Source organism: Cupriavidus sp. 2TAF22 (genome assembly GCF_052115045.1).
GTDB lineage: Bacteria > Pseudomonadota > Gammaproteobacteria > Burkholderiales > Burkholderiaceae > Cupriavidus.
In genome coordinates this window covers 1-112,822 of sequence record NZ_JBFRFX010000016.1, presented here as the reverse complement: position 1 = coordinate 112,822, position 112,822 = coordinate 1, and the positions used below count along the sequence as shown (strand labels likewise).

Genomic DNA, 112,822 nt, shown 5'->3' with positions numbered 1-112,822 from the left:
ATGTGCCTGTGGGACAAACCCCGCGGCATGCGCGCCTTCGGGCTGACGCAGGAATTCGCCACCGCGACCCGGGCGCTGGCGGCCAACCAGGGGCTCTACAACGGCTTCCTTGCCGCCGGGCTGCTGTGGGGCCTGGCCAGCGCGGCGGTGCCGGTGCAGTTGTTCTTCCTGGGCTGCGTGCTGGTGGCCGGCGTGTTCGGGGCCTGCACGGCGAGCCGGAAGATCCTGTGGATTCAGGCCGTGCCGGCGGCGGTGGCCATCGGGCTGGTGCTGCTGGCCCGCGCCTGAAAGCTCAGTTCGGCCGGCGGTATGCGTTGTCGATCCACGCCGCCGCGCTGGCCTTGCTCAGCTTGAACGCGGGAGATACGCGCACCTGCGCCAGTTCCGCGCCGAGTTCGTCGCAGGCGCGCAGCACGGCGTAGGGATTGTCTTCGTCGGGCACGATATCGAGCGTCACGGCGATGCGGGCCGTGTCGGTATCCACCATCACGCTCTTGTGCAGCATGGCGTGGAGTTGCTGTTCGTGGCGGCGCAGCACCTCGGAGGCAGTCTTGACCAGGGTCGAGAACGCACCGGTGTCCAGCGGCTTGGGATTCTTCTTGTCCCGGCCCATGGTCCACGGGCCCACCAGGGCGGGCTCGGGCTCGCCGTCCTTGATCATGGCCACGGCCCAGCCGTCGTCGTCCTCGTTCTTGATCACGCGGGCGGTCCAGCCGTCGGCGCGCCACAGGCGGGCTTCCTGGATCTTCTCGGCGTCGTCCCCGGCTTGGTCTTCGGACAGTTCGGGCTGGTCGGTCATGGCGGCATCTGCATCGGAAACAAGGGCGCGATTCTACCCGTCCCGGCCCGTGCCGGCAGTGAGACGGATCCCATACATCGATCCCCTCAAAAGTTGTATTTAATGTCTGCGCACCGCGTCCTATGCTGGGAACGTCGCCGAGACCCCCGTCTTGATGACACCCCTTCGATGTCGCCGCCACCTTGGAACGGCGACGTTTTTTTGTGCGCAGGCGCCGCGCGTGGCACCAAAGCGGGGCCGGCGGCACAAGAAAAGCGCTGGCCGGGCGGGCCGAGGCAGTTTAAGATGCGCGATTATCGAACAACACGCGCGCACCCGCCCAATGGACGCCTCCATTCCCAGCAGCCCTGGCCAGGCACCGGCCGCCACTGTCCGCGTCGCCCGTCCCCAGGCCGACCTTCTCAACAGCTTCGCCGGCGACCCCAATTTCATGCTGTCGCTAGCGCGGGGCCTGAGCGTGCTCGAGGCCTTTTCGGAGCGTAAGCGCCCGCTCACCATCTCCCAGGTCGCGCAGCGCACCCAGCTGTCGCGAGCCTCGGTGCGGCGTTGCCTGTACACGCTGGAGCAGCTCGGCTACGTGAGCCAGCAAGGCGGGCAGTTCGCCCTGCGTCCGCGCGTGCTGCACCTGGGACATGCGTATTTCTCGTCCACGGCGCTGGTATCGCTGGCCCAGCCCATCCTCGACGGCCTGAGCGCGCGGATCCAGCAGACCTCCGCGCTGGCCATCCTCGACGACACCGACATCCTTTACCTGGTGCGCTCGGAAGTGCAGCGCGTACTCACTTATTCGCTCGGCATGGGCAGCCGGCTGCCGGCCTACTGCACCTCGATCGGGCGCCTGCTGCTGGCCCACCTGGCGGAGCCGGCGCTGGAAGATTACTTCGACCACGTCGACCTGCGCCCGCGCACCCTGCAGACCAAGATCTCCCGCCCCGAGCTGGAGGCCAGCTTCGCCAACGCGCGCGAGCTGGACTACATCATGGTGGACGAGGAACTGGAGCCGGGCCTGCGCGCCATCGCGGTGCCGGTGCGGGGGATTTCCGGCAGCGTGATGGCCGGCATCAGCGTCAGCATGAAGGCGACGCAGGTATCCGAGGCGGAGATGGTGTCGCGGCTGCTGCCGCCGATGCGCGAAGCCGCCGTGGCCATCGGCAAGCTGATTGCCGCCTGAGCGGCCCTGCACCGCCTAGCGGTGCAGGCGAGCCGGCCCGAGCATGGCCGCGTCGAGGCCGAAATCCACGATGCGCTGCGGCAGCGGCTTGCCCTGCACCAGCGCCGCGCAGGCCTCGCCCATCGCGGCCGAGGTCTGGATGCCGTAGCCGCCTTGCGCGGCCACCCAGAAAAAGCCCGGGGCCTGGTCGTCGAAGCCGCCCACCAGGTCGCCGTCGGCGACGAAGGAGCGCAGGCCGGCCCAGGTGCGGGCCGGGCGGCGGATTTCCAGCGTGGTCATGTCCTCGATATGGTGGATGCCCAGCGCGATATCCATTTCCTCGGGCTGCACGTCGTGCGGCGACACGGGGTCGGCATTGGCCGGCGAACCCAGCAGCATGCCGGCGTCCGGCTTGAGGTACCAGCTCTCGTCGAAGCACATGAACATCGGCCACCGGGCGATCTCCAGCCCCGCCGGCGGCGCGAACACGAAGGCCGAGCGGCGCTTGGGGGTGAGCCCCAGCGGCCTCGCGCCGGCCAGTCCCGCCACCACGTCGCACCAGGCGCCGGCCGCATTGACCACCACCGGGGCGCGCCAGGTACGCCCGCCCGCCTGCACTTCCCAGATGCCCTGGCTGCGTTCGATGGCGGTAACCTCTGCGTCGCAGACGAGGGCGCCGCCGCGCTGGCGCATGCCGCGCAGGTAGCCCTGGTGCAGGACATGTACGTCCATGTCGGCTGCGTCGGGCTCGAGCACGGCGCCCAGCACCTTCTCCCCGCGCAACACCGGCACCAGGGCGCAGGTGGCGTCGCGGTGCAGGCGCGCGGCGCGCGCGCCGAGCCTGCGCAAGGCGTCGAAATGCTGGTCCAGCTCGGCGCCCTCGCCGGGCTTGCCGATGGTCATGGCGCCGCGCGGGCTGAGCACGGGGTGTTCGGAAAAGCCTGCTGGCGGCGCATCGAAGAACGCGCGGCTGGCCATGGTAAGAGCGCGCACCTGCCGGGGGCCGTAGCTCTCCATGAAGAGCGCGGCTGAACGGCCTGTCGAGTGATAGCCGGGCTGCGCTTCGCGCTCGAGCACCACTACCCGTGCGGCCTGGGCCAGCCAGTAGGCCAGCGACGCGCCGGCAATACCGCCCCCGATAACGAGGAAATCCGCGCAACCCGTCTCTTCCATGCGCTGCCTCCTTGCGCCTGGCCGGTCTTAACCGCGGCTGGCGAGTTCCAGGGAAAACACCAGGCGCTGCAGGAAATTCTCCATGCGGCCGTCCAGGTTGGAGAAGGCGCAGCCGAAATGGTGGATGGCGCTGTCGTCGCGTCCTGCCAGCCAGTGGCCGACTACCTGCAGGCTCAGATCGAGCTTGCCCAGCGGGCCGAAGTCCAGCTTCGCGCCGGCCACCGTGGTGCCGACCGGCAGGTGCGTGGCATCCACCGTCTTCGAGCGCAAGCCTACGCCCGAAAGCGACAGGTCGGCAATGTCGAGCTTGAGCGCGGCGCCGTCCGACATCTTGATGGTGCAGCCGTAGCCCTTGGTGACCAGCGTGCGCGCGCGGAAATGGCGGCGGCGCTGGAAGTGATAGAGCTTCTCCGGGAACGGTGCGACAAACGCCGGGCCGCCCTGGAACTGGGTGGCTTCGGGCGTGCCGATCACGAAGTTCACGGGCACGCCGCGCAGCGAGGCGGAAAACGCGTTCTCGGGCGAGGCCAGCAAGGCCTGCCGCTCCGGCTCGGTGCGGCACCAGTCGAAGACAAAGGTGCGGTTGGCCGGATCGACATGCAGGACCGTGGTAACCATCTCGTGCGCGGTACGCGCCCGCACGTTGATGACGCACTTCTGCCAGGCGAGGTCGCGCAGCACGGTGCCGATCTGCGAGGAATGGGTAAGGCGATAGCGGTCGTCTGGCAACGCGCCCGCGTCTAGCTCGGATTGCTCCGGGGAATCTTGGAGACTCATGAAATCACGCAAACGTCTGTGAGAGGCCTGCGTCGCGCCAGACTGGCTTGCGACGGGAAAACGGGCTGGCCGCGAACATGGAGCGGGCGGCCAGCGCCGCATGTTAAGCGTGGCGCTGGTCGCTGCGCAAGCTCTTGTTCGGTCTACGGCGAAATGTGGCAAAACTTGAGCCAGACTTCCGTGGGGTAGCCTGCCGGGCCGCGTTCAGGCGTCGCCCGCGGCGCCGGGCCGGCCGGTGATGCCCGCCGCCCTGCGCGGGCGCGCAACCCCGCCGCGCGCGGTGGCGCGATGTGCCGGCACGGTCACCTTGGACGGCTCGGCGCCCAGCGATGCCAGCGCCTCGCGGCACAACCAGTCGCGCACCGCGCGCCGCCGTTCGTCGCGCTCGAAGGCCACCGGCGAGAGCAGATGGTAGGAGGAGCCGTCCCGCACGAAGCCGTGCGGCGCGGCAATGCGGCCGTCGGCCATCTCGTCGGCCACCATCAGGCGCGAGGCGATGGCACAGCCGAGCCCGGCCGCGGCAGCCTGGATGCTCAGGTAGAAATGCTCATACCACGCGTCGGCGCCAAAGCGATGCCTGCCGCCGGCAGCCTGTGCCCAGCGCTGCCAGGCGTCGGGGCGCGAGCGCGTGTGCAGGCGCTGCTGCCCGGCCAGGTTCGCGATGCCGGCGCGGCACACCACGCCCACCCATTCCTCGGCCACCTCATGCGTATGCAGCTGCGCGCCGAAGCGGAAATCGTCGCGCCGCAGCGCGAGGTCCACGCCGCTGCGCGCGAAATCGAGCGGACCACCCGCGGCCATCAGGTGCAGCGTGATATCCGGATGCGCCTCGGCAAAGCGAGGCAGCCGCGGAATCAGCCAGCGCATGGCGATGGTGGGCTCGCACGACAACACCAGCGTCTTTTGCCGGCTCTGCGCGCGGATGCGGTCCACGGCGCCGGCCAGCAGCTCGAGCGACTGCGTGGCGGCCGCATGCAGGGCGTGCCCGGCCTCGGTCAGGAACACCGCGCGGTTGCGCCGCTCGAACAGCGCCACGCCGAGCGCGTCCTCGAGCTGGCGGATCTGCCGGCTGACCGCGCCGTGGGTCAGGTGCAGTTCGTCGGCGGCGCGCATGAAGCTCTGGTGCCGCGCCGCGGCCTCGAAGAAACGGATCCAGCCAAGCCAGTGCATGCAGCGCCCCAGTCAATGAGATACGTGAATTTTCCTGACGGAATTGCAGCAGTATAAATCGGTTGTGAGGGACCCGCCCGGCCGGGAGAATGGCGCAATTGCAGCAGTATTTCCTGCGCTTCCGGCTGCACGGGCCGTGCCTCGCGGCATGCCATCACCATCAGGTAACCTCACACGAATATGCACCCGTTCACCGAACTGCTGGCCGTCGCGACCATCACCGTGCTGGCCGTCATCAGCCCCGGCCCCGATTTCGCCATGGTGATGCGCAACAGCTACCTGCACGGCCGTCGCGCGGGCCTGCTCAGCGCACTGGGCATTGCGCTGGGCGTGCAGGTGCACGTGTTCTACACGATGTTCGGGGTGGCCCTGCTGATGGAACATGCCCACGGCCTGCTCGGCGTGGTCAAGGTGCTGGGGGCCGCCTACCTGGTCTGGATCGGCATCCAGACCTTGCGCAAGCGCGCTCCCGCCGCGGCTGCCGCGGCTGCCGCGGCTGCCGATAGCGCGGCCGCGGCGCCCGCGCTGTCGGCGAGCGCGGCGCTCAAGATGGGCTTTCTCACCAATGCGCTCAATCCCAAGACCACCTTGTTCGTGGTGAGCACCTATACGCAGGTGGTGGATGCGGGAACGCCGCTGCCGGTGCAGTTCGGCTACGGGCTGTTCATGTCGCTGGCGCACCTGGCGTGGTTCGGCCTGATCGCCTGCTGCTTCACCACGCCGGGGCTGCGCTGCGCCATGCAGCGCCGCCAGCGCCTGCTGGACCGCGTCATCGGCGGCGCACTGCTGGGACTCGGGCTGGCGCTGGGGCTCGGCAATCTCGCCTGAGATGCGCCGCCGGCCCGGGCCTCAGCCGGTGACGGCAAGCGCGTAGGCCCGCCGGCAGACATGCTGCGCGCCGCCGGGGCGCAGGTAGCTTTGGTAGAGCACGAAGCGCTCGACTGTAAACGGCTCGCCGACCTGGTCCATCTGCGCGGCGCGCCATGCCCGCAGCGCGTTGTCCGGCACCGCTTGCATGCTGCGCGCGAGCGTGATGTGCGGCAGGAAGCCGGCATGCCGGCGGTGTGTGGAGGGTGGGGCCGGCGACTGCGCGCCGGCATCGCCGTCGCAGCCGGCCAGGGCATCCTCGACCGCCGCGTGAAGCGCATCGAGCGCGACGCAGCGTGCGACGCCCGCCCACAGCACGCTCGCGCGGCGGCCACGAAAACATCCGGCCTGCTGCACGCTGAGCGCGAACGGCGTGCACGAGACTGCCTGCAGCGCCTGCTCGATGCATACCGCCGTGTCCTCGTCCCGCTCGCCAAGGAAGTGCAGCGTCAGGTGGACCTGATGCGGGGCTGCCAGGCGAACGCCCGCCACGCGCGGCACGCGCGCGAGCAACGCGTCTGCCAGCACCGCGGGAACTTCGATCGCCACGAACAGGCGTGCCATGCCATTCACCTCTTGTGCGCGCCCTGCCGCGCCGGGCTAGCCCGCCATCCTCTGCGGCGCGCCGCCGGCAGGCACGAAGCGCCGCTGCCGCATCCACTTGGTCACGACCCATTTCTCGCCGGCCTGCACCGGCGCGCCCGCGTGCAGCGTCCTGCCATCGAGCTGGTTGGCCGCATCGCAATATTCAAAGTACACCGCATTGCCCTTGCGCGGCGAAACCGCGAAGCCGATTTCGGGGAAGGCGGTCTCGCCACCGGCCGGCACGTCGTTGAGATACACCACCAGGGTGCTCACGCGCTGCCCGCTGCGCGCCAGCGAAGCCTGGTTGGCCGCGTTGGTCGGCATCAGGAAATCGTAGTGCGGCGTACTCTGCGCGCCCACCCCGTAGCGCAGCACCTGCAAGCCTTCGCCGTTCTCCACGGGCAGTTGCATCAGCACGGCGATGCGCTGGTCGAGCCGCGCGACCAGCGCATTTTCCTGCAGGCGAAAGAACATGCCATGGCTGGAGCGGTCGTCGCTGACCACGGTGAAGCCGGTCGAGGGATCGACGGTGGTGGAAGGCGCCAGGCGCGGCTGCGCCATGGCCACCAGCGCATCGCATTCGTCGTGGCTCAGCACGCCCTCGAGCACGGCGATCACCGGCCGGTCCATGCGCGACAGCACGCGCACGTCGCGATCGGCGGCGCGCAGCAGCGAACCCGGCCCCAGGCGCGCGCCGGGCGCCGCCGGCCTGGGCCGGGGCATGGTGATGCTGTCCTGCGGCGCGGGGCAGCCGTCGCGGCGCGCGCGCGCGAACGCTGCCACCAGTTCTCGCGCGACCAGCGCATCGTAGCCCTGCGCGCAGAGCGCCTGCGCCAACTTGTCTGGCGCCCCGCCGCGCTGYAGTCCCTGCGTGATCCAGTCGCGCAGCGCGGGGGGGAAATGGATGGTGGCAAGCGTGGTGTCTGACATGGCGGGCAGGTGGCGGGCAGGTAGCGAATTGGCGCCGCGAGTATGGCGCCACGGCGCCCATGTACGCAAATCACTACATACGGACATTAGCGCGTCACATAGTTTCAAATGAAATTAAATTGTCACTTAACGCCGATAGTATCCCGCCTGCCGCAACCTTGGCGTGGCGCGTAGCCCATTTTCCGCTCACCCGGCGGGGCCCGCGACCATGGCGACGGATGCATCCGTACGGCCTGTGAAGAGCGGGTGCGCATCGGCATCCGGCGCGCCTTCATGCAGATGCCACGGACGCGCCAGCCGGCATGTCGCGCAGGCTTGCCGGTGCCGGTTCCATCCTTGCCACAGTCCCCTCGAGGTCAACAATGAAGAAGAATGCAAGCCCACACCGCCTGATCCCCGCCGTCACGGCGCTTGCCGCCGCCGCCATGCTGGCGGCTTGCGGCAGCGACGGCACCGGCACCGCCAGCACCCCGGGCAGCGTCACGCCGACGCAATCCGCCGTGCAGGGCAGCGTGATCGGCGCGGCAGTGAAAAACCCCACCGGCGCGGCCAACTCCAGCGCCGCCGGTGGCGTCGACTACGCCTTGAGCACCACCGGCGTTGCCGTGTCGCAAACCTTCCAGCTCGTGGCCTACGGCAACGCCAAGGTGTGCGCGGACACCAACGGCAACGGCCTGTGCGACGGCGGCGAGGCCTCCACGCTGAGCGCGGCCGACGGCAGCTTCACGCTGCCCGCCGGCACCACCGGCAGCCTGGTCGCGGTGGTGGGCACCGACGCTACCTTTACCGATCCCAACACCGGCAGCARCGCCAAGGTGGCGCAGAAGATGATCCTGCGCAGCGCGGGCGAGCAGAACGTGGCGGGCGCCAAGGTTGTGATCAGCCCGCTGTCGACCGAAGTCGTGCGCAATATGGAAGCCGGCAAGCAGTCCTTCGCCGACGCCAAGGCCGCGCTGGCCGGCCGCCTGAGCCTGCAGAACACCCCGGCGCTGCCGACCGACGTGACGGTGCAAGCGGACAGCGTGGTGGCCGACGTGGCCGCCGTGACCGACAGCCGAGCGCAGGCGGCGCTGCTGGGCGAGGCAAACATGCTGGCCAGCCGCTTCGCCCTGGCCAGCACCATCCTCGACCGCGGCTATGTCACCAGCGCGGCGACCGATGCCGTGCAGACGCTGCAAGTGGCGCAGGACAACGCCTTCAACCCCGAAGGCATCCCGCGCTATGACCACCTGTTCGTGGTGGTGTTCGAGAACCACAGCAACCAGACGGTCGACAGCGCCTCGTATCCCAATTTCTACAAATACCTCAACGTCGAAGGCAACAAGGCCTCGAACTACTTCTCCACCGGCAACCCCAGCGAGCCGAACTACATCTCGCTGGCCAGCGCCGACGACTGGGGCGTGGCCGACGACAATGCCTGGAATTGCCTGCCGGCCGGCGACACCGCCAACCAGCCGACCGACGCCTACATGCCGCTGGTCGCCTGCAACGGCGACACCAAGGTGCATAACCTGAAGGGCCGCCGCAATATGTTCACGGCGCTGTACAAGGCAGGCATGGGCACGCGCGTCTACAGCGAATCGATGGACCCGGGCCAGGACCCGCGCAAGGATGGCGCCGGCAATGTGGCCATCACCGCGGTCAACACCACCTCGGGGCTGGGCGCGACCGAACCCATGATCGCCAGCCTGTACAAGACCAAGCACCATCCGGCGGTGAACTTCGACGATGTGCGCACCCGCCCCGACTTCTTCAAGAACCTGAGCCGCACCGTGGGCGGCGGCCAGTGGGATGCAGCGATCGCAAGCTATGCCAAGGCGCACGGCATCACCTGGAACACGCACCAGTTCGAGGATGACCTGCTCAGCGGCGACATCGGCGCGCTGAACTACATCGTGCCCGACCAGTGCGACGACATCCACGGCACCGGCGTCGCGGTGGCCGACTGCGTGTCCGGCCCGACCGGCATCGCGCGCGGCGACAAGTACGCCAAGTACCTGGTCGAGACCATCAAGGCCTCGCCGGTCTGGAAGAACACCAACCGCCGCTCGGCCATCGTGCTGCTGTTCGACGAAGGCAGCAGCTTCTTCGGCAGCTCCTCGTGCTGCGGCTGGAACGTGGGCGGCGGCGCCACCAGCGGCGCGCCGCTGGGCGAAGGCATCACCACCGCGGTGCCGAAGTACAACGGCAGCAACAAGGGCGACGGTCCCACCATCTTCGCGGTGCTGACCAACCAGGCGAGCGCGCCCAAGGGCGTGGCGGATTCCGACTCCTACAGCCACTTCTCCTTCGTGCGCACCATGCAGGACATGTTCGCCCTGGCCGACCCGGGCGTGAATACCTCCTACATGAACCGCTCCAAGTACACGGAGTCGTACATCGCCGCCAACCTCGCCAGCCTGGCCGAATACTCGGGCAGCGCCGACACGCACTTCGACGCCGTGCGTCCGATGAACCACCGCTACGTGGTGAAGGCCGGCGACCGCCAGTCGGGCGGCGCCACGCCAGGCGCGGGCGGCAGCGGCCTGTTCAACAACGGCAACGTGGCCGCCGGCCCGGACACCACCCAGATCAACATCTGGGCGCAGCACTCGTAACGCGATGCGGGCCGCGCCGCGGCCCCTTCCTTGTTCCCGCAACACCTTGACGGGCGCGCGGCGGTGACGCCGCGCGCCGCAACCATGCGCACTTCCCTCATCGCCGCCTGCCTGCTCGCCGCCGCCCTCGCGGCATGCAAGGACCGGCAGGTCACCAGCGGGGCCGCGGCCCAGGCCGCACCGGCACCGGCAACGGTCCAGGCCACGGCCTCGCAGACGCTCGCCCCGCCCGCACCGCTTTCGCTCGCCGCCCAGGCCGGCGCCAAGATGTTCTTCGATCCCGCGCTGTCCGGCTCGGGCAGGATGTCCTGCGCCAGCTGCCATGATCCGGCGCACGCCTACGGCCCGCCGAACAAGCTGGCGGTACAGCTCGGCGGCCGCGATCTCACGCTGGCCGGCACGCGCGCGGTGCCCACGCTGATGTACAAGGACTACACCAAGGCGTACTCCGATACCTACGAAAACCCGGACGCGATCAGCCCGCCCGGACCCGGCGGCGGCTTTGCCTGGGACGGGCGCGCCGACACGCTGGCCGCGCAGGCCGCGATTCCGCTGCTGGCACCCAACGAGATGGCCAACGACAGCCCGGCCGCGGTGGTGGAAGCCATCCGCCACGCGCCCTACGCTGCGCTGTTCCGCCAGGCCTTCGGCGCCGATGCGCTCGACCAGCCCGAACGCGCCTTCGCACTGGCGGGCGCCGCGCTGCAGGCCTTCCAGGTCGAGGACAAGAGCTTCCATCCGTACAGCAGCAAGTTCGACCGCTACCGCAACAACAAGACCGGCGGCACGCTGACCGAAGCCGAGGCACGCGGCCTGCGCGTGTTCCTGGACCCGAAGAAGGGCAACTGCATGGCCTGCCACCTGCTCGGCGGCGGCAACGATGGCAGCCTGGACATCACCAGCGACTACTCGTTCGCCGCCATCGGCGTGCCGCGCAACAAGGACATCCCGGCCAACGCCAATCCCGCGCATTTCGACCTGGGCCTGTGCGGACCGCTGCGCACCGACCACCTTCCGGGCAAGGGCAAGGGCAAGGATGCCGCGAGCGGTTGCGGCATGTTCAAGACACCGGTCCTGCGCAACATCGCCACGCGCCACGTATTCATGCACAACGGCGTTTTCAAGTCACTCGAAGACGTAGTCAAGTTCTACAACACGCGCGATACCCGGCCCGAGCTGTGGTACCCCAGGGACGCCCGCGGCAAGGTGCGCAAGTTCGACGACCTGCCCGCGCGCTACCGCGCCAACCTGGACGCCCAGATGCCGCTGGACCAGCGCCGTGCCGGCAGCACGCCGCCCATGACCGACGCGGAAATGGCGGACCTGCTCACGTTCCTCGCCACGCTGACCGACGGCTACGATCCCGCGCGCGCCGCCACGCCGGCCACCACTACCCAGGCTTCACGATGAACATCTCCTCCCGGCCCGCGCATGCGATCGCCTGCGCCCTGTCACTCACGCTGCTGGCCGCCTGCCAGCAAGCCTCCGACCCAAGCGAGCGCAATTTCGGCGCGGCGCTGCAGCAGTATTTCGAAGGGCACGGCGAGCTGTGCATCGGCCGCCACCTGTGGCCCGTGGACGTACCCGATACGCCTGCCGCGAGCGGATTGCGCGACGGCATCCAGATGCCGGCGCTGGAACGTGCCGGCCTGGTCGCGCACACGCCGGCGGAAATGACCTTGCATCACCAGGACGGCAGCAGCGAGACCGTGAAGGCGCGCCGCTACCAGCTGACCGACAAGGGCCGCGAGTATTTCCGCGAACACCCCCAGGTCAGCACCGCGCAGGCCGGCGCCGCGCAGGCCGATCTCTGCTACGGCAAGATCAGCCTGGCGCGCGTGCTCGACTGGGAACCGCCGCGCGCCGGCGAGGGCGCGCCGCCGCGGCAAACCACCACGGTGCGCTATACCTACGTCATCGATGCCGCGCCATGGACGCGCGAGCTCGCCGTCCAGCAAGCCTTTCCGGTGCTGGCGCGGGTGGTGAAGGGCAGCGGCAGCATGCCGCTCACGCAGGCGCTAACGCTGACCGACGCAGGCTGGGCAGTGCAATAGCCGGATGCGGCAATCGCGCCGGCAAGCGCGCGTCACTTCATGCCATATCGTGCAGGGCATGCATTTTTGCCTGCAGCCACTGCAGGATGCTGGTCTTCTGTGCTTCCGGCGCGACTCGCATCTTCGCCAGCGTATCGTTCGATTCCTTGCGCTGGGAGAGCAGGTTGCACATCCTCGACCCCACTTCCGGGCGCGCCTGGAGAATCGGCGTGAGATCCGTCTTCTCCAGCCGGTAGAGCACTACGCTGGTGATGGCCTCGATGGTGACTTGCATGGGAATGCCGGCGAGCACGCCGAACTCCCCGAAGGTATCGCCGGGGCCGAGCCGCGCGGTCTCGACGCGCTCGCCCCCCTGGTTCGCCGTCACGGAGAGCACGCCGGCGTCCACCAGCAGGAGGTAGTCCGTGATATCGGTACTCGCGACGACCCCCTGTCCTGACTCGTATTCATGCCGCGACAGGCGCTTGGCCAGACGCGAAAGCTCATCCGCATCGAGCTCCTGGAAGATGTTCACCGTGGAGAGCAGCCGCAGGCGACGGTCGGAAGCGGAAGGCGGCTTGCTGTAGGTGGTGGCCAGCGAGCGCAGGTCGATGCCGGCGGAAGCCAGGTGTCGGTATGCGAGATCGAAGAGCTGGTTCGCCGCGGTTGCCTTGCTCGCCAGGGAGGCCACGTAGCACGTCATCTCGTACTCGATCGCGTTCGTGTTCATGCGCTTGACCATGACGGATGGCTCCGGCTTCGGCAGTGCCACCCGGCAGCCCCTGATGGCACGTTCAAGCGCATCGAGGATCAGTTGCGGGCGCGCCTCCGGTGTCACCTCGATGATCACGTTGACGCCATGAAGCTCCGAAGGCCGGCTGAAGTTGGTGATCTTGGCGCGCGCGGTTGCGTTGTTGGGAATGACGATCAGGTTGCCTTGCGCGCTCAGCAGATGGGTGGCGCGCCAGTTGATCTCGAGCACCTTCCCGTCGACGCCATCGATGGATACCAGGTCGCCAAGGTGGTAGGGCTGGGTGGTGTTGAGGACAAGGCCGGAGAACACGTCGCTCAAGGTGCTCTGGATGGCCAGCCCGACAATGATCGCCAGCGCCCCCGATGTCGCCAGCAGGCCGCTCACCGGAAGCTCCAGCACATAGGCAACGGCGGCGACGGCGGCGGCAACGAAGATCAGCGCGCCGAGAACGTCCTGGAATAGGCGCTCGCCTTGCCAGGCCTTGGGCAGGAACAGGGCGCCCGAGAGCGCCGCGAGGACCCGGGCGCCGAGCAGCCACCAGGTGATCTCCAGCGCCTGCGCGAGAAAATGCCGGACTGCCTGGTCAGGCCACGGAGCGGCATCGAGCGGGACCATGCCGCCCCGGAACAGGACGATGGTCAGGAGCGCGAAGATGGCCAGACGGACGAAGAGGCGCAGCCTTTGGCGTTCGGCGCGGATAAGGCGCCAGGCGAGAATATCGCAGATGACGATACCCAGCCCAAGGAACAGCGGATCCAGCCGATATGCCATGGTGAGCCACCCCTGCCGAGATTCGAAACCACGCTCCGTTGAAGCCAGCCGGTGGCTTCAATCGATTCGGCCCTCGCATGGTTGCCCGGGCAACTTGCCGGCCAGGCCACTTCCGGGTCCGCGCCCTATCGTACAGGAGCGGAAATGCCGGCGAAAGGCGGCGGCGGCCTGCCGCTCATTCGAACGCCAGCGCTGACTGGCGCAGGATGGGCAGGGCAGCCGCGGCGGCGGTGCCCTCGAGGCGCAGCAGCGCGCGCTTGCGGTCGGTGCCGCCGGCGTAGCCGGTGAGGTCTCCGCTGGCGCCGAGCACGCGGTGGCATGGCACGATCACCGACAGCGGATTGCGTCCCACCGCGCCCCCGACCGCGCGCGCATGCGTGGGTGGCAGGCCCAGGCCCGCGGCCAGTTCGCCGTACGAGAGCGTCTCGCCGAACGGGATCGCGCGCAGCGCGTCCCAGACCGAGCGCTGGAAAGCGCTGCCGGCCAGCACCATGGGCACGGTGAATGCCTGCAGCCGTTCGGCGAAGTAGTCGTCCAGTTCGTCGGCGGCCTGCTCGAAGACGGCCTTCGCCGCGGCCGGCACGATCGCGGCCGGCGTGGCCGTCGCGGGATAATGCTTCTGCCCGGCAAAGAAGAGCCCGCTCAGGCGCGCCCCGTCGGCGCGCAGCAGCACCTCGCCCAGCGGGCTGGGGATAATGCGATAGGCAATCATGGCGTGACCTTCTCCTTGTCTCTCGACTCTTGTTCCTTGCGCTCTTCATAGCGCCGCCACAGATGGATGGCGGCGTAGGCGCGCCAGGGCGCCCACTGCGCAACGTGTTCGTTCATGGCACGCACGGTAGCAATGCCGAGCACCTTGCGCAAGGCGTAGTCGGTACCGGGGAATGCGTCCGGCCAGCCCAGCGCGCGCATGGCCACGTATTGCGCGGTCCAGTCGCCCACCCCTTCGATCGCGCACAGGCCCGCGATGGCGTCCTCGGGCGCGGCACTCGGTTCGAGCTTCAGCTCGCCCGCCGCCACGCGGCTGGCGATGGCATGGATGGCCCGGCCCTTGGCCAGCGGGATGCCGATCTCGCGCAACGCTTCGGGCGCCACCAGCGCCAGTGCGGCAGCGCCTGGAAAGCCGTAGCGCAGGCCCGGCAGCGGCTGCGCCAGCGCGGGGCCGTGGTGCTCTGCCAGCCGCGCCAGCAAGGTGCGCGCATGCTTGACCGAAATCACCTGCCCGACCACCGCGCGCACGGCGATCTCGAAGCCGTCCACCGCGCCGGGAAGGCGCATGCCGGGGGCTTGCGCCGCGAGCGGCCCCAGGTGCTGGTCCACCACATCGGGACGACAGCCGAGGTCGCACAGGCGGCGCACGCGACCCAGCGCTTGCGGGATGACGTGCGCCAGCGAGCCGGACAGCGTCACGCGGATCACGTGGCGGCGCGCTACATGTTCGAGCCGCAGCCAGCCAAGATGGGTGCGGCCGCCGACGTCGATGGCCAGCGTGCGCGCGTAGGTGCCGTCGCCGATCTGCTCGACGCCGTCCACCGCCCGCACGCCGATGAACTGCAGCCACGACGCCCATGCCAGCGGCGGGCGGTAGCCCAGCTCGAACACCAGTTCGTCGGCCATGTTGTCGGCAGCGCGCTTGCGCATCGCCAGCGGCGTGAGCCCGTAGCGCGTCTTGAGCACGTCGTTGAAACGCCGCACGCTGCCGAAGCCGGCGGCGTGCGCCACGTCGGTGACCGTCAGCGCGGTATCGGTCAGCAGGCGCTTGGCCAGCAGCAGCCGCTGGGTCTGCGCGTACTCCAGCACCGAGACCCCGAACTGGGCGTCGAACAGCCGCCGCAGATGGCGCTCGGTGACGCCGATGCGCGCGGCCAGCGCGGCCACGCCGGCATCGGCCATGAAGCCGTCATCGATCAGCGTGGCCGCCGCCTGTGCCAGCCGCCCGGACAGATCGGACAAGCCGTGCCCCGGCGCCAGTTCGGGCCGGCAGCGCAGGCAGGGCCGGAAGCCGCGCTTCTCGGCCGCGGCGGCGGTCTCGTAGAAGGTGCAGTTCTCGCGCTTGGGCGTGCGCACCGCGCACACGGGGCGACAGTACACCCCGGTGGACGACACGCCGACAAAGAAGCGTCCGTCGAAGCGGCGGTCGTGCGAGGCCACGGCCTTGTAGCAGGTGTCCGGATCGAGTTTCATAGGGTGCATGCTACTCCGTCGGCGGCACCGGACTGGCTGGATTCGGACATTTGCCCCGGCACTCGCGGGTGCCGGCGGCATGCGGAAATGTCGGAAAGCGCGACGGCATGCCGCCACAGGGCGCGGCAACGGCTAGAATCGGCCTCCGGACCTTCCTTGCCGCAGGTGGCGCAGCCTGTTCCTGCCGTCCGCCCGCGCCGGGGCAAACCCATTCCAAGCCGAATTCCGCATGCGTCTTATCCTCAAGCGCCTCACCTGCCTGCTGGCCCTGGCCTTCAGCGTCTCCACGCCTGCTGCTCCCGCCGGCACGCAGCCTGCCGCGGCAACCCCGGCCCAGGTAGCCAGCGCCGAGGGCATCACCGAGTACCGCCTGCCCAACGGCCTGCGCGTGCTGCTGGCGCCCGACGACGCCCAGCCGGTGACCACCGTCAACATGACTTACCTGGTGGGCAGCCGCCACGAGAACTACGGCGAGACCGGCATGGCGCATTTGCTCGAGCACTTGCTGTTCAAGGGCACGCCGGCCTTGCCCGGCAACACCATCGCGCAGGAACTCACGCGCCGCGGCATGCAGTTCAACGGCACCACCGGCTTCGACCGCACCAACTACTTCGAGAGCTTCTCCGCCAGCGAGGAGAACCTGGACTGGGCGCTGAAGATGGAAGCGGACCGCATGGTCAACAGCTTCATCGCGCGCGAGGCGCTCGACAGCGAGATGACGGTGGTGCGCAACGAGATGGAGCGCTCCGAGAACGAACCTGGCGCCATGCTCGCGCAGCAGATGCGCGCGGCGGCCTACCGCTGGCACAACTATGGCAAGGCGCCGATCGGTGCGCGCAGCGACGTGGAGCATGTCTCCATCGGCAACCTGCAGGACTTCTACCGCCGCTACTACCAGCCCGACAACGCGGTGCTGGTGGTGGCGGGCAAGTTCGACGTGCCCGCCACGCTGGCCCGCATCGGCACGTTTTTCGGCGCGATCCCGAAGCCGGCGCGCACGCTGCCGGCGGAGTACACCGTGGAGCCGCCGCAGGAAGGCGCGCGCGAGATCACCCTGCGCCGCAAGGGTGACGCGCAGATGGTGGCGATTCAGTACCACATCGCGCCGGGCGCGCACCCGGATGCCGTGGCGATGCAACTGCTGGCCGACATCCTGACCGACGGGGCGGGCGGCCGCCTGTACAAGGCGCTGGTCGAAAGCGGCAAGGCCAACTGGCAGTCGGGCTCGGTGTCGGCCATGCGCGATCCCGGCTCGGTGCTGTTCGCCGCGGGCCTGGGCAAGACGCAGGATCTCGAGGCCGCGCAGCGGGCATTGCTGGCGCAGGTGGAGGGCTTTGCCGAACGGCCCGTGACCCAGGCGGAACTAGAGCGCGCCCGCACCCGGCTGCTCAATGCCTACGAGCGCCTGCTGGAGAACCCCTCCGGCTACGCCGTGGCCTTGTCCGATGCCATCGCCAAGGGCGACTGGCGCCTGCTGCTGATCGCGCGCGACCAGGCCGGGCGCGTCACCCTGGACGACCTGCAGCGCGTGGCGCAGAACTACCTGCGCCCAAGCAACCGCACGCTCGGCCGCTTTATCCCCGTCGACATGCCCGGCGAGACCGCCACGGCCGCGCTGGCGCCCGCCGCCATGCCCGCCGCGCCGGATGTCGCCGCCATGGTGGCAGGCTTCCAGGCCAAGCCGGCCAGGGCCGCGGTGGCGGCCTTCGACCCGAGCCCGGAGAATATCGAAGCGCACACGCTGCGCGGCAAGCTCGCCAACGGCATGCAGTTCGCCCTGCTGCCCAAGCCCAGCCGCGGACAGACCGTGAGCGGCCGGGTGGTCCTGCGCACGGGCGAGCTGAGCAGCCTGCAGGGCCTCGACGCCACGGGCGACATCACGGCCGCCATGCTGATGCGGGGCACGGTCACGATGGACCGGCAACAGATCTCCGACCGGCTGGCCGCGCTCAAGGCCTCGGTGTCGGTGCAGGGCGATGCGGAGGGTGTCACGGTGCGCTTCGAGGCGCGGCGCGACACGCTGGCGCAGACGCTGGCACTGATCCGCGACGTGCTGCGCGAGCCCAGCCTGCCTGTCGCCGAGTTCGAGACCCTGCGCGCCAACGCCATCGCCGGCATCGAAGGCGGGCTGGGGCGCCCGGAAACGCTCGCTTCGCTCGCGCTGGGGCGGCACGGCAATCCCTACCCTGCGGGGGATCCGCGTTACGTGGCCACGCCGCAGGAAGACATCGCCGCCCTCAGGCGACTGAAGCTCGACGAGGTCCGCGCCTTCCACGCGCGCTTCTACGGGGCCGGCGACGGCCAGGTCACGCTGGTCGGCGATTTCGACCAGCCGGCCGCCCGCGCCCAGCTGGCCAGCCTGTTTGGCGACTGGCGCGCACAGGCGCCGTATGCACGCATCGCGCGGCCGTTCGTGGCGCTGCCGCCGGCGAGCCTCACGCGCGAGACAACGGRCAAGGCCAACGCCGTGTATCTGGCCGCGCTGCCGGTGGAGCTGACCAGCGACGCCCCCGACTATCCGGCCCTGGTGATCGCCAACCGCGTCTTCGGCGGCAACCCGCTCAAGAGCCGGCTGGCCGACCGCCTGCGCCAGCAGGACGGAATCAGCTACAGTGTGGGCAGCTTCGTTCAGGTTGGCGCGCTCGATACCAATGGGCGCCTCGGCATGCAAGCGGCGTATGCGCCGCAAAACCTCGACAAGCTCAAGCGGGGCGTCGCGGAAGAACTGGCTCGGCTGACGGCCCAAGGCATCACGCCGGAGGAACTGGCGCAGGCCAGGAGCGGCCTGTTGCAGCAAGGCGCGCTCGCGCGCACCAGCGACTCGGCCCTGGCCGGCACGCTGGCCGGCCAGCTGTTTCTCGGGCGCACCATGCGCTATGTCACGGAGTTCGAGCAAGCTATCGCCACGGCGAGCGTCGAGCAGGTCAACGCCGCGATCCGCAAGTATGTGGATCCGGCCAGGGTGGTCCAGGTATACGCAGGAGATTTTTCTGTCACGGCAGCGCAAGATGGCGCAGCCACCATAAAGGCAGGCAACACCCCTGCGGTAGCAACGCCATCCCCCTGAAACCGCGAGAGTGGAGGAAAATGGAGGCTGCCCGGGTGTCGCAGGACGCCCGCGGTGCGGCAGCGTGGCCGGCCGGGGGGCGACCCCTTGCCGCAACAGCGCGTTGACTGTATATTCGTACAGTATAAGTTGATATAAGAGGTGTGGATGTCAATAGTGCGAGCTAGCAGCAAGGCAGAAGCGCTTCGGCTTCTCGCATCGAAAGATGTGCTGGCCCTTGAGCTGGACTATGAGACCGGATGGCAGGACGCCGTCGAACTGGGCCGGCTCGGAGAGAAACGCGGCATTAAAGTGCAGTACCGGGGACAGGAAAGCATCGCTGTCCATTCGCGCGAAGCCCTGATCGAAGGGCTTGCCAAAACCAAGACTACCTTCCGCCAACGCAACCTGTATTGCCAGTTCGACCTCGGCACGCTGGCCGATCACGAACTGCTCGATCTCGAAGCCAAGGCCACCCGACTGGGCGACTATATCCTGGCAGGCCATCTGCTGCGGGATGTGGACGGCGTTTGGCCGCAGGAAGCACAGGATGCGCAGGAGCCGCGCCAGGAATCGCGGCAAGAACCGCAGTAAATCCGCGGAAAGACAGGCGGCAAGCGATRCGCGCGGYATTGCGCGCGATCACCCGGGAGGCCCTCATTCGCGCGACGCCCGCAGGCATCGCGCGACAGGCGCGTGCCCCCGGCGTGCGCGGCGTTCTGGCGCCGCCCAGGTGTTCCCTCCCCTTCAGCCGTGCCGGACCGCCCCGCGCCCATATCCTTCGCGGGCTTCGAAAAGGCCGCGCAGAACGTCCCGGGCTGCATGGAATGTCACGTCGTGACAGGTAAGTTCGACTACTTCATGGTGCTCTGGCAGGTCCTGTCGACCACGCAGATTCCGCTCCGAATGCACCTTTGCGCACACCACCGCAGAGCCGGCGCAATCGCACTACACTGGAAACCTGCGTGCCTGCCCGGCCCCGCGGCCGTCTTCAGCGCGGGGCCTCAGGACGAAAAGCAAGAGGCAAACCATGACCGACCTGTCCGCCCCCGCCCTGAACGCCCCCCCGACCGCCGAAGAAAAACGCAAGCGCATCTACGCCATCGTCGCCGCCTCGTCAGGCAACCTGGTCGAGTGGTTCGACTTCTATGTCTACGCGTTCTGCGCGATCTATTTTGCCGGGTCCTTCTTCCCCAAATCCGATCCCACCGCGCAACTGCTCAACACCGCAGGCGTGTTTGCCGCCGGCTTCCTGATGCGGCCGATCGGGGGTTGGATATTCGGACGCATCGCCGACCGGCATGGCCGCAAGAACTCGCTGCTGATCTCGGTGCTGATGATGTGCTGCGGCTCGCTGCTGATCGCCAGCCTGCCGACCTACAACACCATCGGGGCGTGGGCGCCCGCGCTGCTGCTGGTGGCGCGCCTGCTGCAAGGCCTCTCGGTGGGCGGTGAGTACGGCACCACCGCGACCTATATGAGCGAAGTCGCGCTCAAGGGCCAGCGCGGTTTCTATTCTTCGTTCCAGTACGTCACGCTGATCGGCGGCCAGTTGCTGGCCGTGCTGGTGGTCGTGCTGCTGCAGCAGTTCCTCGACGAGCAGGAGCTCAAATCCTGGGGCTGGCGCATTCCCTTCGTGATCGGCGCGATCACCGCCATCGTCGCGCTCTTCCTGCGCCGCACGCTGCATGAAACCACCTCTGCCGCCACGCGTGCAAGCAAGGAGGCCGGCACGCTGACCGAGCTGTTCCGCCATCACAAGGCAGCCTTCTTCACGGTGCTCGGCTACACCGCGGGCGGTTCGCTGATCTTCTATACGTTCACCACCTACATGCAGAAGTACCTGGTCAATACGGCCGGCATGTCGATCAAGACAGCCAGCTACGTGATGACCGGCTGCCTGTTCGTGTATATGTGCATGCAGCCGGTCTTCGGCATGCTGTCGGACCGCATCGGGCGGCGCAACAACATGCTGATGTTCGGCGCGCTGGGCGCGCTGGCCACGGTGCCGGTGATGACGGCGCTCAAGAGCGTGCACAGCCCCTTCGCCGCCTTCGTGCTGATCTGCATCGCGCTGGCGATCGTCAGTCTCTACACCTCCATCAGCGGCATCGTGAAGGCGGAGATGTTCCCCACCGAGATCCGGGCGCTGGGCGTGGGGCTGGCGTATGCGGTGRCCAATGCCGTGTTCGGCGGCTCGGCCGAGTACGTTGCACTGGACCTCAAATCGCTCGGCCACGAGTCGAGCTTCTATTGGTACGTGACGGTGATGATGGTGATCGTGTTCCTTGTCGCCTTCCGCCTGCCGCGGCAGGCGAAGTACCTGCACCACGAACACTGACGCGCCCGCGCGCGCGTCCACGGACCCTCGCGCGCTTTGCCGGGCGGGGGCCCGGCCCGCGTAGCGCGACTAGCGCGGAAACGCTGCAGGCCTGCGCGACTGCCCGCGCACGGCGGCATGCCTGGGCCAGATGGACAGGCCGATGCCGATGCCATCCGCAAGCACCATGCGCGTGCCACCCAGCCGCTCGGCGCACAGGCCGAACGCGGTTTCGCTGGCCCAGCTGCCCAGCCTGCGGCCCTGATGCTCGAGCGTAAGCATCGCCTTTTGCGCGGTATAGGACAGCCAGCGCCGCGCCACATGCGTCAATGGCAGGCCAAGGCGGCCGGCCAGCGCGGCCAGTGCGTCGAGGTCGACCGCGCCGGGCAAGGTGCGGCGGCACACGTCGAGCGGCATCAGCAGGCGGCCGGCGAAGGCATAGGCCTGGCCGCCCGCCGATTCGTCGTCGGGCATGGCCATCAGCGCCTCGTTGGCGCACTCGACGAAATCCAGGTCGGTGCCGCCCAGCAGATGCCTGCCGAGCAGGTAGGCAATCATGAAGCGCGCGTCCGGCGCGGCCAGGCGGTCGCTGTAGAGAATGGTCCAGGCACGGGCGCCAGTGCGATAGAGCGCGCCGTCGAAGCTCTGCAGCCGGCTCGGCTGTACGGAGCACACCTGATCGGCGCGGTGCAGCGCGCGGCCGGCGCCAAGCGCCAGGCGAATGCAGTCGAGCGGCGCGTCCGCCGGCTGCAGGGCGGCCATCAGCGCTTCGATGATGGGATAGCACGGCGCGCTGCCGGGCCCCGCATTGTCATTGGCGGCCAGGAGCGCATGGCGGCCGGGCGTATTGCCCGCTGCCACAAGGTCGGGGCTGCGCGCGGGCACGCCGGAAGCGACGAATGCCATCGTGGGTGGTCTCCGTTGAAGCGACGGGGCGGTGCGCGCCCGCGGGCCGTGAAGCAGGCCATGAAGCAGGCCGCGGATGCAAGCCGTGGATGCAAGCCGTGGATGCGAGCGGTGGATGCGAACCGGCGGCGCAGGCCGCCGTGCGCGCGGCGGGACGGACGTGGTGCCCGCCCCCGCCTGCGCGCGGCGCGATCAGTCGCGCAGGAGCTGCTTGGCGATGATCAGTTGCTGGATCTGCGTGGTGCCTTCGTACAGGCGCAGCAGGCGCACGTCGCGGTAGAAACGCTCGGCCTTGTACTCGGCGATATAGCCGGCGCCGCCGTGGATCTGCACGGCGCGGTCGGCCACGCGGCCCACCATCTCGGTACAGAACATCTTGGTGCAGGAGGCCAGCATGCTGACTTCCGGATCGCTCTTGCCGGGCGTCTTGGCGTCATAGCGCGCAGCGCAGTCACGCACCATCGACAGGCCCGCGTACAGCTCGGCCTGGCTGTCGGCCAGCATGGCCTGGATCAGCTGGAAATCGCCGATCGGCTGGCCGAACTGCTTGCGCTCCTTGGCATAGGCCACGGCGTCCGTGATCAGGCGGTGCGCCATGCCGCAGGCCAGCGCCGAGAGATGCAGGCGGCCGCGGTCAAGCACCTTCATGGCAGTCTTGAAGCCCACGCCCGGCACGCCGCCGATGATGTTGGCCGCCGGCACGCGCACGTTCTCCAGCACCACGTCGCAGGTCTTGGTGCCGCGCTGGCCCATCTTCTTGTCCGGCTTGCCCAGCGAGATGCCCGGGGTATCGGCCGGCACGACGAACGACGAGATGCCCGAGGCGCCGGCACCGCCGGTGCGGGCCATCAGCGTGAAGGCGCCCGCGCGCGGCGCGTTGGTGATGAAGCGCTTGGTGCCGTTGATGACGTAGTGGTCGCCGTCGAGCTCGGCCCGGGTCTGCAGCGAAGCCGCGTCGGAACCGGCGTTCGGCTCGGTCAGCGCGAACGAGATGATCAGCTCGCCGCTGGCGATCTTGGGCAGGTAGGCCTGCTTCTGCTCCTCGGTGCCATCCATCAGGATGCCCTGCGAGCCGATGCCCACATTGGTGCCGAACACCGAGCGGAAGGCGAAGGCGGTGTGGCCGAGGTCGTAGACCACATCGCATTCCTGCGACATCGAAAGGCCGATGCCGCCGTAGTTCTCGGGGATGGAGATCCCGAACAGGCCCATCTCCTTCATGTCGGCGACGATCTCGGCCGGTACGTCGTCAATTTCCTCGAGCGTGTCTTCGGCCGGCTTCAGGCGTTCGTCGATAAAACGCTGCACCGACGCGCGCAGCAGCGAAAAGGATTCTGCATCCAGGCTCATGGGAAATCTCCGGTCAAGGCAAACAACGATGTGGCCATCATGGTACGCCGTCACCTGGTTTTGACAATCCCCCAGGTCTTGAACAGAATGGATAGTTATTTTTTACAATCAGAAAAATGTGATTGTTGCATTTCTTTTGGCAAGCGGAAAACAGCAGCCTGGTGCGCCGTCGCCACCGCGATGCAGTCATGCATGCCGGCGGTGGTGGTGGTGCCAGCGGGACGCAGCCAGCAGCGACGATGCGCGGATGGCTTTTTCATGGAAACAGGGGGGGAAGCCCGAACAAGGGCGGGACAGGCAACGTCAGGCACGCCGATCGCGGCGCGCGGAGCGCCGCAACCGGGTTGATGGCAGGAAAACCGGGCGGCACCCAGGCGCCGCCGCGTCAATCAGGCTTCCGCGATCAGGAAGCGCGTGCGGTTCTTGCCCAGCCATGCCGGAGCGCGGCCACGGCCGGTCCAGGTGGCCCCGGTCTTGGGGTCGCGGTACTTCGGGGGCAGCGCGCTCTTGGGCTTGGCGGCCTTGCCATTGGCGCCGGCTGCCGGACGGCCGCGGCGGCGCTTGGGAGCGATATCGTCGAGCGTCAGTTCATATTCCGACATGAGACCCTGGATCTGGGCAATGACGCCGGACACTTCACTGGCGCGCATCTCCGTCAGTTTTGCCTCGAGCGCTTCCTTCTCCGCGATCAGCTGCTTGTACGTCGCCATTTTGATTCTCCTGGGTCAGGGTTAATTGAATGATAGGGAAAATTTGCTGCCACAGCCTACCACGTTTGATTAATAAAGAAATAGCAACGTAAGAACTTGATACAACCGTCCGAATTTCGCTGCCATTTGGGGCATGCCCGCGGCCGTGCCGATTGGGCGGAATGGTCCGATTGCCGTGATTGGCAACGGCCAATGCGTGTCCCTGAAGATTCCGGATTCACGTATTAGCGCCACGGATATTGCGGTTTCCTATCCCCGCTTTGACCGTCGCCATGCTGGTGTATTCAGGCAACCCGCGGCGGCAAGAAAGGGTTTCGAAAGCCGAAAGCAAGGCCAATGGGCCCGCAATTGCCGCCGGCAGGCGGCTGCCGGCCATCGCCCCGCCACCATGGATTGGATCAAATCCCGGCCATCGGACAGTTCCTGGACAATGCGCGAAGCGGCATGGAAATTGGCGAAGACCTTCAAAGCCGATGCTAAGCAATATCCACTTTCGCGCCGCATGCGTATCGCACCGGGCGGATGGCCGGTGCCCCGATGCCGGAGTTTTTTTGCAAGGAAAGGCCCCGGCATGCCCACGGCACTTGAATCGCAATGCATTGCCTGCTTTGATTCAAACGCGCGCCGGCGCGGCATTGCCAATTGGTGCCCGCCCGGTCGTACGCTGGCCGGCCTCGTTCTTTGCCTGCCGCATCAAACCGGTGGTAACGTGCAATTCGCGCGTCCATTGGAAACCGGGCCACTTCAATTCGGGGGAATACGAGATGCCGCTTGCGCTGCGAGATAAACCCCATTCACACGTGAGCGGTGCCGTGGATCCCGTCGAAGCGCTCCGGTGCCGCCCCGGCTGGCTCGGCACGCGCGTCGGCATGGCGATGATGCTGGCGCTGCTGACAGCCTGCGCCAGCCTGCCGCAGCCGCCCGGCGGCACGCCCTCGCATGCGCTGACCGATACGGCCAGCACGAGGCTCGGCCAGGCGCTGGCGCCGGGGCAGGCGCAACACCCCGGCGAATCGGTGTTCTATCCCTTGTCATCCGGCCCCGACGCGCTGGTGGCGCGGCTCGCGCTGGCGCGCGGCGCCGAGCGCAGCCTGGACCTGCAGTACTACATCTTCGACGCCGACCTCACCGGCAAGACCCTGCTCGGCGCCGTGGTGGCGGCGGCCGACCGCGGGGTGCGCGTGCGGCTGCTGCTCGACGACCTTCACCTGTCGGGGCAGGACCGTGCGCTGGCGGCCATCGACGCGCATCCCAATATCGAGGTACGGCTGTTCAACCCGTTTGCGAATCGCGGCGCGCGCTGGCTCGATTTCGCCACGAGCTTCCGGCGCCTGGACCGGCGCATGCACAATAAATCGATGACCGCCGACAATCAGCTCTCGGTGGTGGGCGGACGCAATATCGGCGACCCGTACTTCTCCGCCGACGCCGCCAGCGACTTCACGGATTTCGACGTGCTGGCCGGCGGCCCCGTGGTGCAACAGGTTTCCGCCGTCTTCGACGACTACTGGAACGGCGCCGCGAGCTATCCGGCGGCAGCGCTGCTGCCCGCGCCGGACGACGCGCAGGCCGAAGTGGAGGCCTTGCGCAAATACCTGGACCGCGAGGCGGAGCAGGCCAGGGGAGGCGAGTATGCGCAGGAACTCTTCACCTCCGGCATCGTGCGCGCCCTCGAAGCCGGCAAGCTGCCCGCCTACTGGGGACGTGGCACGGTGATCGCCGACCAGGCCGTCAAGGTCACGCTACCGCCCGAGGACGACTCCACCCACGCCATCCCGAAGCTGGCGCGGCTGCTGGGAAGCGCGCAACAGGAGCTATCCCTGGTCTCGCCCTACTTCGTGCCCGACCGCAAATCCGTCGAGTGGCTTGCCGCCCTGGCGCAGCGCGGCGTGCATGTGCGCATCCTCACCAATTCCTACGCCGCCACCGATGTCAGCGCGGTGCATGCCGGCTATGCGCCCACGCGCCAGGCACTGCTCGAAGCCGGCGTCGAGCTGTATGAACTCAAGCCGTCCGCCTACGCGGAGATGGCGCGCACCGGCCACCGCAGCCTGATCAGCAAGAGCCGGGCGAGCCTGCACGCCAAGAGCTATATGGTGGACCGCCACCTGCTGTTCGTCGGCTCGCTCAACCTGGACCCCCGCTCGGCACGGCTGAACACCGAGATGGGCGTGGTGCTCGACAGCGCCGCGCTGTGCGCCACGCTCAGCACGGGACTGGACGACAAGCTGCTCGACGTCGCCTACAAGGTCATGCTGGAGGCAGATCCCGCCAGCGGGCAGCAGCAGATGGTCTGGGTCACGCGCGAGGACGGCCTGCTCCGGACCTATCGCAGCGAGCCGGACATGGGCTTCTTCCAGCATCTCGGGCAGGGGCTGTTGCGCCTGCTGCCGCTGCATGAGGAACTATAGGCAGGCGGCGCGTGCGCGCCAGGCGCGCGGGCGATCAACGCTAAACTCCCTGCCGTGCCGACGCCCGCTGCACTCTGCACGCTTTCATAAAGGATTTCAAGCGCCACATGGATCTCAACGCCCTTCGCCTGTTCGTGGACATCGTCGACGCCGGCAACCTGTCGGCCGCCGCGCGCAAGCTCAAGATGACGCGCGCCAACGTGAGCTACCACCTCAAGGCGCTGGAGGAGGCGCTCGGCGTGCAGCTGCTGCGCCGGACCACGCGCCATGTGGAACCCACGCCGGTGGGCGCCGGCCTGTACGAGCACGGCCGCAATATCCTGGGCGAGGTGGCAGCGGCCAACGCGCTGATCAACAGCATGGGCAAGAGCCTGCAAGGCCATGTGCGCCTGTCGGTGCCGACCGGGCTGGGCCACGCGATGCTGTCGCCGCTGCTCGTGAAGTTCAAGCACCGCTACCCCGACATCACGCTCGACGTGGTGTTCGACAACCGCATCCACAACCTGGTCTCCGAGGATGTGGAAGTGGCCTTGCGCATCATCTCGACACCCCCCGATTCGGTGGTGGCCACCGAGATCGGCGTGGTCGAATGGATAGTGTGCGGCTCGCCGGGCTACCTGGCCACGCAGCCCGCCCCGCGCGAGCTGGCCGATCTCAAGGACCATGCGATCGTGTGTGCCTCGCCCATCGGCCAGAAGCTCAAGGCATTCGGCACGCGCGGCCAGGGCGTCGATGCCGTGCGCGAGCAGGTGGCGCTGGAACCCACGCTCAGCTCGGAGAACTTCGCCTTCCTCAAGGACGGCGTGCTGGGCGATCTCGGCCTCGGTATCTTCCCCCTCTACGCCATTGGCGCCGAGCTCGAGGCGGGCACGCTGGTAGCGCTGCTGCCGGACTACCACATCAGTGTGTTCGGCAGCCGCCTCTACATGCTGACCATGCCCAACCGCTACCAGACCATGGCCACGCGCTACCTGCTGAACTTTCTCAAGACCGAGTTGCAGGCCCTGTGGCCCGCACCCCGGCAGACGCCACCCGCCGGCGAGCCCGACGAAGCACCCGACGAGCCGTGACCCCCGCATGACGCCGGCGTCACCGGTGCGCACAGCGGCTTGGCAGCCCGGCAACGCCGTCTATAGTAGGAAACGCAGGGGTCAACCGGCCCGGACTGCAACGTACAGCGAAGGAGACGCATCATGGCCTTGGCTACCACCCTGGCAAATTGCCTGAACAGCAGGAACAGCCGTTTCGATACCATCCGCCATCCCTACACCCTCAGCAGCATGGCCACTGCCGAGGCAGCACACGTTCCCGGAGACCGCCTGGCCAAGACCCTGTTGCTGGAGGACGAAATCGGCTACGTGGCCGTGGTCATCCCGTCCAGCCATCACCTGAACCTGGCGGCGCTGTGCGCGCAGACAGGCCGCACGCTGATCCTCGCGCAGGAAGACGAGATCCGCGAAGTCTTCAAGGACTGCGACTTCGGCGCCATTCCTCCCGTGGCCATGGCGTATGGCATGCACACCTATCTCGACGAGAGCCTGCTGGCGCAGCCGGAAGTGTTCTTCGAGGCAGGCGATCACCAACAGCTGGTCCACATGACCTGCGAGCAGTTCACCGACCTGATGGCCGGTGCCGAGCAAGGACATTTCTCCCACCACATGATGTAGGTCCCCGAGGGGCGCTTGCTGCCTTGCGCGCGGCGCGCCCCAGTCCTTTCGCGCAGCCCGGGCGCCACCATCACTATTGCAGGCTGATGCCCGACTGCTTCACCAGCTTCTCCGTGCGCGGGATTTCCGCGCCGACCATTGCGCCGAAATCCGCGACCGAGCCGCCACGCGGCTCTGCCCCGGTGGCCGCCAGCTTCTCGCGGAAGCCCGGATCCTTGAGCAGCTTGTTGATCGATGCATTGAGCTTGCCGACCACCTCGGGCGGCGTGCCCCTGGGCGCGACGATGCCGTACCAGGGCGCGATATCGAAGCCCGGGTAGCCCTGCTCCGCGATGGTGGGGATATCCGGCGCCATCGCCGAGCGCCTGGCGTTGGACATGCCCAGCGCACGCAGCTTGCCGGCCTTCACATAGGGCAGCCCGGTCATGATGGTGTCGAAGTACATCGACACCTGGCCCGACAGCAGCGCCGGGATCGCCTCGCCCGCCCCCTTGTACGGCACGTGCACGATATCGATGCCGGCCAGCGCCTTGAGCATTTCTCCGGCCATGTGCGAGGTGGTGCCGGCACCGAACGACGCATAGGTCAGCTTGCCCGGATTGGCCTTGGCGTAAGCGATCATCTCGGGCAAGGTCTTGAACGGCAGGTCCGGGCTGGACAGCAGGATGTTGGGCGTGAACGCCACCACCGCGACCTTCTCGAAGGCGTCGGGATCGTAGCTGAGCTTCTTGTAGAGGAAGCGGTTGGTCACCAGCGAAGCCGGGCCGGACATCAGCAAGGTGTAGCCGTCGCCGGGCGCGCGCGCGGCGGCCTCGCTGCCGATCATCGCCGCCGCGCCCGGGCGGTTCTCCACCACGAAGGTCTGCCCGTACTCCTTGCCCAGCCCGATGCCGAGCTGGCGCGTGATGAGGTCGGTGGCGGAGCCGGCCTGGAACGGCACCACGATACGCACGGGCTGCGTGGGCCAGTCGCGCGCTGTCTGGGCAAACAGCGAGGGTGCGGCGGCGAGGCCGGCGCCCAGCAGGATGGCGAGCGTGGCTGCGCGTCGTTTCTTGAACGGATGATTGTGCATGGTGTGGCTTGCCTCTAGGAGATGGGATCGTCCCGGCTGGGGTTAAGGATCAATGAAGCAATTGCCATGCCACTTGGAAACGGATTTCCCCGGAACCGGCATACCGTTTTCAGCGAAATCTGCACCTGATTGGATGCGCAATCCAGAATCATGCACTCCGATGGAATTTTCGATATGAATTCCATCATGAAGACACGGTATCCTCCTGCCCGCTCCAACGGCATCGATACGACAAAAAGCATGGCTATCCCGCATGAAAGGCGACATTGTCATCCCGTCATGCGATCAGTCAACGTCCTTCACATGAAAATAAAGCGATACCTCCTTTCCAATTTATTTAAATCGATTCACTCAACCAAATTTAATCCAGGCCGTCTTTATGTCAGTGCATTTATCGAACGCATGCAATGACTTGTCGCGGCCGTTGCCTGATTGCCTGACCCCGCCGAACGGCACCCGGTGGGCGAGGTCGTGCGATCCACTCATGATGATTCCGCGCTTGAGGTGGAACGAAGGCGCCCACGCCCGTGGGCCGTGGCGCGCGTTGGCAAGGTCAGGGACAGGCCGGCTGCGATGATCAGCGCGATGCCCGCCATGGCGGGCCCGTCAGGCCAGCGGCCGAACCACAGCGCGCTGTACACCAGCGCCAGCAGCAGGTGGCAATAGTTGAGCGGCGCCAGGGTGGAGGCCGGCGCGCGCTGCAGCGCCAGGATCAGCAGCACCTGCGCGCCGGCGCTCATGAAACCCATGGCGAGGATGGCCAGCCAGTCCGCCGCGCCGGGCCACACGGCCGGCAGGAAGAACGGCGCCGGCAGGCCGGTGGCGATCATGCAGATCACCGCGGCGAAGCCGTACTGCACGCCGGCATCGGCCTTGCCGGCCAGGCGCCGCGTGAGCAGTTGCAGCAGTGCATACGCGAAGGCCGCTGCCACCATCAGCAAGGTGCCCAGCGGCGACAACTGCGAGCCTGGCCGCACGATCAGCAGCATGCCGGCAAAGCCCGCACCCACCGCCAGCCACTTGCGCGAGCCCACATGCTCGCCCAGCAGCCACGGCGACAGCGCGACGATCACCAGCGGCGACATGAAGTAGATCGCGGTGGCCTCGGCCAGCGGCATCCACAGCAGCGCGGTCATGAAGCAGGTGCCGACCAGCGCCAGCATCACGCCGCGCAGCGCCAGCAGGCCGCGGTGCGGCGTGCGCCAGAAGCGCAGGCGTCCCGAGCGCGCCAGCATCAGCATCGCCACCGTGGCGGTGGCGGCGTAGCGCACCGCGTTCAGGAAGGGCGCCGGGTAGCGCTCCACCAGGTGCTTGGCGGTGGCGTCCACGGTGGCGAACAAGGCCACCGCGCACAGGAAGATCAGGCCGCCGCGCCACCAGCCCGCCGCGCTGCCGCCCGCCGGCGCTGCGGCCCTCATGCGCCGGCCTGCGCCACCATCGCGCCCAGCAGCACGTTGGCGCCGGCTTCCAGGTGCTCGGGCTTGGCGTCTTCCACCTCGTTGTGGCTGATGCCGTCCTTGCACGGTACGAAGATCATCGCGGTGGGCGCCACCGTGGCGATGTACACCGCGTCGTGACCCGCGCCGGTGACGATGTCCTGGTGCGCATGACCCAGCGCCGCGGCCTGACTGCGCACATGGCCCACCAGCTCCGGCGCGAATGGCGTGGGCGGGAAATACTGCACGTCCTCGATCTTCACGCCGAGCGGCGTGCCGGTGGTCTCGCCACGCGCCAGCGCCGCGCAGGCCGCGCGCAGGCGCGCGTCCATCTCCGCCAGGCGGTCCGCATCCTGGTGGCGCAGGTCCACGGTGAACTTCACTTCGCCCGGGATCACGTTGCGCGAGGCGGGATGCACGTCGAGCACGCCCACCGTGCCGCGCCCGTGCGGCGCGAAATCATGGGCGATGCGCACCACCTCCTGCAGGATGAAGGACGCGCCGTACAGCGCGTCGCGCCGCAGCGGCATCGGCGTGGGGCCGGCATGCGCTTCCATGCCGGTCACGGTCAGGTCGTACCAGCGCAGGCCCAGCGAACCCGTCACCACGCCGATCACGTTGCCGGCGTCTTCCAGTACCGGACCCTGCTCGATATGCGCCTCGAAATACGCGCCCACCTGCCGCCCGCCCACTTCGGCGTCGCCGGCGTAGCCGATCGCGCGCAGTTCGTCGGCCACGCGCTTGCCTTCGTTGTCGGTGGCGTCCAGCGCGGTCTGCAGCGGGAAGATGCCGGCGAACACGCCCGAGCCCATCATCACCGGCACGAAGCGCGTGCCTTCCTCGTTGGTCCAGATCGCCAGCTCGAGCGGCGCCTCGGTCTGCACCCCGTGGTCGTCGAGGGTGCGCATCACTTCCAGCCCGGCCAGCACGCCAAAGCAGCCGTCGAACTTGCCGCCGGTGGGCTGGGTGTCGATATGGCTGCCGGTCATCACCGGCGGCAGGCTGTCGTTGCGCCCGGCGCGGCGGCCGAAGATATTGCCCACGCGGTCCACGGTCACGGTCAGGCCGGCATCGCGCATCCAGCCCGTCACCAGGTCGCGGCCCTGCCCGTCCAGCGCGGTCAGCGCCAGGCGCGCATTGCCGCCGCGCGGCGTGGCGCCGACGCGGGCCAGGTCCATCAGCGATTGCCACAGGCGCTCGCCGTTGATCTTCAGTGCGGTCATCTCGGGTCTCCTTGTTCTTGTCTCAGGCCATCGCGGGGACGAGGCCGCACAGAAACGCATCCAGCGCCGGGCCGATCGCTTCCACCTCGTAGCCGCCTTCCTGCACCACCACGGTGGGCACGCCCAGCGCGTTGATGCGCTCGCCGATGCCGCGGTAGGCGTCCAGGCCCACGCGCAGCACGCTGATGGGGTCGTGAATATAGGTATCGAAGCCCAGCGCCAGCACCAGCGCCTGCGGGCGGTAGTCGCGCAGTGCGTCGAGCGCATTGTCCAGCGCGGCCAGGAAGCCGTCGTCCTCGGTGCCGTGCGCCAGCGGGAAGTTCAGGTTGTAGCCATAGCCGGCGCCGTAGCCGCGCTCGTTGGCGTAGCCGGTATAGAAGGGGTAGTAGCCGCTCGGATCGGCGTGCAGCGAGATCGTCATCACGTCGGAGCGCTGGTAGAAGAYCTGCTGGGTGCCGTCACCGTGGTGGGCGTCCACGTCCAGCACCGCCACCTTGCCGAAGCGCTTGAGCAGCGTCTGCGCCGCGATGGCCGAGTTGTTGACGTAGCAGAAGCCCGCCGCGCGGTCGCTGTGCGCGTGGTGGCCGGACGGGCGCGACAGCGAGTAGGCGATGCCCTGGCGGTCCTGCTGCTCGCACACATACTGCGCGGCGCCCACCGCGCTGTGCGCCGAGCGCAGGATGGCGCGCCAGCTCTGTGGCCCGAGCGGCGCGCTCAGGTCACCGAGGTAGTAGCCGGCCTGCGCGATGATGGAATCGGTCGGGCAAGGCACGCGGCGCGGCTGCTCGACGCGGCCGTTGTAGTAGGGCGAGAGATTCGGCAGCACCTCGATGCCGGGCTCGAAGCCGGGCCGCGCCAGCGCCATCCAGCGCTCGTGGGCGTAGCCGAGGAAATCGAGATAAGCCGGGCTGTGCACAGCCTCGAGCGGCGCGCGGCCGAAGTCGGCCGGCTCGGCCAGTTCGATGCCGCGCCCGGCCAGCGCGCGTTGCAGCGCATGCGCCCGCGCAGGCACGTCGGTCGGCTCGCACAGGCGGCCCGCGCGCATGAACTGGCGCGGCTGGTGCAGCAGTTGGTCATCCGAGAAGAAGGCGCGCATGATTGTTTTGTGGTGAGACTTGTTGGTCTTCGTCAGGGTGGTGGTCGACCGAAGGTTTTCTCCCCTCGCCCACGCCAGCGAGAGAGGGGCAAAGCAATGGCAATGCGCCTATGACTGCGCCCGCTGCCGGGCGAACGCCGCTTCGCGGATCTCCGTCAGCGTCACGCCGGGCGCAATGCCATCGGCGTCATAGCGCAGCTCGAGCAGTGCCGGCAGCCGCTCCTTGTCGGCGAAGGCCCGCGCACGCGCGAACGCCGGGCCGAAGGCTTCGTCGCTGTCCACCACCTCGCCATAGCCGCGGTAAGCGCGGATCAGCTCGGTGAACTCGGGGTTGTCGAAGCCGAGCGCAATCGTGCGGCCCGGGAATTCGCGCTCCTGATGGGCGCGGATGGTGCCCCAGATGCCGTTGTTGAATACCAGGATCACGATGCCGAGCCGGTACTGCATGGCCACGCCGAGTTCCTGCAGGTTCATCTGGAAGCAGCCGTCGCCGGCATAGCAGACCACGGTGCGTTCCGGGTTCTCCAGCTTGGCGGAAATCGCGGCCGGCAGGCCGTAGCCCATCGAGCCCACCGTGGGCGCCAGGCTGGTGCCCACGCCCTTGAAGCGGTAGTAGGTATGCGGGAACACGGCGTAGTTGCCGGCACCCACGGTGATGCAGGCATCCTGCGGCAGCACGTCGCGCACATGGCACGCGGCACGGTTCAGGTTGAGGCTGCCCGGCGCCTGCCTGGGCTCCTGCGCGGCCAGGTATTCGTGGCGCGCCGTGCGCGTGCGCGCGGCCCAGGCCGGCGCGCGCGCGGGCGACAAGCCATCGAGCGCCGCCGCGAAGGCATTGACGTCCGACACGACCGGCAGCGCCGGGTGGAACACGCGGCCCAGCTCGCCGGCATCCGGGTACACATGCACCAGCCGCTGGCGCGGCAGCGGGCTTTCCAGCAGCGTGTAACCCTCCGTGGTGGCCTCGCCCATGCGGGTGCCCACCGCGATCAGCAGGTCGGCCTCGCGGATGCGCTGCTGCAGCGCCGCGCCCATGCCCCAGCCCACATGGCCGGCGTAGTTCGGATGATGGTTGTCGAAGCACTCCAGCCGGCGCCACGCCACGCCCACCGGCAACGCGAAGCGCTCGGCGAATGCCTCGAGCTGGCGCTGCGCCTGCGCGCTCCAGCCCGAGCCGCCCACCAGCATGAACGGGCGCTCGGCGCGCGCCAGCAGGCCGGACAATGCGGCCAGCGCCTGCGGCGTGGGCGCGCCGTGCGCGCGCTGGTAGCGCGGCATGTCGGCCACCGCGGCCTTGCCCCACAGCGTATCTTCGGGCAGCGCCAGCACCACCGGGCCGGGCCGGCCGCTGGTGGCCACGGCGAAGGCGCGCGCGATGAACTCGGGGATGCGCTCGGTGCGGTCGATCTGCGCCACCCACTTGGCCATCTGGCCGAACATGCGGCGGTAATCGATCTCCTGGAAGGCCTCGCGCTCGCTGAAATCGTTGCCGACCTGCCCGACGAACAGGATCATCGGCGTCGAGTCCTGGAACGCCGTATGCACGGCAATGCTGGCATTGGTGGCGCCGGGCCCGCGCGTGACGAAGCACACGCCGGGCTCGCCGGTGAGCTTGCCGTAGGCCTCCGCCATGTAGCCCGCGCCGCTTTCCTGCCGGCACACGATGGGCTGGATCGCGTCCTGGTGGTCGTACAGCGCGTCGATGCAAGGCAGGTAGCTTTCGCCCGGCACCAGGAACACGCGCTTGACGCCCTGGAGACGCAGTTGCTCGATCAGGATCTGGCCGCCGTTGCGCTCGCGCGGCGCGGCAGACGATGCCTGGGACAGGGGTGCATTCATCGCTTGATCTCGATTTCCACGAACACGCATTCGCCGTCGTGCGCGTTGATGACGTTGTGCTCCACACCCGCCGCGCGGTAGTAGGCCCGGCCCGCCACCAGCTGGCTGACCACCTCGCCGGCCGGCGTTTCCAGCCGCAGCGCGCCGGTGGTCATCGGTACCACCACGTAGTCATGGCCATGGCGGTGATGCCCGGTCTCGGCGCCCGGCGCGAAGCGCCACTCGGTGACGGCCACGCGGTCGTTGTCGACCTGCACGGTGGGTACGGCTTGGGGTCTGCTCATGGCGGCCTCGGCTCAAAGGGGTGTGCGGGTGCGGTGCCCGGGCTCAGCGGTCCACGCCGCCCATGCACAGGTACTTGGTTTCCAGGTATTCCTCGATGCCGTAGCTGGAGCCCTCGCGGCCCAGGCCGGACTGCTTGACGCCGCCGAACGGTGCCACCTCGTTGGAGATCAGCCCGGTATTGATGCCCACCATGCCGTACTCCAGCGCCTCGGCCACGCGCCACACACGGCCGATATCGCGGCTGAAGAAGTACGAGGCCAGGCCGAACTCGGTGTCGTTGGCCATGTCGATCACTTCCTGGTCGCTGGAGAAGCGGAACAGCGGCGCGAGCGGACCGAAGGTTTCTTCCTTCGCCACCAGCATGTCCGGCGTCACGCCGGCCAGCACCGTGGGTTCGAAGAAGGTGCCGCCCAGGCCGTGGCGCTTGCCGCCGGCGAGCACCCGCGCGCCCTTGCCCACGGCATCGGCGATGTGCTGCTCCACCTTGGCCACCGCGTCCTCATTGATCAGCGGGCCCTGCAGCACGCCGGGCTCGAGGCCGTGGCCTACCTTGAGCTTTGCCACCGCGGCCACCAGCTTCTGTGCGAAGGCGTCATACACCTTGTCGTGCACGTAGAGGCGGTTGGCGCAGACGCAGGTCTGGCCGGCATTGCGGTACTTGGAAGCCATGGCGCCTTCCACGGCGGCATCGAGATCCGCATCGTCAAAGACGATGAACGGCGCATTGCCGCCCAGTTCCAGCGAGAGCTTCTTGATGGTGGGCGCCGACTGGCGCATCAGGATGCGGCCCACTTCGGTGGAGCCGGTGAAGCTGAGCTTGCGCACCACGGCGCTGCCGGTCAGCTCGCCGCCGATCTCGATCGAGCTGGCGGCGTCGCCGGTCACCACGCTCAGCAGGCCGGCAGGCAGGCCGGCGCGCTCCGCCAGCAGCGCAAGCGCCAGCGCGGACAGCGGCGTATCCTCGGCGGGCTTGAGCACCATGGCGCAGCCGGCGGCCAGCGCCGGGCCGGCCTTGCGCGTGATCATGGCGAGCGGGAAATTCCACGGCGTGATGGCCGCGCACACGCCCACCGGCTCCTTGATCACCAGCAGGCGCTTGTCGGCCGCGGGCGTAGCCAGCACGTCGCCATTCACGCGCTTGGCTTCCTCGGCGAACCATTCCAGGAAGGACGCGGCATAGACCGCCTCGCCGCGCGCCTCGGCCAGCGGCTTGCCCTGCTCGCTGGTCATCAGCACGGCGAGGTCGTCGGCGTTGGCCAGCATCAGGTCGTACCAGGCGCGCAGCACCTGGGCGCGCTCGCGCGCGGTCTTGCGGCGCCACGCGCCCTGCGCCACGCGTGCGGCCTCGATGGCGCGGCGCGTCTCCGCCGCGCCCATCAGCGGCACGGTAGCGATCAGCGAACCGTCGGCGGGATTGGTGACGGCGAAGGTGGCGCCGTTGTCGGCGTCCTGCCACTGTCCGCCGATGAAGGCCTGCGAGCGCAGCAGGCTGGAGTCCTTGAGTTGCATGATGTCTTGTCTCTCTGTCTTGGTTGGTGTTGGCCCGCGTGCGATGCTCAGCGCGTGAGCACGTCGGCCAGGATGTCCAGCCCTTCGTCCATCACCGCGTCCTGGATCGTGAGCGGGAACAGGAAGCGGATCACGTTGCCGTACACGCCGCACGACAGCAGCAGCAGGCCCTGCTCCAGCGCGCGGTTCTGCACTTCGCGCGTGAACTCGGCGTCGGGGCTGCCGTCGGCCTTGCGGAACTCCACGGCCACCATCGCGCCCAGGCCGCGCACTTCCGCGATCTGCGGCACGCGCGGCTTCAGGCCTTCCAGCCGCTCGACCAGGCGCTGGCCGAGCGCGGCGCCGCGCGGGATCAGTTGCTCGCCTTCGAGCACGTCCAGCACGGCCAGCGCGGAGGCCACCGCCAGCGGGTTGCCGGCATAGGTGCCGCCCAGCCCGCCGGGCGCGGGCGCGTCCATCACCTCGGCGCGGCCGCACACGGCCGACAGCGGCATGCCGCCGGCCAGGCTCTTGGCCATGGTGGTGAGGTCCGGCGCCGCCTCATAGTGCTCCATGGCGAACAGGCGGCCGGTGCGGCCGAAGCCGGTCTGCACCTCGTCGGCGACCAGCAGGATGCCGTGCTCGTCGCAGACCGCGCGCAGCGCCTTGACGAAGGCCGGCGGCGCCACGTTGAAACCACCCTCGCCCTGCACCGGCTCGAAGATGATGGCGGCCACGCGCTTGGGATCGACGTCGGCCTTGAACAGGTGCTGCAGCGCCTTGAGCGAATCTTCCACCGACACGCCATGCAGGGCACATGGATACGGCGCGTGGAACACCTCGCCCGGGAACGGGCCGAAGCCCACCTTGTACGGCACCACCTTGCCGGTCAGCGCCATGCCCATCATGGTGCGGCCGTGGAAGCCGCCAGAGAAGGCGATCACGCCGGGCCGGCCGGTGGCGGCGCGGGCGATCTTGATGGCGTTCTCCACGGCTTCCGCGCCGGTGGTGAAGAAAGCGGTCTTCTTGGCCGAGCGTCCGGGCGCGCGCGCGTTGATCTTCTCGGCCAGCTCGATGTAGCTGGCATACGGCACGATCTGGTAGGCCGTGTGCGTAAAGCGATCGAGCTGGCGCCGCACGGCATCGACCAGGCGCGGATGGCGGTGGCCCGTGTTGAGCACGGCGATGCCGGCGGCGAAGTCGATATAGCGCTTGCCCTCCACATCCCAGATCTCCGAGTTCTCGGCGCGCTCGGCGTAGAAATTGCACATCACGCCCACGCCACGCGGGGTGGCGGCGTCCTTGCGGCGGACCAGTTCGGCGTTCTTCATCTGTTGTTGCTCCATCTTGGTATGGGTTGTGCTGCTGTCTGGATGGCGCGCGCTCAGGCGGCGGCGCGGATCAGGGTCGGGTCCCATTCCTTGCCGGGGACCGCGGCAATCAGGCGCTGCGTGTATTCGTGGCGCGGCGCGTCGAAAATCTGGTCGGGCGGGCCAGACTCCACCACCCGCCCCTTGTGCATCACCATCACGTGGTGGCAGATCTGCGCGGCCACGCGCAGGTCGTGGGTGATGAAGATCAGCCCGATGTTCAGCCGCTTCTGCAGGTCGGCCAGCAATTGCAGCACCTGCGCCTGCACCGAGACGTCGAGCGCGGAGACCGATTCGTCGGCCACCAGCAGCTTGGGCTCCAGCGCGAGCGCGCGCGCGATGCCGATGCGCTGGCGCTGCCCGCCGGAGAACTGGTTGGGATAGCGGTCGAACGCGGACGGCTCCAGCCCCACCAGCTGCAGCAGTTCGCGCGCGCGCGCCTGTGCCTTTGCCAGCGGCACGCCGTTGGCGACCGGGCCGTCGGTGATGATGCGGCCCACCGTGTGGCGCGGGTTGAGCGAAGCAAAGGGGTCCTGGAAGATCATCTGCACGTCGCTGCGCAGCGGGCGGAACTGCCGCTCCGACAGTCGCGCGATGTCCTGCCCGTCGAACAGCAGCTCGCCCCCGTCGATGCCGGTCAGCTTGAGCAGGCATTTGCCGATGGTGGACTTGCCCGAGCCGGACTCCCCGACGATCCCGAGCGTCTGCCCGCGGCGCACGCTGAAGCTCACGCCGTCCACGGCGTTGACCACGCGCTTCTTGCTGAATAGCCCGCCGCCGGAGACATAAGTCTTGCGCAGGTCGCGCACTTCCAGCACGGTCTCGGCCGCGTCCGCCCGACGCTCCTTGGCGCGCCCGTGCGGCACCGCGCTGATCAGGCGGCGCGTGTAAGGATGCTGCGGGTGGTTGAGCACCTGCTGCGCCGGGCCCATCTCCACCAGCACGCCTTTTTCCATCACCGCCACGCGATCGGCGATCTCCGCCACCACGCCGAAGTCGTGCGTGACGAACATCACGCCCATGCCCTTCTCGGCCTGGATGCGCTTGATCAGCGCCAGGATCTGCGCCTGCGTGGTGACGTCCAGCGCGGTGGTCGGCTCGTCGGCGATCAGCAGCGCGGGTTCGAGCGCGAGCGCCATGGCGATCACCACGCGCTGGCGCTGCCCGCCGGACAGGCGGAAGGGATAGCTGTGCGTCAGCGTGGCGGGGTCGGGCAGGCCGACGAACTCCAGCAGTTCCAGCACGCGGCGGTTGCGCGCCTCGCCGGGATAGGCGCCGTGCACGCGCATCACCTCGGCGATCTGCTCGCCCACGGTCATCACGGGGTTGAGCGCCGACAGCGGCTCCTGGAACACCATGGCCATGTCCTTGCCGCGCATCGACAGCAGGGTGTCTTCATCCAGCGCCAGCAGGTCGCGGCCCTGGAACAGGATCTGCCCACCCTGCGGCTTCAGGTAGGGCGGCAGCAGGCCCATGATGGCGTTGGCGCTCATCGACTTGCCCGAACCGGACTCGCCGACGATGCACAGGATCTCGCCGGCGTGCAGGTCGTAGCTCACGTCCTTGACCGCGTGCGCGCGGTCGCCGCCGGCGGGCAGCGCGATGGTGAGGTCGCGCACGGACAGCAGCGGCGCGGTGTTCTGCGGGGATTTCTGGTCTGGTGCTTGCATGAACGGCATCCTTTGACTTACTCGCCGCGGCGGCGGAGTTGGGGATTCATGGCGTCGTTCAGCCCTTCGCCAATCAGGTTGATGGACAGCACCGTGAGCAGGATCGCCACGCCCGGCCACACGCTCATCCACCAGGCTTCGCGGATCATGGTGCGGGCCGCGCCGATCATGAAGCCCCAGCTCATCATGTTGCGGTCGCCCAGGCCCAGGAAGGACAGCGCCGACTCGGTCAGGATCGCCGTGGCCACCATGAAGGAGGCGGACACGATGATGGGCGACATGGCGTTGGGCAGGATCTGGGTGACGATGATGCGCAGCGGCTTCTGCCCGATCACCACCGCCGCCTGCACGAACTCGCGCTGCTTCAGCGTGAGGAACTCGCCGCGCACCAGGCGCGCCACCGGCGGCCACGACACCACCGAGATGGCCGCCACGATGGAGTAGATGGTGGGATTGAAGATCGCCACGATCACCACCGCCATGGCCAGTTGCGGGATGGTCTGGAAGAACTCGGTGAAACGCATCAGCGCGTCGTCGATGCGGCCGCCGCAATAGCCGGCCACCGAGCCGATCAGGATGCCGAACCCCAGCGCCACGCCGGTGGAGATCACGCCCACCAGCAGCGACACGCGCGCGCCGTACAGCATGCCGGCGGTGATGTCGCGGCCGAGCATGTCGGTGCCGAACGGATAGGCCGCGTCAGCGAACGGGTGCACCAGCGGCTCGCCCACCATCAGCCAGGGCGATTCCTCGTACAGCACCGGCGCCAGCAGCGCCACCGCCACCACGGCCAGCAGCACCAGCAGGCCGATCACCGCGCCGTAGTTGCGCGCATAACGTCGTGCGAAGGCTTTCATGCCGTGGCTCCCTTGCCGCCCACCGCGATGCGGGGGTCGATGAAGCGGTAGACGATGTCCGTCACCAGGTTGAAGAACACCACCAGCGCCGAGGTGACGAAGAAAATGCCCAGCAGCAACTGGTAGTCCCGCTGCAGCAGCGCGTCGAACATCAGGCGGCCGATGCCGGGCCACGAGAACACGGTCTCGGTCAGCACCGCGCCGCCGGCCATCTGGCCAAGCTGGATGCCGGCGAAGGTGATCACCGGCAGCAGCGCGTTGCGCAGCACGTGCACGCGGATCACGCGCCCGGCCGGCACGCCCTTGGCGCGCGCGGTCTTGACGAAGTCCATGCCCATCACTTCCAGCATCGAAGCACGCGTGAGGCGCACATACACCGCCATGAAGAAGCAGCCCAGCGAGATGGTGGGCAGGATCATGTGCAGCGCCACGTCCTGCACGCGCGCAAGGCCCGTGTAGCCCGCGCCGATGGTTTCCATGCCGAAGGCGGGCAGCCACCCCAGCACCACCGAGAACAGGATGATCGCCATCAGCGACAGCCAGAACAGCGGCGTGGCGTACAGGAGCAGCGCACCGGACATCACCGCGCTGTCGATCCAGCGGCGCTTGTTCTCGTAGCGCGTGCGCGCCGAGATCACGCCCAGCAGCACGCCAAGCACGAGCGAGAACAGGAACGCGCCGCTCATCAGCACGAAGGTGGCGGGCAGGCGGTCCAGGATCAGGTCCAGCACCGGCAGGTGGTTGCGGTAGGAGTAGCCCAGGTCGAGCCTGGCCACGCCCTTGAGATAGATGCCGAGCTGGGTCAGCACCGGCTGGTCCAGGCCGAACTGCTCGCGCAGCTGGTTGACGAAGGCGGCGTCTCCGGCCCCGGCCTCGCCCGCCATGACGGTGGCCGGGTCGCCGGGCGCCATGCGGATCAGGAAGAAGTTGATGATGACCACGCCAAGGACGACCACCAGGGCCTTCCACAGGCGGGACAACAGGAAAGAGAGAAAATTCACGGCATGCTCCACGCGGGCAAGGACTGGGCCCGGGCGCCATCGCGCCCGCATTGCGGCGTCATCCCGCCAGCGCGGGCATGACCGGGGGGCGAGCCCGGATTCGCGCAGAACCCGGGACCGCCCCGCCATACAACTCGACGACTCAGTTCTTCTCGATGGAAACGTTGTCGAACGACTCGTTCAGCCCGATCGCGGTGGTCACGAGGTTCCTGACGTTCTTGCGGTACAGCGTGGGGAACTCCAGCTCGAACAGGTTGCCGGCGGCCACCTCGGTCACCAGGATCTTCTGCACTTCGCTGTACAGCTTCTGGCGCTCGCCCGCGTCCAGCGCCACGCCGGCCTGGGCCCACAGCGTATCGGCCTGCGCGTTGCTATAGCCCTGCACGTTGGCGAACGGCGTGCCCTTGACGATGTTCCTGGTCACGTAGAGCCGTTCCACGCCCAGCGCCGGATCGCCGTACTGGTAGGTGTAGGTGGCGGTCAGGTCGAAGTCCCAGTTGCTGACGCGCGCAGACCACGTGCCGGCATCGGCCGACTCGATGCTGACCTTGAAGCCGAGCTGCTCGAGCATCTGCTTCATGTACTCGTCGAGGCGGTCCCAGTTGGCGCCGTAGGAGGTCGACAGGATCTTGACCGGGTACTGGCCGACGTTGACGCCCGACTCCTTGATGAGGTCGCGCGCCTTCTTCAGGTTGAAGTCGTAGGCGGGCATGTTCTTGTCGAAGAACAGCGTGGCCGAGGCGAACGGGCTCACCGCCGGCTTGCCCATGCCGAAGAAGATGTTGTCCACGATCATCTTGCGGTTGAGCGCGTGCATCACCGCCTGGCGCACCTTGACGTTGTTGAACGGCGGCTTGCGCTCGTTCATCAGCAGGCTCGACATCGGCGAGAACATCTCCCAGCCCTTGGTGGTGTATTCCACGTTGGGCAGCGCGCGCAGGCGCTTGACGTCCACGTTGTCGACGTCGCCGCCGCGCAGCACCTGCACGTCGCCCTTCTCGAAGGCCACCGCGCGCGAAGCCGAATCGGGGATCACGTAGAACACCAGCTCGTCCAGGTAGGGCTTGCCTTTCTTCCAGTAGTTCGGGTTCTTGGCCAGCTTGATGTAGGCGCCCTTCTTCCATTCCTTGAACATGAAGGGGCCGGTGCCCACCGGCTTCTGGTTGGCCGGGTTGTTGCGGTAGTCGGTGCCGTCGTAGATGTGCTTGGGCATCATCGGCATGGTGCCGGTCTCGAACATGGAGATGAACGGCGGGAACGGTTCCTTGAGCTTGATCTCCACGGTGCTGTCGTTCACCGCGCGGATCGAGTCCACGTACTTGTTGAGCACCGCGCGCGTGCGCACATGCACCTCGCGCAGCATCTTGTCGATCGAGAACACCACGTCGGCCGAGCCGAAGGGCTTGCCGTCATGCCACTTCACGCCCTGCTGCAGCTCGAAGGTGTAGGTCAGGCCGTCCGCCGAGATCTTCCACGACTTGGCCAGCTCGGCGCGCGGCTTGAGGTCCGGGCCATAGGTCAGCAGGCCCTGGTAGATCTTGCCGGCGATGTACTGGGTGGGCGCCTGCGAGTTCAGCGCGCTCACCAGGATCGGCGGCTCCGGCTGGACGATGCCGGACAAGGTGCCGCCCGCGGTCTGCGCGACGGCGTTGCCCGCCGGCAGCAGGACCGGCGCCAGCGCCAGGCCGGCGCTGGCCAGCGCCATCGACACCAGGCTTTTGCCAAAGCTCTTTTTCAGGTGTTGGGTGAAGGATTTCATCGGTCAGTTTCCTGTGGTAGTGATCGTGCTCTGCGGATACGGAAGGTACGAAGGACGCGTTGCTGCGACTGCCGTGACTACGACTTTCATTGGCTACTTATCTTTGCCCGACGGTGCAGGGCGGTGGCTTCAAAGCGAAGCGAAGGGGCGCGGCCGCAGGCAGTACAAGCAGAACAAGCGGTACCTGCCGTGCCGCGCAACGACGCCAGGATCTCTTTGAAGCGACCTCTCAGGCAGGTTCGACGCCGCACCAGTCGTGCATGAACTGCGCGAGCGTGGTGGCCACGCGCACCATGCTCTCGATGGAAACCGACTCGTCGATGCCGTGGATATTTCGGGCCTGCGGGCCGTAGCAGGTCACCGGCGTCTCCAGCATCAGGCGGAAATGGCGTGCGTCCGTGGTGGCGGTGGTGGCCTCGCGCCGCACCGCCTCGCCGTTGACCTTGCGGTGCGCTTCGGCCAGCGCCTGCATGCTGGGCACGTCGAGGTCGAACTCGCAGCCCGGGGCATGAAAGCCTTCGTAGCGGATATGGAGCTGCAGGTTGCTGGCCAGGCGCGCCAGCGTGCCGCGCACGCAGGCTTCCACGCGCGCCTTGGCGTCGGCCACGTCCATGCTCGGGTAGAAGCCGATGCGCACGCCCAGCGTGCAGGTGCAGGGCACCGACGAATTCCATTCGCCGCCGTGGATCTGGCCGAGGTTGAAGTTGATCGGGTGCGCGTGGTCGCGGTACACGGCCGGGCGGTTTTCGGGCAGGTTCCACTCGGCCTCGAGCTTGCGCAGGTCCGCCATCACTTCGATGCCGGCCTCGACCGGGTTCACGCCGCTGGTCATGTAGGCGGCATGCGCGGGGTGGCCTGTCAGCTCCACGAACATCCAGAACACGCCCATCTGCGCGCTCATCAGGTTTTCGCCCAGCGGCTCGGGAATCACCACCGCGTCGAAGGCGGCCAGCTTGCCCGCGCCCACCGCGCTGCGCAGGGCCGCGACCGTGGCCAGCGCGCCGTTGCCGGTGTTTTCCTCTTCCAGCACGGAGTTGAAGCCGACCGCGCCGGCCGGCTGCACGCCGAGGTCCTTGAGCGCCTTGAACGCGGCCAGCGTGCAGATGATGCCGGCCTTCATGTCGCCCGCGCCGCGGCCGAACAGCCAGCCGTCCTCGACGAACGGCGCGAACGGCGACTGGCGCCACATCGATTCAGGGCCGGTCGGCACCACGTCGAGGTGGCCGTTGAACAGCACCGAGCGCCCGCCCTTCGCGACCGGCCGGTGCGTTGCGAGCAGGTTGTAGCGGCCGCCGTCCGGGCAACATGGCGGAGAGAACAGCGGCAGGTCCTTGAGCGCTTCGCTGCGCAGGTAGATGCGCTCGGACTCCAGGCCGAGTTCGCGCAGCGCGCCTTCCATGAAGGCCACGGCCGGCTGTTCCTGCCCCGACGGGCTCGGCGCGGCCACGAAGTCCGACAGCGTGCGCACCATGTACGGCTCGAGCGCGCGCACGGCGGCAGCGATATCGTCGGTGGTCAGCGCGGGAAGATCGGGCGTGGCGGACATCGCGGCACTGCCGGCGGTACGTTGCATGGTGGCTCCACTGACTGGTCCGGGGTGCGCAAGGGGGGCGCCTCCGGAGGGGGATCGAATCAGCCGAATCGGCAAGACGTCGCTGGAAAAACGACGAACCCAACAAGATGTGTGGAAAGTTAGCCGATCATTGGTACCATAGGTAGGTCCATATATCGCTTTTTAGCCGGGGCCACTTTGAAAGAGACGATTCTGTCCGAGCTGCTGCTGCAGCGTATGGAGCGGCCCGCAAATGGTGCGGATGACAAGAACGGCACGCACATGAACCGCCAGCTGTACGAGATCATTCGCCAGGAAATCCTTGCTGGCTCGCTGGTTGCGGGCAGCAAGCTGCCGGCGTCGCGGCTCCTGTCGAAGGAAGTCGGCGTCTCTCGCAACACGGTGCTGTACGCCTATGAACAACTGCTGGCCGAAGGCTACGTCACGGCATCGAGCGGAAGTGGCACCTTTGTGTCGCAGAGTTTTCCCGACCATAGTGCATTGCACAACGGCAGGGCGCGAAATGGCACCATCGCCGTGCCCGCACCGCAGCAAAACCCGAACCGTTTCGCCTTGTCGCGCCGCGGCCAGCACCTGGTGTCGCATTCCGGTGCATCGGACCGGCAATGGGGCGCGTTTGTCGCGGGCGTGCCCGATGTCTCGTTGTTTCCGCACGCGGTCTGGGCACGCCTGCTCAACAAGCACTGGCGCGCGCCGAAGCCGGAACTGCTGACCTACGCGCACAACGGTGGCTATATGCCGCTGCGCCGCGTGCTGGCCGAGCACCTGCGGCTGGTGCGCTCGGTGCGCTGCGAGCCCGAGCAGATCATCCTGACCACCGGGATCCACCAGGCCATCGACCTGATCGCGCGGCTGCTCGGCGATCCCGGCGACAAGGCGTGGATGGAGGATCCCGGCTACTGGGGCACGCGCAGCCTGCTCACCAGCGCCGGCATCGAGACCATCCCGGTGCCGGTGGACAGCGAGGGCATCGCCCCGGACGCGGCCACGCTGCAGAACCCGCCGCGCTTCATCTTCGCCACGCCGTCGCACCAGTATCCGCTGGGCATGGTGATGAGCCTGTCGCGCCGGCGCATGCTGCTCGAATACGCGCGCCAGCGCGGCGCGTGGATCGTGGAGGACGACTACGACAGCGAGTTCCGTTTCGAGGGACGGCCGCTGGCTTCGCTGCAGGGCCTGGACGAGCACGACCGCGTGATCTACATGGGCACGTTCTCCAAGACGCTGTTCCCGGGGCTGCGCATGGGCTTCATGGTGCTGCCCAAGCCGCTGGCGCCGCATTTCGCCACCGGGCTGTCGGAACTCTTCCGCGAGGGCCAGCTGATGCAGCAGGCGGTGCTGGCCGACTTCATCGAGGAAGGCCACTACGCCACCCACATCCGCCGCGTGCGCCAGCGCTACGCGCAGCGCCAGGGCCTGCTGCGCGAGGCGATCGCCGCGCGGCTCGGCGCGGACTGGCCCACCTCCACGCACGAAGCCGGCCTGCACCTGGTGATCCACCTGCCGCCCGGCGCCGACGATCTCGGCATCAGCATGGCGGCGCGCACGCAGGGCCTGACCACGCGGCCGCTGTCGCGCTACTTCGCCGATCCCGCGCGAGCGACCAGCCAGGGCCTGCTGCTGGGCTATGCCTGCGTGCCGGACGACCAGATCGCACCGGCCTTCCACAAGCTCGCCGAAGTGATCGAGCCCGCGCTGGAACACCTGGCGCGCACCCGGTCGCCACGCCGCGCGCCGGCCGCGGCCATCAACCGCGAGGCGTGGAGCGGCGCGTAAGCGCGCGCTGCCTGCGCCGACCGCGCGGCCATGCCGCGCAATGCAATCCATAGCAATCCATAGCAATCCATATCCGGAGAGGCCGGCATGAACGCCAAGGAAGACTACGCCCTGTTCGACGCGGGCACCGTGCGGCTGCAATCGGGCCGGGACTTTCCCGGCATGCGGCTGGCCTACAAGACCTACGGCACGCTCAACGCCCGCAAGGACAACGTGATCGTCTACCCGACCTCGTTCAGCGCCCAGCACTACGATACCGAGTGGCTGGCCGCGCCGGGCGGCGTGCTCGACACCGATCGCTACTTCGTCATCATCCCCAACCTGTTCGGCAACGGCTTGTCGTCGTCGCCGTCGAACTCGCCGCAGTTCGCGCCGGGCACGTTCCCCGCAGTCACTTATCACGATGCCGTGGCCGTGCAGCGCAGGCTGCTGCAGGAAGTGTTCGGCATCGAGCGCATCGCGCTGGTGTACGGCTGGTCGATGGGCGGCATGCAGGCCTACCACTGGGGCGCCTGCCACGCCGACATGGCCGGGCGCATCGCCGTGGTGTGCGGCAGCGCGCGCTGCTCGCCGTTCAACCAGGTCTTCCTCGAGGGCGTGCGCGCCGCGCTTACGGCCGACCCAGCCTTCCGCGACGGGCACTTCGCCGCGCCGCCTCGCGCGGGCTACCGCGCCATGGGCCGCGTGTACGCGGGATGGGCCCTGTCGCACGCGTTCTACCGCGACGAACTGTGGCGCGCGGCGGGCTTCGAATCGCTCGAGGCGTTCCTCGCCGGCACCTGGGACAGCAACTTCGCGCGCCGCGACGCCAACGACCTGCTTGCCCAGCTGTGGACATGGCAGCACGGCGACATCAGCCGCTGCGACGCCTTCGGCGGCGACCTGGACCGCTCGCTGGCCGCCATCCGCGCCGACGTGCTGCTCATGCCCGGCCGCACCGATGCGTACTTCCAGGCGCAGGACAACGCGGCGGAATTGCCCCGGCTCACCGGCGCGCGCACGGCCGCGCTGCGCCCGATCCCGTCCGATTACGGGCATCGCGCCGGCAACCCGCACAATATTCCGGCGGACCGCGCCTTCCTGCGCGAAACGATCGCCGCCTTCCTGGCGGCGTAGGCCGCGAACCACGCCATGGCGCCATCGTCACGGCGCCGAATGGCCCTTAACGCCAGGGCCGCATTCGCCTAGCATGGGCACCTTCCTCCTCCGCACGCACCGCATATGGCAAGCACCGCTCCCATCGCCTCTTCCTTGCTGGCCGAACTCACCACGCGGCTCGACGCCGCGGGCCTGCAGACCGGCGACGCCATCGAGACGCGCTTTCGCAAGGACTGGTACGCACCGCTCGGCGCGGTCGCCCCGCTGGCCGTGGTCCGCCCGCGCAACAGCGCCGAAGTGTCCGCCGTGCTCGCGCTGTGCAACCGCATGCGCCAGCCCGTGGTGCCGCAGGGCGGCCTCACCGGCCTGGCCGGCGCGGCCACGCCGGCAGGCGGCGAAGTCGTGCTGTCGCTCGAGCGCATGCGCGGCGTGGAAGAGATCGACGCCCAGGCCGGCACCATGACCGTGATGGCCGGCACCACGCTGCAGGCGGCGCAGGAGGCCGCGCGCGCGGCCGGCTGGCTGCTGGCGGTGGACCTGGGGGCGCGCGGCAGCTGCCAGATCGGCGGCAATATCGCCACCAACGCGGGCGGCAACCGCGTGATCCGCTACGGCATGATGCGCGACCAGGTACTGGGGCTGGAAGCCGTGCTGGCCGACGGCACCGTGGTGTCTTCGCTCAACAAGATGCAGAAGAACAATGCCGGCTACGACGTGCGCCAGCTCTTCATTGGCAGCGAAGGCACGCTGGGCGTGATCACGCGCGCCGTGCTGCGCCTGGCCCCGCTGCCGGCCGCCACGCAGACCGCGCTGTGCGCGCTGTCCGGCTACGACGACGTGGTGCGCCTGCTGCGCCATGCCCAGCGCAAGCTCTCGGGCCGCCTCAGCGCGTTCGAAGTGATGTGGGCCGATTTCTACGGCCTGGTCACCACGCGCGTGCCCGGCGTGCGCGCGCCGCTGCCGGCGGGCCATCCCTTCTACGTGCTGCTCGACCTGCAAGGCAACGACGCCGCGCAGGACGCGCCCGCCTTCGAAGGCATGCTGGAATCCGCGATGGAAGCCGGCCTGATCCAGGACGCGGCGGTGGCATCCAGCCACAAGGAAGCGCAGAGCTTCTGGCAACTGCGCGACGCGGTGGCCGAATTCCCGGTGATGTGGGCGCCCAACGCCGCCTTCGACGTCAGCCTGCCGATCGGCGGCATCGGCGCCTTCGCCGATGCGCTGCGCGTGCGCGTGCTGGCCACCTGGCCCGATGCCGAGCTGGTCAACTTCGGCCATGTAGGCGACAGCAACCTGCACGTCAGCGTGCATTTGCCCGGCGCCACCGACGCGGACTTCCCCGAACACGAGATCTCCGATGCGGTATACGGCGTGGTGCAGGCGTTCCAGGGCAGCATCTCGGCCGAGCACGGCATCGGCTTGCACAAGAAGCCCTACCTGCATTGCTCGCGCTCGCCCGAGGAGCTGGCGCTGATGCGCCTGCTCAAGCGCTCGCTGGACCCGAACCATATCCTTAGTCCGGGGCGGGTGTTCGATCCGGGTTGAGTGCGTCGCGGCTGCGGCGGCATGTGCGCTGCGTCATTCGGGTGTCGGCAAGGCGGCCGATTCCGGCCCCGTCACGAACGCCGCGCCGCTGTCGTCCTTCAGGTCCACCCCGCTGCGCCCCAGCGCCAGCGCGCCGCGCAGCAGGAAGGCGAGCTTGTCCGCCGCCTGCGCATAGGGCAGTCCTTCGGGCCGCACGTTGGAGATGCAGTTGCGCTCGGCGTCGCTGCGGCCCGTGCGCGGGTCGTAGGTCAGGTAGATGCCGAGGCTGTCCGGCGAGCTGAGCCCGGGCCGCTCGCCGATCAGCATCACCACCTGGCGCGCGCCGAGCAGCTGGCCGGCCTCGTCGCCCAGCGCCACGCGCGCCTGCTCGGCCACCACCACGGGGCCGATGCGCCAGCCGGGCAGGCGCTCGCGCGCGGCCAGCAGCAGCGGCAYGCCGTGGCGCCCGGCCGCCAGCGCGGAGAGGCCATCGGCGATCACGAAGACCACGTCGGGCACCTCGGCGGGGCGCGCCTGCGCCAGCCGTGCGCGGCTTTCGTCGTCGAGCTGGCGGCCGAGGTCGGGCCGGCGCAGATAGTGCTGGCGGTCCGCGGCGGCACTGTGCGCGGGCACGCTGGCCAAGCCGGCCTGGTGCAGCGCGCGCTCGATGTCGGCGCGCGCCAGCGGCAGGTGCACGGCGTCGCGCGCCTGGGCATGGGCCAGGCCGAAGGCGAGCACGGTGTCGGTGGTCTGGCTGTTGCCGGCACGGCCCAGCGCGATGCGCGCGGCGGTGAACTGGCGCAGGCGCTGCCACGGATTGGGCTGGGTCAGTTTGCGGCTCATGGCTGGATCATGGCTGGATCATGGCTGACAGATGGCTGGCTTGTGAGGGGCTTGAGGGACCGCGCTCACAGGGCGTGCGCGAGCTGCAGCAGCGGCTGGCGCTCGGCCAGCTCCAGCAGGCGGCCGTCCTCGCCGAGGATGCCCATGCGCTGCAGCCAGTCCTCGAACTCGGGCGCGGGCCGCAGGCCCAGCGTGTCGCGCAGGTAGAGCGCGTCGTGGAAGGAGGTGCTCTGGTAGTTCAGCATGATGTCGTCGGCGCCGGGCACGCCCATGATGAAGTTGATGCCGGCCACGCCGAACAGCGTCAGCAACGTGTCCATGTCGTCCTGGTCGGCCTCGGCGTGGTTGGTGTAGCAGACATCGCACCCCATCGGCACGCCGAGCAGCTTGCCGCAGAAATGGTCCTCCAGCCCGGCGCGGATGATCTGCTTGCCATCGTAGAGATACTCGGGGCCGATAAAGCCCACCACGGTGTTGACCAGCAGCGGCGAGAACGCGCGCGCCACCGCGTAGGCGCGCGCTTCCATGGTCTGCTGGTCCACGCCGTGGTGCGCGTTGGCGGAGAGCGCGCTGCCCTGGCCGGTCTCGAAGTACATCACGTTGTTGCCCACGGTGCCGCGCGCCAGGCTTTGCGCGGCGTCGTGCGCTTCGGCCAGCAACGCCAGGCTGACGCCGAAGCCGGCATTGGCGCGCTCGCTGCCCGCCACCGACTGGAACACCAGGTCCACCGGCGCGCCCTGCTCGATGGCGCGCACGGTGTTGGTGACGTGGGTCAGCACGCACGATTGCGTGGGCACGTCATAGCGGCAGCGCAGGTCGTCGACCAGGCGCAGCAGGGTGACGATGGCGCCGAGGTTGTCGGTGGCCGGGTTGATGCCGATGGTGGCGTCGCCGCAGCCGTACATCAGGCCGTCGATCATCGAGGCGGCGATGCCCTTGGGGTCGTCGGTGGGATGGTTGGGCTGCAGCCGCACGGAGAGCCGGCCGGGCAGGCCGATGGTGTTGCGAAAGCGCGTGACCACGCGGCACTTGCGCGCCACCGCCACCAGGTCCTGGTTGCGCATGAGCTTGCTCACCGCCGCGGCCATCTCGGGCGTGATGCCCGGCGCCACGCGCGCGAGGGTGGCGGCATCGGTCTGGTGCAGCAGCAGCCAGTTGCGCAGGTCGCCCACGGTCAGCCCCGCGATCTCGCGGAAGGCGGCGCGGTCATGGCGGTCGACGATCAGGCGCGTGACTTCGTCCTCCTCGTAGGGGACCAGGGCTTCCTGCAGGAACCGCGTCAGCGGCAACTCGGCCAGCGCCATGCGCGCGGCCATGCGTTCTTCCTCGCTGGCGGCGGCCAGGCCGGCGAGGTAGTCGCCCGAGCGCGCCGGGCTGGCCTTGGCAAGCAAGGTCTTGAGATCGCCGAACAGGTAGCGGCGCGAGGCGACGGTGTGGGTGAAGGCCATGATCGGGTCTCAGTCGGTTGCCGGCGTGGCGGCGGGGGCGGGGGCGCTGCCGGCCAGGTCGCCATGCGCCAGCTGGAACCGCACGCGCCACTGGCAATGCGCATAGCCCACGATATCAAGTCCCATGAACACAATATATACGCCTGTCGGGGCAAGCTTGGGGTCGAGCCCCGGGAACTGCACATTGCGACGGGCGCCGATGGAATGGACCTCGCAACGCCCGAGATTGACCCAGGATTGACCCGGGATTGCCTGGCGTACCCAAATCTTCGTCATGAACGCCTCCCCCGGCACCCTGCCGCCAGCCACGTCGACGAACGCGCCGCCAACTGTCGCGCCGGAACCCGACCTGCGACCGGCTCGCGCCCGGCGGCCCTGCCGATCCGCATCGGAAGCGGACCAGTTTGCTTCCCGCGCGCGAGCGCGCTTGCCTTGGCCGCCCGCCGGACCGACAATCGAGCGCCGTACCATCCACAGATGGCCGGCCGCCCGGATCGTGCGGCCCGGCCGTCCATGCAGGAGACTCGATGAACCAACCCGATCCGCCACGCCTGCCCCGCCTGCCTGAAGCAGCGTGGCTGAACGTTGGCACGGTCGCCTATGTCCTGAGCGCCCTGGCGCTCTGGATGGTGATGCAGGCCAACCTGGTCGCGGCGCTGCTCGCAGGGCTGTTGCTGTATTCGCTGGTGGACGTGCTGGCCCCCAGGCTAGTAGGCCTGCACCAGAAGCACGACGCGCTGGCGGTGGCGATCCTGTCCGCCGTCACGCTGCTTGGACTGACGCTCGGCGGATGGGCGCTGATACGCTTCGTCGGCGGCGACGCCAACCGGCTCGATACCTTGCTGATCCGCGCCGCCGACATCATCGACCAATCGCGTGCGCAGCTGCCGGGCTGGGTCAACGATGCCCTGCCGCGCGGCGTGGATGAACTGGCCAACACGCTGATTGCCTGGCTGCGCGAGCATGCACAGATGGCGCAGAAGTTCGGCGCGGAGGTGCTGCGCACGCTGGCGCATATCCTGATCGGCCTGGTGATCGGCGCCATGGTGGCGCTGTACCGCGCCATTGCCAAGCCAAACCGCCGGCCACTGGCCACCGCGCTGGTGGAGCGCGCGCGCAACCTGCAGCGGGCCTTCGCGCAGTTCATCTTCGCCCAGATACAGATCTCGCTGATCAACACCGTGCTTACCGCGGTCTACCTGCTGGTGGTGCTGCCGCTGTGTGGCGTGCACCTGCCGCTGACCAAGACGCTGGTGGCGCTGACCTTCCTGGTGGGGCTCCTGCCGGTGCTGGGCAACCTGATCTCGAACGCGGGCATCGTGGTGGCGTCGCTGTCGATCTCGCTGCCGATCGCGATCGCCTCGCTGGTCTACCTGGTGGTGATCCACAAGCTCGAGTACTTCCTCAATGCGCGCATCATCGGCGCGCGCATCAACGCCGCCGCGTGGGAGCTGCTGACCGTGATGCTGCTGATGGAATCGATCTACGGTATCGCCGGCGTGGTCGCCGGGCCGATCTTCTATGCCTATCTCAAGCGGGAGCTGGCGGCCAAGGGGCTGATCTGAGGCGGCGGAGGTAGGACCAATCCGGGTGCCTGGCGCCCGGCGCCCCTCACCTAGTTCCCTGCCTGTTCGTCCATCCCGCCCTCCTGCTCCACCCGGCTGCGCACGAAATCGATATGTGTCTGCATGGCCGTGCGCGCCTCTTCGGGGCGCCGCGCGAGGATGGCCTCGCACAGCGTGCGGTGCTGCAGCAGCAGTAGCGCTGAGGCGTCTTCGGCCTGGACGCGCAGGCCGGTGCCGTTGATGGTGATGTGCTCGCGCAGCATGCCGATCACGCTGGTGTGCAGGTGCAGGAACATGGTGTTGTGCGAGGCCTGGGCGATGGCCTCGTGCAGCTTGGCATCGGCTTCGGCCTCGGCGGTCTTGTCGTCCTGCTCGCGCGAGGTTTCGAGCGCGCGCAGCAGGCCGCGGATGCGCTTGAGGTCGCCGCTGTCGGCGCGCATCGCGGCGAAATACGCGGTGGCCCCTTCCAGCACGCGGCGGAACTCCAGGATATCGTCGCGCAGCACCGGGTGGTCCGCCACCAGCTGGCGCCACGGCGAGGCAATGCCCGCGCGCAGCTGCTCGGTGACGAACACGCCGGCGCCCTGCCGGCTCTGCAGCAGCCCGCGCGCGGCCAGCCGCTGGATCGCCTCGCGGATGGTATTGCGGGCCACGCCATATTGCTCCGCCAGCGCCCGTTCGGCCGGCAGCCTCGTGCCGGCCGGCCAAGTGCCGTCGAGCAGCGCCGTTTCCAGTTTGCGCATCACCTGTTCCACGCGCCCGCGTGTCTGCATGCCCCCAGCCATTGCCCGCTCCGTCGCCATCCCCGCCTGGCTGGTCCAACCAATTTGAACTGCCGAGCGTCTCGCGGAATTATGCGCCAAACACCGGCGGACCTGACAGCCAGGTATCCGTCCCCACGGAGCGAGACATGAATCCAAGGCGCTACCCCCCTACCCCGGCGCAGGCCTACCTGTTCGCCACCTGCCTGGTCGACCTGTTCGTGCCGCAAGCCGGCCTGGACGCGGTGCGGCTGCTCGAGCGCGAAGGCCTGACCGTGCACTTTCCGCGCGGCCAGAGCTGCTGCGGCCAGCCGGCCTACAGCAGCGGCAACCCGGAGCAGGCGCGCAAGGTGGCGCTGGCGCAGCTCGACCTGTTCGCCCAGCCCTGGCCGGTGGTCGTGCCGTCGGGCTCGTGCGCGGGCATGATGCGCCACCACTGGCCGCAGCTGTTCGCCGACGACCCGGTGGCCGGGCCCAAGGCGCGCGAGCTGGCCGAGCGCGTCTACGAGCTGAGCGAGTTCCTGCTGCACGTGCTCAAGGTCAGCTTCGACACCGTCGCGCCCGCGCAAGCGGAGGAAACCGTGGTGCTGCATACCTCATGCGCGGCACGTCGAGAAATGGGTACGCGCCAGCATGGCGTGGCCCTGGTCGACGCCCTGCCCGGCGTCACGCGCGTCGAGCATGTGCGCGAATCCGAGTGCTGCGGCTTCGGTGGCACTTTCTCGCTCAAGCATCCCGATATCTCCGGCGCCATGGTGCAGGACAAGATCGCCTCGGCCTGCGCCACCGGCTGCGACCGCCTGGTTTCCGCCGACTGCGGCTGCCTGCTCAATATCGGCCACGCGGCGCGCCACCAGGGCGCGCCGCTGCCGGTAGAGCACCTGGCCAGCTTCTTGTGGCGGCGCACCGGCGGCAAGGCCGACGGCAACGGGGGACAAGCATGAGCGCGCTGACTTCACGCGAACGCATGCTGGGCCGCCTGCGGGCAGCCGCGCCGGCTGCCCCTGCCGACGACGTCGCCACGCTGGACGCGCGCATCGATGCGCACTTCGACGACCGCCGCGCGGCGGCGCAGGCCACCGCCCGGGACCACGTGCAGGCCATGCAGGCGGCGCTGACCGCCTCCCACGCGCAGGTCTGGTGCGCCGGTAGCGAAGACTGGCCCGCGCAGCTCGCCGACAAGCTCGCCGCCGCCGGCGTGCGCCGGCTGCTGCTGGATCCCGCCGGCGCGCAAGGCGCGGCGCTGGCGCGCGCGCTGCCCGGCAGCGTGTCCACGCTGGCCTACGACCGCCCCATCGAAGCCTGGAAGGCGGAATTGTTCGATACCGTGGACGCGGGCTTTACCGTGGCGCGCTCCGGCATCGCCGCCACCGGCACGCTGATCCTGGCGCCGGACGCGCACACGCCGCGCACGGTCTCGCTGGTGCCGCCGCTGCATGTGGCGCTGGTGTACGCCGATACGCTGCACGCGGACCTGCACGCCGCCGCGCGCGCCGAGCGCTGGCGCGACGGCATGCCGACCAACCTGGTGCTGGTGTCCGGCCCGTCCAAGACCTCGGACATCCAGCAAACGCTGGCCTACGGCGCGCACGGCCCGCGCGAGCTGTGGGTGATCATCGTGACGCGCGGCGCTGCCAACGGAGCCACGCAATGAGCACGCCTGCCACGCCCACCTCGCCCACCCCGCGCAACGCCGCCAGCCCCCTGCATTTCGTGCCGGCGGCCGACTTCAAGGCGCGCACGCGCGCCGCGCTGGACGACCCCAAGCTGCGCAGCAGCTTCCGCGGCGCCATGGACTTCCTGCAGTCCAAGCGCGCCGTGCAGTTCCCCGACGGCGACGAACTCGAGCGCCTGCGCGACCTCGGCGAGGCGATCCGCCAGCACGCGCTGGCGCGCCTGCCGGACCTGCTGGTGCAGCTCGAAGACAAGCTCACCGCGGCCGGCGTGCAGGTGCACTGGGCCGAGACCGCGGAGCAGGCCAACGCCATCGTCCACGGCATCGCGCAGGCACACCGCGCGCGCCGCGTGATCAAGGGCAAGTCGATGGCCAGCGAGGAAATGGAGCTGAACCATTACCTGGCCGAGCGCGGCATCGACTGCATCGAGTCCGACATGGGCGAGTACATCGTGCAGCTGGCCGGCGAAAAGCCGTCGCATATCGTGATGCCGGCCATCCACAAGACGCGCGGCGACATCGCCGCGCTGTTCGAGCAGCATATTCCCGGCACGCCCTATACCGAAGACGTCGACGAACTGATCCAGACCGGACGGCGCGCGCTACGCCAGGAATTCGTCAATGCCGACATCGGCCTGTCCGGCGTGAACTTCGCCGCGGCCGACACCGGCACGCTGTGGCTGGTGGAAAACGAGGGCAACGGCCGCCTTTCCACCACCGTGCCGGACGTGCATATCGCCATCATGGGCATGGAAAAGGTGGTGGCCAGGCTCGAGCACATCGTGCCGCTGGCCAGCCTGCTGACGCGCTCGGCCACCGGCCAGGCCATCACCACCTACTTCAACCTGATCTCGGGCCCGCGCAACGAAAGCCGCAGCGAGCGCGACGGCCCGCGCGAGGTGCACCTGGTGCTGCTCGACAACGGCCGCAGCCAGGCCTATGCCGACGAGCAGCTGCGCGCCACGCTGCAATGCATCCGCTGCGGCGCGTGCATGAACCACTGCCCGGTGTACACGCGCATCGGCGGCCACGCCTACGGCACCACTTACCCGGGACCGATCGGCAAGATCATCTCGCCGCACTTGCTGGGGCTCGAGGCCACCGCGGACCTGGCCACCGCGTCGAGCCTGTGCGGCGCCTGCGGCGAGGTGTGCCCGGTGCGCATCCCGATCCCGCAGTTGCTGATCCGCCTGCGTACCGAGGCCAACCGCGACCCGCAAGAGCAAGTCGCGCATCCGCTGCGCGGCCAGGGCGCGAAGTTCAGCCGCAGCGAACACCTGGTGTGGCGTTTCTGGAGCGGCGCCTTCGCGCATCCGCTGACCTACCGCGTGTTCCGCTGGGCGGCGACGCGCCTGCGCGCCTTCGCACCCTCGCGCCAGCTCGGCTGGACCAGGCACCGCGCGCCGCTGACGCCGGCGCCGCGCAGCCTGTCCGACCTGCTGCGCGAGCGGGGGCAGGCGGAGTAATACGCGTCCGCCGATCGCGGGCGCGGTAGCCCCCCTTTCCCGCTGCGTGGAAAAGGGGAGCAAGCCACGGGCGACAAGGCAGTTCCCCCGGCACGCAAGACCACAAGAACGCAAGCACATAAGCACGCAAGAAGGCGCCCCCTTCCCAGTTCATTCAAACGCATCCATCGGAGGAGACCCGACCATGCAACCCTGGACCCAGATCTATACGCCGCTAGGCAGCTTGTGGCTGTCGGCGCTCGCGGCGGCGCTGCCCATCCTGTTCTTTTTCCTCGCGCTCGCGGTGCTGCGCATGAAGGGCCATATGGCCGCCGCCATCACGCTGGCGCTGGCGCTGGGCGTGGCCGTGTTCGCCTACGGCATGCCGGTGCCGCAGGCGCTGGCCTCGGCCGGCTTCGGCTTTGCCTACGGACTGTGGCCGATCGCGTGGATCATCGTGACCGCGGTGTTCCTCTACAAGATCGTGGTGAAGACCGGGCAGTTCGACATCATCCGCGCCTCCGTGCTGGCCATCACCGATGACCAGCGCCTGCAGATGCTGCTGATCGGCTTTGCCTTCGGCGCCTTCCTGGAAGGCGCGGCGGGCTTCGGCGCGCCGGTGGCGATCACCGCCGCGCTGCTGGTCGGGCTTGGCTTCAACCCGCTCTACGCGGCGGGCCTGTGCCTGATCGCCAATACCGCGCCGGTGGCCTTCGGCGCCATGGGCATCCCCATCATCGTGGCGGGCCAGGTGACGGGCATCGACGCCATGCACATCGGCGCCATGGCGGGCCGGCAGCTGCCGCTGCTGTCGCTGGCCGTGCCGTTCTGGCTGGTCTTCATCATGGACGGCAAGCGCGGCGTGAAGGAAACCTGGCCGGCGGCCCTGGTGACCGGCGCCAGCTTCTCGGTGACGCAGTACTTCACCTCCAACCACATCGGGCCCGAACTGCCGGACATCACCTCGGCCCTGGTGAGCCTGGTCTCGCTGACGCTGTTCCTGAAGGTATGGCAGCCGCGCAGCGCCAGCCAGCGCGCCGCCGGCGCCGTGGCGGCAGGCGGCACTGCCGCGCTGGCCCGCATGGGTGGCGGACTGGCCGCGGGCGGGGGCTTGCGCAAGAGCGCCGGCGACGAACGCCGCGCATCGCCCTACAGCACGGCGCAGACCATCCGCGCGTGGGCGCCGTTCGGCATCCTGACGGCCATCGTCACGGTGTGGAGCCTGCCGTCGTTCAAGGGGCTGTTCGCCGGCAACGGCGTACTGGCCGCAACGGTGCTGAAGTTCAAGGTACCCGCGCTGGACCAGCTGGTCATCAAGGCCGCGCCCATCGTGGCGCAGCCCAAGGCCTACGAGGCCGTGCTGAAGCTCGACCTGCTCTCCGCCGTGGGCACCGCCATCCTGCTGACCGCGCTGATCTCGGCAGTGCTGCTGCGCATGAAGCCGCGCGATGCGCTGGTCACCTTCGGCGAGACCGTGGCGGAATTGCGCCGCCCGATCCTGTCGATCGGGCTGGTGCTGGCCTTTGCCTTCGTCGCCAACTACTCGGGCATGTCGTCGACGCTGGCGCTGCTGCTGGCCGGCACCGGCGGCGCCTTCCCGTTCTTCTCGCCCTTCCTGGGCTGGCTGGGGGTGTTCCTGACCGGATCGGATACCTCGTCCAACGCGCTGTTCTGCTCCTTGCAGAGCACCACCGCGCACCAGATCGGCGTGTCCGACACGCTGCTGGTGGCGGCCAACACCACGGGCGGCGTGACCGGCAAGATGATCTCGCCGCAATCGATCGCAGTGGCCTGCGCGGCGACCGGGCTGGTGGGCAAGGAGTCGGAGTTGTTCCGCTTCACGGTCAAGCACAGCCTGCTGTTCGCGGTGATCGTGGGGGTCATCACAATGCTGCAGGCTTATGTTTTGACGGGGATGGTGCCGTAGTTAATATATTTTAATTATTGATTTCAAAGTCAAATTCAAATTCTTTAAATCAAAGTCAAAGTCAAAGGCTTTCGCCCCCCCGGAGCGAAAGCCTTTGACTTTGAAGTTAAGCCTTTGACTTTAATATTTCGACTTTGAAGTCAAGGCTTTAACCCTTCAAGGCCTTTGACCTTGAAGGTAATAAATCCCCAACTCCAAAAAAACCTTATTCCCCATCATTCGCCGCCACCAGCGGCAAAAACCGATCCCCTTCGGCCAGCGGCGCAAACCGATACGTCGCCGGCGTACGGCTAAGCTTCACGGGCGCGCCCAGCCCCTTGTAGCCACCCGGCATCTCCACCACCATCTCGCGGTGCGCGGTGTGCGGATGCTGCAGCGCATCCGCCACCGACAGCACCGGCGCGCACGGCACGCCGGCGGCCACCAGCGTATCGGCCAGGATCTTGCCGTCCAGCTTGCCCATGCGCGCTTCCAGCTCCACCTTCAGCACGGCGCGGTTGACCGAGCGTGCGCCCGCGGTGGCGAAGCGCTCATCGTCGGCATATCCGGCGATGCCGAGGTGCTCGCACAGGATGCGGAACTGGCGGTCGTTGCCCACGGCCAGGAAGATCGGGTCGGTGGCCGTGGCGACGGTGTCGTACGGATAGATGTTCGGGTGCGCGTTGCCGGTGCGTGCCGGTTCCTTGCCGTTCATGAACCAGTTGGCCGCATGCGGGTGCAGCAGCGACAAACCCGAGTCATACAGTGCCGCCTCGACAAACTGGCCGCGGCCGCTGCGCTCGCGCTCCTGCAGCGCCAGCAACACGCCGAGCGTGGCGTTGAGGCCGGTGACCATGTCCACCACCGGCAACCCCACCCGCAGCGGATCGCCGCCGGCTTCGCCGTTGATGCTCATGATGCCGGCCATGGCCTGGATGGCGGCGTCGTAGCCGGGCAGCCCGCCCAGCGGGCCGTCGGCGCCGAAGCCGGACACGCGGCAATGCACCAGGCGCGGGAAGCGCGCGGAGAGCGCATCGAAGCCCAGGCCCCATTTCTCCAGCGTGCCGGTCTTGAAGTTCTCCACCAGCACGTCGGCATCGGCCAGCAGGGCCAGCAGCACTTCGCGGTCGGCCTCGGTGGTGAGATCGAGCCGCATCACGCGCTTGTTGCGGTTCAGGCCGAAGTAGTACGAGGCCACTCCGTCCTTGAACGGGGGGCCCCAGGTGCGGGTGTCGTCGCCCTGGGGCGGCTCGATCTTGAGGACATCGGCACCGTGGTCGCCGAGGATCTGTCCGCAGAACGGACCGCCCAGGATGCGCGAGAGGTCGACCACGCGGATGCCGGCGAGTGCGCCGGGCGATGCAGGGAGTTGGCTCATGAGGGGGCTCCGTTCGTTGCGGGAGTGATCTTGGGGATTGGCCTCGCCGGCGCGGCGAGGCTGCGCTCGGCTATCCGGTTACCTGGCGGGCACGCGCTCCACCAGCTTGAAGGTGCCGGTGGCCAGCGCCAGCAGCTCGCCCTTCTCGTCGCGGATCTCGCCGCGCGCGAAGCACATGGCGCGTCCGCGCCGTTCGCACCAGGCGATGCCGGTCAGCTCGCCGCGGCCAGGCGCGGTGAAGTGCACGGTCAGGTCGATGGTGACCACGCCGAAGCTGCGCGGGTCGTGGCCGCGCGCGGCGCAGGACAGCGCGCAGTCGAGCAGCGTGGCGATGGCGCCGCCGTGGACTTCGCCGCGGCTGTTGGTGTGGTCGGGATGGTAGGCCATGCTCACGCGCGCCTCGCGCGCGTCGATCTGTACGCCGCGCAGGCCGAACACGCGCGCCATCGGCATGGTCAGGCCAAACAGCGTGCCGGGCGGCTCGCCGGCGAATTCGTTGACGTACGTGGCGGTGTCGAGATCGTTCATGGCGTTGCGAATACGAGAGGAAGGGAAGCGGGCCGCGCTGCAGAAGGCAGCGCGCGGTGGAGGTCGATACTACCGCCGATTAGCCCTTCCTTGACCGGGTGGCACGCGGTGCCGCCGTAATGCTGCGCGATGATCGGCCATCGGCAGCATCGCGGGGCGGATGCGCGGCCTGGCCGGGCGCTTGCCTGGCACAAGAAGCCGCGCCGCGCGCCGCATGCGTCAGTCGAGCTGCGCGCCCGATTTCTGCACCACGGCGCGCCACTTGGTGACCTCCGCCTTGACGAAGCCGCCCAGCTGCTCGGGCGTGGTCGACGGCGCGAACTCCAGGCCTTGCGCCTGCAAGGTCTTGCGCACCTCGGGCTGCTTGAGCGCATCGGCGAAGGCCTGATTGAGCCTGGCGATGACTGCGGGCGGCGTGCCGGCCGGCGCCACCACGCCGAAGAACACCGAGACGTCGAAGCCGGGCACGCCCTGCTCGGCCACGGTGGGCACGTCGGGCAAGGCCTGCGAGCGGCCCTTGGTGGTCACGCCGAGCACGCGCACCTTGCCGCCCTTGATGAAGGGCAGCGCGGTCAGCACATCGGTGAAGGTCATGCTGACCTGGCCGCCGAGCAGGTCGTTGAGCGCGGGACCGGTGCCCTTGTACGGGATATGGCGGAAATCGGTGCCGGCCAGGTTGTTGAACAGCACGCCCGCCAGGTGCGAGGACGCGCCGTTGCCGGAGGACGCATAGGTCAGCTGGCCCGGGTGCGCCTTGCCGTAGGCGATCAGCTCGCCGACGGTCTTGGCGGGCACGGAGGGGCTCACCACCAGCACATTGGGCAGTTGCCCGATCTGGATCACCGGCGCGAAGCTCTTGACCGGGTCGTAGTTGATCTTGCGATAGAGGCTGACATTGATGGCCAGCGGGGCGGAGGTGCCGAACATCAGCGTGTAGCCGTCCGGCTCGGCGCGCGCCACCGCTTCGGCGCCGATATTGCCGCCGGCGCCGGCGCGGTTCTCCACCACCACGGTCTGGCCGAGGCTGGTCTTGAGCGCGGCCGCCAGCGTGCGCGCCATCACGTCGGTGGGACCGCCGGGCGGGTAGGTCACGATCATCATGATCGGCTTGGAAGGATAGTCTTTCTGCGCCAGGGCGGGGGCGATGCCCACGCAGAGGGTGCACGCGGCGACAGCGGCAAGGCGTTGCCAGAGGGTCATGGTGGTCTCCTGATGTCGATCATCTTCCACCGGGCAAGCGGCGCCCTGGCGGAATGCGCGGCGCCGGCTGGCGGTGCCGCGAGGGCTTGTCGGTACTGCGGTTCGTTTGCCGGGCGAAGGCGGCATGCGGCTGCCTGCCCCCTCCCCCGGCCCCGCGCCCGCGAGCGGGAGAGCGGGAGTGGGGTAAAGCAACAATGCCTTCGTGCGGTCCGCTCCCGCGGTCAGAACAGGTTGACCTGGTCTACCGCGCCGGCGGCTCGCACGGCGCCATCGGCCGGCGGCGCCACGGTATCGGCCAGCCAGTCCGGCTCGGCATCGCCGGCCAGCGGGTCCTGCGGCAGCACGCGGTGCACCAGCACCAGCTGCGCCAGGCGCATGCGGCGCTCGGAGCCGATGCGGCCGGCCTCCCATGCCATCGCGACCGCGCTGGTCACGTGGTAAAGGCCGGAGGCGGCCTGGCGCGCCAGTACGTCGCCGTCGGCGCCGGCATCGGCGGCACGCGCGGCCAGCGCCTTGGCACGGGCGATCGCGGCGGTGAAGGCGGCCCGCGCGGCGGGATGCAGCGGGGTGTCGCGCAGCAGCCCTTCCAGGTGGGCCTGCAGCACCGGCAGCGCGCCCTCGCGGCGGATCGCGCGCAGTACGTCCAGCGCGACGATATTGCTGGTGCCTTCCCAGATCGAGCCGAGGTGCGCGTCGCGCACCAGGCGCGGGTCGCTCCATTCTTCGATATAGCCGCAACCGCCGCGGATCTCCATGGCGTCGCCGGTGACCTTGCGCGCGTCGCGGCAGGCGCGGAACTTGATCAGCGGGGTGAGCACGCGCATCAGCGGGTAGGCATCGGCCTCGCCGGCGTCGGCGCGGCGCAGGGCCTCGGCGGTCTGGAACACCATGGTGCGGGCCTGCTCGGTGGGCAACGCGAGCTTGAGCAACTGGCGGCGCATCAGCGGCATGTCGGCCAGGCGCTTGCCGAAGGCGCGGCGCTCGCGGGCGATGAACTGGCCTTCGGACAGCGCGCGGCGCATCAGGCCGGCGGCGCGCACGCCGTTGGACAGGCGCGAGTTGTTGATCATGTCGGCCATCTGCACGAAGCCGCGGCCGAGCTCGCCCACCAGGTAGGCATGCGCGCCTTCCAGGCGGATCTCGCCGCTGGCCATGGAGCGCGTGCCCAGCTTGTCCTTCAGGCGGATGATGCGGTAGTGGTTGGTGCTGCCATCGGCCAGCGTGCGCGGCAGCAAGAACAGCGACACGCCCTTGATGCCGGGCGCTGCCTGGCCGTTCTCGTCTTCCACGCGTGCCAGCACCATCGCCAGCGCGGCGTCCGGATTGGAGCAGAACCACTTGTCGCCCGACAGGCGCCAGCCGCCCTCGGCGAGCGCGTCGCGCACGGCGCGCGTAGTGGTGGCGGCCACGTCGGAGCCGGCGCCCTGCTCGGTCATGAACATGGCGCCCTGGTACAGGTCCTCGAAGACCTGGGTGGTCAGGTTGGGCAGGTAGCGCTCGACCACGGCCGGGTCGCCGAACTTGCGCAGCGTGCGCGTGAGCGAATCGGTCATCGACAGCGGGCAGCACAGGCCGAACTCGGCCTGCACGAACAGGTAGGTCAGCGCGTACTTGGCCGCGGCCGGCATCGGCTTGTCCCAGCCGAGCACGCCGCCGCGGTGGGAGGCCGCCGCCAGGCCGAACTCGGAGAACGCCACGCGCTCCAGCTCCACATAGGCCGGGTGCTTGTCGATGGTTTGCGCATCCAGTCCGGTGCGGGTGCGGTGCGAGAGGGTGGGCTTGTTGTGGTCGGCGGTGTGGGCCAGCGTATCCAGCACGCCGCCCGCCATGCCGCCCAGGCGCTCCAGATGGGGCAGCAGGTGGGCGAACAGGTCGGCCGGCAGGTACAGCGGCAGCAGCGCGCGCAGGTCCGGGTCGCTGGTGAACAGGTTCACGCCCTGCTGGTCGGGCACGGGGTGGGCCGGGGTGGCGGCCGGCGGGTTGTCCGTGGCGGAGGAAGCGGAGGAAGCGGAGGAAGCGGCGGGGTGGCGCGCAGCGCTGGTCTGCATGAGGTATCTCCTGTGTTTGCCGGCACGCGCCGGCGGCGCCGGGCCGCGTGGGCAGCGGGCGGCTGGGCGGTGATGCGGTGTCTGGTGCTTGCTGTCTCTTGGTGCTTGTATTTGTGCTTTTCAAGGCCCTTCATGGCCTTGTGGGGCGGAGCGCCCTGGCTTTGCGCTTCCCGCCGCGATCCGCGGCGCGCTGGTGCGGGACGGATTGCATGTCTCCATTATTCAAAGTGCAGCGATTCGTGTCTAATTCTAAAATTGGCTTGGTCCATATATTTTTTATATCGCCATGGAATTCCGTCACCTGCGCTACTTCCTCGTGCTCGCCGAAGAACTGCACTTTGGCCGCGCCGCCCGCCGCCTGTCGATCTCGCAGCCGCCGCTGTCGCTCAATATCCAGCAGCTGGAGGCCTCGATCGGCGCGCGCCTGTTCGAGCGCGACAGCCGCGGCGTGCGCCTGACGGCGGCCGGCCGCGCCTTTCGCGAATCGGCCGGCGCGCTGCTGGCCCAGGCCGAGGACGCCCGCCAGCAGGCGCGCGAGATCGAAGCCGGCGCCATCGGCCGCTTGCGCATCGGCTTCGTCGGCTCGATGCTGTACCGCGGCCTGCCGCAGCGCCTGCGGGAGTTCCAGGCCAGCTATCCCGGCATCCAGGTGACGCTGACCGAACTCAACTCACAGGAGCAGATCGAGGCCCTGCTGCACGACCGGCTCGACGCCGGCTTTATCCACACCAGCCGCGTGCCCGACGAACTGGCCACGGCGCTGGTCCACAGCGAACCGTTCCTGTGCTGCGTGCCGTCGGACCATCCGCTGGCCGGGCAGGCCAGCGTGGCACTGGGCGCGCTGCGGGGCGAGCCGTTCGTGCTGTTCTCGCGCAATGCCTCGCCTGATTACTACAACCGCATCTTCGAGATGTGCGCGGCGCAGGGCTTTTATCCCCAGATCCGGCACGAGGTGCGTCACTGGCTGTCAGTGGTGTCGCTGGTGTCGCAAGGCACGGGCGTGGCCCTGGTGCCGGCCGCGCTGCAGCGCTCGGCAATGGCGGGCGCGGTATTCCTGCCGCTGGCGCAGGCCGCGGTGCCGTCGGAGGTGTTCTGCGTCTGGAAGGGGGCGGTGGAGGATCCGGCCAGGGAACGGTTCCTTGCGTTGGTGCGCACGGGCTGAACCGTGCCGCGCCGGCGGCCAGTCACCCAAACCGGGGGCCGAAAAGAAAAATGCCACCTGCTTTACCGGCAAGTAGCATTGTCAAATACGCGTGGAACGGGGTGTTCAGCGTGTTTCCAGCTTACCCCCTGCGTCCCCCTGGACCAATAACGCAATTGCGTTATTCCCTTCCCCCCGCCAGGGAGGGGGAGCTTTCAGGCGGCTTTCGGGAACCGCAGCCCCGCCGCGGCGGACCTTCCGCGCTCAGAAACCCTCGACCGCGATGCTCACGTGCCCCACGTCGGGCGCCGAGGCGAAGTGTTCGCCGACCAGCTTGCGCCATTCGCTGAAGTCATCCGATTCGCGGAAGTCCACCATATGGTTTTCGACCGTCTCCCACTTCACTTCGAGCGTGAAGCGCGACGGGGTCTCGATCGAGCGGAGCAGGCGCATGCCATGGCAGCCGCGCGCGCGCCTGAACAACGGCGCAGCCTGCGCGACGGCCGCTTCGAATGCCGACTCCGAGCCGGCTTTGATCTGGAATTGCGCGATTTCAAGGATCATGGTCTTCACTCCGTGTCTGTATGTCGTCGTATTGGCCGGCGGACGGCGACGCTGCCGCGCTGCGGCCATGTGCCGACTCGCATTCTATGCCCGGGCAGGATATGCTGTTGCGCCTTTGCCGCCGCACCTCGCGCAGCGGCCTGCCAGAAGCCCCGCAGGGCAATGCCGGGATCGCGACGGGCACGGCGAAAACCAAACGTACAAAGGCAAATCGGCTACAATGGGAACGATTTTCATTTACCAACCCTGGCGTGAGTTTGCCGACCGCGTGCCGTGCCTCGCGCCTACGGACTGGAAGCCCCATGCGGTTGTCTGAACTTCCGCGGCGCACTGCCGCGGTCATCGTCTCTGTCGATGACACCTCTCCCAACGATCCCGTAGCGCGCCGCCTGCGAGAGCTTGGCTTCGTGCCCGGCGAAGCGGTGCAGGTCATCGCGCTGGGCCCGTTCGGCATCGATCCCCTCGTGGCACAGGTGGGCTTCACCCGCTTTGCCCTGCGCCGCTCGGAAGCGGCGCGCATTGCCGTGGAAGCGGTGAGCGCTTCCGTCTCCAGCATCACGCCGGCCGCGCAGCCAGACGCGCCCGCCGCCAAACGCACCGCTGCCTGAGCGGGCACCTGCCAAGAATATGTCCGTCGCTTCTCCGACTTCCGCCGCCCAGCGTCCCGCCTTGCGCGTGGCGCTGGTGGGCAATCCCAACTGCGGCAAGACCGCGTTGTTCAACCGCCTGACCGGCAGCCGCCAGAAGGTAGCCAACTACGCCGGCGTCACCGTCGAGCGCAAGGAAGGCCATTTCGTCTCGCCGGCGGGTCGCCAGGTGCGCGTGCTGGACCTGCCGGGTGCCTACAGCCTGCACGCGGCCAGCCTCGACGAGGCCATCACGCGCGATGTCTGCCTGGGCCGGCGCGCGGGCGAGACGCGCCCGGACCTGCTGGTATCGGTGGTGGACGCCACCAACCTGCGCCTGCACCTACGCTTCGTGCTGGAACTGCGCCGCCTTGGCCTGCCGATGGTGCTGGTGCTCAATATGAGCGACGCGGCGGCGCGGCGCGGCATCCATATCGACCGCGACAAGCTGGCGGCCGCGCTCGGCGTGCCGGTGGTGGAGACCGTCGCCGTCAAGCGCGACGGCGCGGCCAGCCTGCTGGCCGCGCTCGACGCCGCCCTGCCCGATGCTCCGCCGGCGGCCGCCGAACCGGCTTCGGACCTGGACGTGCACCAGGAGGTCAAGCGCCTGCTGGAAGCCGCCGTCACCATGCCGGCGCGCACCGCCGCCATGGACGACCGGCTCGACCGCATCGTGCTGCATCCCGTGTTCGGCCTGGCGATCCTGGCCGTGCTGCTGTTCCTGATGTTCCAGGCCGTGTTCTCGTGGGCCGCGCCGCTGATGGACGGCATCGAAGGCGGCGTGCACTGGTTCGGCGAGCTGATCGGCAGCCACCTGCCCGAAGGCATGCTGCGCAGCCTGCTGGTGGACGGCCTGATCGCCGGCCTGGGCAGCGTGGTGGTGTTCCTGCCGCAGATCCTGATCCTGTTCCTGTTCATCCTCACGCTGGAAGAGTCCGGCTACCTGCCGCGCGCGGCCTTCCTGCTGGACCGCCTGATGATGGGCGCGGGCCTGTCCGGGCGCTCCTTCATCCCGCTGTTGTCGAGCTTCGCCTGCGCCATCCCCGGCATCATGGCCACGCGCACGATCCAGGATCCGCGCGACCGCCTGACCACCATCCTGGTGGCGCCGCTGATGACATGCTCGGCGCGGCTGCCGGTGTATGCGCTGCTGATCGGCGCCTTCATCCCGGCGCGCACGGTGATGGGCATGTTCAACCTGCAGGGGCTGGTGCTGTTCGCGCTGTACGTGGCGGGCATCGTCAGCGCGCTGGCGGTGGCCTTCGTGCTGAAGTATTTCCGCCGCGACCGCACCGACCACCCGCTGCTGATGGAGCTGCCGTCGTACCGCATCCCCAACCCGCGCGACGTGGCCATCGGCCTGTGGGAACGCGCCCGCATCTTCCTGTCGCGCGTGGGCAAGGTGATCCTGACGCTGACGGTGCTGCTGTGGTTCCTGGCCACCTTCCCGTCGGCGCCGGCGGGTGCCACGGCCCCGGCCATCGACTACAGCTTCGCCGGCATCATCGGCCGCGGGCTGGAGCACATCTTCGCCCCGGTGGGCTTCAACTGGCAGATCTGCATCGCGCTGGTGCCGGGCCTGGCCGCGCGCGAGGTTGCGGTGGGCGCGCTGGCCACCGTCTACGCGCTGTCCGGCAGCGAGGACGCCGTGGCCAGCCAGCTCGCGCCGATGATTGCCACGCAGTGGTCGCTGGCCACCGCGCTGGCGCTGCTGGCGTGGTTCGTGTTCGCGCCGCAGTGCGTCTCCACGATGGCGGTGATCCGTCGCGAGACCAACTCCTGGAAGGTGATGATCGCGTCGACGCTTTACCTGTTCGGCCTGGGTTACCTGGCCGCCTTCGCCACGTACCGCATCGCCTTGCTGTTCAGCTGAAACAACGCCGCCGCTGCCATGAGCCTCTATCACGCCGTCGAAACCCTGCTGGTGCCGCTGATCGTGCTGGTCTGCGCGGTGTCCGTGCTGTCGCGCTACGCGCCGCGCACGCGCGAGCGCCTGAAGGCCTGGCTGGCGATGCAACTGGGCGCGACGGCGGCCACCGGCTGGCGCCGGCGCGCGGTCGCGTGRCTGGCGCCGCAGGCCGCGGCCGGCTGCGCCAGCGGCTGCGACAGCGGCGGCTGCAATACCTGCGGCTCCAGCACGACGGATGCCGGCGCGGCCGAATCCGGCAAGGGCGAACAGGTGGTCCGCTTCGTGACGAAGCGCTGACGAAAGCGCTGACGTAGCGCTGAAGACGCGGCCGCAGCGACCGCCGAGGCGGCGCCGCCGAGGCACAAGAACCGCGCAAAAGCCGCGCGGAACGTGCCCGGGAATGCAGCCCGCCATCCACGCAGAAACGGGTACGCTCTGCGATTCCCGGCCGCCTTTTCACGATCCGCAGCGGCTCTGCTGCGGCATTGGCGCCCTTCTTTTCTCCCGCTTCCTGTTCTTCGGTTGAGCGCGCGGAACTTGCGTGCGTCGCCGCACATGCCCGCCACGGGCGTCGTGGCAGGCGGCTTGTTGACGCTGGCGCGGCCCGTGCACTATGCTTGCGGAACGCCACGTATCGCCGCAGACCCGCAGCACCTTGCTTGCAGGCCCCTTGTCTGCACTGAACCGCGATACCTGTGATACCCGCGCAACCAGACTATCCAGCCGATGCAACAGACCAGCTGCCACCGCCGCCAAGCCGCCGATGCGACCCGCATCGGCGCGGCCGTGCGTGCATCCGGCCTGGCTTGCGCATCGGTGCTGGCCGCTTCGCGTCTGTCCTCCCCGCTACTGCTACAACTACCGATCGGTTGCCGGGCCTAGCGCCTCGTGGCAGTTCGGCAGCCTCGCGCCACCCTTTTTCCCGCCTGAGCGTTCCTGCGCGCGCATTCCGCCGATTCTTCGTGCGCGGATTCTTCGTGCGCGGATTCGTTGTGAATTCCGCGCCCCGCGCGGCACAGGCGCATCCCAGTCTTGCCCCTTGCAGCTCCCCGCGAGGAAGGAGAACCGTCATGATGTTGCGCAACCCCGCCACCAAATATCGCCCCGCCACCGCCGTCGACCTCAAGGACCGCACCTGGCCCAACCAGCGCATCGAGCGCGCGCCGGTCTGGATGAGCACCGACCTGCGCGATGGCAACCAGGCCCTGATCGAGCCGATGAGCCCGCAGCGCAAGCTGCGCTTCTTCGAGCAGCTGGTGAAGATCGGCCTGAAGCAGATCGAGGTGGCCTTCCCCTCCGCGTCGCAGACCGATTTCGATTTCGTGCGCATGCTGATCGAGGAGGACCGCATTCCCGCCGACGTGACCATCGTGGTACTGACGCAGGCGCGCGAAGACCTCATCCGCCGCACCATCGATTCCGTGCGCGGCGCCGCGCGCGCGGCCGTCCACCTCTACAACCCCATCGCGCCCGCATTCCGCCGCATCGTGTTCGGCGCCAGCCGCGAGGAGGTCAGGGAGATCGCACTGGAAGGCACGCGCCTGATCAAGTCGCTCACCGACGCCATGCCCGAGACCGCGTGGACCTACGAGTACTCGCCGGAAACCTTCAGCATGACCGAGCTCGATTTCTCGCTCGAGGTATGCGATGCGGTGTCCGCCATCTGGCAGCCCGGCGCGGCGCGCCCGCTCATCCTGAACCTGCCGACCACGGTGGAATGCAGCACCCCCAATATCTTTGCCGACCAGGTCGAATGGATGCACCGGCACCTGGCCCGGCGCGACGAGATCGTGCTGTCGGTCCACCCGCACAACGACCGCGGCACTGCCGTGGCCGCGGCGGAGCTTGCCGTGATGGCAGGCGCGGACCGCGTGGAAGGCTGCTTGTTCGGCAACGGCGAACGCACCGGCAACGTGGACCTGGTCACGCTGGCGCTCAATCTCTACACGCAAGGCGTAGACCCCGGACTCGACTTCTCCGACATCGACGAAGTGCGCCAGTGCGTGGAGCACTGCAACCAGCTGCCGGTGCATCCGCGCCATCCATACGCAGGCGACCTCGTCTTCACCGCGTTCTCCGGCTCTCATCAGGACGCAATCCGCAAGGGCTTTGCGCAACAGCAGCCCGATACCATCTGGGAGGTGCCATACCTGCCGATCGACCCCGCCGACCTCGGTCGCAGCTACGACGCGGTGATCCGCGTCAACAGCCAGTCAGGCAAGGGCGGCATGGCCTATCTGCTGGAGCAGGTGCATGGCATCTACATGCCGCGCCGCCTGCAGATCGAGTTCAGCCGCGCGGTGCAGGCGATGACCGACGAGAGCGGGCTCGAGGCCAGCGCCGACGACCTCTATGGCCTGTTCGGCCGCGAGTACCTCGACGCGCAGACGCCGCTGCGCTACGTGGGCCACCAGATGGTCTCTGACAACAACGGGCAGGTGGAGATCGAGGTAACGCTGCAGCGCGAGGGCAAGCCCGTGAGCGTGCGCGGCAGCGGCAACGGCCCGATCGATGCGTTTGTCGGGGCGTGCGCGAGCGTGCTGGATATACCGGTACGGGTAATGGACTATCACGAGCACGCGCTGTCGTCCGGGGCCAATGCCAGCGCGGCCAGCTACGTGGAAGTGCGGGTCGGGGATTCCGCCACCGGCTTCGGCGCCGGCGTCGATGCCAATATCGTGGCGGCATCGCTCAAGGCGGTGGTGTCCGGCATCAACCGGCACCTGCGCGCCGCGCAGCCAGTGCGGCGCGAGCGGGAAATGGCTGCCTGAGGGCAGGCCGCCATCCGGGGCATGCAGAAAAACCGGTGTGCCCCGCCCCCACGGGGCACACCCGGAAAGACGCCTTTGCGGGGCGCCCACGACATGCTCCTTGCTGTGACTGTGTGCACAGCGTAAGGCCCGTCGCCGCGCGCGGCCACGAATATTTGCGCATGTCCTTAGAAGTCAGGTCCGGCAATCAAAATGCGTATTTGCGCCGCCGCTCCGCAGGCCGCTGTCGCAGCGTCACGATGCGGCGCGCGCGTGCAAAAAGCCGATGCCGTTCTTCTTGCTCTCGGTCAAGGCTCGCATGGGATCCCTCCGCCACACTGTGCGTGAAGTTTCCCATCACCGAGCCAACCATCATGAAGAATCGCCTGTCTGTCCGCACTCGTCCCGCCACCACCGCTGTCGCCGTCATGGCCATGTTCACTGCGCTCGCCGCCACGCCAGCCGCAGCGGCAGAGGAAGCCCAGGGCAACTGGATGGTGCGCCTGCGCGCCACCTATCTCGACATGGCCGACAAGTCGGATCCCATCGGCGGCGTCGGTCCTTCGGACCTGATCACGGTGAACAACAAGTGGATCCCCGAGCTCGACGTCACCTATTTCTTCACGCCGAACATCGCCGCCGAACTGGTGCTGACGGTGCCGCAGAAGCAGGACGTCTACCTGGGCGGCAGCAAGATCGGCACCTTCTCCCACCTGCCGCCGGCCTTGCTGGTGCAGTACCACTTCCTGCCCAACGGCACCTTCCGTCCCTATGTGGGCGCCGGCATGAACGTCACGCGCATCTGGGGTGCCAACCTGGCCAACAACTCACTCTCGCTGGACCGCTGGAGCGTGGGCCCCGTGCTGCAGATCGGGATGGACTACAAGCTGACGAAGAACTGGTTCCTGAACGCGGATATCAAGAAGACCTGGATCTCGACGGACGTCAAGGCCGCAGGCGTGAAGCTGTCGAACGCGAGCCTGGACCCGTGGCTGTTCAGCATGGGGGCGGGTTACCGCTTCTGATGCGGGCGGTCGTTGCGCAAGATCCGTTGCGCAAGATCCGTTGCGCAAGAGCCGTAGCGCAAGACCCGGCGTGCAGCCGGCCGCCGTCGGCACAGGCAGCGCAGGGGACGTTCATCGCCCGCGCCGCCGGCTTCCGGGGCCTGGCCTGCCGCGCCTTACCTGAAGGCAGGCTCGTCGAAACTGCGCAGCTTGCGCGAATGCAGTTGCTCGGCCCCGGCCTCGCGCAGGATGCGGATCGCCTCCAGGCCGATGGTCATGTGCTGGCTCACGCGCTGGCGGTAGAACGCGTTGGCCATGCCACGCAGCTTGAGCTCGCCGTGCAGCGGCTTGTCGGACACGCACAGCAAGGTGCCATAGGGCACGCGCAGGCGGAAACCGTTGGCCGCCACGGTGGCGCTTTCCATGTCGATCGCAATCGCGCGCGACTGGTTGAAGCGGGCGTATAGCGACTTCGACTTCAGCTCCCAGTTGCGGTCGTCGGTGGAGACCACGGTGCCGGTACGCATGCGCGTCTTCATCTCGCTGCCGGACAGGCCGGTGACGCGTGCCACGGCTTCCTGCAGCGCGACCTGGATCTCGGCGATGGGCGGCACGGGCACCCACGGCGGCAGGTCGTGGTCCAGCACGTGGTCGTCGCGCACGTAGGCGTGCGCCAGCACATAGTCGCCGAGCTGCTGCGAGCGACGCAGGCCGCCGCAGTGGCCCACCATGAGCCAGCAATGCGGGCGCAGCACCGCGAGGTGGTCGGTCATGGTCTTGGCATTGGACGGGCCCACGCCGATGTTGACCAGGGTCACGCCGAGGCGGTCCTCGCGCACCAGGTGATAGGCGGGCATCTGCGGCAGCGCGCGCGGGCGCAGCGCATCGTCGGGCTCGGGCGCGCCGCGTTCCTGCACTACGTCGCCGGGTTCGACGAAGCGCGCGTAGCCGTCGGCGCCCTGCTCGTCCCCGGCCGCCATCAGCGAGCGGCCCAGCGCGATGAACTCGTCGACATAGCGCTGGTAGTTGGTGAACAGCACGAAGCGCTGGAAATGCTGGGGCGCGGTGCCGGTGTAGTGATACAGCCGCTGCAGCGCGAGGTCCACGCGCTCGCCGGTAAACAGCGAGAGCGGCCACGCCTCGCCGGGCACGGGTTCGAAGGTGCCGTTGGCAATGGCATCATCGATGCGGCTCAGCTCGGGCAGCACGAAGGACGCTTCGAGTTCGCGCGCCTGCGTGTAGCTGATATCGGTGGTGGAGGCTTCGATGACGAAAGGCAGCGGGATCGGCCGCCGGCTCACGCCGACCACCACCGGCACTCGGTGGTAGCGCAACAGGCGCTCGATCTGGTCACGGTAGTAGTCGGCCAGCAGGTCGGGCCGCGTCACCGTGGTGCCATACACGCCCGGGTAGGCCACGGTGCCCCACGAGGGCCGGCTGTCCGTCACCATGGTCTCGAGGTTGACCGAGATGCCGAGGTAGGGGTAGCAGGCGTGCGCCGCGGACGGCAGCGGCTGACCGCGCGCGAAGGCGTCGAAGCGCGCGCGTATCGCGCCGACCGAGGCCTCGTAGATTTCGAGGATACGGGCCAACGCCGCGTCGGCGTCGCTGAACTCGGCCAGCTGATCGGCCGGGTGGGCGGAAGAGAAGATCGAGGCATTCATGGCAAACATGATACCCCGCCTCGGAGTGGGCGCAACATGCCAGGCGGCAAATTGACGGGCCTTCGCGCGCTCGCTACACTGCCTGCAGTCTTTGGCGGCCCCCGCGCCGTCCTCGCCTCGAGACGCCCCCCCAAAAGAAGGGCAGCGCCGAGTTGCTGTATGTGCTTGCATGGGAGCCCCGATGGAAATCCGCAATCTGCTGCCCGATGAGATCGAGGCTGCCAGACAATTGCTTGCGGCCAACGGCTGGGCACACAGGGTGGCCAACACCGAGCGCTTCGCCCGCCTGATCGCCAATTCGCAGCGCGTTGCGGTGGCGGTCGACAATGGCGAGATCGTCGGTTTCGCGCGTGCCCTGTGCGACGATATCTCCAACGGCTACCTGTCGATGGTGGCCGTGGCGCCAAGCCACCGGCGCCGCGGCATCGGCCGCGCGCTGGTGCGCCACATCGTCGGCAACGATCCCGATATCACCTGGGTGCTGCGCGCCGGACGGTCCTCCGAGGCGGCCTTCTTCGGCCAGCTCGGCTTCGTGCCCTCGCTCGTGGCCATGGAGCGCCGGCGCCTCTGAGCGCGCCGCAAACCGCACAGACACGATCCTATGGCCTCCTCGACCGGCTGGTTCCACTGGGCGCTGCTCTCGGCGGTGTTCGCCGCGCTGACGGCGATCTTCGCCAAGATCGGCCTGGAGGGCATCAACTCCGACCTTGCCACGCTGGTGCGCACCGCGGTGATCATTGTGGTGCTGAGCGCCTTCGTGGTGTTCACCGGCAAGTGGAGCAACCCGCTGGCGCTGTCGCCCCGTACCTGGGTCTTTCTCGTGCTTTCCGGCCTCGCCACCGGCGCTTCCTGGGTGTGCTACTTCCGCGCGCTCAAGCTCGGCGAGGCATCCAAGGTCGCACCGGTGGACAAGCTGAGCCTGCTGCTGGTGGCGGTGTTCGCCGTGATATTCCTGGGCGAGCGGCCCAGCCTGCGCGAATGGGCCGGCATCCTGCTGGTGGGCGCCGGCGTGCTGGTGCTGGGCTTCAGGCGCTAGCGCGGCACCAGACCGGGGCGGCGCCCTACCTGTCGGTACGCAGCGGCCCGTACTCCACCGGCACCCAGGCGTAGCCCTTGCCCTCCGCGCGCACATGGCCGATGCCCGGGAACGGCAGGTGCGCGCCGGCCACCCACAGCTGGCCGCGCGCGGCTTGCGCAAAAAGCGCCTTGCGCGTGGTCACGGCCTGGCGGCTGTCCACGTCGAACTCCATCGCCACCTCCGGCCGGCGGAACTGCACCGCATGGCTGTGCACGAGATCGCCCCAGAACAACATGCCGTGGTCGGCCGACCTGAACAGGTAGCCGCTGTGGCCAGGTGTATGGCCGTGCGCCGGCACGGCGCTCACGCCGGGTAGCAGTTCGGCTCCGGCGGCATAGGTGCGCAGCCGGCCGCTGGCCTGGTAGGGCGCGACGGCGGCGCGCGCCATGGCAAACAACGGCTGGGCATCCTGCGGCGCGCGCGCCGCCGTGGCTTCGTCCAGCCAGTAGGCCGCGTCGGCCTTGTCGACATACACCGTGGCGTTGGCGAACACCGGCTTGCCGTCGGCCATCAGGCCGCAGGCATGGTCGGGATGCAAGTGGGTGAGCAGCACGGTATCGACCTGCCCGGGCGCATAACCCGCGGCGCGCAGGTTCTCCACGACGCGCCCCAGCGTGGGGCCGAAGCAAGCCGCGGTGCCGGTATCGACCAGCACCAGGTTCTTGCCGGTGTGGACCAGGTAGGCATTGACCGCGGTCTGCATGCCCGGCGTCGTGGCCACGAACATGCGCGCCAGCAAGCGCTGCACTTCGCCGGGGCTGCTGTACTTGAACACCTTGGTGTCGAGGTCGACATAGCCGTCGTACAACGCGGTCACTTCGAACTGGCCGAACATCATGCGGTAATAGCCGGGCACCTGCGTCCTGAGCTGGGCCGGCGGGGACGCCGCCGCCGGGCTCTGGGCGGGCGCCAGGGCGGGCGCGCCGGCAAAGGCAAGGGCTGCGATCAGGGATACTGCGGTCCGGCGACGGCCGGCGGGGCAAGGCACGCTCATGCTGCGCTCCATGGAAATTGGGGGCGACTTCCAGAGCTGCATTATCGGCGCAAAGTGCGCGACGCGGCGGCTCGCGCATATGTGAGCGCGCGCTCCGTGCCGCGCCGGCCATCCGGCACGGGCAGCGCGGCATCGGCGGGCGGGAAGGCTGCCTGCGCACGGCCGGCGGCAACGAAAAACGCCTCCCGGTCACGGGAGGCGTTCATGCATGAAAGGCCGCAGCGCTGCCCCGGTTCACTCCGGCTGGATATTGGCCGCCTTGATGATCTTGCCCCACTTGGCCGATTCCGCGGCCTGGAACTTGGCCAGCTCGGCCGGCGAGCTGGTGAACACATCCGTCCCCGTAGACTGGTAGAAGCTTGCGGCGGTGTCGCTCCTGGCTGCCTTCACCAGCATCGCATGGAGCTTGTCGACGACCGGTTGCGGCGTCTTGGCCGGCGCGTAGGCCGCGAACCAGTAGCTCATCTCATAGCCCTTGACTCCGGCCTCGTCGATGGTCGGTACATTGGGCGCCAGCGGCGAACGCGTCTTGCCCGACACGCCCAGCGCCTTGAGCTTGCCGCTCTTGACCTGCGGCAGGCCGGTGGCGGTGTCGGTGATCATCATCTGGATCTGGTTGCCGAGCAGGTCGGTCACCGCCAGCGGGTTGCTCTTGTACGGCACATGGAGCAACTGCACATGCGCCATCTGCTGGAACAGCTCGCCCGCGATGCGCGAGGAGGAACTGCCGCTGCCGAAGCTGAGCTTGCCGGGTTCCTTCTTGGCCAGCGCGATGAAGTCGCCCACGCTGTTGACCGGCAGTTGCGGATTCACCACCATGATCTGGCCGCCGCGGCCGAGCGCGCTGATGGGCGAGTAGTCCTTGACCGGATCGTAGGGCAGCTTCTTGAACAGGTGCTCGTTGGCGGCATGCGTGGTGTTGGTGGTGATCAGCACGGTGTAGCCGTCCGGGCCGGCCTTGGCCACGTCGCTGGCGGCGATGAAGCCGTTGGCGCCCGGCTTGTTGTCGACCACCACCGTGACCTTGGCGTCCACCGTGATGGCCTGGCCGATCGCGCGCGCGAGCTGGTCGGTGGCGCTGCCGGCAGCGAACGGCACCACGAAGCGGATCGGCTTGTCCGGGAACTCCGCATGCGCAGGCCCCGCCAGCAGCGCGAGCGCCGCGGCGGCGATGCCGGTGACCACCTTCATGGCGGAAGCGGGCTTGGTGTATGCGGACATCTTGAGTCTCCTGTTGGAATCTGGCTTCGTTGTGGTTGTTGAGTGCGAATCTCGTCGCGAATCTCGTCGCGAATGTCGTTGCCAATATCGTTGCGCGTGCGCCTGGCCGTTCAGCCCGCGCCGGCCAGCCTCGGCGGCAAGGGAATCTCCAGCTGCAGCAGCAGGAAGGCCAGTGCCTTGCCATGCGTGTCGAGGTTGAGCGCATCGTTGACGCCGCCGTCCAGCACGCCGTCGATGACGAAGTTCATCGCCTGCAGCGAAGGCACCAGGTAGCGCTTGACGGCCGACGGCTGGCGATGGGCGAACAGCGCGGCCACCGCGTCTTCGGTGACGTGGGCGGCGAGATGATCGAAATCGCGCGGATCGTAGGCAATCACGCTGATATTGGAGCGGTCGCCCTTGTCGCCAGTGCGCCCGTGCGCGAGCTGGTACAGGGCGATATTGTCGGCGGCATCGGTAGTGGCAGTGTTCATGGCAGCAGGGTATGGCTTGCGTTGACGGCGGCGCGCGGCACCAGGCAGGACATGGCGTTCAGGCGTGCGCGCAGCGCGGTACGCACGCCGCCGCCGCCCGCGGGGCCGCAGGTATAGAGCGCATTGACCTCACGCAGCAGCGCCTGCGCCACCGGCTTGTCCTCATGCGCGAGCGCGGCGCGCAGGCGCACGTCCTGCGCCTGCGTCTCACCGGGCAGGGCCTGCTGCAGCAGCCGGCCGCCGTCGTCGGCGAACACGCTGCACACGCCGATCAGGTCGAAGCGTATCGGCACGCTGTAGCCAAGCAGGTTCATGCGCTTGCGCACGATCTCCGCGGCCAGGCGCGCGCGCGCCGCGGCATTGGGGCCGGCATAGGAGATCTCGCCTTCGGCGATCCAGCCGCCCTGGTAGAACAGGTTGGCCTTGAGCTGTTCCGGCCGTTCGCGGCCGCGCACATTGCGCACCGCCACGCGGTCCGGGCCCAGCTGCTCGACGGTGGCCTGGCTGATGTCCGCGACCACGTCGGGGGTGAGGTAGGCGGCGGGGTCGTGCACTTCGTACAGCAACTGCTCCTTGACGGTGCGCAGGTCCACGCAGCCGCCGGTATCCGCGGCCTTGCCGACCTCGATATTGCCGTCGGCATCCAGGCGCACGATCGGGTAGCCGACGGCATGCACATCGGGTACGTCCTTCATGCCGGGATCGGCAAAGTAGCCGCCGGTGACCTGGGCGCCGCACTCGAGCAGGTGGCCGGCCATGGTGGCGCGCGCCAGCCGGTCCCAATCGTCCCACGACCAGCCGAAATGCGCCATGGCCGGGCCGACCGCCAGCGCCGGGTCGGCCACGCGGCCGCACACCACCACCTGCGCGCCGTCGGTGAGCGCGTCCGCGATGCCGCGCGCGCCGATGTAGGCGTTGGCGCAGACGAAGCGCGTCTCCGGAAAGCCGCTGCCGACGATCTGGCGCAGCACGGCGCGGCCGGCATCGTCCGCAAGGTCGTCGCCTTCGACCACCGCCACGCGCGGTGCCGCCAGGCCAAGCTCGGCGGCCAGCGCGCGCACGCGTGCGGCGGCGGCGCGCGGGTTGGCGGCGCCGAAGTTGCCGACGATGGGAATGCCGTTGGCCAGGCACAGCCCCAGGACCGGCGCGAGCAGCGCGTCGAGCAGCGGTTCGTAGCCTTGGGCGGGATCGTTGCGCCGGGCCAGCTGGGCCAGCGCCAGCGTGCGCTCGGCCAGGGTCTCGAACATCAGCACGGCGGGGCCGCCCGCCGCGATCATGGTGCGCACCACGGGGAGGGCGGCATCCGTGCGGTCGCCGGAGAAGCCGGCACCGGAGCCGATCAGCAAAGGTCCGGGGGCGGGAGCGGAAGCAGTCATGGGACGAAGCCTGGTGAGGCGGGCGCAAACCCGGGTGGCAAGGACGGTGCGCACGAGGCCGCCACCGTGAATGGATTCTAGACCTGCCAGCCTGCTCCGAAAAACGGATAATTTGGATTAATCTATCGATTTGGCAGATAAAAGCGGATGCACGGGAAGTACGCTTTGCGCCGCACGCCTGCAGGCGTGCCCCGGGCGCCCGCCAAACGCCCGCCAACCACTGATACCGCCGGTACCGCCAGTACCCTCGCCCCCGCCGATGAACCTGTCCGTCAAACACTTGCGCGCCTTCGTGGCGCTGGTGGAGCATCGAAACTTCACACGCGCCGCGCAGGCCTGCCACCTGTCGCAATCGGCCTTCAGCGCGCTGATCCAGACGCTGGAGGAACAGGCCGGCACGCGCCTGTTCGAGCGCACCACGCGCCATGTGGAACTGAGCGTGGAAGGCCGGCGATTCGAGGAAGTGGCGGTGCGCCTGCTGGCGGATTTCGAGACGGCGTTCGCAGAGCTGCGCGATCATGCCGAGCGCCGCAAGGGGCGGGTATCGATCGCGGCCCTGCCCTCGCTGGCGGCCGGCGACCTGCCGCCGCTGCTGGCCGCGTTCCACCAGCGCTATCCGGGCATCTCCATCGAGCTGTTCGACCTGCTCGCGGACGGCTGCATCGAGATGGTCAGGCGCGGGCGGGCCGATTTCGCGCTGGCGCCCGCGCCGGCGCAGGACAGCGACCTGCGCGTCGAGCCGCTGGTGGCGGACCGCTTCCACCTGGTGTGCCCGGCCAGCCATCCGCTGGCGCGGCGCAAGCGCGTGGCGCCGCAGGCACTGGCGGGGCTGCCCTTCATCCAGCTGTCGCGTACCAGCAGCGTGCGCCAGCACCTGGACGCCGCGCTGCATCCGCTCAAGCTCAACGGCGTGATGGAGGTGGAGCACCTGGCGACCGTGGCGGCGCTGGTGGCCGCGGGGCTGGGCGTGACGGTGGTGCCGGCGCTGGCACTGTTCCAGTTCCAGCAGGAGGGCCTGGCGATCCGTCCGCTGCAGTTGCCATCGCTGGTGCGCGACATCTGCCTGGTACGGCTCAAGGACCGCGGCGATTCCGCGGCCGCCGCGGCGATGATCGAAGCCGTGCAGGCGCACTTCCAGCGCGGACGGGCGCGCTGAGCGGCACCGCTGCCTCAGAAATGCGCGAGATAGCCGCCGTCGACCGCCAGTACATGGCCGGTGACATAGGAGGCGGCCGGCGACGCGAGGAATACCGCCGCGCCGGCGATTTCTTCCGGCTGGCCCCAGCGGCCGAGCGCGGTGCGCTGGCGCAGCCATTCCGACACGCTCGCATCCGCCACCATCGGCTGGTTTGGCTCGGTGGCGAAGTAACCGGGCGCGATCGCATTGACGGTCACGCCATCGCGGCCAAGGTCGGCGGCCATGGCGCGCGTGAGTGCATCGAGGCCGCCCTTGGTGGCGGGGTAGAGCACGTCATTGGCACGTGCAACCTGGCCCGCGATCGAGCTGACATTGATGATGCGGCCGTAGCCGCCGCGGCGCATCAGCTGCGCGGCGTGGCGGCACAGCGCGTAGGGCGCGACCAGGTTGGTCTCCAGCATCTCGCGCAGGTCGGCGGCATCGAGATGCGCCATATTGCTGCGCTTGCGCGCGCCGGCATTGTTGACGAGGATATCGAGCCGGCCGTGGCTGGCGTCGATGCGCGCGAAGGCGGCGGCGCCGGCGGCCTCGTCGGTAATGTCGAGCACCAGCGCTTCGGCGCCGCCGGCGCTGTCTTCGCCTGCTGGCGAGAGCTGCGCCACGGCGGCATGCACGCGCGCGGCGTTGCGCGCGGCAATGATCACGTGGGCGCCGGCCTGGCGCAGGGCGGCCGCGATCGCCAGGCCGAGGCCTTGCGCGCCGCCGGTGACCAGCGCCACGCGGCCGTGCAGCGAGAAGGGCGAGCTGGCGGGTGGGTTCAGGGGTGAGATAGCCATCCGGCGACTATACCGCAGCCCCGCCCCACCCGATCCACCCGACCACCCGACCACCCGAACGGCAGTTCAGCGGATCAGCTTGCCGGTGGACGAGACGATCGACATCTCGACGAACGACGAGCCGGTGTGCCGCGCAGGGCTGTAGCTGATCAGGATGCCGCCCAGGTCGAAGTCGCGCAGGCTCTCGAGCGCGCCGACCAGCCGTTCGCGCGTGGGCTCCGGCCCCGCGCGGCGCAGGCCTTCGACCAGCACCTTGGCCGACATGAAGCCTTCCATGCCGGCATTGCTCGGCTCCACGCCCTGCTGGCGCGCCTGGCTGCGGTATTCGCTGGCAATGCTCATCTGGCTGGAGTTGGTGCCTGGCACCACCTGCGTGATGATCAGGCCGCGCGCGTCTTCGCCAAGCTCCTTGATAAAGGAATCGGCCGCGTTGTTGGACAGCGTGACGAACTGCGCCTGGCTGCCGGCGCGGCGCATCTCCCTGATCAGGCGCGCCGCCTCCGAGCCCGAGCCGATCACCAGCACCGCCTGCGGATTAGCCTTGTTGATGGTGGCCACGCCTGCCTGGATGTCGCCCATCGGGCGCGCGAACGAGGCGCTCGCCGCGGGCTGGACCCCGCGCGCCTGCAGCGCGGTGCTGAAGCCTTCGAATACGTCCTGGCCGAAGCCGTCGCTGGCGTAGTAGATGGCGATGCGGTTCATGCCCGAGGTGGCGAGGTGGTTGATCGCGCGGGCCACCTCGTCCTGGTACTTGGCGCGCACGTTGAACACGTAGCGGTTGACCGGGCGGTGCAGCGTGATGGCACCGGTCAGCGGCGCCACCAGCGGCACCTTCTCGGCGTTGATGATGGGCAGGATGCTTTCGTTCTGCGGCGTGCCGCGCACCATGAACAGCGCGAACACCTTGTCCTCCAGCACCAGCTTGCGCACGTTGCCGGGCGTGCGCTTGGCGTCGAAGCCGTCATCGTAGGTCACCAGCTCGATGCGCCGGCCGGCTACGCCGCCATTGGCGTTGACCGTGCTCAGGTAGACCTGGGCGCCGGCGATCTGCTCCTTGACCGACCCCGCCACCGGGCCGGTGACGCCCGCCGACTGCCCGATCCTGATGGTGCCCTTGCTGATGCCTGGCTCCGCCTGCGCCAGCGGCGCGGCCGCTATCAGCGCGGCGGCCAGCAGGCCGCGCGCGATCCGTGTTGTCCTCATCTCCGACCCCTTTTTTCGCTTGCGAATCGTCTTGCTTTCGCTTTGCTCTGTTTTCATGGCGCGCTTCATGCGATGAAGCGGCTGCACGCAAATTACCTCAAAGACGTGCCATTCGGCAAACTGGCTGTTGCAAACCGGATGACTGCGGCAAGGCGTGCGCGGCGATCGCGCGGCAACGGGAAAGCGAAAGAGAGCGGAGGGAGGAGCAAGGAGGGAGGAAGCCAGGGCGCGGCAGGACGCGCCCGACGCTGGCGCCGGGCGCGTGCAAGGCGGAACGCGGGGCCGGGGCGGCCCCGCGCCGAAACTCAGGGAAAGGCGGGTACGGCGGGATCGAGGCCGGCAAAGCGGGCTTCCGGATGGGCCGCTTCCAGCAGGGCTTCGATTTCTTCGATGCGCCCGCGCGGCACGTCCACCATCAGCAGGATCTTGCCCTCCTCGATTTCTTTTTCGAAGGCCTTGTGGCGGCTGTTCGGCGCGGAGCAGCCGATCATGCTCGAGGCCCACGCCCCGAACACCGCGCCCAGCACGGCGAGCACGCCCACCAGCCCCCATTGTGGCGTATCGCTGACGATGGGAAACATGGCCACCAGCGCGCCGGCGATGATGCCGATGCCGCCGCCGACCATCAGGCCCATCTCGGCAGCATGCACGATGTCGGAGGTCTGGAACAGGTTGGCTTCATGCAGGCCGGTCATATCGGCGCCGTCGCGCGCGATGAAGTGGATATGACTGTTCTCGATGCGCGCCAGCAGCAGATCGTCCATGGTGCGGCGGGCACTCGCCAGATCGGGCAACAACCAGAAGATGCGTTTGCGCATGACTCTCTCCTCGCTTCAGGCCATTACAGGCCATTTTCGGGCCATCCCGGCAGCAGTGTGCATGCGGAGTCGCCATCACGCCTGGACGAGAGAACGTCCGGTGGAGGTGCATCCGTATCCGCCCTGGGGACGGGGTTCTTCATTTGTACGCCAGCCGCGTGGCCAGCGCAAGGCGCCCTCCGTCACATGCCGGCCCGGCGTCACCTCGCGCTGTACCCGCGCTGTACCATGTGCGCCACCTGCCTCAGAACGTGATCGGCAGGCGCAAGGTCACCGTCAGGTTCGGCGTGTCCTGCGTGAGCCCCGCGCCGACGGAGACGTTCAGCGTGTAGCGGCTGTTGAAGCGGTACGAATACCCTACCAGCAGGGTGCCCTGCGTCACGCGCACGGAGCCCGCCACCGTCTGCCCGTTCTGCTTGGTCGGCCAGATGATGCTCTGGTCGTAGCCGATACTGAACGAGGCATGTTCGTTCAGCGACAGGCCGATACCGAAGTTGAAGCCGAAGATGTCGCCCGGCGCGATCTTGCCGAGGTTCTCCTGCTGGCCATTGAGCACGGTGCGGCTGACGTTGTCGCGCGCGAAATTGTGCAGATAGCTGAAGGTGCCGAAGAACACCGCCGGATCGCTTGGCAGCAGCCAGGTGACGCCGGGCTGGATGGCCTGGAAGCCGGTGCCGGTGGGCAGGCCCAGCGGCAGCCCGGTGCCGGTGGTATTGCCCACGCAGCGCGTCACGCAATCGGTCACCACGTCGAACGGGCTCTTGCCGGTGCTGGACTTGTAGCGCAGCCAGCCGACGAAGTACGGCATCTTCTCGTTGCCGTAGTTGATCTGGTAGCGCAGTGTCGCCTCCACGTCGCCGATGCCCTTGCCGCTGGAATTGAAGACGTTGTCGACCGCCGTGCCGGTAAAGACTTCGCGGCTGACAGTCGAGCCCGAGGTCTGTACGTAGGGCACCTTGGCTTCGAGTTCCAGCCGCTTGGTGAGGCCGTAGCGGAACGCCACCGCCTCGATATAGGTCGAGGTCTTGACCTGGCGCACGTCGATGAGGCCGATCAGCAGGGCCGGGATGATGGTATAGCCGACCAGGGCCACGCGATCGTTGGACGAATAGCCATACTGGAAGCTCGGCTCGACCACCAGCTTGCCCACCGGCGTGAGCACGCCGGGCTGGTCGAAGATAGGCGCGATCGCCGGCGGCGGCGTCCTTTCCTCCGGCGGCTTGCCCACGGGCTGCTCGTCGCCGGCCTGCGCCAGCTGCACCTGCGCGGCTTGCGCCGTGGCGTTCTCCTGCATGGCGGCGTTGCCCGCGTCCTGCGCGCCGGGCGTGCCTGGCGCGGCCGCCGGTGCGGCCGCGGCATTGGTGGCCGCGTCTTCGGCCGCTGGCGCGGGGCTAGTGCCCGGCGGGCGCTGGCCGCCACGCTTGCGCGCCAGCACATCCGTGCCCAGTACGCTGCGCAACTCGCGGATGGTGGCTTCCTGCTCCGCCATGGACCGCTTCATCGCCTCGAGCGCGGCGGCCTGCTCGGCCACCGCGCGCTTGAGCTGGTCCAGCTTTGCCGCGGTCGGCCCGTCGTCTGGCGGGGTCTGGCCTTGCGCCATGCCCCCGAGCAACAGCAATGTCGAACACCCGGCCTGCCGGATGCCGCGCAGCGACCCGTTTTTCATTTCGCCTTCCTCCCCCGGACGGCGGACTGCTTGGAGCAGGAGTCCGCAACCTGCTTACCGCATACAGCCTTTCTCCGTACTGCCAGCTTCTCTCTACGGCTCTCTACAGCTTTCTACTGCTTTCTACCGCTTATCCACTGCTTGTCCGTTGCCGTTGCGGCGGCCTGGCTTCAACGCCGGCCTGCTGCGCCTAGCAGCGCGTTGCTTAAGGTCTGGTTGGCCACCTGCGCGCGGAATGCCTGCAAGGTGTTGACTCCAGCGTTGATCGTCACCAGGTTCTGTATCGACTGGTTACTCAGCGAGTTCTGAATTACCGTTGCCGGCGAACCGGCCAGTGCGCTGGCGGCGGCGCTGTTGCCCGGCCCGTTCTGTATCAGGCTCATGACACCGTTGGTCGTCACCGTGGCCGCGCCCGAGGACACCACCGAAGCGGGCAGGCTGGTCATCGCCACGCCCGCCGCGCTGGCGCCCGTGCTGGTACTGCTGCTGCCATTGCCGCCCTGTGCGGCACCGCCGCCGCCGGTCACCGGGTTGGAGGCGAGCGCATGGTTGACCGTCGCGGCGGCCGCGGCACCGGCGCCGGTCGCCACGCCAAGCGCGGCCGCCAGCTGCGAGGCCTGGCTGGCGGTGATGCGGCTTATGTCGGGAATGGTGAGGCTGGTCGACACCACCAGGGCACCGTTGATGTACACGGCACGCTGGATGCCGAACGAAACCTGCAGGCCGGCACCCACGTCGAAGCCGCCGCGCAGGTCGTCGAGGCGGTCCTTCTCCACCGGCTTCCAGCTCGCCATGGTGCTGCGCGCGGCGTGCACATGGGGGGTCTGGGCCTGGGGACTCTCCTGGGCGGCGGGCGGCACCGCCGCTGCCACGATGGCCTCGATCGTCTGCGGCGCCGGGCGTGCCGCTTCGGCGAAGCCGCCGCGCGGATCCTGCAGATGCTGTTGCGGGGCAGCCGGCTTCCGGGCGGCTGTGTCATCTCGTGGCGCGAGCACCGCGCGTTCAGGCGCGGGCGCGGCGGCCTTGGCCACGCTGTCGCCGGTCGCCRCCAAAGCCGGCGGCGTGTCCGGGGCCGGCAGCGCGACCGCCGCGCGCGTGTCCGCGGCATCGGCCATCGCGACGCCGGCCACGGCGGCGGTTGCCGGAGCCATATCTGCTGCATCGGCGGCATGCGCGGTACGCGCGATGAGGGCGGCCGGCGGCTCTTCCGCCTGCGCGGCCGGCAGGGCCTCGATGTCCAGCGACGCCGGGGTCCGCCCGGCCATGTTGCCGAGCGCCGCCGCCAGGTAAGGATTGGAAGGTTCCGCCTGAGCGGCGGGCGTGACCGTGAAGCCGGCGGCATCGGGAGCGCCGCGCGTGTCGAGCGCTTCGAGCCCCGTGCCTTCGTCGGCCCGCGCATGCCCGGCGCAGGCCAGGCCTGCGCCCAGCAGCACCATCGCCGTGGCCGGACCGGCCCCACTGCGGCGGGAGTGCGCGGGCTTCGAGGATGTCTGGAACATGATGCGTTCCTTAGAAGTCGCTACTGCCATGCGAGGGCATGACAGTGAAGAACAGACTATCCCGGTTGATACCCATGGAGTAAGGGCCGGTAGGCGCAATGCGCCAGTCGGCCGCGAGATTGAAGCGCGCCGAATCCTCGCGGTTGTGGATGACGAACAGCAACTGGCTGTCCCAGATCGATTCGAAATGCTCGCGCGAGATTGCGCGCGTACCGAGCGCCGGGTCACCGATCAGCACGCGGTTGCCGTGGACGCCCTTGATCACCACGAAATGGTGGTAGCCGTTCTCGACCACCAGCACGATGGCGGGGATCTGGGTTTCCTCCAGCTTGGACAGCGGCAGCTCATAGCCATCGGCGAGGAAGCCGCGTGACTCGAGGAAGCGCTTCATGTCCAGCAGCGAGAAGCCCTCCTGCCGGATCTTGTTCTGGTCGCCGTTGACGAACATGTTGGCGAATACAACCTGTTCGCTGACCGGATAGCCGTACTGGTAGGTCAGCAACGTGGCCACCRCCGCCGAGCCGCAGCTGAAATCGTACTGCTGGCGGATGGTGGTCTTGTAGCGCGCCTCCTTGAGGCTGGTGACACGCACGCTGAAGAAATTGCTGCCGTCGCCCGGAACGATCGCATAGTCGGCCCACGCCACCGGCGCGCCGGCCGCGGCCAGCAGCAGGGTGGCCTGCAGTAGCAGCTTGCGCAGCGTCATGGCTTGAACTGCACGTTGATGATCGTGGCGTTCTGGATCAGCACGTTGGAGCCCGAGTTCTGTATGACAGTGGGCAGGCCCGAGGCGCTGGCGAACGAGCCGTCGGCGATGCTGTTGGCACCGCTCATGATGCGGTTCGCGCTGTTGTCGGCCACGGTGCCGGCCAGACGCATGTCGTTGACCACCAGTTCGGATCCGCCGCGGATATCGTCGAGCTTGTTGCTGGCAACCGGCTTGCCCAGGCCGGCGAACACGCCGCGCTGCGTACCGCCCGCCGCTGCGGGAGGAACCTGTTCCGGGGCCGCCGCGCTGGTGTTCAGGGCGGGTCCGGTGCTTGCCGCAGGCACTGCGGCGGATGGCCCGGCGGGCAACGGTTCGGCCAGGGCTTGCAAGCCAGGCCAGACCACGATGGCTGTCGCCATGACAGTGACAGCAAAGCGGACCGATCGCATTTTGGTGTCTCCTTCGGCCTCCTGCCCGCCGCCCCATCCGAACGGGCACGCAAGAGACGAGTGGACGCTTCGTCGAATGGGCATCCCGGCACGCGACGCGCGCCGGGATGCCTTGAGTTGCCGGAGTCGAGCCGGGCCGGCAGGGAGCGCGCGCGGGCCATCCACCCGCGGCGCGCGCCCCTGCCGCGCACCTGCCTTACTTGCCGACGTTCAGGTTGGCCTGAACATTGACGCTTTGCTGCACCAGCGACGCCATGCCGCTGTTTTGGTTGGCGATCATGATGCCCGCGGCCGACTGGCCGACACTGCTCATCGCGTTGGACATGTTGAAGGTGCCAGCATCGACATAGTTGGCGCCACCGGCGCCGCCGGCTCCACCCACTGCGCCATTGCCAACACCGCCCGTGCCGCCGTTGCCCGTGCCGCCAGCGCCACCGGCACCGGAAGCCGCGCCGACCGCGCCGCTGCCGGCCGTCGCGCTGCCATTGCTGGCCTGGGTCGAAGCGCCGCCGCTGGTTGCATTGCCGCCATTACCGCCATTGCCGGCCACGCTGACCTGGGAACCGCCATAGCCGCCCGTGCCGGAGCCGGCGCCACCGCTAGCCGTGGACGTGCCGCCAGAGCCGGCTCCGCCATTGCCACCCGTGCCAGTACCTGCACCGCCAGTCGGGCTGGATGCGCCAGCGGTCGAGCCGCCGCCTCCGCCGCCGGTCGCAGTCCCTGCGCCCGCCGTGGTGGTGGTGGCGCCGGTGGAGCCTGCACCGCCCGCACCAGCCGTGCTGGTGCCGCCGGGGCCGCCGTTGCCGAAGAAGCCATTGCCGCCGCTGCCCGACTTCGAGCCGCTGCTGCCGCCCGCCGCTGCCGCCAGGCCGCCAGCGCTGCCGCCACCGGCCCACGCGCCACCTGCCTTGCCGCCGCTGGAGAGGCTGGCACCATAGGCGTCGCCGCCGGAGCCCTTGGCGATGCCGCCGCGCCCGCCTACGCCGACGCTGGCGCTGAGCGCGCCGCCGCCGTAGCCCTTGGCGTCGCCGCCGTCGCCGCCATAGCCCTTGGCGTCGCCACCGCTGCCGCCATGGCCAGCATTGGCGGTGCCTGCGGACGCAGCGCCAGCCGTGGCGCTGCCGTTGGTAGCCGAGCCACCGCTGCCGCCGCTGCCGCCGTTGCCGCTATTGCCACCATTGCCGCCGGTGCCGCCCTTGCCGTCGCCACCATAGCCAGCGCCGCCCTTGCCGCCCCAGCCGCCGTTGGCATTGCCGGAGTTGCTAGCCGTATTGCCGATGCCGTAGACCTTGACGCCGCTGACGGAGCCCGACAGCTTGCTGATGGCAATGGCCTTGCTGCTGTTGAAGGAGTTGCTGAGGTTGGCGGTGGCCGAGCTGCCGTTGTTGGCGCCAGCATTGCCATAGCCTTCGTCAAAGGTCACCTTGCCCTTGTTGTCGGTATTGGTCTTGTTGGAGGTTGAAGTCTTGTTGGAGGTGTAGGTCGAAGTCTTGGTTGAAGTACGGGTATCGGTACTTGTCTTGGTGGCTGTGCTGTTATCCTGCCAGGCATTGGAATTCTCATTTGCCGAAGCCCCACCGCCGGACTGAGTGGACGTCGCAGTGGCCGTCTGCGTGTTGTCGCCGTTCCACTTGACGTCATTGTTATTCGTCGGGTTGGCCATGGCCTGACCGCCAGCCCCAAGGGCTAGGGTGATCGCCGACGCAAGTAAGGTCTTTTTCATACAAAGCTCCCAGGAGGATTTACAGCGGCTCTGCCTCTCGCTGCCGCTCGGGGAGAACGACGGTGGGAGGCGCGGGTCAGGCACTTCGGCCAAACCAGCCTCCCTTTCCGCATAATCGGTGCCAGCGCTTGCGGCCGGCGCGGCAATCCCTTGAAATACAAGGGCTACAAAGCATTCATGGCGGGCAGGGAATCATTTGCGTGCCACCTGCACGTGAGCCGCCGCTGTGAGCCGCACACAACATGTCACATGGCTGTGACAGCGCGTATCCAACGTCACCGCGAATGGTCTGCGCAAGCGCCGCAATAACCCCTGCCGATCAGGCCTTTAAGGCAGGTCGCAAGGGAAAACCCCCGGCAGCGGCCGCTGTATCGCAACTGAAACAGGCCTCCCGGCCGGTGCACTGGTCGCCGCATGCAGCCGATCCGGGCCTGTGGGTGAAGACCGGCAGCACGTGAAGAGGTGCGCTTCGATGGCCTTGCGGTTACCAGACAATACCTCCGTCAATTAGGGCTCAGGCTTCATATGCGGTGCGTGCGCGCAACGATCCGGGGCCAGGCGGGCGTGTAATAAGGCACAACTAGAGACATAACTAGGCTCTATGTCTGATTTAAAGTACATTAAGCCTATTAGAGACTTGTCACCCGCACGCAAGGGAAACCATGAGTGAAGCCGTCGTTCCCCTGTATCACCAGATTTACGTGGTACTACGCCAACAGATCGTCGAAGGGCGGTTCGGCCAGGGCCCCTTGCCCGGCGAAATCGACCTTGCCAAGCAGTTCCACGCATCGCGCGTGACCATGCGCCGCGTGTTCGACCGCCTCGTGCAGGAGGGCCTGGTGCGCCGCCACCGCGGCCTCGGCACGTTCGTCAATCCGCACCCGATCAAGCCTGTCACGCTAGGCGATCGCCCGGGCAGCCTGCTCGACAACATCATCGACATGGGGCAGAAGACCTCGGTCAAGGTGATTTCGATCGATGACGTCCACGCCACCCCGGAAGTGGCCGAGGCACTTGGCCTGCAGCCTGGCGACCCGGTCGTCAAGGTGGTGCGCGTGCGTCACTACGCCAGCCGCCCGCTGTCGCATATCACCGCCTACCTGCCGGCCGAACTGGGCCGCGGCCTGAACCGCAAGGACCTCGAAACCACGCCGATGCTGCGCCTGCTGCAGGGCTCGGGCGTGCAGCTGGGCCGCGCCAGCCAGACGCTGTCGGCCCGCCTGGCCGACGTGGTGGTGGCACCGCTGCTGGACGTGCCGGTGGGCGGCGCCCTGCTGGCAGTGCGCCGCGTGGTGCTGGACAAGGGTGGGCGCCCGGTGCAGTTCCTGCTCGGCCAGTACCGGCCGGACCGCTACGAATATCGCATGGAGCTGTCTCCGGCCGGCGGCGACAGCGCCAACGTCTGGGTGGAGAACGAGGCACGCACGGGGCTGCGCGAATAGGCCGGGACGGGCGATACTGCGCACTCCAGAGCTTTCCCTGAAGGAATCCGCGATGCCAGCTCCCTCCATGGTCCGACCTCCGTTCCCGCGCCTTGACCGTCCGCCGCGACGCACCGCCCTGCTCGCGCTGCTGGGTGCGCTCGCCAGCCTTGCGCTGGCGGGACCCGCGCCGGCAGCCCAGATTGCCGGCGGCAAGCCCATCCGCATCCTGGTGGGCGCACCGGCGGGCGGCACCACCGACACGCTGGCGCGCACCATCGCCCAGGAGATGGCGCGCGAGCTGGAGCAGAGCGTGGTGGTGGAAAACCGCCCGGGAGCCGGCGGCAATATCGCCGCCGACCTGGTTGCCAAGAGCGCGCCGGACGGTACCACCTTGCTGATGAGCTTCACCAGCCACACCATCAACGCCACGCTGTACAAGAAGCTGCCCTTCGACCCGATCCAGGATTTCACCCCGATCACGCTGGTCGCAAGCGTGCCGAGCGTGCTGGTGGCGACGCCCGCCCTGCCCGCCAACAACATCCCCGAACTGATCCGGCTGGCCAGGAGCAAGCCCGGCAAGCTGAACTTCGCCATCGGCTCGGTCGGCTCGTCGGTGCACCTGGCCGGCGACATGTTCAAGATGATGACGGGCACCTATATCGTCAACATTCCCTACAAGGGCACCGCGCCGGCCATCACCGACCTGCTGGCCGGGCAGGTCGACCTGATGTTCGCCAGCACCTTCAACGTGTTGCCCCACGTCAAGAGCGGCAAGCTCAAGGTGCTGGGCGTGACCAGTTCCGCGCCGCTGCCGCAGTTTCCGGGCGCGGCGCCCATCGGCAACACGGTGAAGGGTTTCGAATCGTCCGCCTGGTTCGGCCTGTTCGGCCCGGCCGCGCTGCCGCCGGACGTCCTGCAGGCGCTCTACCAGGCCGCCCACAAGGGCCTGGAATCGCCCTCGGTGCGCAAGCGCCTGGAAACGGACGGCGCGCAACCGGTGGGCAATCCGCCGCAGGCTTTCGCGGCCTTCGTGCGCGATGACATCAAGCGCTGGGCCAAGGTGGTCAAGTACTCGGGAGCCACCCCGGAATGAAGCCGCTCGCCGGGGCGCCCCACGTACCGGCCACGCTCGCCCAGAAGCTGGTGGCCCGGGCCGCCGGACTGGACACGGTCGCGCCGGGCTCGGTGGTGACCTGCCAGGTGGACCTGGCCATGTCGCACGACTCCAGCGGGCCGCGCCGCGTGGCGCCGCTGCTGCGCGAACTGGGCGCCAAGATATGGGATCCCGAGCGCTATGTGGTGGTGACCGACCACTATGTGCCCGCGGCCGATCCCGAGGCCGAGGCCATCGTCCGCTTCACCCGCGACTGGGTGCGCGAGGCGCGCCTGCCTCACTTCATCGACGGCAAGGGCATCTGCCACGTGGTGCTGCCGGAGCATGGCCATGTGCTGCCGGGGCGCTTTATCGTCGGGGGCGACAGCCACAGCCCTACGGGCGGCGCCTTCGGTGCCTATATGTTCGGTATCGGCGCCACCGAGATGGCGGGCGTGCTGGCCACCGGCGAAATCTGGCTGCGCGTGCCGCACACCATCCGCCTGCAGTGGGACGGCAGGCTGGCCACGGGGGTTTGCGCCAAGGACATCATGCTGTTCCTGTGCGGCCGGATGGGCCTGGGCGGCGGTCGCTACGAGGCCATCGAATACGCTGGCGAGGCGGTCGCCGCGCTGCCCATGCAGGAGCGCATGACGCTGTCCAACATGAGCGCCGAACTGGGCGCGCAGACCGGCCTGATCGCGCCGGATGCCACTACCGTGGCGTGGCTGGCCGAGGCCGGCGTGCCGGCCGCCACCCTCGACGCCATTGCCCTTGCGCACTGGCGCACCGACCCCGGCGCCGCGCTGCTGGAAAGCCACCGCTTCGACGCCGGCGCGCTGGCGCCGCAGGTGGCCGCGCCCCATTCGCCGGCCAACACCGGACCGGTCGGCGAGGTTGCCGGCCAGGCGGTGGATATCGCCTACCTCGGCGCCTGCACCGGCGCCAAGCTCGAAGACCTGCGCATGGCCGCCAGCGTGCTGCGCGGCCGGCGCGTGGCGCCGGGCGTGAGCCTGCAGCTGGCGCCCGCCTCGCTGCGCGACCAGCAGCAAGCCGAGCGGGAAGGCACGCTGGCCGCCCTGCTGGACGCCGGCGCGCACCTGCTGCCCAACGCCTGCAACGCCTGCGCCGGGTACGGCGCATCGCGCTTTCCGGCCGGCAGCCGCGCCATCGCCTCCACCGCGCGCAATTTCGCCGGTCGCATGGGCGACAGCGGCAGTGCGGTCTGGCTGGCTTCCCCGCTGACCGTCGCGGCCTCCGCCGTGGCCGGCAAGATCATCGATCCGCGCGAGATGCTGGCATGAGCCCGGTTCCCGTCCCGCCGCCGCCCGGCGGCCGCATCTGGCGCTTCGGCGACAACGTGGACACCGACCAGATGGCGCCCGGGGCCCATATGAAGGACGGCATCGAACAGATCGCGCGCCACTGCCTGGCCGGGCTGCGCCCGGAGTTTCCCGCCGGCGTGCGGCCCGGCGACCTGCTGGTGGGAGGGTGCAACTTCGGCGTGGGCTCTTCGCGCGAACAGGCGCCGCAGGCCTTGCGCCAGCTTGGCGTGGCGGCCGTGGTCGCGACCTCCTTCGCCGGGCTGTTCTATCGCAACGCCATCAACCTGGGCCTGCCGGTGCTGACCTGCGCCGATACCTCGCGGCTGGCCGATGGCGCCCAGGCCCGTCTCGACCTCGACCGTTCGGTGCTGCTGTTGCCCGACGGCAGCCGCGTGGCCTGCGATGCGATTCCCGAATTCCTGCGCGCGCTGCTTCGGGCCGGCGGGCTGGTGCCGCACCTCAAGGCAAGGCTGGCGGCGCCACCACGCTAGCGCGACGGGAACCACACCGGATCCGGTGCCGGGCCATCCTTATGCGGACCGCCCGCACGCGTCCTGGCGCAGGAGCGCAATGACTTCTTCGTCGGTGGTCTGGCGGAAATCCAGGTAGAAGGCGCCCACGGCGCCGAAGCTCGCCGGCACGTTGAGGCAGATCACATGGTCGGCCGCGGCCACCAGGCTGGCCTGCCCGTCCACCGAGGCCACCGGCACGGCCGCGACGACCGTGCGCGCCCCCGCCCCGCGCACGCCCGCCAGCGCGGCACGCATGGTGGCGCCGGTCGCCACGCCGTCGTCCACCACGATCACCGTACGCCCGGCCATGGCCGGTACCGGCGCGCCGCCGCGGTAGCGCTGCTGGCGCCGCGCGATCTCGTCGAGCTGGCGGCCGCGCTCCGCATCGAAGGCACCGCTGTCGAGCGCGCGCCGGGTCCAGGGATCGTCGTTGGCGACCGTATGCGGGGCACCGCCGGCCGCATCGCCTTCCACCACCGCGCCAAGTGCCAGTTCCGGGTAGCCGGGCGCGCCGATCTTGCGCACCAGCAGGATGTCCAGCCGGCCTTCGAGCAGGCGCGCCACTTCGAAGGCCACCGGCACGCCGCCGCGCGGCAGCGCCAGCACCAGCGGCGCCTCGCCCAGAACCGCGGCGCTGTAACCCGTCTCGGCCAGGTGCCGGCCAAGGTAGATTCCCGCCTCGCGGCGATCGGCAAAGCACGGCGGCAACGGCATGGAGCGGGGCATGGCCACTTCCTCCGGTTTCAGTGACGCAGTGGACAAGGCCAAATATAGGCCGATCGGACCGACGAATGAAGGCGGGTTTGCACACCGGCGCGCGGCGTGGCGCCCGCGAGGCGCAAAACCCGGCCATCAGCCGGATGGGCCGGGAACGGCACGGCGCGGCCTTTGCAAGGCCGGGAGGTGACGCCGGCAGCGCGGGAGGCCGTTATTGAACGCAATTCAGCAACAGTGTGTTTTGCCGGAGCCGGATTTTCTTTCGGCCGGATTTGGCTACCATGGCCCGTACCGATGGCAGCCACATGAGCACGTTGCCGTTTCAACGGCGTTGCCGCCCCCGATAAGGACGGCACGCATGCATGACCCCCGCTTACGTGTCATGCGAACCCAAGCGAGAACCATCATGAGTACGCATCACAAACCCGCCCTCGAAACCCAGCGCCCTGACGGCGCGACGGAGGCGAACAGCCTGGGCCTGGATATCCCCTTCGGTTCGCTCGACGCAGCCGCGCTTGCCGAACTGCCCTACACGTTCCGCCCGGCCGGCACCTGCACGCGCTACTACAACGAGTGGTTCAGCTGAGCAGGGCGCCGGCCCGCTCGGGCCAGACTGCAGGAACAAAGACAGACGCCGCGCAACGGCCCCTGCCGGGATGGCAGGAGCAGCTTGCGCGGCGTCTGGTCTTTTGCGTCTGAGCTTTTTAGCGGCAGCTTGTTTCATCGGCGCGGGCCAGGCCCTGCCTGGCCGCGCGCCCGGCGTGTCAGCGGGTCCGCTTGGCGTCCTGGCGGGCATCGCCATACGCGGCCTGCGTCTTGCCGGCGATCTGCTGCGCCTTGCCCTTGATCTCGGTGCTGGCGCTGCCAGTGACCTTGCCGGCCACTTCCTTCACCTTGCCCTTGGCTTCCTCGATACGGCCCTTCACCTGGTCCTTGTTCATGATGTGCTCCGGTTAGCGACGGTACAGGATGAACCGCCTTCTTGCCGCAGGCCCGTGGTCACCCGCCGGGCCGGCGCCGCGCCCATCGGCATGAGCGGGAAGGCGCTGGAACCAGCTTAGGCGGGCGCCGTGCCCGCGCCTGTCCGGCGTCGGCTGGAAGGCATGTAGGACGCACGCCTACTTGCGGGCCGCTCCGGCGGCGCGGCCGGTGGCGGCAAGGACGGGAGCAATGAAAGCCGGAGAGGTGAAGACGCCGGCAATGGCGGCGCGGGAAAGCGAAAAGAGCGCCTCGCGTCGGGCACGAGGCGCTGGCCGGCAAGGGGATGTCCGGCAGGGAGGCGCATAGCCCGACGGGGAAGCAAGGCTATGCCCGGCATTCTATATCATTTTTATCATTTTAAAATAGGAAGATGATTTCATATTTGCACGTCGACATGGTTGTCGCGTGCCGGCTCGTGCGGCCCGTGGATCGGCCATGACGACGGCGCCGGCGTCGGCGCCGGTTCGAGCCGCGAAGGCAGCCACTCGCGCAACCCGGCCAGGGTCATCGGGCGCGCGAAATGATATCCCTGCCCCAGGCGCACGCCCTTGTCCGCCAGCAGCGCGCGCTGCTGTTCGCACTCGATGCCTTCGGCCACCACGGCAATATCCAGCGCGTGAGCAAAGCTGAGCGTGGCATCGACGATCTGCCCGCTGACCCTGTCGCCGGGCTCGGCCTGCACGAAGAGGCGGTCGAGCTTGAGGAAATCCACCTCGAACTGCTTGAAGTACGCCAGGCCGCAGTAGCCGGTGCCGAAGTCATCCACGGCGAGCTTGATGCCGCGTGCCTTGGCGCGCTGGATGGCGCTGCGCTGGTGTTCGACCAGCGCGACCGCATCGCGCTCGGTGATCTCCAGCACAGGCGTCACGTTGGCCTGCAACAGCGCAAGCAGCGGGGAGTCTTCTGCCCAGAAGCCGGCGGCGTCGAAATGCTCGGCGGTGATGTTGAAGGCGATATGGAAGGCCGGCGGCAATGCCAGCGATTCGAAGTCGCACCGCACCTGCGGGATCAGGCCCTGCGTGAGCGCCACCGCAAGGCGCTGCTGCTCGATGGCCGGGATGAAGTGCTCGGGCTCGAGCAGGCCGCGGCGCGGATGCTGCCAGCGCGCCAGCACTTCCACTCCCGTGCACAAGCCGCTTTCGAGATCGACCACCGGCTGGTAGTAGGGTATGAACTCGCCATGGCGCAGGCCGCGCTGCAGCTCAGCCGCGAACGAGCGACGCGCGGCGCGGCGCGACCGCAGCGCACACGCGACCAGCGCGGCCAGCGCGGCGGCAAGCGGCGGCAACACCAGGTATTTGAGGCACTCATGCAAGATCACGGCGCGCGGCGCGCTGGCGATCACGGCAATCGGATGCCCCGCCAGCTGGCGCACGTCGACGATCCCGCGCGTGCCGTGCCACAGCGTGTCGCGCGGGACCAGGGTGGGCGCGCCGGCCGCTTCGCCGCCGGCCACGGCCACGGCCACGGCGCCGAGCATGAAGCGCGTGCCGGCAACCTCGATGCCAATGTCGGGAAATCCCAGCCTGCCGGCCGACTGCACCATGTCGGCCAGGTAGCGCCCGTCCACCCACACCAGCACGCCGTTGCCGGGCGTGGTGCCGAGGAATACCGCCAGTGCCGTGGCCTTGCCGGGCCCGGCCGTGGCCAGCCGGTACTGCAGGCCGGGGCGCCAGGCCAGCAGATCGTCCAGCGGCAGCGCAATCTCCCCGCGCACCGCCGAGCAGTAGCGCATGCCGTGCGCCACCAGCACCACGTCGCGCACATAGGCGGTGTAGGCGCCCTGCTCGTGCAGCTGGCGTGCCACCGCCCGGCACGGTGCGCCCACCAGTGTACGGTCCCGGTAGGCGATGCCGAGCGTGTCCGCCAGCGCCAGCTCCATGTTGTCGCGCAGCGCCGAGGAGATTCTCTCCACGCGTGCGCGCGCGTCGTGCACGGCGAGCAGCAGGATCAGGCCCAGCGCCAGGCTGGCAGCGAGCAACGCCGCCAGCAGCGGCAGCGCCTCGCCACGGGCCGGCCGCGCCCCCAGGCAGCGCATCACGCGGCCGCCGGCAGGCTGAATGTCACCACGGTGCCCTTGCCGATCTCGCTGCTCAGCGTGATCTGCCCCTGGTGCACCGCCACGATCTCGCGCACGATCGCCAGCCCGAGGCCATTGCCCTTGGTGGCGCCGCGGCGGTTGGCGCGGTAAAAATTCTCGAACGCCATGCCTGCTTCTTCCTTCGTCATGCCGATACCCTGATCCTCTACGCGCACCGATACCTTGTCGTGCTCCTGCGGCGCCCACACGCTGATGGTGACCTCGTCCCTGCCGTCAGAATACTTGAGCGCGTTCTCCACCAGATTGCGCACGGCCTGCGTCAATTGCGCACGGTCGGCCAGCACGTACAAGGGCGCGTGCTCCGCGCGCACGCGCAGCCTGCCCTCCGCGGCGAAGTCGCCGGCCACGGTGTCGCGCACGAGCGCGGCCATGTCGACGCGCTGGCGCTCGTGCGCGCCGCTGCTGCGCGCCTCGATGCGGGCCAGGTCGAGCATGTCGGAGAGCAGGTCGTTGAGCTGGCGCGCGCGCGCGTGGATGGCGTGGTAGATGCCGGCGCGCCGCTCGGGCGGCACCGCGTTCGCGCCGAGCAGCTCGGCATAGCCGGCGATGCCTGCCACGGGCGACTTGAGCTCGTGCGCGGCGGCCGAGACGAAATGCGACTTCATGCGGTCGTGGCGCAGCCGCGAGGTGACGTCGCGCAGCACCAGCACCAGCCCGCCGCCGCTGGCCGCATGCACGATGCGCACTTCATAGGCCGGCGACACCGCCATGTCGAACTCGACGATGCCGGCGAACTCCGCACCGGCCTCGGCCCGGTCCAGCTCGGCCAGCAACTGCCCGGGCCCGCAGGCCTGGCGCGCAGGTTGCCGGCCGCGGTAGAGCCAGTGGACGAACTCGCGCTGCGTGGCGCCGCGCAGGCGCGGCAGCGCTACGCCGAGCAGTTCGCACAGCGCGGTGTTGGTTTCGTCGATCACGCGGTCGGGACCGAACACGGCCACGCCGTCCGGCATGGCGAGAAACAGGCCGCGCAGATGCTGCTTCTTCTCGGCGAGGATGTCGCGCACCACGCGCTCGCGGTCGGCCAGCGCGGCCAGTTCGCGCAAGGCAGCGAACTGGCGTACCTGGAAGAACAGCACCAGCACCGTCACCAGCGCGGCGATGGCGATGGCCGCGCGCAGGCGCTCGTGGTAGCTGGCCAGGGCCGCGCTGCTGCCGACGCCTGCCAGCAGCGCCAGGTTGCGCCCCGGCAGGCGCTGGATGGCGTAGATGCACGTGCCGGCATCGCGCGCGCCATTCCCGGCCACGGCCTCGCGCATGCCGTCGGCACAGTGGCAGGTGACGATGCCGCCGTGCCCGCCGGCCAGCGCCCCGCGCAGCGCGGAGCCGGGCAGCAGCACCTGGCCCGGCTGGCGGCCCTGCTCGCTCCAGCGCGCACGCACCACGTAGTCGTCGGTGCCGGCCAGCAGGACGGTGCCGGATGCGCCCAGCCCCGCGCGCGCGTAGAAATCCGACAGGCGGCCCGGGTCGAGCGAGACCACCACTGCGCCAAGGAAGCGCCCGCTGGCCGGGTCCACGATGCCTTTCGACAGTTGCATCGACCAGCGCCCGCTCATGTGCCCGGCCACCGGTATGCCCACGTAGAGCATGGGCCGCGCGCGCTTTTCGTGCAGGCTGACGTATTGGCGGTCGCCGAGCTCCGGCGAAGCGAAGCCGGCGCTGGTGGAGGCGCGCAGGGTGCCGGCGCGGTCCAGCACGGATACCTCGAGAAATGGCTCGACCACCAGGTAGCCGCTGCGCATCCACTGCGCCAGCGGCAATGCGGGCCCGCGTTCGGCCACGGCACCGCCAACCAGCGATGCGAGCTGGTCCGCTTCGGACAGCGTGCCTTCGGCGTGTTCGCCAAGCAAGGCGGCAACGCGTGCCAGTCCGGCATGGACATGGCGCAGCTCGGTGGCGCGGTCCCATAGCGCCCAGCCCGCCAGTGCGCACCAGATCCCGACGACGATGACAACGCCTGACCAGAACGGATGTCTCGCGGAACGATGCGCGCCTGCCAGTGCCTGTCGGTAGATTTCCAGGCTCATGGGAAAGCTACCAAGAAACGAGAATATTGTTCGTCACAGCCGTGAATCCCAGCCTTCGATACGCGCGTGCGCCGGATAACCGGTACCGGCCCGCGCCAATCCCATGACCCTGCGCACCGATCCGCGCGTGCTTGCGGCCCGCGCGCTCCCCGGTGCTGCCGCCCTTGGTCCTGCGGGCAGTCTCCTTGCGGCAAAGCTTCACAGTATGATCCATCCGGATGCGACGGCAAACGTGCCCCGGCATTGCGCGACAGGTCATGCGCCGCCGCCATGCCGATGCGCCGTGCAGCATATCGGCCGGGATATTAGTGATGCCTTATCATCGTTGCGCGTTTTTCTGGCATTAAGTTGCGCTTTCGCAGCTTTTCGAAGAATAATGAAAAAAATACGACATGCAACGCCGCAGATTCGCCCCCGGGTGTCCTGCGAGTGGTGAAGAGGCTCTATGACCGATCTGCGTTTTTATTCCACCAGGACCGCTGCCGAGATGCTTGGCGTTTCGCTGCGCACGGTCCAGTTGTGGGTCGAGAACGGCCGGCTGCCCGCCTGGAAGACCGACGGCGGACATCGCCGCATCCCGGCCGACGCGGTGGACCGCATGGTGGCGGAACAACGCCACCAGTCCGCGCCCGCGAGCCCGGCGGCCGCGCCGCCCGCAAGGCCATTTCGCGTGCTGCTGGTGGAAGATGACGAACACCTGCTGCAGATCTATCGCATGGCGCTCGATGCGCTCGATCCCCGGGTCGAGATCCTCGAAGCCACCAATGGCTACGACGGCCTGCTGCTGATCGGCAGCAGCAAACCCGACCTGGTCGTGCTGGACCTGATCATGCCCGGCATCGACGGCTTCCGCCTGTGCCGCACCATCGATGCGCAGCAGGAATTCGCCACCACCCGCATTGCCGTGGTCACCTCGCTGGACAAGCACGCGATCGCCGACCGCGGTGGCATCCCGCCGCATATCCGGGTGTTCTCCAAGCCGATCCCGATGTCGGTGCTGCAGTCGCTGGTGGTGACCCTGCAGGTCAGCCCTGGCGCGCCGGCGTAGGGCAGGCGCCGGCACAATTCAGCGCGGGTATTGTATATCGTTTTTTTCATATGTCATCTGAAATGTATTTCACATTTGCGCGTGCCATGGCCGGCGGCCGGCATCGTCCGCCCGGCCTCCAGGAGCTAGCCCATGTCCGCCCATGAACGATATCTGGCCGAAGCAGTGCGCCTGGCGCAGGCCAACCGGGCGCGCGGCGGCAGGCCGTTCGGCGCGCTGCTGGCGCTGGACGGCGTGGTGATCGCCACCGGCGTCAACGACATCGTGCACAGCCACGACCCCACCACCCATGCGGAAATGGAAGCCATCCGCGCGGCCTGCCGCAAGCTGGGCCGGCCAGGCCTGCAGGGGGCGGTGGTCTACGCCAGCGGCCATCCGTGCCCGATGTGCCTGGCCGCGTTGACGATGACGGGCGTTGCCGAGGTCTATTACGCCTTCGACAATGCCGATGCCGCGCCGTACGGGCTGTCGAGCGAGGCCAGCTACGCAGCGCTGCGGCTGTCGCTGGCACCGCCCCCGCTGCCGCTGACGCGGCTGCACGTGGGCATCACGGCGGCCGAGCTGTACGGGGCCTGAAGCGGGGCCTGAAGCGGGCTCCGAGCGCGGCGCGCAGCGCTCCCGAAACCAGGGGCGTACCCGTTTCTGCGTGCGTGTCCGGGGCCATTGCGTACCCGTTTCTGCGTGGCATTCCTGGGGCATGCATTTAGCCCCGCAGGCGTGATCTGCCGCCTCGCGCGAGCGAAGTCCGGGGCGATATCACCGCGCAGACAGCGCCGCCAAGCCTGCGGGCAGGCCCGACCGGCAAGGAACACCGGCTCGCCACCGTCGATGGCCCCTGGAACCTGGCCCTGGCCCTGCCCCGGCCTCCGCTCCATCTCCCGGCCGGGCCAGGAGCGTACCCGTTTCTGCGGCGTACCCGTTTCTGCGCGAAAGGCGCGGTCGCTGGCCACGCGCTCAGTAGGTCTTGTAGGGCAGGAACTTGCCGGACATCTCGATGCGCACGCGGTCGCCGTTCGGGTCGGACTCGCGCTGGAGGTCCATGCGGAAATCGATGGCGCTCATGATGCCGTCGCCGAATTCCTCGTGGATCAGCGCCTTGAAGGTGCTGCCGTATACGCTGATCAGCTCGTAGAAACGGTAGACCAGCGGGTCGGTCGGCACGGCCGTCGGCAAGGAGCCCTTGTACGGCACGGTGCGCAGCCAGGGCTCGGCCCCGGGCGGCAGGCCGAAGATCTCCATCACCGCCTGCGCGCCCTGCGCGTCGAAGGCCATCTGGCCCAGGCAGGCGGCGGTCGTCCACTCTTTGCTCTTGCCGACCTTCTCGGCCACGTCGGCCCAGCGAATGCCCTTGGTGACCTTGGCTTCGATGATCAGGTCGGTTACGTCGCTACGGTTCATGTCGTGCCCCTCGTGTTGTGTTGGATGGCGTCAGGGCAGCCCGCCCGGCCCGGCGCTGGCGGCAATGCGGGCGCTGTCGTAGCGCGCAAGCGCGGCGAACGAGGTGGCACCCGGCACCAGGGCCTGCAGCACCAGTACGACAAGGAGGATAGGCATTGGCGTTCTCCCGTGACGAATCGCGAAGCGCAAGGTTCATGCCATTCGGCGGCACGGCGCGCAAGGCGCCGGCGCACTGCCGCAGGGAACGACGACGGCAGGCGCGCACCCGCCGCCCGCCGTTGCGCCCTCAAGCGGTGCAGCACGGCCGGCACGGATGGCGAAAGGCAGCGCGCAGGCGCCGCCGCACGCGCAAAACTTTGCGCGAATTATTTCCGATGTAACGCCACATTACGCCGGTGCGCCTGTTTTTGCCCGCCTTGCAGCTGGCGGACGAGGTGCACTGCAATGCCCGCGCGCCCAATGCCGGCAAGGCCTGGCAACCTCCGTCAGGACGCGCGCCGGAGCGTGTCGCGCGCAGCGCCCGGGGCCGCGCAAATGTGAACTCGGCTTACAACTGCAAGCACACCGGCGCCAGGCCGCTGGCTACAGTGGAGCCATGTTCAACGCGAAGCCAGTCACGGAGTCCCCAAACATGAAACGCGCCATTTCCCTGGTTGTCCTGCTCTCCACCGCGGCGGCGCTGCTGTCCGCCTGCATCGTGGTGCCGCCGCGCGGCGGCCCGCCGCCCTACCGCTACCACGACCGCTATTAAGCGGCATTAGGCGCCCCGCAAGGCCGCCTCCAGGCAACGCTGTACCGGCACTACGCCACCGTCTGAACCGCATCACCGGAGCTGAACCATGAAACGCCAACTGCTGCTCGCCCTCTCCACTCTCGCTGCCGGCGCCGCCCTTGGCATCATCTCGCCGGCCCAGGCCCAGGCCTATCCCCCGGGCTACCACGGCGCGCCGCCCCAGGTACGCTCCGCGCCGCCGCCGCCGCGCTACGAGCCGCGCCCGGCAGCCCGGCCAGGCCAGGCCTGGATGCCCGGCCACTGGGTCGCCAGCGGCGACCGCTACGACTGGCGGGGCGGCTACTGGGGGCATGCCCGCCCGGGCCAGCGTTATGTGCCCGAGCGCTGGGTACAGGGTCCGCGCGGCTGGGTGATGCGGCCCGGCTACTGGGCCCGCTGACAGGCAGTCGCGCCGACGCGCGCGTAGCACCACACGTCCCCGCCGCGGCGGGGACGATGCATTTCTCCCCGCCCCCTCCGCCCCCTCCGCTGCACCGGCGCCGCCAGGCCGCCAGCGTGTGTGTGCTAGCAAACAGTCCCTCCCACGGGTGCGGCATACAGTTTCCTCACTACGCGTCACGCGGCCCGCCCCGCGCGCCAGGCCTCGTGCTGCGTGAAGGAGCTGTACCATGCCTGACGACAACCGGATCGTACCCGTCATCCTCTGCGGCGGCGCGGGCTCACGACTGTGGCCGCTTTCCCGCGACGGCTATCCCAAGCAATTCCTGCGTCTGCTGGGGCGCGACTCGCTGCTGCAGGACACCCTGCTGCGCCTGCGCGAGATCCCCGGTGCCCAGGCGCCCATCCTGGTCAGCAACGAAGCGCACCGCTTCGTGGTGGCAGAGCAGGCGCGCGAAGCCGGCTGCGAGCTGTCCGCCATCATGCTCGAGCCGCACCCGCGCAACACCGCGCCGGCCACGGCCGTGGCCGCACTGCATGCCCGCGGCGACGGCACCGATCCGGTACTGCTGGTACTGCCCTCGGACCATCTGATCCGCGACCGCGCCGCCTTCGCCAGGACCGTATGCGCGGCCAGCTCGGTGGCCGCCGCCGGCGTGGTGGTCACGCTGGGCGTGGTGCCCACCTTCCCCGCCACCGGCTATGGCTACATCAAGGCCATCCCCAGCAATGCCGCGGCGCTGCTCTCGGTCACGCGCTTCGTCGAGAAGCCTTCGCTGGAAGTCGCCACGGCCTACCTGCAGGAAGGCAACTGTTTCTGGAACAGCGGCATCTTCCTGTTCCGCGCCTCGGCCTATCTCGCCGCACTGGAAGCGTTCGCGCCGGACATCCTGCTGGCCGCGCAAGAGGCCATGGTGCGCGGTCACCGCGACCTGGACTTCTTCCGCCTCGACACCGATTCGTTCGCCGCCTGCCGCTCGGACTCCATCGACTATGCCGTGATGGAGCACGTGCGCGACGCGCAGATGGCGCCGCTGTCGGCCGACTGGAGCGATGTCGGCTCCTGGGACGCGGTATGGAAGGCCGCCGAGAAGACGGCCGATGGCAACGTGGCGATCGGCGACGTGGTCACCCACCACGCGCGGGGCTGCCTGGTACACGCCTCGCACCGCCTGGTGACGGTGGCCGGGCTGGACGACGTGATGGTGGTGGAGACGCCGGACGTAGTGCTGGTGGTGCACAAGGACCATTGCCAGGACGTCAGGCAACTGGTGGAAATGGTGCGCAAGCAGGGCCGCCCCGAAGCGACCCAGCACCGCCAGGTGTACCGGCCATGGGGATCGTATGACGCGGTGGACCACGGCGCGCGCTACCAGGTCAAGCGCATCTCGGTCAAACCGGGTGCCAAGCTGTCGCTGCAGATGCACCACCACCGCGCCGAACACTGGGTGGTGGTATCGGGCACGGCGCGGGTGCGGCGCGGCGACGTGGAGTACCTGCTGACCGAAGACCAGTCCACCTACATCCCGATCGGCGAGACGCACAGCCTCGAAAACCCCGGCAGGATCCCGCTCGAGCTGATCGAGATCCAGTCCGGTTCCTACCTCGGCGAAGACGACATCATCCGGATGGCAGACATCTATGGGCGTACATGAACTCGAACCCCTCGGCCGGCTCACCGCGGGCGAGTTGCGGCCCGATGCCGGCAGCGTAGCGCCGCAGCGCACGCGGCGCGCGCTGATCACCGGCATCACCGGCCAGGACGGCGCCTACCTGTGCGAGCTGCTGCTGGCCAAGGGCTACGAAGTGCACGGCATCAAGCGCCGCAGCTCGCTGTTCAACACCGAGCGCATCGACCATCTCTACCAGGATCCGCAGGCGCCCAGGCGCAGCCTGATCCTGCACCACGGCGACATGACCGACACCGCCAGCCTGGTGCGCGTGGTGCAGCAGTCGCAGCCCGACGAGATCTACAACCTCGCCGCGCAGAGCCACGTGCAGGTGTCGTTCGAAGAGCCCGAATACACGGCGAACACCGATGCGCTGGGTACGCTGCGCCTGCTCGAGGCGGTGCGCATCCTCGGGCTGGAAAAGCAGGCGCGCTTCTACCAGGCTTCGACCTCCGAGCTGTACGGCCTGGTGCGGGCGATCCCGCAGAATGAAGCCACGCCGTTCTATCCGCGCAGCCCCTACGCAGCCGCCAAGCTTTACGCCTACTGGATCACGGTGAACTACCGCGAGGCCTACGGCATGTATGCCTGCAACGGCATCCTGTTCAACCATGAAAGCCCGGTGCGCGGCGAGACCTTCGTCACGCGCAAGATCACGCGCGCCATCGCGCGCATCGCGCTGGGCCTGCAGGACACGCTCTATCTCGGCAACCTGTCCGCGCTGCGCGACTGGGGCCATGCGCGCGACTATGTGGAAATGCAGTGGCTGATGCTGCAGCAGGCCAGGCCCGAGGACTATGTGATCGCCAGCGGCGAGCAGCACAGCGTGCGCGAGTTCGTGCAGCGCGCGGCGGCCGAGCTTGGCATCGCGGTGCGCTTCGAGGGCGAAGGCACCGGCGAGACCGGCGTGGTCGCGGGCATCGACAGCAGCGCGGGCCCGGTGGCGGCGCGCTGCAAGGTGGGCGACGTGATCGTGCGCGTGGATCCGCGCTACTTCCGCCCGACCGAAGTCGAGACATTGCTCGGCGACGCCAGCAAGGCGCGCGAGCAGCTCGGCTGGGCGCCGAGCACCAGCTTTTCCGCGCTGGTGCGCGAGATGGTGGAGGCCGACTTCGCCGCCGCGCGCCGCGATGCCTTCGTCAAGCTGGCGGGCTTCCGGGCCTACGACCATCATGAATGACCTCGACGGCGCTCAGCGCAGCCCCGCGTCGCCGCGCCGCGTCTTCGTGGCGGGACACCGCGGCATGGTCGGCTCGGCCATCGTGCGCGCATTGCAGGCGCGCGGACAAGCCGAGATCATCACGCGCGCGCATGCCGGGCTCGACCTGGCCGATCAGCAGCAGGTACGCCACTTCTTCGCCACCGAGGCGATCGACGAAATCTACCTGGCAGCCGCCCGGGTCGGCGGCATTCATGCCAACCACACCTATCCAGCCGAGTTCATCCGGCAGAACCTGATGATCGCGACCAACGTCATCCACGAAGCCTGGCGCGCGGGCGTGACACGGCTGCTGTTCCTCGGCTCGAGCTGCATCTACCCGAAATTCGCACCGCAGCCCATCGGCGAAGCCGCGCTGCTGACCGGTCCCCTCGAGCCCACCAACGCGCCCTACGCGCTGGCCAAGATCGCCGGCATCGCGCTGTGCGAGAGCTACAACCGCCAGTACGGCACCGACTACCGCTGCGTGATGCCGACCAACCTGTACGGTCCCGGCGACAACTACCACCCTGACAACAGCCACGTGATACCGGGCCTGCTGCGGCGCTTCCACGAGGCCGGCATGGCGCACGCGCAGTGCGTGCCGGTGTGGGGCAGCGGCGCGCCGTTGCGCGAGTTCCTCTACGCCGACGACCTCGCCGCGGCCTGCCTGCACGTGATGGCCCTGCCGCCGCACGCATACCGCCAGACGGCGCCGGCCGGCTTCCTCAACGTGGGCAGCAGCGAGGAAGTGAGCATCCGCGAGCTGGCGGGACTGGTGGCGCAGACCGTGGGCTTTCGCGGCGACATCGTCTTCGACAGCCGCAAGCCCGACGGCACGCCGCGCAAGCGGCTCGACTGCACGGCGCTCGGCGCCACCGGCTGGCAGCCGGCCGTGGCACTGCGCGACGGCCTGCGGCTGGCTTACCTGGATGCACTGAAAAGCGGATGCCTGGCGCATGGCAGCGCCCCGGCACAACGCATGGAGGCCTGACATGAAGCCGTTGTTTCGCAATCTCGGCAAGCCGGCCCGCCCGCACACCGGCGCGGTGGCCACGCCTGCGGCCGCACCCGCCGGCAGCCTGTGGCCGGGGCAGATCGTCTTCCCCGCCGGGGCCGCGGGCGCCGGCCTGTGGCGGCGCTGCGTGCAGCAGGTACGCGCCATCGCGCTCAGTCCCGGCGCGCTGGTGATCCTGGCCGGCCAGACCCGGCTGGAAAACTGGACCATGCTGCTGGCCAGCATGGCGATGCAGCGGCGCCGCGCCGCCTTCTTCCACGGCGCGGCCTTCGCCGCCATGCCAGGGCCCCTGGGCGCGTTTGCCGATGCGATACTGCTGCGCCATTGCCACGGCGTGTTCGTCGGTACCGACCGCGGCTGCGCGCGCGCCATCGCCGCCGACGTGCCGCCGCGCAATATCTTTGCGTGTCGCCCGCCGGCGGTGCTGCCGGAGGACTTCGATGCCGCCGCCGAACTGCGCGCGCGCGCCGAGCAGGCGCCATCGCAGCACGCGCCGCACTATCTCCATGTGGGCACCCTCGACGATGACGCCGGCCTGGGGCTGCTGCTGCGCGCCTTCGCGGCGACACGCCGGCAATGGCCAGCCGCCACGCTGTCGCTGGTCGGCACGGGACACGGCTATGGCCGCTTGCGGGCCGCGGCAGACACGCTGCGGCTAGGCACTTCCGTGCGCTTCCTGGGCACCATGGCGCCGCCCGATATTGCCGTCGAATACCGCAAGGCGAGCTGCCTGGTGCTGCCCCACGCATGCCAGCGCTGGCACCCGCTGGTCCGCGAGGCATTGAGCTACGGCTGCCCGGTGGTGGTGAGCGTAAACAATGACGACGCCGGCGAGCTGCTGCGCGACGGCGTCACCGGCCTCTACTTCAAGCCCGGCGATGCGGGCTCGCTGGCCAGCCGCCTGGCGCAGGTGCCGGTGCACTTCGGCGATGCCGCGGCCACCGGCGCGCGCTGCCAGGCGGCCGCGCTGGCGCACTCGGCCGGCGACGCGGGCCGCGCCATCGCCGCCGGCTGCGTGCGGATCATGGCCGCGACGGGCTGAGCGCCCGCCGCCATCGCCTCGGCGCCACCGGAGCTGTGCGCTCATGAAGATACTGATGTACTGCCTCAACTACGCGCCCGAGCTGACCGGCATCGGCAAGTACACCTGCGAGCAGGCGGAGTGGCTGGCCGCGCGCGGCCACGAGGTGCGCGTCATCACCGCGCCGCCGTACTACCCCGCCTGGCGCGTGGGGGATGGCTACCGCGCGTGGCAGTACCGCCGCGAGCGCCGCCACTGGGTAGAGCTCTGGCGTGCCCCGCTGTGGGTGCCGTGCCGCCCCGGCGGCATCACGCGGCTGCTGCACCTGGCCAGCTTCGCCGTGTCGAGCCTGCCCGCCCTGATGCTGCAATTGCGCTGGCGCCCGGACGTGCTGTTCGTGGTGGAGCCGCCGCTGATGTGCGCGCCGGCCGCGCTGCTGTTCGCGCGCTGGAGCGGCTGCCGCAGCTGGCTCCATGTGCAGGACTACGAGGTCGATGCCGCCTTCGCGCTGGGGCTGCTGCGCCAGCCATGGCTACGCCGCCTGGCGCAGCGCGTGGAGCAGCGGCTGATGGCGCGCTTCGACCGGGTCTCGTCGATCTCCCAGGCCATGGTCTCGCTCGCGCGCGACAAGGGCGCCGGGGCCCGCCGCGCGGCGTTGCTGCCCAACTGGGTCAACCTGCGCGAGATCGGGGCCGGCAGCATCGCCAGCGCCACGCTGGCGCGCCGCGCGCTCGATGTGCCCGCCGATGCCGTGCTGGCCCTCTACTCCGGCAATATGGGCGCCAAGCAGGGACTCGAGATCATGGCCGAAGCGGCGCGCCTGCTGAAGGACCACGACAGGCTGCATTTCATCTTCTGCGGCGACGGCGCCGGACGCGCCGCGCTGCAAGACGCATGCGCCGGGCTGCCGCGCGTGCGCTTCCTGCCCTTGCAGCCCGCCGAGATGTTTGCCTCGCTGCTGGCGGCCGCCGACATCCACCTGCTGCCGCAGCGCGCCGGTGCCGCCGACCTGGTGATGCCGTCTAAGCTGACTGGCATGCTGGCCAGCGCGCGGCCCGTGGTCGCTACCGCGGCGCCCGGCACAGAGCTTGGCCGCGTGGTCGCGCAGTGTGGCGTGCTGGTGCCTCCCGGCGATGCAGCGGCCCTGGCCGGCGCCATCGATTCACTGGCGGCCCAGCCTGCCTTGCGCGCGCATCTGGGCGCCGCCGGCCGCCGCTGGGCGGAGCGGCACCTGGATCGCGAGATGGTGCTGGGCGCGCTGGAAAACGCGCTGTTCGCCCTGGCCAGGCCGCAGCCCGAGGGGACTGCCGCAACCGCCGGCCTGGGCGGGGAATAGCACGGAACGCGCGCGGCCCGCGGCGGGCGCGCATGGGGGGCGCGTTCAGGCATCGACCGATTCGCGCCCTTCCACCGACACCGCGGCCAGCACGCCCTGGTAAATGCTCTCGTACTGATCGAGCGCCTTGTCCGCCGAGAAGAGCTTCGCCCAGGCAATGGAGCGCGCGGCAATCTCGGCACGCCGCTGGGCGGGCCAGGCGAGCATGCCGGCCAGTACGTGCGCCGCGCGCTGCGCCCAGCCTTCCATGTCGCCCTCCGCCAGCGGCTCCACCAGCTGCACCAGGCCGCCGCCGATCTCCGTCATGGGTGCGCGGTTGGTGGTCAGCACCGGCGCACCGCAGGCCATGGCTTCGATGATGGGCCAGCCAAAGCCCTCCTCGAGGCTGGGGAACAGCATCACCGCGGCCAGCGAGTAAGCCGCCTGCACGGCTTCCGTCGGCAAGCCGGTGAGGAAGCGCACGCTGCCACCAAGCCCTGCGGCGCGCGCGGCTTCGGCGCGCATCTCCGCGGTAGGATCGCCGCCGATCATCCACAAGGCGAGCGGAGATGTCCGGCATTTCCGGCAATAGGCAAGGTAGAGCGCGAGCACGCCCTCGCGGTTCTTGTACCACTGGTTGCCGCCGATATGCACCAGCATGCCTTGCGCGTCGGCCGCCACGCCCGCGCGTTGCAGGCACGCCAGGGCCTGCGTGGTGCCGACCCGCCGGAACGGATAGTTCATGCCGTTGTACACCACCCAGGCCGCTTCGGGCGGACAGGGATGCAGCCGCCGCAGGTCGCGCATGGTCTTGTTGGAGACCGTGACGAAGGCCTTGGCCTGGGTCAGGCCCCAGCGGATCAATTGCTGGTAGGTGCGCCCGCTGCGCGACAGGCCATGCTCGGGAAACTCTCCCGCAAGCGTGCGCAGGGCAATGAAATCGTGGCAATGCACCACGTGCGGGCGGTTGCGCAGCAACGGCATCCAGATCCCGAGCGCATGGTCGGCCAGCACCAGGAGCACATCCTTGTCCACCCGGCGCAGGCGCCACAGCGCCACCATCGGGAACAGGATGTACTGGTCGATATAGCCCAGCCACTTGGACAGGCCTTCGCGCGCGGGCAGGCGGCACATCACGGCCGCCGGCCTCCACAGTTCGGCCTGGTGGCCGCGCGCGCGCATGCCTTCCACGATCATCGCGGCGAAGCGGTCCATGCTGTGACTGCCGAAGAAGGAAGGGTGACCCAACAGGATGATTTTCATGGAGGTGCGATGGTGTGCGACGTGGCCGCCGCTGATTGATCTTGATTTGCCTGCGCTGCTTTCGGCCTCATCCGGTGCGCGAGAGGTGGTCGGTCGCCTGCCGCGTGACGGCCAGCGTGATGCCGGCGAATACGAAGCCGAGCGCGTTGGCCGTCATCTGGCCGACCAGCGGCCATGCGGTCAGCCCGAAGATGGCGATGGTCCACATCAGGATGAGAAAGGTGTCGCCGGTGCGCCTGGCCACGCGGATGGCGCAGCGCATGCCGTTGAACAGGATGAGCACCTTCAGTGCGAGGCTGAGATAGCCGACCAGCCCCATCTCGCCGATGACGCGTCCGGTCTCGGTCTCGCTGATGATGAACAGCAGGCCAGTCTGCAGGAAATAGTTGGCGAGATTGCTGCCCAGCCCCAGCCCGCTGCCCAGCAGGCTCTGCTCGAGGGACACATCGTTGACGCCGAAGAACATCGATTCCAGGCGCGAGCCCAGGTCCTCCTGCTCGGCGGCAGAGCTGAAGCGCTCGAGGGTCGCATCCACGGCCGAACTGACGAATACCAGGATCACCATGCTCATGAGAATGGAGACCACGCCCCACGCCATGGCCGCGCCGCGGCGCTTGCCCTTGCCGAAGACCAGGTTTGACAGCAACGCCACCCCGAAGATGATCGGGAGCAGCAGCACGGCCGCGCGCGACCCACTGACCAGCGAGGCAAGGAAGAGGCAACCCACGATCACCAGCCCGCGCAGCTTGCCCCACACGCCGGGCTTGGGCGCGCCGAACACCGCGCCCAGCGCGATGGGACTGATGATCGCCAGGAACACGGTATAGCCCATGGTGAAGGAGAAGGTGCCCGTGGTCCGCACCACGTCGCCGGTGACGCGGAAGACCAGGTCGGGATCCCCTTCGATCTGCCGGTTCAGGAAGTGGTCGGGCGGCAGGAAATGCTGCACCAGGGCCAGCGGCGTCATGATGAGCAGCATGCCGATCGACACCTTGTAGATCGCGACGAGATCCTGGTCCTCCAGCAGTTCGGCGGCGGCGTAGGCGAACCACAGATAGAGCAGCCAGAAGCGCAGCCCGACCAGGAAGATGGGCCATGAGTTGAGGCCGGCGACAAGCTGAAGCATTCCCCAGAAGCACACCAGGGCCGACCACCACAGCAGCAACCGCACGGTGCGGCGTGCCGGCGTGAATCCCGCATGGCGCATGGCGTGATAGAGGCCGTAGATCACCAGCAGGTCGCGCAACAGGATCAGCGGCGTGGTCAGGGAGTCCGACACCCACTTGCGCGCCGCGCCTTCGAGCACGGCGGTCACGAACACCAGGATGAAGACACGGCCGAATACCGAGACATGCTTGCGCGCGGCTGCCGGCCTCGGAACGCGGAGGGCGATGCGTTGTGTCAGCATAGCGCGGCCACCGTTTCCGCCGCGGTGTGGCGGTACCTCTTCCAGGTGAACGTGCTGCCCGCCGCGGCGGCATGCACCCTGGCTTGCGCCAGCAGATCCCGGTGGTTCGCCAGTTCCAGCATGCGCTCGTACAGGGGCTCCTGGCCGACCGGAACGACCCAGCCGGAACCCGGGAACTGCTCGATGATCTCCTTGGCCCCGACCCGATCGGTCACCAGCGCGGGCGTGCCGCACGCCAGCGCCTCCGCGACCACCATGCCGAAGGAGTCGAAGCGCGACGGCAGCACGAAGCAATCCGCGTCGGCGAACACCTGGAACAGCGCGCCCTGCGGCAGCGAGCCCAGGCAGGTCACGCCCGGTGTCTGCGCGATGGCCGCGCCGAGTTCCGCATCATCGATGCCGCCGACCATCACCAGCTCCGCGTCCGCATGGATGCGGCGCAGCCTGGCGAAAGCCTGCAGCAGCAGATCGACAGCCTTGCGCCTGGTCACGCCGCCGGCAAACACGAAGCGCAAGGCGCCATCCGCACGGCGGCGCACGACGTCGCCCGGCAGGCTGGCACCCAGCAGGATCGGGCGCAGCTTGCCCGCCGGCACGCCCGCATCGACATAGGACTGCGCGGCAAAGGCCGAACAGGTGATGATCACATCGGCCAGTTCGATCTCGCGGTCCTTGTTCGCATTGATCTGCTGCAGATAGGCCGTATCCAGGGTTGGCAGCATCTGCTCGGCCGCGCGATGGTGCACGGAAGGCGCCTCCAGCACGCAGCGCGCGCCGATGCGCCTGGCCGCCGCGAAGGTCTTGCCGGCGGAGTTTTCGTAGGCCACCACCACATCGGGCCTGATCGCCCGGACGTGCGACGCCACCCACTGGTCGAACAGGTGGAATATCCGGTGGGCATAGGCTGACGAAGAGCGGCCTGTGTAGAGCTTGAGCCCGACCTTCAGCACGCCGGCAAAGAGGACCGGGTGGCGACGCAATGCGCGCGGTATGTCCACCTCCCGCATCTTGGCGCCGTACCTGGCAGGCAGCCACCAGGGCGCCGCCTCGCCCGGCGCGCGCACCGGCACGCCGGACCAGTATTGCTTGAGCATGTCGCGCTCGTACAGGGCCTGCGCCATCTGGTGCGAGTGCTGCAGGCCGGGATGGGTGACCAGGGCCTTCATGCTTCGCTCCCGCGCGGCGCGGCGGCGAGCCGCGCGTTGCCGTGCGCCGGCGCGGGGCCGGCGC

At 68.7% G+C, this 112,822-nt stretch carries 101 protein-coding genes and 1 pseudogene (1 of these 102 cut by a window edge); 44 read left to right on the top strand and 58 right to left on the bottom strand.

Annotated elements, in window-relative coordinates; all coding sequences use genetic code 11:
* Window positions 1-288 carry the 3' portion of a DUF1304 domain-containing protein gene (locus AB4Z48_RS20600; RefSeq protein ID WP_441617302.1) on the top strand. The gene continues 69 nt to the left of window position 1, outside the view, so only the last 288 of its 357 coding nucleotides appear in the window; its start codon lies beyond the left edge, outside the window; the stop codon is at window positions 286-288.
* A 4-nt stretch (window positions 289-292) separates the two neighbouring features.
* Here the strand turns inward: AB4Z48_RS20600 and AB4Z48_RS20595 are convergent, their stop codons facing one another.
* Window positions 293-799, bottom strand: coding sequence for a hypothetical protein (locus tag AB4Z48_RS20595; protein ID WP_441617300.1), 507 nt, complete (start codon window positions 797-799; stop codon window positions 293-295).
* Window positions 800-1,121: 322 nt separating this feature from the next.
* On the opposite strand from AB4Z48_RS20595, the gene AB4Z48_RS20590 reads away from it, so the two are divergent.
* Window positions 1,122-1,970: an IclR family transcriptional regulator domain-containing protein gene (locus tag AB4Z48_RS20590; protein WP_441617298.1), complete on the top strand. Its 849-nt coding sequence runs from the start codon at window positions 1,122-1,124 to the stop codon at window positions 1,968-1,970.
* 15 nt (window positions 1,971-1,985) lie between these two features.
* Here AB4Z48_RS20590 and AB4Z48_RS20585 read toward each other — a convergent pair whose 3' ends face one another.
* The 3 genes from AB4Z48_RS20585 to AB4Z48_RS20575 form a co-directional block, all read right to left on the bottom strand.
* Entirely contained in the window at window positions 1,986-3,122 is a 1,137-nt protein-coding gene (locus AB4Z48_RS20585; protein ID WP_441617296.1) for an NAD(P)/FAD-dependent oxidoreductase, read from the bottom strand.
* A gap of 27 nt (window positions 3,123-3,149) precedes the next feature.
* Window positions 3,150-3,899, bottom strand: coding sequence for a flagellar brake protein (locus AB4Z48_RS20580; RefSeq protein WP_441617294.1), 750 nt, complete (start codon window positions 3,897-3,899; stop codon window positions 3,150-3,152).
* 204 nt (window positions 3,900-4,103) lie between these two features.
* The gene (locus AB4Z48_RS20575) at window positions 4,104-5,069 is read right to left on the bottom strand and encodes a LysR substrate-binding domain-containing protein (RefSeq protein ID WP_441617292.1); all 966 of its coding nucleotides are present in this window, start codon (window positions 5,067-5,069) and stop codon (window positions 4,104-4,106) included.
* A 180-nt stretch (window positions 5,070-5,249) separates the two neighbouring features.
* On the opposite strand from AB4Z48_RS20575, the gene AB4Z48_RS20570 reads away from it, so the two are divergent.
* The gene (locus tag AB4Z48_RS20570; protein ID WP_441617290.1) at window positions 5,250-5,897 is read left to right on the top strand and encodes a LysE family translocator; all 648 of its coding nucleotides are present in this window, start codon (window positions 5,250-5,252) and stop codon (window positions 5,895-5,897) included.
* Window positions 5,898-5,918: 21 nt separating this feature from the next.
* Here AB4Z48_RS20570 and thpR read toward each other — a convergent pair whose 3' ends face one another.
* Together thpR and AB4Z48_RS20560 are read right to left on the bottom strand one after the other, a co-directional pair.
* Window positions 5,919-6,500, bottom strand: coding sequence for an RNA 2',3'-cyclic phosphodiesterase (thpR, locus tag AB4Z48_RS20565; protein ID WP_441617288.1), 582 nt, complete (start codon window positions 6,498-6,500; stop codon window positions 5,919-5,921).
* 36 nt (window positions 6,501-6,536) lie between these two features.
* Window positions 6,537-7,451, bottom strand: coding sequence for a 2OG-Fe(II) oxygenase (locus tag AB4Z48_RS20560; RefSeq protein WP_441617286.1), 915 nt, complete (start codon window positions 7,449-7,451; stop codon window positions 6,537-6,539).
* Window positions 7,452-7,813: 362 nt separating this feature from the next.
* On the opposite strand from AB4Z48_RS20560, the gene AB4Z48_RS20555 reads away from it, so the two are divergent.
* The 3 genes from AB4Z48_RS20555 to AB4Z48_RS20545 all read left to right on the top strand — a co-directional run bounded on the left by AB4Z48_RS20555 (window position 7,814) and on the right by AB4Z48_RS20545 (window position 12,102).
* The gene (locus tag AB4Z48_RS20555) at window positions 7,814-10,048 is read left to right on the top strand and encodes an alkaline phosphatase family protein (protein ID WP_441617285.1); all 2,235 of its coding nucleotides are present in this window, start codon (window positions 7,814-7,816) and stop codon (window positions 10,046-10,048) included.
* Window positions 10,049-10,132: 84 nt separating this feature from the next.
* Window positions 10,133-11,458 (top strand): cytochrome-c peroxidase, encoded by a 1,326-nt coding sequence (locus AB4Z48_RS20550; RefSeq protein ID WP_441617283.1) that lies wholly within the window; start codon window positions 10,133-10,135, stop codon window positions 11,456-11,458.
* Window positions 11,455-12,102, top strand: coding sequence for a hypothetical protein (locus tag AB4Z48_RS20545; protein WP_441617281.1), 648 nt, complete (start codon window positions 11,455-11,457; stop codon window positions 12,100-12,102). Before AB4Z48_RS20550 ends, AB4Z48_RS20545 begins: the two co-directional genes overlap by 4 nt.
* Before the next feature lie 37 nt (window positions 12,103-12,139).
* Here AB4Z48_RS20545 and AB4Z48_RS20540 read toward each other — a convergent pair whose 3' ends face one another.
* From AB4Z48_RS20540 to AB4Z48_RS20530, 3 genes are all read right to left on the bottom strand, one after another.
* Window positions 12,140-13,606, bottom strand: a complete 1,467-nt coding sequence (locus AB4Z48_RS20540; RefSeq protein ID WP_441617279.1) for a mechanosensitive ion channel family protein — start codon at window positions 13,604-13,606, stop codon at window positions 12,140-12,142.
* A 175-nt stretch (window positions 13,607-13,781) separates the two neighbouring features.
* The gene (locus AB4Z48_RS20535) at window positions 13,782-14,318 is read right to left on the bottom strand and encodes a methylated-DNA--[protein]-cysteine S-methyltransferase (RefSeq protein ID WP_441617278.1); all 537 of its coding nucleotides are present in this window, start codon (window positions 14,316-14,318) and stop codon (window positions 13,782-13,784) included.
* Window positions 14,315-15,790, bottom strand: coding sequence for an AlkA N-terminal domain-containing protein (locus AB4Z48_RS20530; RefSeq protein ID WP_441617379.1), 1,476 nt, complete (start codon window positions 15,788-15,790; stop codon window positions 14,315-14,317). The genes AB4Z48_RS20535 and AB4Z48_RS20530 overlap by 4 nt, the downstream gene beginning before the upstream one ends.
* Before the next feature lie 229 nt (window positions 15,791-16,019).
* Between AB4Z48_RS20530 and AB4Z48_RS20525 the strand changes: the two genes are divergently transcribed.
* From AB4Z48_RS20525 to AB4Z48_RS20510, 4 genes and pseudogenes are all read left to right on the top strand, one after another.
* Complete coding sequence (locus tag AB4Z48_RS20525) at window positions 16,020-18,857, top strand: M16 family metallopeptidase (protein ID WP_441617276.1); 2,838 nt, start codon at window positions 16,020-16,022, stop codon at window positions 18,855-18,857.
* 147 nt (window positions 18,858-19,004) lie between these two features.
* Window positions 19,005-19,430, top strand: a complete 426-nt coding sequence (locus AB4Z48_RS20520) for a PHA-granule associated protein 4 (RefSeq protein WP_441617274.1) — start codon at window positions 19,005-19,007, stop codon at window positions 19,428-19,430.
* A gap of 159 nt (window positions 19,431-19,589) precedes the next feature.
* A pseudogene (locus tag AB4Z48_RS20515) lies at window positions 19,590-19,706 on the top strand (Lrp/AsnC ligand binding domain-containing protein); the annotation flags it as partial.
* A 160-nt stretch (window positions 19,707-19,866) separates the two neighbouring features.
* Window positions 19,867-21,177, top strand: coding sequence for an MFS family transporter (locus AB4Z48_RS20510; protein WP_441617272.1), 1,311 nt, complete (start codon window positions 19,867-19,869; stop codon window positions 21,175-21,177).
* A 69-nt stretch (window positions 21,178-21,246) separates the two neighbouring features.
* Here the strand turns inward: AB4Z48_RS20510 and AB4Z48_RS20505 are convergent, their stop codons facing one another.
* From AB4Z48_RS20505 to AB4Z48_RS20490, 4 genes are all read right to left on the bottom strand, one after another.
* Window positions 21,247-22,062, bottom strand: coding sequence for an ImmA/IrrE family metallo-endopeptidase (locus tag AB4Z48_RS20505; RefSeq protein ID WP_441617270.1), 816 nt, complete (start codon window positions 22,060-22,062; stop codon window positions 21,247-21,249).
* 192 nt (window positions 22,063-22,254) lie between these two features.
* Window positions 22,255-23,412 carry an acyl-CoA dehydrogenase family protein gene (locus AB4Z48_RS20500; protein WP_441617268.1) on the bottom strand — a complete coding sequence of 386 codons (1,158 nt, stop codon included), beginning with the start codon at window positions 23,410-23,412 and terminating at the stop codon, window positions 22,255-22,257.
* Window positions 23,413-23,507: 95 nt separating this feature from the next.
* Complete coding sequence (locus AB4Z48_RS20495) at window positions 23,508-23,672, bottom strand: hypothetical protein (protein ID WP_441617266.1); 165 nt, start codon at window positions 23,670-23,672, stop codon at window positions 23,508-23,510.
* Window positions 23,673-23,801: 129 nt separating this feature from the next.
* Window positions 23,802-24,122 (bottom strand): H-NS histone family protein, encoded by a 321-nt coding sequence (locus AB4Z48_RS20490; protein WP_441617265.1) that lies wholly within the window; start codon window positions 24,120-24,122, stop codon window positions 23,802-23,804.
* Between the two features lie 196 nt (window positions 24,123-24,318).
* Between AB4Z48_RS20490 and AB4Z48_RS20485 the strand changes: the two genes are divergently transcribed.
* From AB4Z48_RS20485 to AB4Z48_RS20470, 4 genes are all read left to right on the top strand, one after another.
* Entirely contained in the window at window positions 24,319-24,909 is a 591-nt protein-coding gene (locus tag AB4Z48_RS20485) for a hypothetical protein (protein WP_441617263.1), read from the top strand.
* Window positions 24,910-24,991: 82 nt separating this feature from the next.
* Complete coding sequence (locus AB4Z48_RS20480) at window positions 24,992-26,533, top strand: phospholipase D family protein (protein WP_441617377.1); 1,542 nt, start codon at window positions 24,992-24,994, stop codon at window positions 26,531-26,533.
* Between the two features lie 107 nt (window positions 26,534-26,640).
* Window positions 26,641-27,603: a LysR family transcriptional regulator gene (locus AB4Z48_RS20475; RefSeq protein WP_441617261.1), complete on the top strand. Its 963-nt coding sequence runs from the start codon at window positions 26,641-26,643 to the stop codon at window positions 27,601-27,603.
* Between the two features lie 123 nt (window positions 27,604-27,726).
* On the top strand, window positions 27,727-28,200 hold the full coding sequence (locus AB4Z48_RS20470) for an aminoacyl-tRNA deacylase (RefSeq protein WP_441617259.1): 474 nt from the start codon (window positions 27,727-27,729) through the stop codon (window positions 28,198-28,200).
* Between the two features lie 73 nt (window positions 28,201-28,273).
* Here AB4Z48_RS20470 and AB4Z48_RS20465 read toward each other — a convergent pair whose 3' ends face one another.
* The 13 genes from AB4Z48_RS20465 to AB4Z48_RS20405 form a co-directional block, all read right to left on the bottom strand.
* On the bottom strand, window positions 28,274-29,272 hold the full coding sequence (locus AB4Z48_RS20465; protein ID WP_441617257.1) for a Bug family tripartite tricarboxylate transporter substrate binding protein: 999 nt from the start codon (window positions 29,270-29,272) through the stop codon (window positions 28,274-28,276).
* A 482-nt stretch (window positions 29,273-29,754) separates the two neighbouring features.
* A complete protein-coding gene (locus AB4Z48_RS20460) occupies window positions 29,755-30,690 on the bottom strand; it encodes a DMT family transporter (protein ID WP_441617255.1) in 936 nt (311 codons plus the stop codon).
* Entirely contained in the window at window positions 30,687-31,931 is a 1,245-nt protein-coding gene (locus AB4Z48_RS20455; RefSeq protein WP_441617253.1) for a Zn-dependent hydrolase, read from the bottom strand. The genes AB4Z48_RS20460 and AB4Z48_RS20455 overlap by 4 nt, the downstream gene beginning before the upstream one ends.
* A 22-nt stretch (window positions 31,932-31,953) precedes the next feature.
* Entirely contained in the window at window positions 31,954-33,027 is a 1,074-nt protein-coding gene (locus AB4Z48_RS20450) for a histone deacetylase family protein (protein WP_441617251.1), read from the bottom strand.
* 108 nt (window positions 33,028-33,135) lie between these two features.
* Window positions 33,136-34,866 carry a thiamine pyrophosphate-binding protein gene (locus tag AB4Z48_RS20445; protein WP_441617250.1) on the bottom strand — a complete coding sequence of 577 codons (1,731 nt, stop codon included), beginning with the start codon at window positions 34,864-34,866 and terminating at the stop codon, window positions 33,136-33,138.
* Window positions 34,863-35,150 carry a cupin domain-containing protein gene (locus tag AB4Z48_RS20440; protein ID WP_441617248.1) on the bottom strand — a complete coding sequence of 96 codons (288 nt, stop codon included), beginning with the start codon at window positions 35,148-35,150 and terminating at the stop codon, window positions 34,863-34,865. Before AB4Z48_RS20440 ends, AB4Z48_RS20445 begins: the two co-directional genes overlap by 4 nt.
* 43 nt (window positions 35,151-35,193) lie before the next feature.
* A complete protein-coding gene (locus AB4Z48_RS20435) occupies window positions 35,194-36,660 on the bottom strand; it encodes an NAD-dependent succinate-semialdehyde dehydrogenase (protein WP_441617246.1) in 1,467 nt (488 codons plus the stop codon).
* A 47-nt stretch (window positions 36,661-36,707) separates the two neighbouring features.
* Window positions 36,708-37,970: a 4-aminobutyrate--2-oxoglutarate transaminase gene (locus AB4Z48_RS20430; protein ID WP_441617244.1), complete on the bottom strand. Its 1,263-nt coding sequence runs from the start codon at window positions 37,968-37,970 to the stop codon at window positions 36,708-36,710.
* A 53-nt stretch (window positions 37,971-38,023) separates the two neighbouring features.
* A complete protein-coding gene (locus AB4Z48_RS20425) occupies window positions 38,024-39,688 on the bottom strand; it encodes an ABC transporter ATP-binding protein (protein WP_441617242.1) in 1,665 nt (554 codons plus the stop codon).
* An 8-nt stretch (window positions 39,689-39,696) separates the two neighbouring features.
* The gene (locus AB4Z48_RS20420; RefSeq protein ID WP_441617240.1) at window positions 39,697-40,536 is read right to left on the bottom strand and encodes an ABC transporter permease; all 840 of its coding nucleotides are present in this window, start codon (window positions 40,534-40,536) and stop codon (window positions 39,697-39,699) included.
* Window positions 40,533-41,537, bottom strand: a complete 1,005-nt coding sequence (locus AB4Z48_RS20415) for an ABC transporter permease (protein ID WP_441617238.1) — start codon at window positions 41,535-41,537, stop codon at window positions 40,533-40,535. The genes AB4Z48_RS20420 and AB4Z48_RS20415 overlap by 4 nt, the downstream gene beginning before the upstream one ends.
* Window positions 41,538-41,679: 142 nt before the next feature.
* Window positions 41,680-43,296, bottom strand: coding sequence for an ABC transporter substrate-binding protein (locus AB4Z48_RS20410; protein WP_441617236.1), 1,617 nt, complete (start codon window positions 43,294-43,296; stop codon window positions 41,680-41,682).
* Window positions 43,297-43,525: 229 nt separating this feature from the next.
* On the bottom strand, window positions 43,526-44,869 hold the full coding sequence (locus AB4Z48_RS20405; RefSeq protein WP_441617234.1) for an ArgE/DapE family deacylase: 1,344 nt from the start codon (window positions 44,867-44,869) through the stop codon (window positions 43,526-43,528).
* A gap of 177 nt (window positions 44,870-45,046) precedes the next feature.
* Here AB4Z48_RS20405 and pdxR point away from each other — a divergent pair, with 177 nt between their 5' ends.
* The 3 genes from pdxR (at window position 45,047) to AB4Z48_RS20390 (ending at window position 49,288) form a co-directional block, all read left to right on the top strand.
* Entirely contained in the window at window positions 45,047-46,645 is a 1,599-nt protein-coding gene (pdxR, locus tag AB4Z48_RS20400; protein ID WP_441617232.1) for a MocR-like pyridoxine biosynthesis transcription factor PdxR, read from the top strand.
* Between the two features lie 87 nt (window positions 46,646-46,732).
* Entirely contained in the window at window positions 46,733-47,761 is a 1,029-nt protein-coding gene (locus tag AB4Z48_RS20395) for an alpha/beta fold hydrolase (protein WP_441617230.1), read from the top strand.
* 105 nt (window positions 47,762-47,866) lie between these two features.
* Window positions 47,867-49,288: an FAD-binding oxidoreductase gene (locus tag AB4Z48_RS20390; protein WP_441617228.1), complete on the top strand. Its 1,422-nt coding sequence runs from the start codon at window positions 47,867-47,869 to the stop codon at window positions 49,286-49,288.
* 33 nt (window positions 49,289-49,321) lie between these two features.
* On the opposite strand, the gene eutC is transcribed toward AB4Z48_RS20390, so the two are convergent.
* The 3 genes from eutC to AB4Z48_RS20375 form a co-directional block, all read right to left on the bottom strand.
* A complete protein-coding gene (gene eutC / locus AB4Z48_RS20385) occupies window positions 49,322-50,110 on the bottom strand; it encodes an ethanolamine ammonia-lyase subunit EutC (RefSeq protein ID WP_441617226.1) in 789 nt (262 codons plus the stop codon).
* Between the two features lie 65 nt (window positions 50,111-50,175).
* Entirely contained in the window at window positions 50,176-51,558 is a 1,383-nt protein-coding gene (locus AB4Z48_RS20380; protein ID WP_441617224.1) for an ethanolamine ammonia-lyase subunit EutB, read from the bottom strand.
* Between the two features lie 9 nt (window positions 51,559-51,567).
* Window positions 51,568-51,834, bottom strand: coding sequence for a hypothetical protein (locus AB4Z48_RS20375; protein WP_441617222.1), 267 nt, complete (start codon window positions 51,832-51,834; stop codon window positions 51,568-51,570).
* A 251-nt stretch (window positions 51,835-52,085) separates the two neighbouring features.
* On the opposite strand from AB4Z48_RS20375, the gene AB4Z48_RS20370 reads away from it, so the two are divergent.
* Complete coding sequence (locus AB4Z48_RS20370; protein ID WP_441617220.1) at window positions 52,086-53,123, top strand: AI-2E family transporter; 1,038 nt, start codon at window positions 52,086-52,088, stop codon at window positions 53,121-53,123.
* A 50-nt stretch (window positions 53,124-53,173) separates the two neighbouring features.
* Here AB4Z48_RS20370 and AB4Z48_RS20365 read toward each other — a convergent pair whose 3' ends face one another.
* A complete protein-coding gene (locus tag AB4Z48_RS20365; RefSeq protein WP_441617218.1) occupies window positions 53,174-53,866 on the bottom strand; it encodes a FadR/GntR family transcriptional regulator in 693 nt (230 codons plus the stop codon).
* A 167-nt stretch (window positions 53,867-54,033) separates the two neighbouring features.
* Between AB4Z48_RS20365 and AB4Z48_RS20360 the strand changes: the two genes are divergently transcribed.
* From AB4Z48_RS20360 to AB4Z48_RS20345, 4 genes are all read left to right on the top strand, one after another.
* On the top strand, window positions 54,034-54,828 hold the full coding sequence (locus AB4Z48_RS20360) for a (Fe-S)-binding protein (protein WP_441617216.1): 795 nt from the start codon (window positions 54,034-54,036) through the stop codon (window positions 54,826-54,828).
* Complete coding sequence (locus AB4Z48_RS20355; protein ID WP_441617214.1) at window positions 54,825-55,538, top strand: LutC/YkgG family protein; 714 nt, start codon at window positions 54,825-54,827, stop codon at window positions 55,536-55,538. The genes AB4Z48_RS20360 and AB4Z48_RS20355 overlap by 4 nt, the downstream gene beginning before the upstream one ends.
* Window positions 55,535-57,025, top strand: coding sequence for a LutB/LldF family L-lactate oxidation iron-sulfur protein (locus tag AB4Z48_RS20350; protein ID WP_441617212.1), 1,491 nt, complete (start codon window positions 55,535-55,537; stop codon window positions 57,023-57,025). The genes AB4Z48_RS20355 and AB4Z48_RS20350 overlap by 4 nt, the downstream gene beginning before the upstream one ends.
* A 184-nt stretch (window positions 57,026-57,209) precedes the next feature.
* A complete protein-coding gene (locus AB4Z48_RS20345) occupies window positions 57,210-58,931 on the top strand; it encodes a lactate permease LctP family transporter (RefSeq protein WP_441617210.1) in 1,722 nt (573 codons plus the stop codon).
* A gap of 205 nt (window positions 58,932-59,136) precedes the next feature.
* On the opposite strand, the gene AB4Z48_RS20340 is transcribed toward AB4Z48_RS20345, so the two are convergent.
* The 4 genes from AB4Z48_RS20340 to AB4Z48_RS20325 all read right to left on the bottom strand — a co-directional run bounded on the left by AB4Z48_RS20340 (window position 59,137) and on the right by AB4Z48_RS20325 (window position 64,064).
* Window positions 59,137-60,288, bottom strand: coding sequence for a CaiB/BaiF CoA transferase family protein (locus AB4Z48_RS20340; protein ID WP_441617208.1), 1,152 nt, complete (start codon window positions 60,286-60,288; stop codon window positions 59,137-59,139).
* Window positions 60,289-60,366: 78 nt separating this feature from the next.
* A complete protein-coding gene (locus tag AB4Z48_RS20335; protein WP_441617206.1) occupies window positions 60,367-60,816 on the bottom strand; it encodes a PaaI family thioesterase in 450 nt (149 codons plus the stop codon).
* Window positions 60,817-61,035: 219 nt separating this feature from the next.
* Window positions 61,036-62,016, bottom strand: a complete 981-nt coding sequence (locus AB4Z48_RS20330; RefSeq protein ID WP_441617204.1) for a Bug family tripartite tricarboxylate transporter substrate binding protein — start codon at window positions 62,014-62,016, stop codon at window positions 61,036-61,038.
* A gap of 221 nt (window positions 62,017-62,237) precedes the next feature.
* The gene (locus tag AB4Z48_RS20325) at window positions 62,238-64,064 is read right to left on the bottom strand and encodes an acyl-CoA dehydrogenase family protein (protein WP_441617202.1); all 1,827 of its coding nucleotides are present in this window, start codon (window positions 64,062-64,064) and stop codon (window positions 62,238-62,240) included.
* A 286-nt stretch (window positions 64,065-64,350) separates the two neighbouring features.
* Here AB4Z48_RS20325 and AB4Z48_RS20320 point away from each other — a divergent pair, with 286 nt between their 5' ends.
* On the top strand, window positions 64,351-65,226 hold the full coding sequence (locus AB4Z48_RS20320) for a LysR substrate-binding domain-containing protein (protein ID WP_441617200.1): 876 nt from the start codon (window positions 64,351-64,353) through the stop codon (window positions 65,224-65,226).
* A 243-nt stretch (window positions 65,227-65,469) separates the two neighbouring features.
* Here AB4Z48_RS20320 and AB4Z48_RS20315 read toward each other — a convergent pair whose 3' ends face one another.
* The gene (locus AB4Z48_RS20315) at window positions 65,470-65,769 is read right to left on the bottom strand and encodes an antibiotic biosynthesis monooxygenase family protein (RefSeq protein ID WP_441617198.1); all 300 of its coding nucleotides are present in this window, start codon (window positions 65,767-65,769) and stop codon (window positions 65,470-65,472) included.
* 302 nt (window positions 65,770-66,071) lie between these two features.
* Here AB4Z48_RS20315 and AB4Z48_RS20310 point away from each other — a divergent pair, with 302 nt between their 5' ends.
* From AB4Z48_RS20310 to leuA, 4 genes are all read left to right on the top strand, one after another.
* Window positions 66,072-66,377 carry a FeoA family protein gene (locus AB4Z48_RS20310; protein WP_441617196.1) on the top strand — a complete coding sequence of 102 codons (306 nt, stop codon included), beginning with the start codon at window positions 66,072-66,074 and terminating at the stop codon, window positions 66,375-66,377.
* Between the two features lie 19 nt (window positions 66,378-66,396).
* A complete protein-coding gene (gene feoB / locus AB4Z48_RS20305) occupies window positions 66,397-68,268 on the top strand; it encodes a ferrous iron transport protein B (RefSeq protein ID WP_441617194.1) in 1,872 nt (623 codons plus the stop codon).
* Window positions 68,269-68,286: 18 nt separating this feature from the next.
* Window positions 68,287-68,601, top strand: coding sequence for a DUF6587 family protein (locus AB4Z48_RS20300; RefSeq protein WP_441617192.1), 315 nt, complete (start codon window positions 68,287-68,289; stop codon window positions 68,599-68,601).
* 776 nt (window positions 68,602-69,377) lie between these two features.
* Window positions 69,378-71,075: a 2-isopropylmalate synthase gene (leuA, locus tag AB4Z48_RS20295; RefSeq protein WP_441617375.1), complete on the top strand. Its 1,698-nt coding sequence runs from the start codon at window positions 69,378-69,380 to the stop codon at window positions 71,073-71,075.
* Window positions 71,076-71,262: 187 nt separating this feature from the next.
* Here the strand turns inward: leuA and AB4Z48_RS20290 are convergent, their stop codons facing one another.
* The gene (locus AB4Z48_RS20290) at window positions 71,263-71,430 is read right to left on the bottom strand and encodes a hypothetical protein (protein WP_441617190.1); all 168 of its coding nucleotides are present in this window, start codon (window positions 71,428-71,430) and stop codon (window positions 71,263-71,265) included.
* Between AB4Z48_RS20290 and AB4Z48_RS20285 the strand changes: the two genes are divergently transcribed.
* Window positions 71,429-72,079, top strand: coding sequence for an OmpW/AlkL family protein (locus tag AB4Z48_RS20285; RefSeq protein WP_441617188.1), 651 nt, complete (start codon window positions 71,429-71,431; stop codon window positions 72,077-72,079). The two genes, AB4Z48_RS20290 and AB4Z48_RS20285, sit on opposite strands and share 2 nt — an antisense overlap.
* Window positions 72,080-72,234: 155 nt before the next feature.
* Here AB4Z48_RS20285 and AB4Z48_RS20280 read toward each other — a convergent pair whose 3' ends face one another.
* A complete protein-coding gene (locus AB4Z48_RS20280; RefSeq protein WP_441617186.1) occupies window positions 72,235-73,731 on the bottom strand; it encodes an AMP nucleosidase in 1,497 nt (498 codons plus the stop codon).
* Between the two features lie 172 nt (window positions 73,732-73,903).
* Here AB4Z48_RS20280 and AB4Z48_RS20275 point away from each other — a divergent pair, with 172 nt between their 5' ends.
* Together AB4Z48_RS20275 and AB4Z48_RS20270 are read left to right on the top strand one after the other, a co-directional pair.
* The gene (locus tag AB4Z48_RS20275) at window positions 73,904-74,293 is read left to right on the top strand and encodes a GNAT family N-acetyltransferase (RefSeq protein WP_420997467.1); all 390 of its coding nucleotides are present in this window, start codon (window positions 73,904-73,906) and stop codon (window positions 74,291-74,293) included.
* Between the two features lie 30 nt (window positions 74,294-74,323).
* Window positions 74,324-74,758, top strand: a complete 435-nt coding sequence (locus tag AB4Z48_RS20270) for an EamA family transporter (RefSeq protein WP_441617183.1) — start codon at window positions 74,324-74,326, stop codon at window positions 74,756-74,758.
* A 25-nt stretch (window positions 74,759-74,783) separates the two neighbouring features.
* Here the strand turns inward: AB4Z48_RS20270 and AB4Z48_RS20265 are convergent, their stop codons facing one another.
* The 4 genes from AB4Z48_RS20265 to AB4Z48_RS20250 form a co-directional block, all read right to left on the bottom strand.
* Window positions 74,784-75,794, bottom strand: a complete 1,011-nt coding sequence (locus AB4Z48_RS20265) for an MBL fold metallo-hydrolase (protein ID WP_441617181.1) — start codon at window positions 75,792-75,794, stop codon at window positions 74,784-74,786.
* Window positions 75,795-76,028: 234 nt separating this feature from the next.
* Window positions 76,029-77,015 (bottom strand): Bug family tripartite tricarboxylate transporter substrate binding protein, encoded by a 987-nt coding sequence (locus tag AB4Z48_RS20260; RefSeq protein WP_441617179.1) that lies wholly within the window; start codon window positions 77,013-77,015, stop codon window positions 76,029-76,031.
* A 110-nt stretch (window positions 77,016-77,125) separates the two neighbouring features.
* A complete protein-coding gene (locus tag AB4Z48_RS20255) occupies window positions 77,126-77,488 on the bottom strand; it encodes an AtuA-related protein (protein WP_441617177.1) in 363 nt (120 codons plus the stop codon).
* Window positions 77,485-78,864, bottom strand: coding sequence for an acyclic terpene utilization AtuA family protein (locus AB4Z48_RS20250; RefSeq protein ID WP_441617175.1), 1,380 nt, complete (start codon window positions 78,862-78,864; stop codon window positions 77,485-77,487). The genes AB4Z48_RS20255 and AB4Z48_RS20250 overlap by 4 nt, the downstream gene beginning before the upstream one ends.
* 259 nt (window positions 78,865-79,123) lie before the next feature.
* Between AB4Z48_RS20250 and AB4Z48_RS20245 the strand changes: the two genes are divergently transcribed.
* Window positions 79,124-80,020, top strand: coding sequence for a LysR family transcriptional regulator (locus AB4Z48_RS20245; protein ID WP_441617173.1), 897 nt, complete (start codon window positions 79,124-79,126; stop codon window positions 80,018-80,020).
* A gap of 14 nt (window positions 80,021-80,034) precedes the next feature.
* Here AB4Z48_RS20245 and AB4Z48_RS20240 read toward each other — a convergent pair whose 3' ends face one another.
* The 8 genes from AB4Z48_RS20240 to AB4Z48_RS20205 form a co-directional block, all read right to left on the bottom strand.
* A complete protein-coding gene (locus AB4Z48_RS20240; protein WP_441617172.1) occupies window positions 80,035-80,838 on the bottom strand; it encodes an SDR family oxidoreductase in 804 nt (267 codons plus the stop codon).
* Window positions 80,839-80,904: 66 nt separating this feature from the next.
* Window positions 80,905-82,041, bottom strand: a complete 1,137-nt coding sequence (locus AB4Z48_RS20235; protein WP_441617170.1) for an ABC transporter substrate-binding protein — start codon at window positions 82,039-82,041, stop codon at window positions 80,905-80,907.
* A 305-nt stretch (window positions 82,042-82,346) separates the two neighbouring features.
* Window positions 82,347-82,859, bottom strand: a complete 513-nt coding sequence (locus tag AB4Z48_RS20230; protein ID WP_441617168.1) for a DUF1269 domain-containing protein — start codon at window positions 82,857-82,859, stop codon at window positions 82,347-82,349.
* Window positions 82,860-83,103: 244 nt separating this feature from the next.
* The gene (locus tag AB4Z48_RS20225; RefSeq protein ID WP_441617166.1) at window positions 83,104-84,525 is read right to left on the bottom strand and encodes an acetate kinase; all 1,422 of its coding nucleotides are present in this window, start codon (window positions 84,523-84,525) and stop codon (window positions 83,104-83,106) included.
* 170 nt (window positions 84,526-84,695) lie between these two features.
* Window positions 84,696-86,024 carry a hypothetical protein gene (locus tag AB4Z48_RS20220; RefSeq protein ID WP_441617164.1) on the bottom strand — a complete coding sequence of 443 codons (1,329 nt, stop codon included), beginning with the start codon at window positions 86,022-86,024 and terminating at the stop codon, window positions 84,696-84,698.
* A 10-nt stretch (window positions 86,025-86,034) separates the two neighbouring features.
* A complete protein-coding gene (locus AB4Z48_RS20215) occupies window positions 86,035-86,730 on the bottom strand; it encodes a C39 family peptidase (protein ID WP_441617162.1) in 696 nt (231 codons plus the stop codon).
* A complete protein-coding gene (locus tag AB4Z48_RS20210) occupies window positions 86,727-87,182 on the bottom strand; it encodes a hypothetical protein (RefSeq protein WP_441617160.1) in 456 nt (151 codons plus the stop codon). Before AB4Z48_RS20210 ends, AB4Z48_RS20215 begins: the two co-directional genes overlap by 4 nt.
* A 196-nt stretch (window positions 87,183-87,378) precedes the next feature.
* Complete coding sequence (locus AB4Z48_RS20205; RefSeq protein ID WP_441617158.1) at window positions 87,379-88,905, bottom strand: hypothetical protein; 1,527 nt, start codon at window positions 88,903-88,905, stop codon at window positions 87,379-87,381.
* Between the two features lie 662 nt (window positions 88,906-89,567).
* Between AB4Z48_RS20205 and AB4Z48_RS20200 the strand changes: the two genes are divergently transcribed.
* From AB4Z48_RS20200 to AB4Z48_RS20185, 4 genes are read left to right on the top strand one after another with little or no spacing between them, the layout of a single operon-like run.
* Window positions 89,568-90,347, top strand: a complete 780-nt coding sequence (locus AB4Z48_RS20200; protein WP_441617156.1) for a GntR family transcriptional regulator — start codon at window positions 89,568-89,570, stop codon at window positions 90,345-90,347.
* A 52-nt stretch (window positions 90,348-90,399) separates the two neighbouring features.
* Complete coding sequence (locus AB4Z48_RS20195) at window positions 90,400-91,422, top strand: tripartite tricarboxylate transporter substrate binding protein (protein WP_441617154.1); 1,023 nt, start codon at window positions 90,400-90,402, stop codon at window positions 91,420-91,422.
* Window positions 91,419-92,726 (top strand): 3-isopropylmalate dehydratase large subunit, encoded by a 1,308-nt coding sequence (locus AB4Z48_RS20190; protein ID WP_441617152.1) that lies wholly within the window; start codon window positions 91,419-91,421, stop codon window positions 92,724-92,726. Before AB4Z48_RS20195 ends, AB4Z48_RS20190 begins: the two co-directional genes overlap by 4 nt.
* On the top strand, window positions 92,723-93,238 hold the full coding sequence (locus AB4Z48_RS20185; protein WP_441617150.1) for a LeuD/DmdB family oxidoreductase small subunit: 516 nt from the start codon (window positions 92,723-92,725) through the stop codon (window positions 93,236-93,238). Before AB4Z48_RS20190 ends, AB4Z48_RS20185 begins: the two co-directional genes overlap by 4 nt.
* 39 nt (window positions 93,239-93,277) lie before the next feature.
* Here the strand turns inward: AB4Z48_RS20185 and AB4Z48_RS20180 are convergent, their stop codons facing one another.
* Complete coding sequence (locus AB4Z48_RS20180; RefSeq protein WP_441617373.1) at window positions 93,278-93,973, bottom strand: phosphoribosyltransferase; 696 nt, start codon at window positions 93,971-93,973, stop codon at window positions 93,278-93,280.
* 409 nt (window positions 93,974-94,382) lie between these two features.
* On the opposite strand from AB4Z48_RS20180, the gene AB4Z48_RS20175 reads away from it, so the two are divergent.
* Complete coding sequence (locus tag AB4Z48_RS20175; RefSeq protein WP_441617148.1) at window positions 94,383-94,562, top strand: hypothetical protein; 180 nt, start codon at window positions 94,383-94,385, stop codon at window positions 94,560-94,562.
* A 178-nt stretch (window positions 94,563-94,740) separates the two neighbouring features.
* Here AB4Z48_RS20175 and AB4Z48_RS20170 read toward each other — a convergent pair whose 3' ends face one another.
* The 3 genes from AB4Z48_RS20170 to AB4Z48_RS20160 form a co-directional block, all read right to left on the bottom strand.
* Window positions 94,741-94,917: a CsbD family protein gene (locus tag AB4Z48_RS20170; RefSeq protein ID WP_441617146.1), complete on the bottom strand. Its 177-nt coding sequence runs from the start codon at window positions 94,915-94,917 to the stop codon at window positions 94,741-94,743.
* A gap of 416 nt (window positions 94,918-95,333) precedes the next feature.
* Window positions 95,334-96,995, bottom strand: a complete 1,662-nt coding sequence (locus AB4Z48_RS20165; protein ID WP_441617371.1) for an EAL domain-containing protein — start codon at window positions 96,993-96,995, stop codon at window positions 95,334-95,336.
* Window positions 96,995-99,082, bottom strand: coding sequence for an ATP-binding protein (locus AB4Z48_RS20160; RefSeq protein WP_441617144.1), 2,088 nt, complete (start codon window positions 99,080-99,082; stop codon window positions 96,995-96,997). Before AB4Z48_RS20160 ends, AB4Z48_RS20165 begins: the two co-directional genes overlap by 1 nt.
* A gap of 445 nt (window positions 99,083-99,527) precedes the next feature.
* Between AB4Z48_RS20160 and AB4Z48_RS20155 the strand changes: the two genes are divergently transcribed.
* Both AB4Z48_RS20155 and AB4Z48_RS20150 read left to right on the top strand, forming a co-directional pair.
* Window positions 99,528-100,130, top strand: a complete 603-nt coding sequence (locus AB4Z48_RS20155; RefSeq protein WP_441617142.1) for a response regulator — start codon at window positions 99,528-99,530, stop codon at window positions 100,128-100,130.
* Window positions 100,131-100,262: 132 nt separating this feature from the next.
* Window positions 100,263-100,706 carry a nucleoside deaminase gene (locus tag AB4Z48_RS20150; protein ID WP_441617141.1) on the top strand — a complete coding sequence of 148 codons (444 nt, stop codon included), beginning with the start codon at window positions 100,263-100,265 and terminating at the stop codon, window positions 100,704-100,706.
* A gap of 378 nt (window positions 100,707-101,084) precedes the next feature.
* Here the strand turns inward: AB4Z48_RS20150 and cynS are convergent, their stop codons facing one another.
* Entirely contained in the window at window positions 101,085-101,528 is a 444-nt protein-coding gene (gene cynS / locus AB4Z48_RS20145) for a cyanase (RefSeq protein ID WP_441617139.1), read from the bottom strand.
* Between the two features lie 30 nt (window positions 101,529-101,558).
* Window positions 101,559-101,684: a hypothetical protein gene (locus AB4Z48_RS20140; RefSeq protein WP_441617137.1), complete on the bottom strand. Its 126-nt coding sequence runs from the start codon at window positions 101,682-101,684 to the stop codon at window positions 101,559-101,561.
* Window positions 101,685-102,367: 683 nt separating this feature from the next.
* Between AB4Z48_RS20140 and AB4Z48_RS20135 the strand changes: the two genes are divergently transcribed.
* The 6 genes from AB4Z48_RS20135 to AB4Z48_RS20110 all read left to right on the top strand — a co-directional run bounded on the left by AB4Z48_RS20135 (window position 102,368) and on the right by AB4Z48_RS20110 (window position 108,942).
* Entirely contained in the window at window positions 102,368-102,700 is a 333-nt protein-coding gene (locus AB4Z48_RS20135; protein ID WP_441617135.1) for a hypothetical protein, read from the top strand.
* A 229-nt stretch (window positions 102,701-102,929) separates the two neighbouring features.
* Window positions 102,930-104,354, top strand: a complete 1,425-nt coding sequence (locus AB4Z48_RS20130; protein ID WP_441617133.1) for a mannose-1-phosphate guanylyltransferase/mannose-6-phosphate isomerase — start codon at window positions 102,930-102,932, stop codon at window positions 104,352-104,354.
* Entirely contained in the window at window positions 104,341-105,549 is a 1,209-nt protein-coding gene (gene gmd, locus AB4Z48_RS20125) for a GDP-mannose 4,6-dehydratase (RefSeq protein ID WP_441617131.1), read from the top strand. Before AB4Z48_RS20130 ends, gmd begins: the two co-directional genes overlap by 14 nt.
* Window positions 105,542-106,561 carry a GDP-L-fucose synthase family protein gene (locus AB4Z48_RS20120; RefSeq protein ID WP_441617129.1) on the top strand — a complete coding sequence of 340 codons (1,020 nt, stop codon included), beginning with the start codon at window positions 105,542-105,544 and terminating at the stop codon, window positions 106,559-106,561. Before gmd ends, AB4Z48_RS20120 begins: the two co-directional genes overlap by 8 nt.
* Before the next feature lies 1 nt (window position 106,562).
* The gene (locus tag AB4Z48_RS20115; RefSeq protein WP_441617127.1) at window positions 106,563-107,627 is read left to right on the top strand and encodes a glycosyltransferase; all 1,065 of its coding nucleotides are present in this window, start codon (window positions 106,563-106,565) and stop codon (window positions 107,625-107,627) included.
* A 43-nt stretch (window positions 107,628-107,670) separates the two neighbouring features.
* Complete coding sequence (locus tag AB4Z48_RS20110) at window positions 107,671-108,942, top strand: glycosyltransferase WbuB (protein WP_441617125.1); 1,272 nt, start codon at window positions 107,671-107,673, stop codon at window positions 108,940-108,942.
* A gap of 45 nt (window positions 108,943-108,987) precedes the next feature.
* Here the strand turns inward: AB4Z48_RS20110 and AB4Z48_RS20105 are convergent, their stop codons facing one another.
* From AB4Z48_RS20105 to AB4Z48_RS20095, 3 genes are all read right to left on the bottom strand, one after another.
* Entirely contained in the window at window positions 108,988-110,184 is a 1,197-nt protein-coding gene (locus tag AB4Z48_RS20105; protein WP_441617123.1) for a glycosyltransferase, read from the bottom strand.
* Window positions 110,185-110,251: 67 nt separating this feature from the next.
* Window positions 110,252-111,592 (bottom strand): hypothetical protein, encoded by a 1,341-nt coding sequence (locus AB4Z48_RS20100; protein ID WP_441617121.1) that lies wholly within the window; start codon window positions 111,590-111,592, stop codon window positions 110,252-110,254.
* Window positions 111,586-112,758 (bottom strand): glycosyltransferase family 4 protein, encoded by a 1,173-nt coding sequence (locus AB4Z48_RS20095; RefSeq protein WP_441617119.1) that lies wholly within the window; start codon window positions 112,756-112,758, stop codon window positions 111,586-111,588. The genes AB4Z48_RS20100 and AB4Z48_RS20095 overlap by 7 nt, the downstream gene beginning before the upstream one ends.
* Window positions 112,759-112,822 lie beyond the last annotated feature (64 nt).

Coding starts and splice junctions, on each gene's coding strand:
- AB4Z48_RS20235 (WP_441617170.1), bottom strand. CDS start 82,041: ATGAGGACAACACGGATCGCGCGCGGCCTGCTGGCCGCCGCGCTGATA.
- AB4Z48_RS20495 (WP_441617266.1), bottom strand. CDS start 23,672: ATGAAAAAGCCATCCGCGCATCGTCGCTGCTGGCTGCGTCCCGCTGGC.
- AB4Z48_RS20280 (WP_441617186.1), bottom strand. CDS start 73,731: ATGTTTGCCATGAATGCCTCGATCTTCTCTTCCGCCCACCCGGCCGAT.
- AB4Z48_RS20540 (WP_441617279.1), bottom strand. CDS start 13,606: ATGGCATATCGGCTGGATCCGCTGTTCCTTGGGCTGGGTATCGTCATC.
- AB4Z48_RS20470 (WP_441617259.1), top strand. CDS start 27,727: ATGGCCTTGGCTACCACCCTGGCAAATTGCCTGAACAGCAGGAACAGC.
- AB4Z48_RS20335 (WP_441617206.1), bottom strand. CDS start 60,816: ATGAACGATCTCGACACCGCCACGTACGTCAACGAATTCGCCGGCGAG.
- AB4Z48_RS20095 (WP_441617119.1), bottom strand. CDS start 112,758: ATGAAGGCCCTGGTCACCCATCCCGGCCTGCAGCACTCGCACCAGATG.
- AB4Z48_RS20155 (WP_441617142.1), top strand. CDS start 99,528: ATGACCGATCTGCGTTTTTATTCCACCAGGACCGCTGCCGAGATGCTT.
- AB4Z48_RS20530 (WP_441617379.1), bottom strand. CDS start 15,790: ATGAAACTCGATCCGGACACCTGCTACAAGGCCGTGGCCTCGCACGAC.
- AB4Z48_RS20175 (WP_441617148.1), top strand. CDS start 94,383: ATGAGTACGCATCACAAACCCGCCCTCGAAACCCAGCGCCCTGACGGC.
- AB4Z48_RS20165 (WP_441617371.1), bottom strand. CDS start 96,995: ATGCGCTGCCTGGGGGCGCGGCCGGCCCGTGGCGAGGCGCTGCCGCTG.
- AB4Z48_RS20195 (WP_441617154.1), top strand. CDS start 90,400: ATGCCAGCTCCCTCCATGGTCCGACCTCCGTTCCCGCGCCTTGACCGT.
- gmd (WP_441617131.1), top strand. CDS start 104,341: ATGGGCGTACATGAACTCGAACCCCTCGGCCGGCTCACCGCGGGCGAG.
- AB4Z48_RS20190 (WP_441617152.1), top strand. CDS start 91,419: ATGAAGCCGCTCGCCGGGGCGCCCCACGTACCGGCCACGCTCGCCCAG.
- AB4Z48_RS20480 (WP_441617377.1), top strand. CDS start 24,992: ATGGCGATGATGCTGGCGCTGCTGACAGCCTGCGCCAGCCTGCCGCAG.
- AB4Z48_RS20115 (WP_441617127.1), top strand. CDS start 106,563: ATGAAGCCGTTGTTTCGCAATCTCGGCAAGCCGGCCCGCCCGCACACC.
- AB4Z48_RS20405 (WP_441617234.1), bottom strand. CDS start 44,869: ATGCAACGTACCGCCGGCAGTGCCGCGATGTCCGCCACGCCCGATCTT.
- AB4Z48_RS20550 (WP_441617283.1), top strand. CDS start 10,133: ATGCGCACTTCCCTCATCGCCGCCTGCCTGCTCGCCGCCGCCCTCGCG.
- AB4Z48_RS20210 (WP_441617160.1), bottom strand. CDS start 87,182: ATGCGATCGGTCCGCTTTGCTGTCACTGTCATGGCGACAGCCATCGTG.
- AB4Z48_RS20490 (WP_441617265.1), bottom strand. CDS start 24,122: ATGGCGACGTACAAGCAGCTGATCGCGGAGAAGGAAGCGCTCGAGGCA.
- AB4Z48_RS20585 (WP_441617296.1), bottom strand. CDS start 3,122: ATGGAAGAGACGGGTTGCGCGGATTTCCTCGTTATCGGGGGCGGTATT.
- AB4Z48_RS20410 (WP_441617236.1), bottom strand. CDS start 43,296: ATGAAATCCTTCACCCAACACCTGAAAAAGAGCTTTGGCAAAAGCCTG.
- AB4Z48_RS20185 (WP_441617150.1), top strand. CDS start 92,723: ATGAGCCCGGTTCCCGTCCCGCCGCCGCCCGGCGGCCGCATCTGGCGC.
- AB4Z48_RS20460 (WP_441617255.1), bottom strand. CDS start 30,690: ATGAGGGCCGCAGCGCCGGCGGGCGGCAGCGCGGCGGGCTGGTGGCGC.
- AB4Z48_RS20330 (WP_441617204.1), bottom strand. CDS start 62,016: ATGACCCTCTGGCAACGCCTTGCCGCTGTCGCCGCGTGCACCCTCTGC.
- AB4Z48_RS20375 (WP_441617222.1), bottom strand. CDS start 51,834: ATGACGAAGATTTGGGTACGCCAGGCAATCCCGGGTCAATCCTGGGTC.
- AB4Z48_RS20105 (WP_441617123.1), bottom strand. CDS start 110,184: ATGAAAATCATCCTGTTGGGTCACCCTTCCTTCTTCGGCAGTCACAGC.
- AB4Z48_RS20440 (WP_441617248.1), bottom strand. CDS start 35,150: ATGAGCAGACCCCAAGCCGTACCCACCGTGCAGGTCGACAACGACCGC.
- AB4Z48_RS20325 (WP_441617202.1), bottom strand. CDS start 64,064: ATGCAGACCAGCGCTGCGCGCCACCCCGCCGCTTCCTCCGCTTCCTCC.
- AB4Z48_RS20395 (WP_441617230.1), top strand. CDS start 46,733: ATGAACGCCAAGGAAGACTACGCCCTGTTCGACGCGGGCACCGTGCGG.
- AB4Z48_RS20370 (WP_441617220.1), top strand. CDS start 52,086: ATGAACCAACCCGATCCGCCACGCCTGCCCCGCCTGCCTGAAGCAGCG.
- cynS (WP_441617139.1), bottom strand. CDS start 101,528: ATGAACCGTAGCGACGTAACCGACCTGATCATCGAAGCCAAGGTCACC.
- AB4Z48_RS20345 (WP_441617210.1), top strand. CDS start 57,210: ATGCAACCCTGGACCCAGATCTATACGCCGCTAGGCAGCTTGTGGCTG.
- AB4Z48_RS20355 (WP_441617214.1), top strand. CDS start 54,825: ATGAGCGCGCTGACTTCACGCGAACGCATGCTGGGCCGCCTGCGGGCA.
- AB4Z48_RS20465 (WP_441617257.1), bottom strand. CDS start 29,272: ATGCACAATCATCCGTTCAAGAAACGACGCGCAGCCACGCTCGCCATC.
- AB4Z48_RS20435 (WP_441617246.1), bottom strand. CDS start 36,660: ATGCAACTCAAGGACTCCAGCCTGCTGCGCTCGCAGGCCTTCATCGGC.
- AB4Z48_RS20265 (WP_441617181.1), bottom strand. CDS start 75,794: ATGAGCGTGCCTTGCCCCGCCGGCCGTCGCCGGACCGCAGTATCCCTG.
- AB4Z48_RS20445 (WP_441617250.1), bottom strand. CDS start 34,866: ATGAATGCACCCCTGTCCCAGGCATCGTCTGCCGCGCCGCGCGAGCGC.
- AB4Z48_RS20170 (WP_441617146.1), bottom strand. CDS start 94,917: ATGAACAAGGACCAGGTGAAGGGCCGTATCGAGGAAGCCAAGGGCAAG.
- AB4Z48_RS20595 (WP_441617300.1), bottom strand. CDS start 799: ATGACCGACCAGCCCGAACTGTCCGAAGACCAAGCCGGGGACGACGCC.
- AB4Z48_RS20205 (WP_441617158.1), bottom strand. CDS start 88,905: ATGAAAAAGACCTTACTTGCGTCGGCGATCACCCTAGCCCTTGGGGCT.
- AB4Z48_RS20590 (WP_441617298.1), top strand. CDS start 1,122: ATGGACGCCTCCATTCCCAGCAGCCCTGGCCAGGCACCGGCCGCCACT.
- AB4Z48_RS20380 (WP_441617224.1), bottom strand. CDS start 51,558: ATGGCCTTCACCCACACCGTCGCCTCGCGCCGCTACCTGTTCGGCGAT.
- AB4Z48_RS20290 (WP_441617190.1), bottom strand. CDS start 71,430: ATGATGGTTGGCTCGGTGATGGGAAACTTCACGCACAGTGTGGCGGAG.
- AB4Z48_RS20500 (WP_441617268.1), bottom strand. CDS start 23,412: ATGAGCCTGGATGCAGAATCCTTTTCGCTGCTGCGCGCGTCGGTGCAG.
- AB4Z48_RS20110 (WP_441617125.1), top strand. CDS start 107,671: ATGAAGATACTGATGTACTGCCTCAACTACGCGCCCGAGCTGACCGGC.
- AB4Z48_RS20340 (WP_441617208.1), bottom strand. CDS start 60,288: ATGAGCCAACTCCCTGCATCGCCCGGCGCACTCGCCGGCATCCGCGTG.
- leuA (WP_441617375.1), top strand. CDS start 69,378: ATGTTGCGCAACCCCGCCACCAAATATCGCCCCGCCACCGCCGTCGAC.
- AB4Z48_RS20255 (WP_441617177.1), bottom strand. CDS start 77,488: ATGAACACTGCCACTACCGATGCCGCCGACAATATCGCCCTGTACCAG.
- AB4Z48_RS20250 (WP_441617175.1), bottom strand. CDS start 78,864: ATGACTGCTTCCGCTCCCGCCCCCGGACCTTTGCTGATCGGCTCCGGT.
- AB4Z48_RS20320 (WP_441617200.1), top strand. CDS start 64,351: ATGGAATTCCGTCACCTGCGCTACTTCCTCGTGCTCGCCGAAGAACTG.
- AB4Z48_RS20245 (WP_441617173.1), top strand. CDS start 79,124: ATGAACCTGTCCGTCAAACACTTGCGCGCCTTCGTGGCGCTGGTGGAG.
- AB4Z48_RS20240 (WP_441617172.1), bottom strand. CDS start 80,838: ATGGCTATCTCACCCCTGAACCCACCCGCCAGCTCGCCCTTCTCGCTG.
- AB4Z48_RS20310 (WP_441617196.1), top strand. CDS start 66,072: ATGCGGTTGTCTGAACTTCCGCGGCGCACTGCCGCGGTCATCGTCTCT.
- AB4Z48_RS20535 (WP_441617278.1), bottom strand. CDS start 14,318: ATGATTGCCTATCGCATTATCCCCAGCCCGCTGGGCGAGGTGCTGCTG.
- AB4Z48_RS20120 (WP_441617129.1), top strand. CDS start 105,542: ATGAATGACCTCGACGGCGCTCAGCGCAGCCCCGCGTCGCCGCGCCGC.
- AB4Z48_RS20315 (WP_441617198.1), bottom strand. CDS start 65,769: ATGATCCTTGAAATCGCGCAATTCCAGATCAAAGCCGGCTCGGAGTCG.
- AB4Z48_RS20580 (WP_441617294.1), bottom strand. CDS start 3,899: ATGAGTCTCCAAGATTCCCCGGAGCAATCCGAGCTAGACGCGGGCGCG.
- AB4Z48_RS20130 (WP_441617133.1), top strand. CDS start 102,930: ATGCCTGACGACAACCGGATCGTACCCGTCATCCTCTGCGGCGGCGCG.
- AB4Z48_RS20520 (WP_441617274.1), top strand. CDS start 19,005: ATGTCAATAGTGCGAGCTAGCAGCAAGGCAGAAGCGCTTCGGCTTCTC.
- AB4Z48_RS20275 (WP_420997467.1), top strand. CDS start 73,904: ATGGAAATCCGCAATCTGCTGCCCGATGAGATCGAGGCTGCCAGACAA.
- AB4Z48_RS20230 (WP_441617168.1), bottom strand. CDS start 82,859: ATGCGCAAACGCATCTTCTGGTTGTTGCCCGATCTGGCGAGTGCCCGC.
- AB4Z48_RS20285 (WP_441617188.1), top strand. CDS start 71,429: ATGAAGAATCGCCTGTCTGTCCGCACTCGTCCCGCCACCACCGCTGTC.
- AB4Z48_RS20270 (WP_441617183.1), top strand. CDS start 74,324: ATGGCCTCCTCGACCGGCTGGTTCCACTGGGCGCTGCTCTCGGCGGTG.
- AB4Z48_RS20360 (WP_441617216.1), top strand. CDS start 54,034: ATGAATCCAAGGCGCTACCCCCCTACCCCGGCGCAGGCCTACCTGTTC.
- AB4Z48_RS20430 (WP_441617244.1), bottom strand. CDS start 37,970: ATGAAGAACGCCGAACTGGTCCGCCGCAAGGACGCCGCCACCCCGCGT.
- AB4Z48_RS20100 (WP_441617121.1), bottom strand. CDS start 111,592: ATGCTGACACAACGCATCGCCCTCCGCGTTCCGAGGCCGGCAGCCGCG.
- AB4Z48_RS20420 (WP_441617240.1), bottom strand. CDS start 40,536: ATGAAAGCCTTCGCACGACGTTATGCGCGCAACTACGGCGCGGTGATC.
- AB4Z48_RS20545 (WP_441617281.1), top strand. CDS start 11,455: ATGAACATCTCCTCCCGGCCCGCGCATGCGATCGCCTGCGCCCTGTCA.
- AB4Z48_RS20260 (WP_441617179.1), bottom strand. CDS start 77,015: ATGTCCGCATACACCAAGCCCGCTTCCGCCATGAAGGTGGTCACCGGC.
- AB4Z48_RS20140 (WP_441617137.1), bottom strand. CDS start 101,684: ATGCCTATCCTCCTTGTCGTACTGGTGCTGCAGGCCCTGGTGCCGGGT.
- AB4Z48_RS20425 (WP_441617242.1), bottom strand. CDS start 39,688: ATGCCGTTCATGCAAGCACCAGACCAGAAATCCCCGCAGAACACCGCG.
- AB4Z48_RS20575 (WP_441617292.1), bottom strand. CDS start 5,069: ATGCACTGGCTTGGCTGGATCCGTTTCTTCGAGGCCGCGGCGCGGCAC.
- AB4Z48_RS20225 (WP_441617166.1), bottom strand. CDS start 84,525: ATGAAAAACGGGTCGCTGCGCGGCATCCGGCAGGCCGGGTGTTCGACA.
- AB4Z48_RS20365 (WP_441617218.1), bottom strand. CDS start 53,866: ATGCGCAAACTGGAAACGGCGCTGCTCGACGGCACTTGGCCGGCCGGC.
- AB4Z48_RS20135 (WP_441617135.1), top strand. CDS start 102,368: ATGAAACGCCAACTGCTGCTCGCCCTCTCCACTCTCGCTGCCGGCGCC.
- AB4Z48_RS20150 (WP_441617141.1), top strand. CDS start 100,263: ATGTCCGCCCATGAACGATATCTGGCCGAAGCAGTGCGCCTGGCGCAG.
- AB4Z48_RS20200 (WP_441617156.1), top strand. CDS start 89,568: ATGAGTGAAGCCGTCGTTCCCCTGTATCACCAGATTTACGTGGTACTA.
- AB4Z48_RS20505 (WP_441617270.1), bottom strand. CDS start 22,062: ATGGCATTCGTCGCTTCCGGCGTGCCCGCGCGCAGCCCCGACCTTGTG.
- AB4Z48_RS20160 (WP_441617144.1), bottom strand. CDS start 99,082: ATGAGCCTGGAAATCTACCGACAGGCACTGGCAGGCGCGCATCGTTCC.
- AB4Z48_RS20350 (WP_441617212.1), top strand. CDS start 55,535: ATGAGCACGCCTGCCACGCCCACCTCGCCCACCCCGCGCAACGCCGCC.
- thpR (WP_441617288.1), bottom strand. CDS start 6,500: ATGGCACGCCTGTTCGTGGCGATCGAAGTTCCCGCGGTGCTGGCAGAC.
- AB4Z48_RS20455 (WP_441617253.1), bottom strand. CDS start 31,931: ATGACCGCACTGAAGATCAACGGCGAGCGCCTGTGGCAATCGCTGATG.
- AB4Z48_RS20180 (WP_441617373.1), bottom strand. CDS start 93,973: ATGCCGTTGCCGCCGTGCTTTGCCGATCGCCGCGAGGCGGGAATCTAC.
- AB4Z48_RS20475 (WP_441617261.1), top strand. CDS start 26,641: ATGGATCTCAACGCCCTTCGCCTGTTCGTGGACATCGTCGACGCCGGC.
- AB4Z48_RS20390 (WP_441617228.1), top strand. CDS start 47,867: ATGGCAAGCACCGCTCCCATCGCCTCTTCCTTGCTGGCCGAACTCACC.
- AB4Z48_RS20570 (WP_441617290.1), top strand. CDS start 5,250: ATGCACCCGTTCACCGAACTGCTGGCCGTCGCGACCATCACCGTGCTG.
- feoB (WP_441617194.1), top strand. CDS start 66,397: ATGTCCGTCGCTTCTCCGACTTCCGCCGCCCAGCGTCCCGCCTTGCGC.